The following is a 92,074-nucleotide window of genomic DNA, read 5'->3' as shown; positions in this document are numbered from 1 at the left end:
TGGTGTGCCACCCTGGCGTTCTAGTTTTAACTGTCTCACCCATTTATCCATAGTGGACTTACCTACGTTCATCGCCTTTGCAGCTTCGATGATGCTATGGTTTTTATCGAGGACTAATTGGGCTGCTTCAAGTTTGAATTCAGCACTAAATGTTTTTCTGGTTGTCGATCTCATGTGTTCACCTAAAGTCATCTACGAGGTAATAATATCACCTCTATTTAGGTGGCCAAAATTAGTGTGCCACTACACATATTCACGGCGTGTCGCTGGAGACACAATGACAATAAACTCCCTGAACAGATAAACGGCTATTTAGCTTTTGTTCAATACCTATTAATTCAAAGGCATAATTTTTATGGTGTTGTGAAAGATGATTGTATCCTGACTTGTTTAATTTAGTCTTTGTCATAAACGTTGAATGTTAGGATCCTAATTTGAATCATTTACTCACTGCAGGCACTTATTAAAGTCACTGCAGTGAGCATGAGGGAAAGGACTTAAGCCGCTTAAGCTAGCGGAGTACCTTGCTTAAAAACGCTTGGGTACGGGCTTCTTTCGGGTGGCTAAATAGCTCATCTGGCGGACTAGATTCGACTACATAACCGCCGTCCATGAAGATCACTCGATCGGATACATCGCGCGCAAAGCCCATTTCGTGGGTGACAATGACCATGGTCATGCCCTTTAGCGCTAAATCTTTCATCACGTCTAATACATCCCCGACCATTTCAGGATCGAGTGCCGATGTTGGCTCATCGAACAGCATCAAGTCTGGTTCCATGGCCAATGCGCGTGCAATGGCGACCCTTTGCTTTTGGCCGCCCGATAAACTGGCGGGGTAGGCATTGGCTTTGTCACTTAAACCAACCTGTGCCAGTAGGTCGAGGGCTTTGGTCTCGGCCTGAGCTGGCGTCATTAGTTTTAGACTAATGGGCGCTAAGGTGATGTTTTGGATGACGGTTTTATGGGGGAACAAGTTAAAGTTTTGAAACACCATGCCCACTTTTTGCCGCAGTTTATCTACGCAGGCGTTTGGCGCTGTGATCAATTGACCTTCAATCTCGATATCGCCTTGGCTTGGCTGCTCTAACAGATTAATACAACGCAAAAAGGTACTCTTGCCACTGCCACTTGGGCCGATCACACTCACCACTTCGCCCTGACGAATATGCTCGCTAATGCCCTTGAGCACTTGGTTATCGCCGAAGTTTTTATGCAGGTTGGTTATTTTAATCACTTTGTTTCAACCTCTTTTCAAATTTCGACAGCACAAATGTGAAGCTGTAGGTCAGGAATAGGTAAATAAGGGCGCAGGTAAATAACGGCACACTGTCCTCGAAGGTACGGCTACGGATGATTTCACCGGCGCGCATAAGGTCAACACCACCGATAAAGCCAATGACGGCGGTTTCCTTGAGGAGCACGATAAATTCATTACCAAGTGCGGGCAGAATATTCTTAATCGCTTGGGGCAGAATAATCGATTTCATGGTCATTGCTTGGGACAAGCCAAGTGAACGTGCCGCTTCGGTTTGACCTTTATCAACGGCTTGAATCCCCGCGCGGATTATCTCAGAAATATACGCGCCGCTATTGAGACCAAAAGCGATAATGGCGGCAGTGATCTTATCGACATCTAAGGCTGAAAGCACGATGAAGTAAAGGATCACTAATTGCACAACTACTGGGGTGCCACGGATCACACCGACATAAAGATTGGCGGGGAAGCGGATATACCACTTAGACGACATCTTCATAAAGGTGGTGCCAATGCCTAACACTGCGCCTAATAACATGGCGAAGAAAGTGACGATTAATGTCACTTTCAAACCATTTAATATCAGCAGTATGCCTATCATGCCATCTTCGCCAATCGGGCTAAACAGCGAGGTATTAATTGCGTCTATCATGCTGATATCACTTTATATGGGCAGAAACGAGCGTCTGATATTGGCCGTTAGCTTTCATGTTAGCCAGTGTTTTATTGATGCTCGCCAACAGTTCAGGCTGCTCTTTTGACACGGCGAAACCATAAAACTCAGCAGGAAAATCCAGTTTGATCATCTTTAATTCAGGATTTTTAGCCAGATAGTTAGCGGCAGGTTCGCTGTCGAATAACACTAAATCTACCTTTGAATTTTTAAGCTCCATAATGGCTTCGAAACCCGTATTAAAGGCGGTGATATTTTGGGTGTATTTTTTCGACATAATGTCAGCGGTTGTGCCTAACTGCACCGCAAAGTGTTTGCCCTTAATATCTTCAAGCGTATGAATGCTATCGTTATCTTTGTTGACTAGTACCACTTGAGTCGCTTCGTAGTAAGGCTCAGAGAAATTTACGTTTGCTTGACGTTCAGCGGTTATCGTCATACCTGAGGCGATAAAATCAATCTTGCCTGAGTTGAGTGCGACGATCAGTGAATCGAATTTCATGTTTTCGACTTTCAGTGTCTTGCCCGCATCTTTAGCGATTTGCTTGGCCAGATCGATATCAAAGCCTTTGATTTCATCGCCACTTTGGCCGCCAACATATTCAAAAGGAGGGAAGGCGGCATTAGTGCCAACGACTAACACGTCATCGCTTTTTCCGCATCCAGCTAACAACAAGGTGGCAGTTAAGGTCAGGCCGCCTAATAACATGGACTTTTTCATTTAAGACTCTCTTGTTCGATTTCACTATCAGTGTGGCGACTATAGGCAGATGAGCATTAAGTGTCAATAATTATGCTGTTAATTTGATTAAAAATTCATTTCTATTTTGCAGTTTTCAGTCGCAAGATTGAGGGGTGCTGCTTTCCTGTACAAATTTGTGTGTAAGTTGTTTTTTCTGGGTTGAATTATTGTGCTTTGGTCTATAACTATTGTTACTGTTAGGTTTTTGGCTATCTATACTTCTGTGGTGTTTATTAGCGGCTTCTCAATGAGAGTGTCATAATTTGAACTATCGCCTATTATTCTTTGATTAAATTGGCTAGTTTAGCCGCTCTTTAACGGCAACCTTAGTTGGTGTTATTCCTATTTTATGCAGTTTAATCCTCTGGCTGATTTGATTATCAAGCTAGAAACGATATTTCAGGAGTCAAAAGTGAACTATCTCAACTCAGCATTAGTGTGTTTAGCCCTGTGCTTATCGAGTGCACTGCAGGCCGAAGAGCAAACTCAGTGGCATTACAGCTTAGGCAGCCATGATTTTGTGGTCGAGGATTCTCACACCTTAGGGGTGAATGCGAGTCTATTGTTAGAACATAAAACCCAAAGCGATATTTTGCTGACGGCGGCGCTGGATGCCTATATAGACGTAGATGTCGATAAACTCGACCCGGATCACATCCCTGTGTGGTTTAAGTCTGCCTATGCCGCGAGCGGTGAACTTTATCGTGTTAATCCCGCGTTTTCATTCGGTTGGCAGTTCGATTTACAGGGAAAGCGTAATACCGTTAGCTCGGTTGAGAAACAAGCTAAGGTATTTCCTGGGCTGACAGCTAACTTTGACGGACAACAATTACAGGCCCAGTTTAAGGCGGGTGCGGGTTATTATTATCTCGAAATCGATGACGATGTGCCTAGAACTCGAGGTTACGATCGTGGCGATTTTGGCAATGGTACGTTTGCTTATACCTTTATGGGAAGTTTAGGGGCTAATGTGACGCCTAAGCTACATATGCAAGTGGCCGCACAAACCTGGCAAGACGAAGACCAATGGTTAGAGAATCAATATCGCTTTGAGCTGAGTTACCAAACCGATTTTTGGCGGCCTAATAGCGTGTTAATGCTGAGTGCTGAGCACACGCAATACAATTTAGACCACTATGCCAAAGTCGATGTTAACTCGGCTGAGTATTTGCCTATTCTGCCATGGGATAGCGATACGCTAGTGCGTTTAAGCTTAGTGGTTCCTTGGTAAGAATAGGGTTATTTATGGGTTAAGTGCTTCTCGACTAAGGCGATCATGGCTTGAGCTGCGAAGGACAATACTTGGTCTTTGCGCCAAAAGAGCGATAGCTCCCAGCGCAGCTCGTCACTCGCCAGTGGGATATTTACGACGCCGGGCACGCTGTAGCGCCGCGCGATGGAGCGCGGTAATACCATAACCCCTGTGCCCGCGGCGACTAAGGCAATACCGAAATCGGCTTGGCTAACGCGGGTGATGTTTTTAGGGACAAATCCGGCGTGTCGGCAGGCATTGAGCACTAATTGATAGAGAGTGTATTCAGTTTCGAACATCACCTGAGGGTCGGCACTGAGATCGCTAAACGATAATATCTGTCGGGTGGATAACGGATTTTCCTTAGGCAGTACCACTACCATAGGATCGTTAAACACGCGTATGCCGTCATAACCCTCATCAAAATCAATAATCCCAGTGGCCAGTTCAATTTCGCCCTTTTGGATTGCCGCTGTTTGCTCTACCCCGCCACGGACGAGTAAGTGCATCTCTATCTGCGGATATTGCTGGCGATATTTGGCAATAATCGGGGCAAAAATTTCGGCACTACCTAGAGGAGCCAATCCGAGATTGAGTTCGCCCGCGGTTAAGCTGCGTTGGGCCGTGAGTTCAGCGAGCATGCGTTGTCGGCCAGCGAGTAACTCTTTGCCATGTCGATAAACAACTTCGCCCGCGGGCGTGAGTTTGACTTGGGTGCCGCGTTTACCGCGTTCGAGTAAGATGAGGTCTAGCTCCTCTTCCAATTGGCGTACGGCTTTTGATAGTGCAGGTTGGGTGAGATGAACTTTTTCGCTGGCTTTACCGAAGCCTCCAGCATCGACGATTTCGATAAAATAGCGGATAACTTTGAGGTCCATTAAGGTTCACCTTTAAATGTATTCTTAAAATTCATGCATTACATTCTTAATATTCATTTTTTTTATCAAATAGGCAAGCCTAGAATAGCCCTATAGAAAACTTTGTTCTAACCGAGAAAATCATGTCATTCCCACAAGCCGCAATACGTCAGTGTCGACATTGGGCTTTGTTATTAAGCCAAATCGGCCTCTTCTGTTTACTGTCCTTCGCATGTCACTGGTTCGCCACTTGGGTACATTCTCCTATTCCAGGAAGTGTGATTGGCTTAGGCATACTCTTATTTGTATTAGGTTTTAAACTTATTCCTGAAAATGCCGTGCAACTGGGCGCCGCTTGGTTGATTGGTGAGTTATTGCTGTTTTTCATCCCGCCAGTGATATCCGTTATTAAGTACGAAGGTTTGTTTGAGCAATACGGCACCAATATATTGTTCACTTTAGTGATGGGCAGTGTGTGTGTGATGTTTGGTACAGGCTTTGTGGTCGATAGAGTGTTTCGTTTTGAGCGCCAACTGAACATCAAAAAGCAAGCCCGTCGCCACGCTAAGGCGGCTTAATGATGACTGACTCAAAAGTGGTGGATTTTGTGTTGTCGCAGACGGGATTAGCCTTATTCAGCTTATTGCTGACCATATTCTGTTACTTCGGCGCCAAGCGTCTCTATAAGTACCATAGAGTCTGGTGGTTAGCGCCCATAGTGTTAGCGCCAATAGTGATTACCTTATTGGTGTTTAATCTTAAAATCCCGCTGCCAACCTATTTTGAATACACCCATTGGTTAATGGCCATGTTAGCGCCAGCAACTATCGCCTTTGCTTTGCCGATTTATCGTGAGCGTAACTTGATCCGCCAGTATCCGCTGACGATAGGGTTAGGTGTAACGGCCGGATTGTTTCTGGGGATGATGTCTTCTTGGCTGTTGGTGAAGTTTGTGCCCTTGCCGGTGGAATTGTCTAAGAGTTTGCTGGTACGTTCGGTGTCGACTCCCTTTGCGATGGAGGCGACCAGTGCCTTTGGCGGCGTGCCTGAGTTGACGGCTATGATGGTGTTAATTACAGGCGTTATTGGCATCTTGGTGTGCGATCCCTTATTTAAATTTATGCGTATTCGTACTTCGTTAGGTAAAGGTGTTGCTCTAGGGGCATCTGCCCATGGTGCTGGCGCCGCAAAAGCCAATGAAATCGGCAAGCAAGAGGGCGTTATCGCCAGTTTGACTATGATTTTTATTGGTATCGCTATGGTATTAGGCGCACCCGTTTTTGCATTGATTTTTATCTAGGCTTTGAATGCTATCGTGTGAGTTTTATGGCTTGAATTTACACACCTCAATTTCGGCAAATTTGCCTCTTCGAGCGCTAACTCCTTCTCGGTTATGCGCTTTTTTTTTGAGCTTACCTTCATAAAATGTGGCATGCTGTACCAAGTTGAAATACATAGTATTAATGGTGATACCTATGTCTAGTAAGTCAGACAAACAACCAAACACGCAATACAGCGTGAGTTTACGCCAGATTATTGAAAGTGATCTTGAAGCTATTTTTGTGCATCAAAGCGATCCCATTGCTAACCAGCTTGCTCAATTTCCTCCTCGAGATCGAGAAGCGTTTTTTAAACATTGGCATCAAAATATTCTGGGACAAGTGAATGTATTGCCAAGGGCGATAGTGGTCGATGGCAAGTTTGTGGGCAATATTAGGCATTGGCAAAGTGATGGACAAGCGCTGATAGGGTATTGGATTGACCGTGAATATTGGGGCAAAGGTATCGCGACACAGACCTTAGCGCAATTTTTGCCTTTAGTCAGTTTAAGACCCCTCTTTGCCCATGTGGCTAAACATAATTTAGCTTCACAGCGAGTGCTGCTCAGACACGGTTTTGTGCTGACAGACCAACTGATACAAGAGAGCGAAGATACTGAAGCTTTACTCGAATTTGTCTTACGCTAGCGGATAAGATGCTATAACGCGGCATTTTAGGGCGTATGTTAACGCTTTCATTCGCCTAAAATGACGTATTTAGATGCTTGAAACCACTGTTGTACAGGGACTTTTGTTAAAAGTGCAAAAAGTCGTCCATTATTTTCATTTCAAATTATTCTACTGAAAAAAGCCTCTTCCTAAGATTTTGTCTCTACTGCAATTGAAATGTCTAGAGCTAGATGCTTTATTGCTCTGGATTAGTGACAGGTTAAGCTGGTTTTACATAATAAAAATTGAGGAGAAACTGCTGATCTTGCAGATAAAAGTCTAATTGCATTCTATTTCTTTCACTGTAGAACTCCTATACTTAGCCAAAACCTGTGCCATAGCACAATCGATCCCTTATCTATTCAGTGAAATCTATATGAAGATCCGTTTTCTGCTCAGTAGTTTTATTCTTGCGTGCAGCAGTCTCACCGTTGCCACGACAGCGCATTCAGCCGATTCGGCCTCTGTCGCATATAAAAGCACCAAAACTCAATCGACAGCAAAAACGAAGCAAGCACCATTAAAGCAAGAAATTGCAGGACGTAGTGCGATAGTCGTGGACTTAAAAACCAATGAAGTGCTTTATTCCAATAATCCTAATGCAGTAATGTCAATTGCATCTGTCACTAAGTTGATGACAGCTATGGTGGTACTGGATGCAAAGTTACCTATGGAGCAAAAGCTTGCGGTAAACATCCGTGATACCAAAGAAATGAAAGGTGTTTATTCTCGAGTTCGTATCGGCAGTGAAATCAGCCGTAAAGAAATGTTATTGCTGACCTTAATGTCATCAGAAAACCGTGCAGCTGCAAGTCTTGCACATCATTATCCCGGTGGTCATAAAGCTTTTATTAAGGCGATGAATGCCAAAGCAAAAGCGCTGGGAATGAAAAATACCCGCTATGTTGAACCTACAGGTTTATCCTATAAAAACGTTTCGAGTGCCAGTGATCTGATTGTATTACTTAAGGCCAGTGAAAAGTACCCTATGCTAGGCCAGCTGAGTTCGACCGAGAAGAAGACGGTTACCTTTGCCAACCCAAGATACAGTTTAGATTTTCGTAATACCAATCGTTTAGTTTATAAAGATAACTGGGATATTCATCTAACCAAAACAGGCTTTACGAATGCTGCGGGGCACTGCCTTGTGATGCGTACTGAAATGGCAAAACGCCAAGTGGCATTTGTCGTGCTCGATGCTTACGGCAAATATACTCATATTGCGGATGCTAACCGTTTACGTAACTGGCTAGAGACTGGCAAAGTCACTCCTATTCCTGCTGAAGCTAAGCAATACAAGAAACAACGTAGCCAGCAGCAATTAGCTAAGTTGAGTGAGACCTAGTTTCTCGGTTGCAGCTTTATAAAAGTACAAACATAAAGGCCAGATGAGCAATCAATCTGGCCTTTATGTTTTAACGCTTTGAGTTTCTATTCAATTTTGGTAAATTTATGATGGATTTGAGCGTACCATAGTCGTTATTTTATGTTCTCAAGGATGACATTCGTGTGGATGTATTTTTAAAAAAAATTCAACTTATCTATTTTCCCTTCTTATTTCTCAGCCTGTTATTTGTTTCTGGTTACAGTTTTGTCCATTGGCTGTTGTTGGTTAACCTTGAGTTTTTTAGCCTAGATGAAGATATCGTTAATTTGTGGCTGCCGCAGATACTGTCTTGGGTATTGTCGATCATTTATATCCGGCCTAGGCTAAAACGACTCAAGTTTGTTAAAGATAATTCGCGCTTTTTCTATTTATTGATCGCGGTGCAATTAATGGCTGTTCCTTGCATTGTTGCGCAGGAATATCTCAAGACGACCACGGGGAAGTTAACGCAATTAGCATCGATACAAGAATTGTATCTCCATAAAAATACTCAGTATTATCAGTTGCAGCAATCTTATATTGATAAGACGCAAATTGGTTTGCAGCGAAGCCTAGAGGTTACAGGTAAACATAGTAGTCACTTAAATATGGCACTGTATATCGCTATGCCGATTTTTGCCGAGCGTGCAGACAGTTGGCATGCTAAGGCCCTCGCTTGGTATGGTAAAGTTTATCAGCAGGAGATCAGTAATCGACTTGAACCCAATGAGAAAGAAGCGCAATTCAAAGCGTTTTTGGCTAAATCCCTAAATGAGTTCAATGAGTTGGACCCCCAGAGTTTTGTTTACCTTGAACGATTAGCTCCATCCTCACTTCGTTCAGAGTTGCTCAGCGCCGCACAAAAAAGTCCGCTTTATCAAGCTGAACATCAAACGATTTTTATGCCCAAATTTGAACCATTTGAGGCTCGTAATGGCCATAAGTTAGTGTGGATTTTTATCTGGTTTGTTGTTGGCGCTTTAGTCTGGTTTGTACTCTTACTGCGGGTCAATCTGGATGAGAAAAGCGTAAAGCCGAGACGCAAATAAATCACGCTCGGCCTTGGATTTAATAAAGTTTAGGCATGTTCAAACATTAAGAACAAGTAAACGATAAACAAGACTATATGAGTCGCGCCGTGCAATGCATTGGTGCGACCGCTGCTAAAGCTTACCTTACAGACCATTAAACTGGTGATTAACAGCACCATGTCGGCGGGTGACAGGCCTAAATGGACTTCTTGATCTATCACGCTGCCAATAATTAATACCGCGGGGACTGTGAGTGCAATCGTCGCGAGCACTGAGCCAAAATACAGATTCATTGCCCGCTGTAATTGATTGTTTAACGCGGCCTTAAAGCCTCCCACAGCTTCGGGGGATAAAATCAAGCAGGCCACAATAAAGCCGCCTAATGCCTGTGGAGCGCCTAGAGTTGCTACGCTGTAATTGATAGGCATAGCTAAGGTTTTTGCCAGCAAAATGACCACGAGCAAGTAGCCAATTAATAGAATCGTATGGTAAGCATTGCTGCGTAGTATGCCGTGGTGTTCCTCATGGTCTTCATGATCGGCATCGACAAAGAAATGGCTGTGGCTCTTCGTTTGTACCACTAAAAAGACGCCATAGAGCAGAATCGAAATAATGATCAGCATCCAAGACATGGCTTTAGACATGCCGCCAATAGTGCCACCTTCGGTAAAATTAGGCAGTACTAAACAGAGTAGGGCGAGGGGGATAATCGCCACGAGATAGGATTTTACGCCATCTAAATTGAAATGCTGGGTATGGTAACGCCAGCCGCCAAGTAATAATGTAAAGCCCACTAAGCCATTGATGATCAACATGACGACGGCGAACATAGTGTCGCGCGCCATGACAGGGTTGGGTTCTCCGGTCAGCATCACGGAGGAGATCATCACCACTTCGAGTGAAATGACCGATAAAGTTAAGATTAAGGTGCCATAGGGATCGCCAAGCTTAATCGCTAGTGCATCTGAGTGGCGTACCACAGAGAAAATAGCCCAAGTCACTACACCCAATAGGGCGAGTGAAACGGGAATATAGGTCGAGAGGGCGGTGCCATCGGCGAGTAAGCTATCGCCACCGGTTTTAAAGAATACTAAGGTCAGTATTCCCAGTAGCAGGGCTAACTCGTCTTTCATAAATGTCTTCATAGGCAATTTGTCCTAAACGAAAAAAAAGGCCGTTAGTATAGACACTGGTTATGGCACACTTTGCATGAAACTTCCTTTAGATTTGGAGTTAAGGATAAATGTTTGAACTAGATCGCTTTTTAATCTAAAACCCCATTTTTAAGCTAGCCATGGTGTTCTGTTTTAATCAGCTTGCCGAGTTGATCATAATGATTCCAATCCCCTGATTCTCGATCGCTGAGATAACTGCCTTCAGTGCGTTTTTCACCATTAGGCCAAAAACTTTGCCATAGACCTTCCTTGCGATCCCTAAGATAAGTGCCTTGTTCGGCTAACTTGCCATTGTTGTGGTAATAGCTAGCATCGCCTTCTTTTTGGCCTTTCACCCAGGTTTCAACGAGTTCTGGCTTACCGTTCTGGTGATATTGCTTCACTTGACCATCAAGCGAACCCTTAGCATAAGTTGCCTCTAATTTGAGTTGGCCGTTACTGTAATATTCTTTCGTTTGGCCATGGTTTTGACCCTCTAAAAACTCAGTGCTAGCAGCTTGCATCCCATCCTCAAACCAACTTTCCCACAATCCAGTTTGATTACCTTTATCCATAGCACCGCTAAGTTTTAGTTGGCCATTGTTGGGATAGTACTCGGCATACGGGCCTGTTTTGTCATTTTTATCATAGGTTTCTGAGCGGTAAACCACTTGCTTAAAGCTGTAAAACTCTCGAATTCCATGGCGCTTGTTTTCCTGCCAATGGCTTTTTTGCTGGATATTCCCCTCGGGGATTGTGCCATAGGTAGGGTCTTTTTCTTCGTAGCGATAATCCGTCCATAGACCGGTTTTTTGGTCGTCCAAATACTCCCCTGTCACACGGCGGCGTCCGTGGTAATACTCTGTATAGTTACCATTAAGTTTGCCATTGGCGAAGGTTTGCTCCCGTTGTTTCAGGCCTTCGCTGTACTGTATCCATAGGCCTTCTTTATTGCCGCTTTGATATGTGCCTTCTTCATTGGGATCACCATTGGCATACCAGCGGGCGAAATGGCCATCAAGAGGGTAACGACTGGCATTGTCTTTTTTATCCCGTGCGTAGTGAGATACTTCCCGAGGTTTACCGTTATCGTAAAATGACTCATATTTTCCGACCCATTGGCCATCGATACGTTCGCCGCGCTCACTCACTGTGCCGTCGTCAAAATAGGTTTCTGATTTCCCTGTTGGTTTACCTTCAACGTATTGATCTAGCGTCCGCAGCTTGCCATTGTTGTGGTGACGGCGTGATTCACCGTGACGCTGCCCTTGTCGCCATTGCTCGGAGGATTGCAGCTTGCCAGCGTGATAGCGCTCAAATTGGCCATCCTTAATTCCCATGTCGTAGTGGCTTTTTTCGAGCAGATGACCTTCGGCATCATAACGCTCCGATGGTCCATGAAGCGGGTATTGGCCATTGTCAGTCAGCTTTGAGTCTTGGTAGTTACGTAATTCTTTAAGTTGGCCGTTGTTGTGGAAATATTTTTGCGTACCGGCGAGTTGATCCTGTTTATAGTTGAGAGCACTAGTGAGAATGCCCTCGGCATTAAAATATTGCTGTGGCCCGTCTAATGCACCATTAACATACTGTTCTTCAACTTGTAATTTACCTGCATCATTAAATTGCTGGCATTTCCCTTGGCGTTGCCCAGCGCTATATTGGCAGCGGCTGGCGAGTTCACCATTGGGGTAAAATGTCCGTTCTTCACCCTCGAGCAGATTGAGATTAAACTGGCTGCTGCTCGATTTAGTCCCGTCATCGAAAAAGGTTTCCCATGCTCCTTGGCGACGGCCTTCTGCATCGAAGCGGCCCGTCACTGTGGCTTGTCCATTGGGATTTTGTTCTAAATAAGAACCTGAGAGTTGGTTGTTCGCATAGCTCTGGCTTTGGGACAAGGTGCCGTTTTCATAGAAACTTTCCCATTTCCCGTGACGCAGGTTATCGAGGTAGCTTTCTTGGGCTTGCAGTTTGCCACTGTTATAGAAACGTTTTACTTGCTCCTTTTTACCGTCTTTATAGCGCGTCGTTTGGCTGAGATGGCCGCTGCTGTTGTATTCCTTCCATTCGCCCGTGGGCACGCCTTTGGCAAATTGCTGTTCCTCAGTAACGGCGCCGCTCAAATCGAACATATGCCAAGTGCCATCTTGATAACCCTGCTGATAGTTTCCTTCGACTAGCTTGCTGTTATTGGTATGAAATACTTGCCATTTACCATTAGGGATCCCCTCGGAAAACTGCCCTAAGGTATAGCCTTGGTTATCGCGCACTATGGCGATATCGCCATTTAAGGGCATGCCAGTGGCGAGATTGTAATAGCTGGGAATTCCGTCCTGTTGGCGGATTTCGACCATCATGGAGGAGAGATTTTGCGCTGCTTGTACATGGACACTGGTTAAGCTGGCTCCCGCAATCGCGAGGCTGATAAAGCGAAATGGCGTATTGAACATGCTGATTCCTTGCTCTGTTCTGGGTCTTAAGGCCGCGCGGTTTGCGGCCTATACAAGAATCCTAATTTTTTGCTGTTGAGTTTATTTATCGGGTTGTGCACTTATATACAGTGCACAGCGCCAAGGGTTAAGTTAATCGATTAAGCGAATATGCTTAGGCTAAAACATCGGGAAACCAGAGTCTGAAGTGACCACAGGTGGTGGTGTTTCCTGATTTAAAAACTGCCCATGATTGTAGCTATTAATCACCTCTATCCAGCCATGTTCCTCAAACTCGTATTGCTTACCATGAAGTTTGCCTTGCTCGTCATAATTGGCGATTTGGAGCACATAGTCCTCAGATGAGCGCAATTCCCAATGGCCGACTTGTTTGCCTTGGTCGAAACGACCATACCAATAGCGTCTTTCAGGATTGGGTATTGGGCGGAAACCGTACTCACCATCGGTAAATATCCAATCGCCATCCTGTTGACCATTGCGGTACTCGCCTTTTTCATACAATTGACCATTGTTGGCGTAACGTTGCACTAAGCCGTCGGGGTTGCCATGGTTAAAATTTATTAATTCAAGCAGTTGCCCTGAACTTGTCTGATTACGAAACTCACCATGGAGTTCACCATTGTCATCATAGCTAAAGGTGAGGCTGGTATCCTCTTGCTGCTTCTTCCATTTGCCTGAGGGCTTGTCATTGGAATATTGACCCTGCTCGGCCACCCAACGCTTACCGGTTTTATGGTCGATTTTCACCATTTCATAGGGGCCTTCACGCTTGCCCTCGTTAAAATACTCGCGGGAAACGGTGTTTACATCAGTTTGGTCGAAGGATTTAATATGTAAGCCAGTCAATTTTTTATCGAGTTCCTCGCGACGATTCACTAACTCGCCTTGCTGGTAGTCTTCGCTGAGTGACCAGTTTTTGAGTATGTCGTTTTCTGTGCTCTCAATCAGTTGGCCCTTGCTAAAGCGCTGCTGCTTACGATAAACCCAGCGATTACCTTGGTATTTGCTGTCGGTGGTTTTTTTTATTTGCCCTTGCTCATCGTATTCGATGGATTGGAGGGCATCCCCTTTATCGTTGGTCACTTCCTTTAATTTGATCTGACCATTTTCATAATAAGTCAGTTGCTCACCGACCTGATAATCAGCTTGATATTGGTAGTGACGCTCGACTTTGCCATTGTCAAAATATTCAAAATAGTCACCTTGCCTTTTGTCTTTAACGAACTCTTGGGTCGAGATGACTTGCCCATTCAGGCCCCAAGTTGTCTCAGTGCCATGCAATAGGCCATCAACGCGATGTGCTTCACGGTTAAGTTTGCCAAGATTAAAATATTGACTCACACAGGTCGGGTCATTGCAGATCTTGGCGGTGACTTCACCTTCGGGGCCAAAATGTTCGCTGATGCCGACTGCCTGTCCATCTTTAAAGGTGGTTTTGTAGCGGATATTGCCGCCATTCCAGTAAGCGGTTTCGAGGCCTTGTTTCACACCATTTTCATAGTGCGACTCAGTATATAATTGGCCGGTGGCAATGTATTTTTTAAGCAAGCCATGAAGTTGGCCTTGCCCATTGCGAAAGCCTTGCTCGTACGGCTTGCCATCCTCAAAGTAACATTGATAAGCACCGCGGAATTGTTCGCTCGCGAGGGTTTTACCGATTTTGTTATCGGCGAGGGCACTGGCGCAGAAAAGCATATCGTTATTTTTGTAATAAACCTCAGCCTTATAATTGCCGTCGATCACTTCGGTCGATTGTTTTAGATAGTATTGAGCCTGTTTTTCATCTTTGACAACCTTCCAATGGGCATCGAGTAACACTTTTTGTGCATTGGCATGGGTGCTGATAAGTACGAGTGCTCCAAGGAGCCGTTTTACTGTAAATAGACGCATAACCGCTCCTTTTTATGGCAAAGGTTTAAAGGTGAATTCATAGGGGATGTCGACGGGGTCTTTAGAGATCGTCATATAACTCACCTTCGCTGCGGGGCCTGCGACACTTAAATAGCGACCATCGATCAGCACCTCGTTAATTTGCAGCTCAGTATTTTCGGGGAGTCGAATGGTTAACAGATTGCCTTGGGCATCTTCGACCTTAAAGTAATTTTTAAGATCGCTACTCGGCTCATTGCCATATCCAGTTTGCGTCAGCCAAGACTGTAAATCGATTAACCAAGGGCGGTCAGTCACGGGCAGTTCTAAAGGCTGCCAATGGATATCACCTTGGCACCGGATCTTGCCCTTGATCTGTTTATCATAGAAGAACTGCCGCTCGCGGTCGGGCGTCATCAGGGTATAGGCTGGTCCGTTTGGGGCATTATGCTCAAACAGCCAAGTGACTTCGTGTTTCCCCTCTTTAAAACCTTGTTCTATTTCAGGTTTACAGGCACTCGCTAATGCGGCTGACATAGGAATATACAGATTATGGCCATTTTCAGTCTCAGGTTTTATCCCTTGGATCGCACTGATTTCGGCGTTTGATGGCTCAAGATCTTGATAGAGGAAGTTATTGAGGCTCGAATCGCCAAACTCGCTTAAGGGATTGGCCAGATTTTGGTTGTAGTCGGTAAAGGTCACAAAGCGGATGTTCTTGGTTTGGCTTAACTCCGGCTGTGGCTGGTTCTCTACGATTACAACGGTTTTAGGGATCTCATCTAGCTTAAGTAACAGGGCGCGGGTGCTAAGGTGATGAGGATCATCGACACCGATTAATTCCCCCAGCAGTTCCTTATCCGTCACTGTTAACCATTGGGGATAATCACCATCGCGACGGGCTTCGGCCATCTTTCCTTTAAATTGCTGAAAAGGAAGGTTAATGTTTTGAGTGTTACTCTGCTTTGTTACGACTTTAAATAGCTTTGCCTCGGCGTCGAGCACCTGAATGGTGAGGCTCGCATCGCCGAAGGCGTAAGGATTCGCGACCAGTTCATCCCACGACTTTTCGACTATCTTATTGCTTTCGGGGATAAGGGTTAGCTTGGCGGTGATATGATCTATCTGTTTGAGTTTATTGGCGGTGTTGTCCCAGCCTGTGGCGATAAGATCCACCGAAGACTCAATCGAGCGGTTGAAATTCATCGCCACACCTCTGCTGTGCTGCCAGAAGTGAATGTCTATCGGATTTCCACTGGCATCAAAGGCGGCTAAGTCTTCATAATGCACATTAGCAACCACATATCGCGGGCTTATATTATGCACAAAGCGCAATTGCAGCACTTCTGGAGTGTCAGCGCCCCATGGGCCAATATTATCAAGAATACCTTGTTGATCAGGTAATAAGGATTTTATAAAGTCCTTATCATGGGCTTTATATTCCCGAGGAACATCGCTAATCGGGTAGAGCTCTTTTTGCAGATCATCTATATCACGCTCGGCATCGTAGTTAGCGTCGGCATGCCAAAGCATGTTCATGATATAAGGGCTATCCTTGGGCGCCATGGCGATGCGGCGGGTAATGGTACTGCCTTTGCTCTCTTCCTGTTGAAAAAACGCCATGCTCTCTAACCAGCCGGTTTTGCGGTTAAGCTCGAACTTGCCATAGGCCTTAAAGTTGTCTTTCTCACCTTGTACTACTGCAAATAACTTATCTTCGGTCACTTGCTCAACCGTCCAAGTTAGGCGTGCATCCATGGGGGCGCTGATGCTATAACCGACCCTAGGCTCAAGTGCTACAGGCAAGGTTGGAGCTTGTTTAAACAAGCTATTAAGATTCACCCAGTGGTCAAATAATTCCTTGATATCTTTTTGATCCATCTTGGCAATGGGAGTCAGTTGGCGGACTTCACCATTGTTAAATTCCACATTAAAGCCATCTTTAACCAACTGAAAGATTTCATTAGAGTTACCTTTAGGGTCGATATTACTCACCGGAATCGGCATGCCATAATCGCTAATTTGCAGCATATTAGGTTGGATAAAAAAACGGGCGTTATGGGTTAACGGCGTTGTTAAGCTGGTCGCCTTACCCTCTGCATTCTGTAATTGGTAATCCAGCAGCAGTCGTGCCTGCAGCACTTTGCGGGTTTCAAAGCCATCATTGAGGTTTATGGTGGAAATAATCTGATATTCGTGCTCTGTGGGTATGTTGGTATTAACTGAATTGGAGGGTGACGTTGAGTTATCGCAGGCGGTTAACAAGAGTGTTATCCCTGCCATTGTCAGTGTGATTGCGGCGTTAACTGCCTTGTATTTCGCTATGGCCATTCGTACTCCTTTGGCTACGCATGTTATTGAAATGTAAACTCATTAATCTTTTTCTGGCGACATTATACACAAAAAATATCTGAGGCATAAAAGAAAACCCAAACCAAGCTTGCTTGATTTGGGTCAGTGTCTAAAGTGGTTTTGCTGCGCGAGAGTGGCTAACTTAGTGGTTAACTCAATAGTGAGATGATCACCTAAAAAAGCCCAAGCTGACGGACTACAGCGAGAGGATCACGCTGGCAATGGCCGCACTCATTAGATTGGCAAATACACCCGCGGCAATGGCGCGAAAACCATTACGGGCGATAAATTCGCGGCGCTCTGGCACCATGCTACCCAGCCCACCGATCAAAATCGCCATGGTTGAAATGTTCGCAAAACCACACAGGGCAAAAGTCACAACGGCCTGAGAATGGGCGCTCAGTTGGTCTTCGACTTTCATTAACTGAATAAAGGCCACAAATTCATTCACTACGATTTTTTGGCCAATGAGTGAGCCTGCAGTAATGGCCTCATGCCAAGGAATACCCAGCAGCCACGCCATAGGGGCGAACAGATAACCGAGTAAAAATTCGAAGCTTAATTGGTAACCGAACCATTCACCCACAGCGCCTAACATGCCGTTTAGCAGGGCGATAACACTGACAAAGGCCAGTAGCGTGGCACCAATCCCCACAGAAATCCGCATGCCAGACATAGCGCCATCGGCTAAGGCTTCAACCACATTGGTGGCGCGTGGCAGTTCGACGGAGGTGATTTCATCGGCGCTGTGTTTGTCATTGTCGCTAGGCGGCATGAGGATTTTAGCCATCAACAGACCCGCGGGTGCCGACATAAAGGCGGCGGCGATCAAATAGTTAAGATCGACACCTAGCGCGGCATATCCGACTAAGGTACCGCCCGCGACTGAGGCTAAACCACAGCTCATGACCGCGAAGAATTGCGAATCGCTCATATGCTTTAAATAGGGTTTAATCACCAGCGGCGCTTCAATCATGCCGACGAAGATGTTTGCCGTGGCAGATAAAGACTCGGCGCGGCCCGTGCCCAGTAAACGCTGCAGAGCACCACCAATAATGTTGATCACCTTAGGCATTAACCCAATATGGTACAGGGCCGAGATCAGCGCCGAGAAGAAGATGATGATACCTAACACATTGATCGCAAATACGAAGCCGACTTTACCCGTGGCGAGATCGCCAAACAGGAAGCCAATCCCTTCGTTGCCATAGGCTATCACGCTCGACACCCCCGCAGTAACGGATTGCAATACGGCCTTACCTGCGGGGACGTAGAGCACTAACAGGGCAAATAGAATTTGTAAGCCTAGGGCTAAAATCACAGTGCGGTAGGGAATATTCTTGCGGTTCACTGACAGTAACCAAGCAAAAAACAAGATACTTATCATGCCTAATATCGCGGTCATAAGGGGTTATTCTTTTGAGTTAAGGAAGAAGTCGCGCATTGTAGGCCGAGTCGCAGTAAGGGCAAGTCGAGGGCGTTACTGGGCTGTTACGATAAAAGTGTTGAAAATAGCAACAGTTTAACTTGCTGTTTATGCAGGAGAATAAAAGCTATTTTAGCTACTGTTGCCCAGAGGAAATAATATTTGTGCCTGTGGCAATAATCGACATCATGCCACAGGCGGCTTTGGACTGGTGTCGTCGTCAGTGCTGGTTTGAAATGCAGCTTTAAGTGACTGTTGCTTAAATGACTGTTGCTTAAATGACAGTAGCTTAAGTGGCTGCAGTTTAAGTGACTGTCTTACCTAACCAAGGTTTGAGCTTTTTATCCCAGTAGGGCGGGTGGCCGATATGGGACTTTAAACACTCGATTATCACCTTGTACTTAGTCGGTAAATGGCGCCGCCTTGGGTAAACCACATAGACGGGCATCTGTTGCAGTGGTTTCCAATCGGGTAAGAGTTGGATCAGTTTTCCGCTTTGAAACTCATCACTGAGTAAATACGTGGCCACATAGCCTATGCCGCGCCCCGCAATCACCGCATTGCGCACGGCTTCGGCTAAGTCGACACGGTAATTTCCCGCCACATGCACGGTTTGTTCTAGGTCATCCTTAGCAAAACTCCAGCGATCATAATTACGGCTCTTGCTTTGATAGATAACGCAATTATGTTGCGCTAACGCCTGTGGATGGTGTGGCACGCCATGCTTGAGTAAATAATCGGGAGAGGCGACCACCACAAAGTTAGTCTCGGCAAGGTGCTGGGCGATATAACCTTCGTTCAACTGTTCATGGTTAGTGATCCACAGATCGAGGCCTTCCTCTAGCATGTCGGCCTTATGGTCGAACAGGCTCAGCTCAAATCGCAATTCGGGATACTTTTGCTGCAACACTTCCAGCGCGGGGATGATGTGTAAGGTGCCAAAGGATTGAGAGGAACCTAAGCGAATCGTCCCGCTAATGTCGTCACGGGCATCCAGCATCATGGCATCGGCATTTTGCGTTGCTTCAAACACTTGCTCACAATAACGCGCAAATTGCTGGCCCGCGTCAGTTAACACTAAGGTGCGCGTGGTGCGTTGCACTAACAGCAAGTTCAGCTCAGCTTCCAACGCGCCAATTTGCTTGCTGACATAGGAGGTCGAGGTTTTTAACTTAGCTGCCGCTTGGGTAAAACTGCCACTGGTCACCAGAGTGTGAAATATCACCATCTGGCTAGCTCTATGTTGTATCACGCCAAGCCCTCTAGAATCTAAATCGCTATTTTAAGCTAGCCTAGCCTTAACCGACAGTCGTTTGTGCCAATCATGTGTTATTTCAAACCAAGCTTACAAAACAGCACACGTTAAAGTCAGTTGCCCTAAGTACGATTCTTCCTTTACTCTTGAGTTAAATCTTAACACCCACAAGCTAGGGAAGTGATCTGTGGTTAGCTTGTTCAACGGAGGAATAACGATGACACAGCAAGACAAGCAAGCCGTAGCAGAAAAAAGCCAGATGAGTGTTCAAAAAATACAACCGATACCGCAGGAAGCCTTTGACTGGTATGACGAATATGCCCACGGCATTATCGACCGCCGTGAGTTTATGGGGCGGCTTGCAGGACTGGTGGCGCTAGGTTTCACCATGACGATGCTCACGGGCGCACTCTTGCCGAACTATGCACTTGCTGAGCAAGTCTCCTTTAACGATCCCAGTATTCAAGCCAGTTATGTTAAGTTTCCCTCGCCAAATGGTTACGGTGAAGGGCGCGGCTACTTAGTCATGCCCGATGAGTTATTGCTCGCGGGCAGTGCCGCAGGTGAGCCGAAAACCTTAGATCCCACTAAAAAAGCCGCAGTGGTATTAGTGGTGCACGAGAACCGTGGCCTTAATCCCTATATCGAAGATGTGGCTCGCCGATTAGCCGCGCAGGGTTATATCGCCTTCGCCCCCGATGCACTTTATTCCTTAGGTGGTTATCCGGGTAATGATGATGCGGGCCGCGCCATGCAAAGCAGTTTAGACAGAGCCAAAATCGAGCAAGACTTTATTGCCGCTGCGCAGTTTTTAAAATCTCATCCCCAGAGCAATGGCAAACTCGGTGCCGTAGGTTTTTGCTTTGGCGGCTATATCGTCAATATGCTGGCCGCCACGATTCCCGATGAACTCAATGCTGGCGTACCTTTCTATGGCACGCCAGCCGCAGTGGAACTGCGTAGCCGAGTAAAGGGGCCACTTATGTTGCAATTTGCTGGGCTCGATCAGCGGGTAAACGACACTTGGGCCGAGTACGAAACCCAGCTAAAAACCAATAAAGCCGATTATGTCGCTTATCTTTACCCGAATGTGAATCACGGTTTTTATAACGACTCCACTGGCCGATACGATAAAGCCACCGCCGAACTCGCTTGGGCGCGCAGCTTAGCCTTCTTCGATACTCGACTGCGTGGCTAAGTGAAAGTGAAGCTCCGCTTACTCTGATCCCGCTTACTTTGATTAAGTCGATGAGTGACCGATTCTCGCGCTCTATATCATTCAAGCAAAAGCCGACACTAGAGTCGGCTTTTATCTTAAATCTCCCACATACCTATGTGGGTTAGTCGTGCTCGAGGATCACTTCTTTTAAGCTTTGGATGGTTTTTACATCGAGATTACCAGCTTGTGTGCTCCAGGTGAGTCTTAGGTAATTGGCTAAGTCTTTAATCTGCTCGTCGCTTAACTCATCAGCATATCCCGGCATGGCATAAAAGCTGGTGGTAGCGTTGTAATGCTGGCTTTGAATACCTTTTAGCATCACGGCGACGATATTGTGCGGACTCGCTTTATCTAAGGTGGCGTTACCTGCCATCGCGGGCGCGACATTAGGACGACCTTCACCATTTTGGCCATGACAACCGGCGCAGTAACCTTTGTAGAGCGTATAACCTGGCAGTTCAGGTTTATGGCCGTTAAAGGTGAGCGGATCCGGTTTAAGATCATCGTCGTTATCGAGCAGATAACTGCTTACCGCGCGCATATCATCATCGGTTAAGTGGCTAAAGCTGTGATACACCACGGGATACATGCCGCCAAAGACGGTGCCTTTGCGGGAATAGCCTTCGGTAAATAGCGACTTAAGATCCTCATGGGTCCAGTTTTGCCTGTTAAGCTCAGCGGGGCGAATGTCCGATGCCTCTAGCCCTTCGATAATCGCGCCCTCAAAGTGCTTGTCCTGCTCCATGGCAAACAGCGTGTCTCTTGGGGTGTGGCATTCACCGCAGTGCCCTAGGGCATTGACTAAGTAATTGCCGCGGTTCCAATGCTCACTTTTTTCCTTGCTCGGGGTAAATTCCTTAGCATCGTGTGCGACTAAGTTCCAAGCTTTTAGGCCAAAACGCAGGTTAAACGGAAAGTACACATCATTGTCGCGATTAGCTTGCTTGATAGGTTTAGTACTCATCAGATAGTCATAAATCGCCTGAGTGTCTGCGTCCGTGAGCAGGCTGTAGGAAGTGTAAGGCATAGCAGGATAAAGGTTGCCGTTGACGCCAACACCGTGGTGCATGGCATCAAAAAACTCCTCGTAACTGTATTTGCCAATCCCAGTTTCTTTATCTGAGGTGATATTGGTCGAGTACACAGCGCCAAAGGGGGTTTCGAACGGCAAACCGCCCGCGAGTTCGCGACCGCCGACCGCAGTATGGCAGGCCACACAGTCGCCTATCTTCATCAGATACGCGCCGCGTGCGATGTCGTTATTCGTATTGCCACCTTCATCGGCAACGCTGCTGGAACAGGCGAGTAAACCTAGCCCTAAACTCAGGAGTAGATTGTGGCTCAACAGATTTTTTATCCTACTAATGTGCGGGAAATAGCGCGAGAAATAGCGCAGATTGGCTGATGTCATCACAGGGTTAGCCCCTTAGTTTTGAGGATCAGATCTTTGACCGCCGCATAGTATTTTACGTAGCCAGTACAGCGGCATACGTGTTCACTCAAGGCATCTTCAACGACTTTTTCAACTTGATCTTTAGCGATAGGTTGTCGCTCTAATCGCTCAAGCAGTGCGGTCGATTCGTTGACAAAGCCCGAGGTGCACCAACCACATTGAAACGAAAAATGCTCCAAAAAAGCCTCTTGCACTGGGCTCAGGGCGGTGATTTCGCCAAGGGAGTTTTGTCTAGCATGACCTTCGACAGTGCGGACGCGTTTACCATTAAAACGCTCAACACCATTGATGCAGGTACGCACCACTTCACTCATGCCTTGCTCGTCGTCGACGATCACTGTACAGGCGTGGCATACGCCTGCGCCGCAACCAAACTTAGTGCCTGTGAGGTTCAAGTATTCATGTAGAAACTCAATCATCATCACACCATCGGCGACTTCAATCGGGCCTACGGCTTGGTTATTAATGGTCAGTTTAATAGACTGGCTCATGCCATGGCCTCCTTAATTTTTTTCGCTGTCATAGGTAAATCGTAAAAGCGGACATGGGTTGCTTGATACACGGCTTCAATCAGCGCCGCGACCACAGGGATCATCACCACTTCGGCGATACCACGGCTGGGATCGTTATCAGATAACTGCGGCAATATGGTATGACGTTGATCCCACACGCCCACATGCCGCGCTAACGGCACCTGATAGCGATTGAGGTTCCACGTACCATTGCCGGCGCCTGCTTCAAATGGCGGTAAGCCTTCATGCAGTGCATGGCCTATTCCCATCGCCAGACCACCTTGAATTTGCCCTTCGACTAATTCTTTAACGATCACTTTGCCCGCTTCTAACCAAGTATGAGAACTCAGCAGCGTGACTTCGCCATTGCCTTCGTTAACGGCCACTTCAACCAAAGTGGCGCAGGGGGCGTAGTAAGTCACCATGGCATTGTTCAGCTCGGCTCTGGGATAACTCATGGCTTGACGATCGATCAAGTGATAGCCGTTAGACTTCATGCTGGCTTGGCGCGCTTTGATACTCATAGTCGTGTCGGAAGTGGCCGCAAACGTCGCGTTCCCTTCGCCGTATTGCAGCGCCAGCGCATCCAAGGCTAAACGTTCTTTAGTGCCAAGAATGTCGAAATCGGCTTCGGCCCAAGCCCAGCGATTAAAGGCATGGCCCATCACGCCGACCACTAAGCCCATGTCGTGGGCGCGTTTTGCGAGGATATCGATCGACAGCGGCGGAAAGCCCAAGGCGGTTAACTTGCCATCGACCCAGCGACCATCGCGGGCGTTATGCAAATTAGTCGAGCCCATTGGGGTGTTAAAATACAACTCGTTCCAAATCGATACTGCCGCAGGCCACAGGCCGTGACGGTAGATAACGTCGGCGGCGATGCGGGTGACATGACTTTGATAATAGGCCGACATAGATGCCGACGAGGCCATGGCTTTAACCGGTGTCCAGCGTGGATTGGCCGCCATTTCATCTTGGCGTTGCTGCGAAATAATATAAGGATTATCGGTTTGCACTAATTGCATCGCATCCCAAATATCCACTTCGGCGAGTTTTACTTCATCGGCAAAGTTGCCTAGAGCATCGCTGATTACGACGGCTTGGGAGGTTTGCGTGCCTGTGCCCATTTCGATAAAGCCGATTTCTAGGGTGATTTTTCCGTCTTTAGCTAGGCGAACCGCCGCACTTGGCGCTGCTGCACCCGTACCATAATCTTTGGTGGCGATACCAAAACCGACGCCGTAACGCATTCCTGGATGTTTGGCCTCATAGTCCTTTTTATTCACCGCGCGGTTTTGCCACACGGGAGCTTGCTCGGCCATGTCGAGCATTTCGCGGTAACGCAAAGTACCGTTAGGAATCGCACCTTGAGTATTACGCTGGCCAGACTCCATCACGTTGGCTGCGCGCAGTTTAAAGGGATCAACCTTTAGCTCGTCGGCGATCTCGTGGATCATACATTCCATCGCCGTCATCGATTGCAGCGTGCCATAACCACGCATCGAGCCCGCATCTGGATTACGCGACGCATAGGCGGTGGCGATAATATCGTTGCGCGGCGTGTAATAAATGCTTTGCATCGCTGTTGCGCCAACCGAGGTCACAGACGGAGTAAAGTTGACTCGTCCGCCGCCATCGACTGTCATCTGCGAAGTTAAGGCTTGGATTTTTAAGGTCGATTTATCCACCGCTAAGCGGCTTTTCATGATGAACGGATGACGCTTAAGGCCAGACTGGAATTGCTCGAATCTGTCATTGGCGAGTCGGATTGGCCCTTTGGCATAAACGGCCGCGATCACGCCGTAATAAGGAAATATCGAATGGTCTTTCGCGCCAAATCCACCGCCGATATAAGGCGAGTGCACCACAAGATGTTTTACCTTGCCAGCCAGTGGGCTAGATAACAGCATGTGCACTGCCATCTCTTGAAAGTCCTGCGGCGACTGCGAGGTAATAACCGTATGAAATGTTTGGCTAGCCGCATCATACCAGCCGTTAAAGGCTTCGGGTTCCATCATCATAGGATCGATGATCTGGGTGCGATATTCCCGCTCTAACACTTGCCATTGTTGATTTGCTTGGGCGCTAGCAATCTGCTTATCTATCTCACCCGCATAATAAAGCCCGCGCTCAGACACTGTCCCTTTGGCATTCGGATTACCTAACCATTCTGGCTTGCGATCTTTTACGCTAGGGAAAAACAGCCCATCGTGGAGCGGGCTATATAAATCTTCCCTTGCGCCATTTTCACCTTCAACTCGAATAAGGCGCCAGCTGGCGTAAGGGTCTTTCGAGTCCGACACAAACGGCGTTTGCTCACCAAAGCGCAGTAAGGTCTGGTCAAATTGCAGCAAGGACTTAGCTTGCTTAAAGGCGGGGAAACTGTCGAACAACAATATCGCCACCGCATGACCTAAGTAGTCAGCGGTTTGCCCTTCGGCTAGTAACATGTTGTCACCGTAAAAATCGGGCAGCTTGATTTTATCACGGGCCAGATCGGCCGCAGTGATCACTTTATAGGGCTTAGCAGACGCAGGTAAGTGGTCCAGGGAAAAGCCTTGATAAACATGGGAGGCATCGGCGGCGCGAAGTATAAAAGCGTAACCTTGCTGCTTGGGCCAGCCCTCCATGTCCATAGCGCGGTAATCACGGCCATAGACTTTTTGGCCTGTGACCTTCGCTATGCCGTCGTTACGAAACTTAGGTTTAGATTGACCATTAACCTGAGTTTGCCATTGGGCTGCCAGTTCAGGGGAGACAATCGCCGCATTCGCGCGACTCATTTCCCACAACAAAGGGGCCGAATATACGGCAACCCCGCCAATCACACATTGCTTGATAAAGGTCCGGCGTGATGTATTAGATGGTTCCATATCTCAACCTCAGTTGTGCTTCCGTGTAATATCAGCCGCGCTGCATGGTATCGCCCGATATAAGCTTGTTGTCGATCGACTTTTTATTGATTGTTGCGACATAGCTTTGATAAACACTGAATGTAAATTTACATTAGCCACGTTAGCATGTAGGGCCGAAAATGCAAATTTAGGCGGCTAATCGTTGCAGTTTTGGCCAAGCTAAATCAGAGTGTAAAGCCCGTGCTATCAGGCTTTTACAGTGATGTTTGCACTGTGATTCAACTCAGTTACTTTATGGCTGAATTTTGTTCAGTGCCCTTTAGCCAATGTGTGCACTGCACCTAATTTTCGCATGTCAAAATTGGCCACTTGCCAAAACAAGACCGCCCGTCACGGCAAGACTTCATTGCCACCGCAAGATCAAGAGATAGTGCTATTTGATGGCGACTGGTTTAGTCACATGCATTCATATCAACATTGTTAAATCAGTGCTTACTTAATTACTTGATTTGTAATGCTAAAGTTATAGACAAGTGTACGCTATGTCGCTATCTTAGGTTTTTAACAAGGATGAGCTTTAATCGCGTACCCGCGATTCGAGTCACTTGCATCAGGACGATGTGTCTTTTCTCTTTCTTAGATACCCAACTCCTCCTGCAAATTCGTGAATATGCTTTGGCACTTATGCTTGTTGCCACAGTGCTTATTGGCATTGTGCTCAATGTTCAGCAGTGGACGTTTTGAATTGGTGCAACCTTGTTTTGATTGATGGCTTGGCTGACGGATGTTGGCGAAGTGCGGTAGCAATGGGGAAGCTTTGTCGGTTCACAAATTAGTTAACTAGTAATTTTGCGGCCTAGCGGCCGAGGTGAATCAAGGTCGTGGGTCTTCAACCCACACCCGACCAAGAGGGGATCAACAGCAATTCCCTCTTGGATCTCCCTTGCCGCCCCCCAACGGAGTTGAAAGCCCCTTGTACTCATTGGCAAATTTGCTATCGCTTCCGAAGGATGCGTCCCTGCAACTGCGAAAGCTAGCTCGCCATCCATGGCGAGACTCACGCAATTTGCTTATTCGCCCTGCGGCAACTCCGAGGGGAAATGTATTCTGCGGCTACTGTGTTCGCTTAGTGTTTGGTGTGATTAAAGTTTTGATACTGGGCTGCATAGGTGCAGTCAGCAACATCTTAATGTTGCTCGGATTTTAACGGCATAAATCGCATTTTTATCGGTAATGGACTTTGGAAGTTAGGGATGAAATCAGTTTTACAAATTACGTTAGGGATCTTGTTAGCGGGATTGGTCACTTTATTAGTGCGAATTGGCTATTTGAGTTATGTCGAATACCGCCTGACACAAGGGCTTAATGAGTTTGCTATGCAACAAAAGCAAACGGAACTAGCTCGCCAGCAGGCTGCGAAAGATCGCCAGCTTGCTGAGTATCAGATTCAGCAAGAGTTACAGCAAAATGCGGCTGAAAAATCCAGACTAGCCAAGCAAAACGAGGCCGCTCGATTACGCAAAGCCGAAGCATGGCGCAAGTATTATCTTGTCCCCGAAGACTGTAAAAACTTTAAGTCCGACGAACACATGGTCAACTGCATCAACCACAAAGCCGATGCAAAAGCAGAATTTGATAGGGTATATAATCCATATAACTAAAGTTAGCGAAATCGATTAATTAATATCAATTTTTTAATTGTATTTAAAAGGTATTTTTGGATCTTTTTCTATTTGATTGCACTTGTTATTAGTGTGATTTTTTGAAGAGTAGGAGGGGTTGTCTTGAATGAAATAATTATTAAAAAAGGCGTAAAGCTCGGCCAGTTAGATGCTGAATCTGATGCTAGCTTATTAGATGCTTGTTTTGTTGATAATGGTCAGTTAAGTGATCTGCTTGATGTCGAGCGAACTGAATCTATTCTTGTCGGTAGAACAGGGGCTGGGAAAAGTGCTTTTATATATCATATTTCTCAATCTGTAGAGTACTCAGTGCTTCTTGATCCTCACTCTATATCCGTACAATTTGTTGAGCATTCAGATATAATACAGTTCTTTAATAAACTAGGTATAAAACTAGATTTGTTTTATCGGATGCTTTGGCGACATATTCTAATTGTTGAGCTATTAAAGTTAAGATATGACCTTAGAAGTCAGGATGCAAGTGCAACATTTTTTAGACGACTATATGAGTCAGTTAGTAGAGACCAAACTAAACAACGGGCTTTAAATTATTTTAGAGAGTGGGGTGATAAATTTTGGTTAGAAACAAGTGAACATCTTCGGGAGATTACAAATAAACTTAGTACTGACTTAAAATCAGGGCTAGGAACTAAATTCTCCACGCTGAATATATCATTGGAAGGTGCTAAGCATTTATCTGATGAAGTTAAGGTAGAGGTGAAAACACTAGCGACTCAAGTTATAAATCAAATTCAGGTTCAAAAACTTAATGAAGTTTTTGAATTGTTGTCAGACTATGCATTTAATGATAAACAAAAGAAATTCTACATCTTAATAGATAAGCTTGATGAAGATTGGGCTAGTACAGAAACGCGCTGTAGGCTTATCAGGGCATTGATTGAGGAAACTAAATCATTTAGGAATATTCCACAGGTTAAGATAATTACAGCTCTTCGAGTAGATTTGTTAAATGTAGTATTTAATAAAACACGAGATTCAGGTTTTCAGCAAGACAAGTACGAGTCATATATTGTAAAAATAAATTGGACGGAGCACGATCTTAAAAGTTTACTTGAAAGAAGATTGAGAGAGGTATATAGAAGGCAGTATACTTCAAGTACAGTAGAGTTTAATGATGTATTTCCCTCGCCTAAACATAATGTCGATGCATTGTCTTATATTTTTCAACGGACATTGATGCGACCTCGAGATGTTATACAGTTTGCCAATGAGTGTTTTGTTGCTGCGTTAGATACTCCTAGGATTTCATGGAGATCAATTTATGTTGCAGAATCAAGTTACTCGGTTAAGAGGCTTGACTCTTTAAAGGAAGAGTGGCATGAAATTTTTCCAAATCTAGAGGTTTCCGTTGAAATTTTAAGAGGAATTACGTCACCATTTACGCGCAACGTATTATCCAGTGATAAACTTGAAGCTGTAGCCTCTGAATTGGCTGTTAGTTCTGAAGAATTAAGTATAGACCCGTGTACTGTGGTAGCCAGAAAAATGTATGAGGTAGGGCAGAGTGTTGATGTTTCTGATTTTATGTATGAGTCACTTCTTTGTTTTTATCAAGTTGGAATTATTGGTGCGAAAATAAGTACGTTGGATAGTTTTAGTTGGTCTTATAAAGATCAGCCTAAATTAACAAGAGGGGAAATAAAGCGTACGAACCAAATGGCAGTTCATAAAATGGTTTCTCATGCATTAGAAGTTTCTGAAAAAGAGATATTATCTATTTCTAAAAGAAGTAAATAGATAGATGGGACGGGCATAACTCTTTCAATGCAATATGCTAACTCTAATCCCACAGAAGTTCACCGATCCCCTGCGAAGTTGCTGAAGAGCGTTGAAGAAAATAGCGTGACGCAGACAGGACGTCTGCGTAGCTTTCGGGGGGAAGGGACGCCCCATCGGAAGCGTTAGCGATTTTCGAATAAGCACGAAGCCACTAATCAATGCATGTAACTTCGCTAGGGTCGTCTTGGAGCATCCAAGGAGGATAGGACGAGCAGTCCTCCTTGGTCGGGTGTGGGGTGAAGCCCCACGACTTTGATTTTAATTTTCTAAAGTAAAAAATAAGGGGCGATAACTCGCCCCTTAACTTTGCCCATTTATAAAGTTGCCTAAATTCAGTTTGGGCAAATTACTGAGTAAACATGATTACTCGGGATCATAGTCAAGTACTGGCGCCAGCCACTTCTCCGTTTCCGCAATGCTCATCCCTTTACGCTTCGCATAATCTTCCACTTGATCGCGGCCGATGTTACTCACACCAAAGTAGCGGGATTTCGGGTGGGCGAAATACCAGCCCGATACTGCCGCTGTGGGGAACATGGCGTAGCTTTCGGTGATGTTCAAGTCGATAGTCTCATCGGGCTTGAGCAAGTCCCATAACAAGCCTTTTTCTGTGTGGTCTGGGCAAGCTGGGTAGCCCGGTGCGGGGCGTATGCCTTTGTATTTCTCGCGGATTAAGGCTTCGTTGCTTAACTGCTCGTCGGCCGCATAACCCCAAAACTCTTTACGTACCCGCTCGTGCATCCGCTCGGCAAAGGCTTCGGCTAAACGGTCGGCTAAGCATTTGAGCATGATGGCGTTGTAGTCGTCGTGGTTTGCTTCAAAACGCGCCACATGTTCGTCTATGCCGTGGCCTGTGGTCACCGCAAAGCCGCCCATGTAATCGGCGACGCCTGAGTCTTTTGGTGCGACAAAATCGGATAGACAGAAGTTGTCGTTACCGACACGCTCAAGCTGCATCCGCAGGTGATGTGTGGTCATTTCGACTGTGGTGCGTGACTCATCGGTATAGAGTTCAATGTCGTCGTAATTGACGGTATTGGCAGGGAATAAGCCGATAACCGCTTTTGCCGTGAGCCACTTTTCTTCGATGATTTGTTTGAGCATGGCCTGACCATCGGCGAACAGCTTTTGCGCCTCGACGCCGACGACTTTATCGGTAAGGATTTCAGGGTAATGGCCGTGCAATTCCCACGAGCGGAAAAACGGTGTCCAGTCGATACGCTCGACTAAGTCTTCTAACGGATAATTATCAAATACTTGGCGACCGAGCACGTTTGGCGTGAACGGGGTGTAGTTGGCCCAATCGTGTTGGCAGCGGTTTTCACGGGCCGCTTCGAGTGACACTATCTCTTTGCGCTTGGCTTGGGATAAACGCTTAGTACGCATGTCGTCGTATTCAGCATAGGTTTCGTCTATGGTCGCTTGGCGTGTTTCGTTGTTGATGAGCTTACTCACCATAGGCACGGCGCGGGACGCATCGGCGATATAAATGGCGCCATGGGGATAATGGGGCGCAATCTTCACCGCTGTGTGGATTTTAGAGCAAGTGGCGCCGCCGATAATCGCCGGAATGGTTAAACCTTCGCGGTGGAAGGTTTTCACGTTATGCACCATCTCGTCCAGACTCGGCGTGATGAGGCCCGACATACCGATGATATCGATATTGTGTTCTTTCACGGCGTCGAGAATTCTCTCCACCGACACCATCACGCCTAAATCGAATACCTCAAAACCGTTACAGGCGAGCACCACGCCGACGATATTTTTGCCGATATCGTGCACGTCGCCTTTTACCGTCACCATCAAAATCTTGCCGTTAGATTGGCCTTCGACCTTTTCCAGCTCGATATAGGGGTTTAAGTAAGCCACGGCTTTTTTCATCACCCGCGCCGATTTCACCACCTGCGGCAGGAACATCTTGCCCGAGCCGAATAAATCGCCGACCACGTTCATGCCATCCATCAAGGCGCCTTCAATCACATCCAGCGGACGTTTCGCTTCTTGGCGAGCGGCTTCGGTATCTTCATCGATAAATTCGGTAATGCCTTTGACGAGCGCATGGGATAAGCGTTGGCTCACCGGCCAGCTGCGCCATTCTAAATCTTCTTTCTTACCCACCTGCGCGCCATCACCGCGGAATTTCTCTGCGATTTCAAGTAACTGCTCGGTATTACTTGAGCCTTCAACTGGGCAGGGCAAGTTAAGCACCACGTTTTCGACCCGCACTTTAAGCTCAGGATCGATATCGTCGTAAATGGCTAACTGACCCGCGTTGACAATGCCCATGTCCATGCCGACTTTGATGGCGTGGTACAGGAAAACGGCGTGAATCGCTTCGCGCACTGGGTTGTTACCGCGGAACGAGAACGACACGTTCGATACGCCGCCCGAAATCATCGCGTGGGGCAGGGTGGCTTTAATCGCTTTAATGGCATCAATAAAATCGACGGCATAGTTGTCGTGTTCATCGATACCGGTGGCGATGGCGAAGATATTTGGGTCGAAGATGATGTCTTCGGGCGGAAAGCCGACCTTATCGACCAGTACGCGATAGGCGCGGGTACAGATTTCGATTTTACGTGCCTTAGTATCGGCCTGACCTTGCTCGTCGAATGCCATGATAATGGCCGCCGCGCCGTAGCGTTTCACCAGTGTTGCTTGCTCGATAAACTTGGCTTCGCCTTCTTTAAGGGAAATCGAGTTAACTATGCCCTTGCCTTGAATACATTTGAGGCCAGCTTCGATCACTTCCCATTTAGAGGAGTCGATCATAATAGGTACGCGGCTGATGTCGGGCTCAGAGGCAATCAAGTTTAAAAACTTGTGCATGATCTCGGCGCCATCGAGCATGCCTTCGTCCATGTTGATGTCGATGATTTGCGCGCCGCTTTCGACCTGCTCGCGGGCGACATCGAGCGCCTGCTCAAACTTGCCTTCTTTGATCAATTTTAAAAACTTGGCCGAACCTGTAACGTTGGTGCGCTCACCCACGTTAACGAACAGGGATTGGGCGTCGATAGTCAGTGGTTCCAAACCTGCCAAGCGGCAAGCTACCGGAATGTCCGGCAAAATACGTGGATCGTGACGGCTCACCGCTTCGCGGATCACGCGGATATGTTCAGGCGTACTACCACAACAACCCCCGATAATATTAAGCATGCCTTCGCGCGCCCAATCTTCGATCACGTTCGCCATGTCCTCTGGGGTTTCATCGTAACCGCCAAACTCGTTCGGTAGGCCAGCATTCGGATGCGCCGACACATAACACTCACTGATGCGGGATAATTCTTCGACGTACGGGCGTAATTCTTTTGGCCCAAGTGCACAGTTAAGACCGATAGATAAGGGCTTGATATGGCGAAGGGAATTGTAAAAGGCTTCGGTCGTTTGGCCAGTCAGTGTACGGCCAGAGGCATCGGTAATGGTGCCCGAAATCATGATTGGCAATCTGTCTTTAGAATGCTGACCAAATAAGTCATCAAATACCGATTCAATCGCAAACAGTGCGGCCTTGGCATTTAAGGTATCGAATATGGTCTCGACCATAATGATATCCGCGCCGCCTTCAATCAGTGCCTTAGTGGATTCTCGGTAAGCGCTCACTAACTCATCGAAGCTGACGTTGCGATAACCAGGGTCGTTCACATCAGGGCTAATCGAACAAGTACGGTTAGTGGGGCCTAACACACCGGCGACGTAGCGTGGAATGCCTGTGGCAGCAAACACTTCATCACAGGCTTCACGGGCGAGGCGGGCGCCGGCTAAGTTAATTTCGGCGGACAGCGACTGCATGTCGTAATCGGCCATGGCGATGGTGGTGGCGTTAAAGGTGTTGGTTTCAATGATGTCGGCACCGGCGTTTAAGTAGTCGGTGTGAATTTGTTTGATGATGTGGGGTTGCGACAACACCAATAAATCGTTGTTACCTTTGACATCCGTGTGCCAATCTTTAAAGCGTTCGCCGCGATAGTCCTCTTCTTCCAGCTTGTAGCCTTGGATCATAGTGCCCATGGCACCGTCTAAGATCAGAATGCGCTCTGCAAGCTGTTTGCGTATGTCTGCCAATATCTGGCCGGCTTTGGTAGAGGGTATCGTCATAAATAATTACCTTAAATACAGCTAAGTTAAGTCCAAAAATCGGCCATTGTTATGCTAAGTGCATTTTATTGTCGTCAGCCGACATTTTTTGAATACTTGTTCTTAAAAATTTGTTTTGGACATTTAAACGTATAGACGTCCATAATACGCGACTTATGATTGTCAGGGCAAGATGAAAGTCAAAGGCATTAGGAGCGAGAATCGAGAATCAAGAATTTAGGCCCTCGGCTTGAGTTCCTAGCATCTAGTCCCTAACTAAAAAGGCATATATGAAACAAGTTCGGTTGTTATTGTTGCGCCACGGTGAGTGTGAAGGCGGCGCTATTTTGCGGGGTCGTGTGGATGTGCCTTTGAGTAAAAAGGGTTGGCAACAAATGTCGGCAGCAGTTGAGTCACAGGCCAGCGTGTGTAGCGCGATTTATAGCTCGACCTCACGCCGCTGCGCCGAATTTGCCCAAGCCTTTGCCGCCGAATTGCATTCGACGGCGGCGCTGGTATCTGAGTCAAGGCCATTGCAGGCGCAGCTTTTATCGGGTTTACAAGAAATCGACTTTGGTGATTGGGACGGTCGTCGGCTCGATGAACTGTATCAACAAGCGGGCGAACACTTAGCGGCGTATTGGCAAAATCCTTGGCAAACTCCGCCGCCCAATGGGGAAACTATGGCAAGTTTCGAGTCGCGGGTGAATGGGACGATTGACCAGATACTCGCCGCCGAGTTTGAACGATTGACCCTTGACTCACATAAAATGGGTAATGAAAACAGTGCCATTAATGAAACCACTGACAATATGCCAGCCACTCAAGTGTGGGTCGTGAGCCACGGCGGGGTGATCCGTCACTTAATGGCGCGTGCCCTAGGGGTTGAACGGGCGGTGGGGTTTTATAGTCAACTCGATTTACCCGTGGCGGCCGTGGTGAGCATTAATGTGCTGCAAGATGAACTGGGTGCCTGCTATTGGCGTTTAGCTTGGCCGAGTGGGCGCAGGTGTTGAGGCCTTATTTCACGACCTAGGAGTTATGGTGTAGGCGTGATTGTTTGGCGAGAATAAGCTGACATGAAAATATTCTGATTTAAACAGCATTGCCTAATAGGATAGATGTAGGATAATGCTTTTCCCTGACGTTTGAACGAGATAGCGTATTACATGCGCAATGAGTGATAACGTCGCAGAAATAGGTGTTGGGAATAGACTCTCTTTGTTCGAATCGCTCCGTTGTTTTTATTCACAGTGGCGTTGTTAACAAAGAGCATATCAACCCAAATATAATAGGGAATCGGGGAGCTGCTCGTCAGTCAGCCCGAACTGTGCCCGCAACTGTGAGTAGTGAAAAAGATCTCGAATCTTCTTCCCTACGAGTCAGGAGACCTGCCTATTTCTGTTATCGCTGCGTGCAGCCTTAGTTCTCGAGCGGGTGACTCGAGGGAGCAGATGACAATGTGCACAACCTTTTTTTATACAGGTTTGGACTCGATAGGAGCGCCGCTTAGGTGAAACTTTCCGCAATCCAAACTAATAGCCCCGTGAAGGACACTAACCCATCATTGAGCCCGTCAGTCGCGCTTAATGTGAGCCAGTTGAGCTGGTGTATCGATGGCAAAACCATTCTTTCCGATATTAACTTTACGCTGCCAACGGGGCAGATGCTGGGGCTGATTGGCCCTAACGGTGCGGGCAAGTCTAGCTTGCTGCGCTGTTTGTATCGGTTTGTTCGCCCAACTCAGGGCAAAATTATCCTTTTTGATCAAGATATTGAGCGCTTGTCGCCCAAGGCGTTTGCCTGTCGCGTCGCCGTAGTACAGCAGGATACACCGCACTATTTTGACCTCACCACAGAGCAATTGGTCAGCATGGGCTTAACGCCCCACAAGGGCATGTTCGATACCAATTCGAGCTGTGATATTGAGCGTATTGCTAAGGCTTTAGAGAAAGTCGGCTTGAGCCATAAGATGCACCAACAATATGAGCACTTATCTGGCGGTGAAAAGCAACGCGCCTTGATTGCCCGCGCCATAGTACAGCAGCCGCAGCTTTTAATCCTCGATGAGCCAACGAATCACCTCGATGTGCGCTATCAAATTCAAATCCTCGAATTGGTGCGTAGTCTTGGGATTAGCGTGATTGCCTCTATTCATGATCTTAATTTAGCCAGTGCCCTGTGCGACAGTTTGTTGTTGATCCATAACGGGGAAGTCAGCGCTATGGGGACGCCAACCGAAGTATTAACCGAGGCGCGAATTGGCGATGTGTTTGGCGTGTGTGCTCAGGTATCGCCCCATCCACAACATAAAAAGCCCTTAATCAGCTATTTTTATGGTTATCACCATGTAGATCATGGCCTGAACGAGCGAGGCGAAGGTGGATGATTCAGGGGAGTAAACAATATTTCATCTCATATTTGGGGCGTATCGTGACACCGTTGACGAGACAACAACTGATGCTGGTCGCATTAGGCATAATCACTTTGATAACCCCCATTGCCGCCACAAGTTTTGGCGCGGCGAACATCAGTTTTATCGATGTTATCCAAGTGTTTATCAATAAAATTACCAACCTCACTCAAACCAATGGCATGACAGAACGCATCGTGATGGAGCTCAGGCTGCCGCGCATTTTGCTGGCCTTTGTGGCGGGGGCGGGTTTGTCCTTGGCGGGCAGTGTGCTGCAAACCGTGACCCGCAATCCGCTCGCCGATCCCTATTTGTTTGGCATTAGCTCTGGCGCGTCCTTTGGTGCTGTGGTGATGTTGACCTTATTCACGGGCTCTGGATTTTTTGATAATGCGGGCATGGCGGCACATTCTGGGCTTTTTAGCGGTTCGGGTGCCTTGTCTGGATTACTTTGGTTTAGCTTACCCTTGGGCGCTTTTATTGGCGCGAGTTTGTCGGTGCTAATAGTGCTGGCTTTGTCTGGGCTTGGGCTCAATAGCCAAGTGGAGCGCATGTTGCTCTCTGGTGTGGCGACCTCCTTTATGTTCGGCGCATTAACGAGTCTGCTGCTGTATTTCGCCAGTCCGCAGGCGACAGCCTCTGTGCTGTTTTGGAGTTTAGGCAGTTTCGCTAAGGCCAGTTGGTCCTTGTTAGTACTGCCAACACTGGTGATTGGTGCGAGTTTATTCATTATTTTAGGCATGAAACGGCAGATCATGGCGTTGCAGGCGGGGGATGAAACGGCGCATACCTTAGGGGTGAATGTGCCTAAGCTGCGGCTCAATATGTTGCTGCTCTGCTCCTTGATTACCGCTATTTTGGTGGCTACCTGCGGCGGTATCGGTTTTGTCGGGTTAATGATCCCCCATACAGTACGCATGCTGTTTCCCGGTCGTCAGCCGATTTTATTAACGGCGCTGGTGGGCGGCTTATTTATGGTGTGGATTGATGTATTAGCGCGCTGTTTATTGGGGAATCAAGAGTTGCCCGTGGGCATTATCACGGCCGCCATTGGTAGCATGTTCTTTTTGCTGATTTTGCGTAAGCGTAGAGTCATGCCGTAAATACAAGGTCATGCCGTAGGCACCTAGTCAGGATGTAAACCCAGAGTTAAGTCGTCATCCTAGAGTCATGTCGTAAGTGCAGGCTGGCGGGATAATCAGTATTTCTGTTGATATCCCACCCGCGATTGGAAATGCACAATTGGACATGTTCGTCATAGACGCGGGATGCGTTGTGGTTATTTAATGTAGATTACAAAGTGGAGTGTGGATGTCTCAGTCAGCCGTGTCTTTTCAAATAAGCCCTGTGAGTAAAGCGCAGGATCTGGTGATTCTGCAGAAAATTGATCTTAAGACTAAGCCGCCCGGTGCCTTAGGTCAGCTCGAATCCTTAGCCTTGCAGATTGCCCGCGTGCAAGCGACTGATTTGCAACAAACGGAGCAGCCACAAACGGATGTGCTCAAAATAGTCCATCCAACCATGTTAGTGTTTGCGGGGGATCATGGCATTGCCGCAGAAGGCGTGTCGATTGCCCCTAGCGAAGTGACTCACCAAATGGTGCAAAACTTTGCCCATGGCGGCGCGGCGATTAACGTTTTTTGTCGGCAGGTGGGCTTTAAGCTCGAAGTGATCGATTGCGGTATGTTAACGCCAGTTGAAGGAGTTGAAGGTATTATCGATCAACGTCTTGGTGCTGGAACGGGTGCAATCCATTTAGAGCCAGCAATGGCGCTTGAAACCGTCGATAAAGGCTTTGCTATGGCGCGCGATTTGATTGAGCGTCACCATCAAGCGGGTTGTAACTTAGTCGCCTTTGGTGAAATGGGCATAGGCAATACCTCCTCTGCTGCGGCCATTATGGCGGCGATTATGCAGCTGGATGTGATTGATTGTGTCGGCCGTGGTACGGGCATTAATAGTGAAACCTTAGAACGTAAATTGATGCTGATTGAGCTCGCGTTATTGCTGCATCAAAGCGCCTTAACTGGGCCTAAGTCAGTGTTAGCTTGCCTAGGAGGTTTTGAAATTGTGCAGATGACGGGGGCTATGTTAGCCGCCGCTGAACGTAAAATGCTGGTGGTCGTGGACGGTTTTATCGCGACAGCGGCGGCATTAGTCGCGGTGCAAATCGCCCCCAATGTGCGTGATTATTTGATTTTTGCCCATCAATCCGATGAGCAAGGTCATCTGCGAATGTTAGAATTTTTGCAGGCTAAACCTTTATTATCCCTAGGGCTGAGATTAGGCGAAGGTACGGGTGCGGCCTTGGCATTGCCGCTTATTCAAGCCTCAGTAAATTTTTACAATCAAATGGCGAGTTTTAGTGATGCGGGGATTGAGGCTGTTGTATGATGTGCTCTGCTAAGTCGCTTATTTTACTTATTTAAAATAATAGCTTTTTAGCCAACCGTTTTAATTTTAAACCTTGCAGCAAGTGTGAATTCACTAAGGATGCTTTATGTCAGAACGCGAAAGCTGGCACAAAGAGATAGATTTATTTTTAGTTGCCATGGGCTATTTTACCCGCATTCCTATGCCTAAGTGGGTCGAAGTCGATAGCGATAAGTTGAATAAGGCCAGCCGTTATTTCGGTCTCGTCGGTCTTCTGGTCGGTTTGTTAAGCGCCATAGTGTTTTGGCTGACGCAGAACTGGCTCCCCGCTGGCGTTTCTGTTCTTTTAGCTATGTTGGTTGGCGTCTTGCTCACGGGCGGATTCCATGAGGATGGCCTCGCCGATACCTTCGACGGTTTTGGCGGGGGTTGGACGGCTGAAGACAAGCTGCGGATCATGAAAGACTCGCGCCTTGGCAGTTATGGCGCACTGGCACTGATGTTGGCCCTGCTGCTGAAATGGCAGTTGTTAGTCGAGTTGGCCCTGTACGATCCTGTCGTGGCGGGTTCTGCACTTATCGTCGCGCATACTGTGAGCCGTGTGGTATCAGCCAGTATCATCTTTAGTGAAAAATATGTCCGCGATGACGAGACCAGTAAGTCTAAGCCGCTATCGCAACATCAAGGCATTAATGAGCTGCTTATCCTGATCGCCAGCGGCGTATTAGTGCTGTTATTCCTCAAGGGGTTAGCGGCATTGTCATTGCTATTGGTGATGATAGGACTGCGCCGGTTGATCATAGTGATCTTTAGACGCCAGATTGGCGGTTACACGGGTGATACCTTAGGCGCGGCGCAGCAAATATCTGAAATCGTGTGTTATTTTGTATTGCTCGTTGTGGGTAACATACTGTGATCCACCTCGTCCTAGGCGGCGCCCGTAGCGGTAAGAGTCGTTACGGCGAAGCCTTAGTGCGTCAGTACACTGCGCTTGGCTTCGATGCTTGCTATGTGGCGACGGCGCAGGCGCTAGATGATGAAATGGCGACACGTATCGCCAAGCATCAAGCGGGACGATCGGACGATGGTATCGAATGGCAATTGTTTGAAGAGTCGCTCGCCCTCACTGCACTGCTAAAACGGTTAGCAAAACCTGGGCGAGTGATTTTAGTAGACTGTTTAACCCTTTGGCTAACGAATCAATTACTTGCATCGAACGTTAACATCGATGATGAACCCGCGCCGACTGAGTGGAATGCGACTGACTTTGCCGTTTCCACCTTTGGCAATTCAACCTCTGACGATAAAGCTTATGCGAGTTGGCAGGCCGAGAAAACCGCTTTTGTGGATTCCCTTGTCGAGCTTGAGGGAGTGGTGATTTTGATCAGTAACGAAGTCGGTTCTGGCATAGTGCCCTTAGGTGAGTTGAGCCGACAATTTGTCGATGAAGCAGGCTGGTTAAATCAAGCCGTGGCGACCTTAGCGGACAATGTCACCTTAGTGGTCGCCGGTTTACCCTTAGCATTGAAACCACTTTAGACTTTGGGCTCAGTCCACGTTTTAAGCTTAAGTTGCATACTTAAGTGATTTTTAGACTGAGCTGTTATGTTAATGACTGCAAACTAGAATAAGCCTTTTAAACCTATGTCCTCTCCAAACACAGACAACACAGCCTGTGCTAATGCACTCGATACCGCTGACACACCTGTAGTTAATACGCTTGCGGTTAATTCACCTCGGCGCGCGGCAGTCTTGATGGTGCAGGGCACTACATCGGATGCGGGCAAGAGCACCTTAGTCGCAGGCATTTGTCGTTTGCTCGCTCGTCAGGGGATTAAGGTTGCGCCCTTTAAGCCGCAAAATATGGCGCTCAATAGCGCTGTCACTATTGATGGCGGCGAGATTGGCCGCGCACAGGCCTTGCAAGCCGTGGCCTGTTATCTTGAGCCCCATACCGATTTTAATCCCATACTGCTTAAACCAAGCTCGGACACGGGCGCGCAAATTATCGTTCATGGCAAAGCCCTGACAACACTCGAAGCCTCGGCCTTTTTTGGGCCTAAATCTAAGGATTATAAGGCAATGGCGCTTGGCGCTGTGCTGGAATCCTTCGAGCGATTGACGGCCCAGTATCAAACCATAGTGGTGGAAGGCGCGGGTAGTCCAGCGGAGATCAATCTGCGTGAAGGTGATATTGCCAACATGGGATTTGCCGAAGCTGTGGATTGCCCTGTGATTATCATTGCCGATATCGATAAAGGTGGCGTATTTGCCCATTTGGTCGGGACCTTGGCCTTGTTATCAGAATCCGAACAGGCGCGGGTAAAGGGCTTTGTGATCAACCGTTTCCGTGGTGATATTAGCCTGTTGCAATCAGGGCTCGATTGGCTTGAAGCTTATACTCAAAAACCTGTTTTAGGCGTGTTGCCTTATCTGCATGATTTACATCTCGATGCCGAAGATGCGCTGATAAGCTCGCCGACTAAAGGTGCTAACAGCCGCTTAAAAGTGCGGGTATTAGTGTACCCAAGGATCAGTAATCACACGGATTTTGATCCGCTGCGGCTGCATCCCGATATCGATTTTGACTATGTATCATTACAAACTCAAGCCGCGAGTCACGCCACTCATTTGCCCGCTGCCGATGTATTGATCTTACCCGGCAGTAAGAATGTGCGCGCCGATTTGGCCTTTTTACGCCAGCAAGGTTGGGATAAAGATATTGCCACTCACCTGCGTTACGGCGGCAAAGTGCTCGGCATTTGCGGCGGCTATCAAATGTTAGGCCAAAGCATTGCCGATCCCTTAGGCATTGAAGACAGTGCGGGTGATACCGCTGGACTTGGCTACCTGCCGCTGAGCACAGAACTCAAAGCCGAAAAACAGTTACGACGAGTGAGCGGTGAGCTAACGTTACTTGGGCAAAAGGTTGCTGTGAAGGGCTATGAAATCCACTGCGGTGAATCAAGCTATCTTATCCCTAGGCTTGAACAAACGAATACGCCCTTGCAGTTAATCCCTGAATCCACATCTGTGAGCTTTGCCGATGGCCTGCAAAGTGATGACGGGCAAATCCTTGGCACTTATTTACATGGGCTGTTTGATAGTCCAGATGCGTGTCAGTTGATTTTGCGCTGGGCGGGATTAAACGATGCTAAGGCGATAGATATCAATCAAATACGTGAGCAGCAACTCGATCGTTTAGCCGATGTGTTAGCCGAGCATTTAGACATGCAAAAATTACAGCCAATTTTAGAAGCATAAGTTTTAGAAACATAAGTTTTAAAAGCAGACATTTTTAGCAGCAGAGTGAAGAGAAGACCATGACAGCACAGAACGACAACGAACAAGCGCAAATCAAGGCCGAACGCCACAAGGCTCGCCAACAGAAAGTGAAAGCCGGTGTGGATGCTAAAATTGCCGCCGCCCAAGAAGAAAAGGGTATTCTGCTGGTATTAACCGGTAACGGCAAAGGCAAATCGACCTCAGGTTTTGGCACTGTTGCCCGCGCCGTCGGTCACGGTAAAAAAGCCGCGGTAGTGCAATTTATCAAAGGCACCTGGGAGTGCGGTGAGCGCAATTTACTCGAAGGTGCAGGGGTTGAGTTTCATGTAATGGGCACAGGTTTTACCTGGGAAACCCAAGATAAAGAAAAAGATACCGCCGCCGCTGTACTCGCTTGGGAAGCCGCCGAAAAGCTGCTGCAAGATGAGAGCATAGATTGCGTGATGCTCGATGAGCTCACCTATATGGTGAGCTATCACTATCTGGATGTGGAACGTGTGCTTAGCGCACTTAAAAATCGTCCACCCATGCAGCATGTGATCATCACGGGTCGGGCCTGTCATCGCGCTATTATCGAATTAGCCGATACGGTCAGCGAAGTGCAGCCGCTGAAACACGCCTTTGAAGCGGGTATCAAGGCACAGCAAGGTTTTGATTACTAATCGAACCTTAAATGTCGGCGCATAAGTGACGCAGCATTGTTGGTTGCAATGTTAAGTAAGACGCGCGAATGGCTTTAGCACAGGCATAAAATGCGCTAAGTTTGAGGACTAGTAACTGCCTATTAGTGACTAGCAACTAGCGACAATTTGTTGTTAGCTACTATGGGTTAGCCTCTAGCCGTTCAGTGTTCAAAGCGTTCTCAAGGATGATCCTATGAATAAGCGTATCGTGATTTGTGCCGATGGGACTTGGAATCGGCCCGAGAAAGATCTTAAGGTCGATTTCCCCACCAATGTGCTGCGCCTCGCGCGTGCTATCAGCCCGATAGCGGCTGATGGTAAACCCCAGCAGGTATTTTATGATTGGGGTGTGGGTTCCTATTACGATCAAACTATCGGTGGTGCGACAGGGCGCGGTTTACATAAAAACATCATGGATGGGTATCGCTATATAGTGCAAAACTATTCCCCAGGCGATGAGATTTATCTCTTTGGTTTTAGCCGCGGTGCTTACACTGTGCGTTGCTTGTGTGGCTTGATTAATAACTGCGGCATACTTAAACGCCCCGATGCGGCGTTGATTCAACAAGCTTTCGACCACTATAAAAAAAGCAGTGCGCCCTTTGCGCCTGATGGTGAAAAATCCCTCGAATTTAGAGCGAGATACAGTCATGAATCACGGGAAATCAAGTTTGTTGGCGTGTGGGATACCGTGGGTGCTATGGGGATCCCTATTTCATTTTTAGGCTTGTTCGAAGATAAAGACGAGTTTTACGACACTAAAATTGGCCGCAATGTGCGCGTTGCCCGACATGCGTTAGCCATAGATGAACATCGCAGTGATTTTGAGCCGACTATTTGGCAACTACGCGACAATATGGACATGCAGCAAGTGTGGTTTGCGGGCGCCCATAGCAATATTGGCGGTAGTTATAAACCCGATAAAGACGGTTCATTGTTGTCGGATATTGCACTGTTGTGGATGATATCCGAGGCGCAGAAATTTAATTTAAGCCTAGAGCCACACTTAGCCGCGAGTGTGCATCCAAATCCGCTTGCGACCTTACATAACTCGAGACGCAGTTTTTATCGGATAAAACAGGAATATTTGCGACCACTCGATCCTGTGCAAGTCCCAGTACTTTTACATCATTCGGTGAAGGACCGCTGGGATCAAGATCCTCAGTATCGCCCGAAGAATCTACAAACCTATATCGAGCACTATGGCTGGCCAGAGCAGCTAGTTTAACTCTATAACCCCAAGTGACCTGAAGAGACTACGCCTGCATCTTCAGGCGGTTTGGGGATAAATACTAAGGCATATCATGATTAAGCGACACTTAGCTGGACTCGTTTTTGGGCTCAGCTTGTTTTTTCCCCATAGCGTATTGGCGCAGCCCGCTAAACGCATTATTGCGCTCTCTCCCCATGCGGTGGAAATGCTTTACGCCATAGGCGCGGGCGATACGATTGTGGCCGCAACCGATTATGCGGATTATCCCGAGGCGGCAAAAAATATCCCGCGTATTGGGGGTTACTATGGCATTCAAATGGAGCGGGTGATGGAGCTTAATCCCGATCTGATTGTGGTGTGGGATTCGGGTAATAAAGCCGAAGATATCAACCAGCTTAGGACGTTAGGATTTAACCTTTATGGTAGCGATCCTAAAACCTTAGAAGGCGTCGCCAAGGAGCTTGAAGAGTTAGGCCAACTTACGGGGCATGTTGAAGAAGCAAGCAAGGCTGCAGCCGCTTATCGCGCTGAGCTTATCCGATTGCGGGTTGAAAATGCTAAAAAATCAGAACCGAAGGTATTTTATCAACTCTGGTCGACCCCCTTGATGACAGTCTCTAAAAACAGTTGGATCCAACAGATCATCAGTGTGTGCCATGGACAAAATGTGTTTTACGATGCCGCCAGTGATTATCCGCAAGTCAGTTTAGAAAACGTCTTGCTGACCTTGCCCGAGGTGATTTTGCAAAGTGAGGAAGAAGGTAATGTGAAAGGGGTTGATTGGCGCCAATGGCCAGAAATTCCTGCCGTGAAGAAACAGCATATTTATCAACTCAATGCCGATTTATTACACCGCGCGACGCCCAGAGCTTTACTTGGCGTTCAAGCCCTATGTGATGCCTTGGATAAAGCACGTTAAATAAAACGCCTGACAGATTATTCCGTCAGGCGTTTAGTCAGATGTTGCTATTTTCTAAGCGTTTAGAAAGGCGCGTTGATGTCGACCACATTAATAAGCTTGTGGTTTACAAACTCTTTCAATCCTAAATCAATCAACTCGCGGCCATAACCTGAGCGACGTACTCCACCAAAGGGTAAGTCGGCCTTGACCATAGTTGGATGATTGACAAACATCATGCCTGTGGAAACCTGCTTAGCGACCGCGAGCCCGCGTTGGGTATCGGCGGTAAACACTGAGCCACCCAATCCAAAGGGCGAGTCATTGGCGATGGCAATCGCCGCTTGCTCATCTTTCACCCTGTGGATACTGGAAACTGGACCGAAGAATTCCCAATAGTAGGCGGGGTTATCTGGCGTCAGGTTTGTCAGTATTGTTGGCTGCACAAAGGCGCCTTGCTGCGGCACTTTTGGCCCCACTTCGGTCGCGGTTGCGCCGTGTTTTACGGCATCACGGATCTTCTGCTTCAACTCATCGGCCGCGCCTTGGGAAGACAGCGGTGCCAGCGTAGTCGTCGAGTCCATAGGATCGCCTGCTTTTAGCGCTTCAATCCCCTTGATATAGCCCTTCATAAATTCATCGTAAATGGCTTCAACTAAGATCATCCGCTTAGATGATGTACAGACCTGTCCCGCGTTCCAGTGACGGCCAAACACAGCCCAGTCGATGGTTTTAGGCAGATCGGCATCTTCAAGTACGATAAAGGCATCTGCGCCACCCAGTTCTAGGGTGGATTTTTTCAGTGCCTTACCCGCCAGAGCGGCAATGATCGATCCCGCATCTTCTGATCCCGTGAGCGCAACACCATGCACTTTGGGCGAATTGATGATCTGTTCTATCTGCTCTCGGGTGGCATACAGATTTTGGAATGCACCTGAGGGCAGTCCGGCATCGCGCATTAAGCCTTCAAAGGCCGCTGCGCACTGGGGCACGTTGGATGCATGTTTGAGTAGTAAGGTATTTCCGGCGGCAAGCTGCGGCGCTAAGATGCGCGCAATTTGGTAGTAGGGAAAGTTCCAAGGTTCGATGGCCAATAATACGCCCAGCGGTTCGTTAACCAGTATCGCTTCACCTTCGGCGGGATCGGCAACCGGCAGTTTTTGCGGTGCCAGCAGTCGCTCGGCATGTTCGGCGTAGTATTCGAAAATTTGCGCCGACAGTTCGACTTCAGCTTCGGCTTCTGCTGTGACTTTGCCCATTTCTAAGGTCAGTAGATTGGCGTATTTGGACTTGTTGTCTCTGAGGATCTTCGCTGCCTTAGACAGTATTGCGGCCTTGTCGGCAAAGGGAGTGGTTCGCCAGCTTAAAAATGCCTGATGGGCGGATTCTATCGCCTGTGTGACTTCGGTATCTGTTGCATTTGGAAATTCTTTAATGAGCTTTCCCGTAAAGGGATTGGTTGTTGCATAAGCCATATGTGCCTCCAAGCGTTTAACAAATAGAGCGTAAATGCCAGCTTTGGCATCGAGGGTGGAAATGTCTTGTTTGTTGTGGACTCCCTTGCCATTGATTATGTGGCAAGGAAGCCTATGATGAACGGTAAACTCGTGTGGCAGCAGGAACTATTTAAGTAGTATTAATTAATAAAATCAGATTGTTGCCACCTACGGAGTACACGTCATATTGTTACGGTTAACAAGCTTCAGCTGTTTTATAGCGTTCAGCCATGGCATTGGCGGCTATCATGGCTTGATAGACATCATCTGCGGTTAATTTCATCGGCATATTGCCCATAGTATCGCCCTCAGCACAGGCTATCTCAGCCACTTTGCGCCACTCGGCCTCGATAAAGGTTTTCAGCCCTAAATCTGCGAGAGTGAGCGGCAGTCCCGCCGTTTTGATAATGCGGATAACGTTATCGATTTCGGCTTTTGGGGCATTTTCGAGCACGAGCTGAGTTAGCAGCCCAAAGACGACTTTCTCGCCGTGCTGAGCTTTATGTAAGTCTGCCACCGCTGACATACCATTGTTTACGGCATGGGCGGCGGCTAACCCGCCTGCTTCTGCACCAACACCACTGAGATAGATGGTGGCTTCAATGGTTTGCTCTAGCGCAGGTGTGACTATTTTGTTTTTAACGGCGTCCATAGCAGCTTCAACATTTTCAGTCAGTAACTGATAGCAAAGTTGGGCCAATCCCAGCCCTGTGCGGGAAGGCTTTTTCAGGACTAGGTTGACGCCATCCGATTGATAGCAGGCACGAGCTTCAAAATAGGTTGCCAGTGCATCGCCTATGCCTGCCGCAAAAAATCGGGACGGAGCCGCGGCGATAATAGCAGTGTCGGCAACGACAGCATCTGGGTTCTGTGGCAGAAACAGATAGCGTTCAAACTCACCTGTTTCGGAGTAGATCACTGCAAGTGCAGTACAGGGCGCATCGGTTGAAGCAATTGTGGGGTACAAGATGACAGGCCGTTTTTGATAGAAAGCGACGGCTTTGGCGGCATCTAAGGTTTTTCCACCGCCAACTCCAACAATAACGTTGGTATGATGCTGTTCTGCCAGCGCGCCTAAGCGCTTTATCTCGGCTTCGCTGCACTCATAGTTGAATTTTTCGAGGTGGCTGCTGATCCCATTTTGATCTAGCCCAGCGACAGCTTCATTCTTCACACGGCTGAGGATAAATTCATCGCAGATGATAAAAGCATTGTCACCAAAGTCCTTAACATAATCATGCATTTGAGCTAATAGGCCCTTGCCGATAATGAATTTTTTAGGGGAAGTGACGGTACGTGGAACGACAGTGCTCATAGAGCCTCCTTTGCACTTATGACGGTTATCCTTTCATTCTTACCCTAGCATACGCCTAAATTAATGTCATAGCATGAATGGTGGCAATGTTTTTATTGCTAAGCGTAAATTACTACTTTAGTGCTTAATTGTTAGATTAATAATGTGGTTTATTGTTTTATTCTTCGAGTTAAATGCTTTGATTTATCCCTGGTTTAAGGAAAGGATAGGGCTGAGAGAGCGAGGCGATCTCAGCGGGCGAAGAGATGTCAGAACTCAAAAAAAAGCTAACTGTGGATTGTGCGAATAGCGGTAAACGTCTGCAGTCTAAACACAGGATAGTCATTAATGTAATGGGATTTTATTACCTTAAACTCGTCCCAAGTCTTGCTCGGTGTTCATGCTTTATGTGATGCTCTGTACTGTCGTTCATTGGTGTCATAGCGAGTGAAATCGTCGGCTGAGATAAAAGACCAGTAATCAAGGAGTGAAGATGACACAGCAGAATGCGTTAGGACAATTGGTCAGTAAAGGTACGTTAATATTCTTTTGTGGCAAAATGGGCGCAGGTAAATCAACCTTATCGCGACAACTTGCTGAGGCCGAAAACTGTATTTTAATCTCGGAAGACGCATGGCTGGCGGCGCTATATCCCGATGAAATTAAAGATTTTGATACTTACTTGAGCTATTCCGCTCGCCTTAAGCCTTTGCTTAAAAAGCATGTGCAGGAACTGCTCTGTTCGGGTGTTTCTGTGGTCATGGACTTTCCCGCGAATACTATCAATCAGCGCCTGTGGTTTCGAAGCATTTTTACTGATTGCGCCGCCCATAAACTTATTTATCTTAATCACAGCGATGCGCTTTGTTTGAGTCAACTCGATAAACGCAGACAAAGCCACCCTGAGCGCGCCATGTTCGATACTGAGGCGATGTTCTGGCATGTGAGCGGTTATTTTCAGCCGCTGACTCTGGATGAAGGCTTTGAGCTTGAGGTGATAGAAAGCTAAATAGTTGAAAGCCAAGTGTCTGAAAGCAAGTGACTGAATAAAACAATAGGAAATATCATGTACCAAGTGCTTGAAGGTGTTGTTTCTGCCAATGATTTTGTTCGCCTACGACAGATTTCTGGCTTAAGCCCTAGACCATTGGAGGGTGCGATTAAGGCCTTGCCAAGGAGTTTATATGGCGTGCAAATAAAGCTCGCCGAGCAGACTGTGGGCATGGGGCGTGTGGTTGGTGACGGCGCGCTCAACTTCGAAATTGTCGATATTGCAGTGGATCCTGAGCATCAAGGTAAGGGATTAGGGCGGCTTATTATGCAGCACATCATGGCTTATCTAGATCGTGAGGCTTTTGAGGGCGCGTATATTACCCTGATGGCGGATGTGCCTGAACTTTATGAAAAGTTTGGCTTTAAATTTAGTCGTCCCGCAAGTGAAGGCATGTATATGGTGAAATAACGCCGCTAACCAATACACTTGTAACTTAGGCACTTATAGCTGTAGAACTCAAACAGTAGAGCTTAAAACAACAATCAAAGGAAGATTACCCCATGAATACCTTACTTATTTGCTTATTTGTCGCCATGTTATTGCCATATCTTGCGAAAGGTCCAGTGGCTTGGGCGATGGCAAAGGCGGGTGGTTACGATAATAATCATCCCCGTGCTCAGCAAGCACAGCTAACCGGTTTTGGCGCTCGCGCTTTAGCGGGACATCAAAATGCTTTTGAATCATTGCTGGTGTTTGGCCTAGCCGTATTAGTGGTTATCGCCACGGGCAAAGTGAATCCCACCACTGAGTGGCTCGCCATCGTCCATGTCGGCGCCCGCTTTGTGTATCACATCCTCTATCTTGCCAACAAAGGCACCTTAAGATCCCTCACATGGTTTGTTGCCATCTTCAGTGCTTTCGGGATTTTCTTTCAGGCTTTTTAAGCTTGGATATTAAAGGATCTGCGCCAGTTTTTTGATACTTTCCCGCAACTCATCACGCGTATGAGCGGCATAGCCCAGTAAGATAGCTTGCCTTGGATAGGGTGCTTGGCAATATCGAGACAAAGGCTGTGCACCTAAACTGAGTTGGCGGCATTTGTTGATCACTTCCTCTTCGGTCAAGTCGCCCTTCAGCCAACACACGAGGTGAATACCTGAGTCTGAGGTTTGAACGGACAATTTGTCGGGCAGATACTGCTCAATTGCCGCGATTAACGCCGTTTGGCGCGCTAAGCAGGCTTTTCGCACTCGGCGAACATGCCGCGCGTAATGTCCTTCGGCGATAAACAACGCTAATGTTGCTTGCTCTAGGTGAGCCGTGTGTGTATCGGCGTAATGCTTTGCTAACTGGAAAGCCTGTATCAGTTTAGGGGGCACCACTAAAAAGCCGAGTCGTAATTCGGGTAGCAACATCTTGGAAAAGGTGCCAGCGTAGATCACCCTTTGATGTTTATCGAGCCCCTGTAATGCCTGTATCGGACGGGCGCTATAACGAAACTCGCTATTATAGTCATCTTCTAAAATCCATTTACTCTGCTCAGCGGCCCAATCGAGTAAGGCCAATCGTCGTGGCAGACTTAGCATACCGCCGAGGGGAAATTGGTGTGAGGGCGCGGTAAAAGCCAGTTTCACTGAGGGCCACCGCTGGATCGCATCGGCAATATTTGTGCCCTCATTATCAACACTCACAGGACGAACTCGCATAGTTTGCGAGAGAAAAGCACCTAAAGCCCCGTCATACCCAGGTTCATCAAGCCAGACTTCATCTCCCTGTTGGAGTAGTACCTGCGCTGTGAGGTTAATGGCCTGCTGAGTTCCATTGACTATGATGATCTGCTCAGGTGTGCAATTGAGGCCGCGTGTCGAACGCGCATAATCACTTATCGCCTCACGCAGCGGCAAATACCCCGCGCTATGGTTTGATTTACCTAAGGTTTTACGCGATTGCCGCCAAACTCGGCCTAACAGCCGCCCCCAAAGTTGGTGCGGGAAAAGATCGACGCATCCGACGCCAATATTAAACATGCTATGGCTGTGGTCCGTATTCGCCTTCGCTTTCAGTCGCGTCATTTCTATTAACTGTGGATTAATTTCTAATTTGGAATCAAAAGCTTGAGCGCTTTCTCTGGCACGGTTTGGTATATCGATCAGTTCATCGGGAATGGTATCTGAAACATAAGTGCCCGATCCCGGTTTAGTCAGCAGATAGCCTTCATCAATCAGGCGCTCAAACCCTTGCAGTACTGAGTTACGTGAAATCTGCATGGTTTCCGACAAGGCTCTGCTGGATGGGAGTTTCATTCTCGGGTGTAAACGTCCATCAAGAATGGCCTCTCTAAACGCATGATAAAGCTGATCTTTGAGGATGCCATCTTTGAGTTGCAAGTGAGGGAAATTGGATTGAGGTTTTTTCATTTGCTAACTGGTACTGGAAAAAATACAAAAAGTGTACCTTATGCGGTACCACAATTGAATCTAGAATCTTGCTTCAGTAAAACTGAGACCATTTACTTAATTTCAAGGAGTGCGCTAATGTCCAGCCAATCACTAACAGTAACCATTGATATGGTTAAAGAAACGGACTATTTACTCTGGTTACCACACTGGCGTGATTACCAGACTTTTTACAAAGTGGCGTTATCGGAAGCGACCACCCAAGCCACGTGGCGCCGATTCTTCGATGACCAAGAACCTATTTATTGCGCCGTCGCAAGAGAGGGCCAAAACTTACTCGGTTTTGTGCACTATGTTTTTCATCGTTCTACTTGGGCCGAAACGGATTATTGTTATCTTGAAGACTTGTTTGTTGCCCCAACGGCAAGGGGGCAACATGTTGGAAAACAATTGATTGAGTATGTAAAGCAAGCGGCCATTGAACACAACTGCGCGCGCCTGTACTGGCATACACAGGAAACAAATTTAACCGCGCAAAAACTCTATAACTGGATTGGTGAAAAACCGGGAGTCATTGAGTACAGAATGCCGCTGTAAGGAGGGGCCTTTAATAAATGCATTAACTGGTTAGCTTATTGATGCGTTTATTATCAGCGGCTTGATAGTCTAAACTCCTTTCAATCCTAATGCTAAAGGGCTTTTAGCATTAGGTTTTAATGCACGTTTTAATTGCGACTAATCGCAGCGATCACCGCATCGGTCAGTTCCCAAGTATTTGCCGTTCCGCCCATATCGCGGGTTAAAGACTGCTTATCTTTCAATACGCTTTCTATCGCGCTGAGTATCAGGTCGTGCATTGCGCCATAACCTAAATGTTGCATCATCATAGCGCCTGCCCAAATTGTCCCTAAAGGATTGGCAATACCTTGGCCTGCAATATCCGGCGCCGAACCATGTACCGGCTCAAACATCGACGGAAATTCCTTGCTTGGATTGATGTTCGCCGAAGGGGCAATGGCAATTGTGCCAGTGCACGCAGGGCCAAGATCAGACAGGATATCGCCAAACAAATTTGAGCCAACAACCACGTCAAAATGCTCGGGTTTCAGCACGAAATTTGCCGTTAGAATATCGATATGATATTGGTCGACCTTAACATTTGGATACTGTTTTGCCATTTCCACGACGCGACTATCCCAATAGGGCATAGCGTGAAATATGCCATTGGATTTGGTCGCCGAGGTTAAGTGCTTTGCTTTGCGGCTTTGGGCTAAATCGAAGGCATATTTTAAGATGCGATCTGTGCCACGACGGGTAAAAATGCTCTGCTGGGAGACTATCTCATGTTCAGTGCCTTCATATTGAATGCCGCCGACGGCGGAATATTCGCCTTCCACGTTTTCACGTACTACATAAAAATCGATATCGCCGGGCTTTTTGCCTGCGAGTGGGCAGGGCACGCCTTCAAATAACCGAATAGGCCTAAGGTTCACGTATTGCTCAAAGGCTCTGCGGATCGGTAGTAGCAATCCCCAGAGTGAAATATGGTCGGGAACTCCTGGAAATCCAACAGCGCCTAAGTAGATGGCATCAAAGGATTTTAGTTGCTCAAGTCCATCCTCTGGCATCATGCGACCGGTTTTATGGTAGGTTTCACAGGACCAGTCGAAATAGGTCCACTCAAACGTCAAACCTAAGATTTTTCCTGTGGCTTCGAGTGTGCGTATCCCTTCGGGGATCACTTCTGTACCTATGCCATCTCCGGCAATTACGGCGATTTTTACCTTAGACATCTTCGACTCCAATAGGGGATTCTGCGTTTTTAGTATGTTATTCCATATTCGTATCGTGTATGAATAGGCTAAATGTTTTGTTAAGGATTACGAATTGTGAGTCAACTGCCGCCACTTGAAGATTTACGGGTCTTTGTTCTCGCCGCTACAAGCGGGGGATTTACAGCCGCTGCGGAGCAATTATCTTTTTCTCCAGCGTATGTGAGTAAACGCATTGGCCTATTAGAAAAAGCGCTCGGAGTGCGCTTGTTTCTGCGTTCTGCCAGACGTGTCAGCCTCACCTTAGAGGGCAAGATTGCCTTGGAATGGTCCGAACGTTTGCTCGATACAATGGAGCAAATGAGCCTTGAAATTAGCTTAGAGCAGCAAGTGCCACGGGGGCGATTACGTATCGCAACCAGCACAGGATTTGGCAGCCACTGCATTGCACCGATTATTTCAGACCTCGTGTTCCACTATCCCGAATTAGAAGTTGATTTAGAGTTGCTCGACCGCCCCGTCGATCTGGTCTCTGAAGGTTTTGATCTGGAGATCCGTGTCGGTGGCGAATTGCCACCGCAAATGATTGCTAAGCGTCTTGCGAGTAATTATCGGGTATTGGCGGCGTCGCCGACCTATATCGACACGCATGGCATGCCAAACAATCTCGCGGCATTAGCCGAGCATAAGTGCATAGGGATCCGCGAGCGCGATCAAAACCATAGAGTGTGGCGATTGGAAAGTACGGCTGGCATAGCCTCGGTTGATTTAGCGGCTTCCTTGATGACCAACAATGGCACTGTCGCTAAGCAGTGGTGCCTTAAAGGCCACGGTATTATGTTGCGCTCCATCTGGGATTTACAGCAAGATTTCTTAAGTGGCACATTAGTCAGAGTACTCCCCGAGTATCATCAATCCGCTGAAATTCATGTAATTTATGCTTCACGATTAGAAACGTCTGCCAAACTTCGCACCTGCGTCGGCTATCTTGAAGAGGCTTTACCTCGTTTTGCTGGCACTGGAATAAGTTGATTTTATTTCGCCAACCTCTATTGGCGAGTGAACGCTCGCTATTTTTATATTGAGTTTAAATAAATCAAGATGTTGGATTTAATTGCTGACATTGGGTCTAGAGGCGGCCAGGAAGGCGCTCGTCCTATTCTCTTTAATAAAATGATCGTAATCGGCCATTTTGTATATCTATTAAGCAAACTGTCAGGTTTTTACTGTTACCTTACGCACCCGATGTATTGGCTAATCCCATTGCTACCGTTTTACCTCAGTTAAAGAGATACCATGTTTATAAAGTTTAAGCTTCCCGTTGCTATGCTCGCACTCATTGCTTTGTCTGTTTTATGCTCTTCGGTGTATGTGCAAGAAACGCTAGCGACTAAGCTGATTTCAAATAGGCTGCCAGTTGATACTCTTGGTTTTCAGTCTCAGACGGCTTCCAATCCTTTAGTTGCCAGTCAGAGTGCTCTGCATCATATGCAGAGTTTGCCAAAACTGATGACGACTTCCTTGGTGCAAGCGAATCAAGGTGCTGTTGCAAATCCAACGGTTGCTGAACATTTCTCATCCCCCAAAATACTTGAGCAGTCATCCTTCGACAATCCAGAGTCTAAACAACTGAGTCTGAATATCAGTTCTCTCGATGAACTCATGGGCTTGTTTGACTCGCTTAATTACACGCCAGAAAGCTTTCGTGATGGTAATAAATCGGTCCCTAGATTGACCTTTGATGCCGTGGGTGAGGGCTGGAGTTCAGTGTCAAGCCAACTCCCGGTGAAGCAAAAGAAAATGGTGTTTCTTAGAATGATTGCCCCTTTAGTCTTATTGGCGAATGAGAAAATTTTACAAGAAAGACAGGTCATTATGTCTGCCCCCCTTGATGATATTGCGTTATTAGCCTTAGGGGTAAAGTACAAAGTAATAAGCAGTGAAGATAAACCGCTGTTAGAAGCCCAAAGACAAATGCTACTTGAAAGGGTGGATATCCTGCCACCATCGTTAGTGTTAGCTCAAGCAGCAAAAGAAAGCGGTTGGGGCACATCGCGATTTGCCCGTGAAGGTAATGCATTATTTGGGCAGTGGGATTTCAAGGGTAATGGTATGGAACCTAGGCAAAAGCGCCAAGGTTTAGGCAATTATGGTTTAGCACGATTCGATACACCATTTGCTTCAGTAGAAGGGTATTTGTTGAATTTGAATACCCATAATGCTTATCAGAAGATGCGAGATTTTCGTGCCCAATCAAGACAAGCTAATCAAGCTGTGACAGGCTCTGCACTCGCAGGGACGTTAGACCGATATTCGGAGCGTGGTCACGCCTATGTTGAGGCGATTCGTCAGATGATCCGTACTAATAAGCTATATCTGGTGGATGATATTTATTTAAGTGATGACGCACCATTACATCTATTAACAAGAACAAACTAAGTGATTGGTAAAATAACCATTTCTACTTAGCCTGAATAAAGCGCACTTTAATTAGGCTTATATAGGTCAATTTAATCAATGGCATCCGCATTACCCTATATCCCAACTTTAAACTTTGCCTTTTTGCTGGTAATTGTCTTCAAGGTCTTGGGTTAACCATTAGGATAAAAGGATAAGCAGTGCCTGATGTTCGATATTAATGTTTACCTTTCTGTAATCGCATAACTTCCATCTGTGTTATAGCGGATGATAAACCCCTTTTTCTCACCATCGTGGTAATACTTCAGGGACAGTAATCGATCCTTGTTATCGATTTCATATGTCCAGCCACGTTGCTCATTGTCGCTGTAATTGGACAGTGAATAACCGCCATCCTTCTTGTAGTGGATGCTGATTTGACTGTCTTGCCCCTGTTGATTATTTTGCAGCTTTTGGACATGCCCCTCTTCATCGAATTCATATTCTTTGATGAGGTTGCCATGATGGTAGTCAGAAAATTTGTATAATTTTCCTTTACTATCATAATAATATTGTTCCCCATGCTTAATCGATGGCGTATTTCTAAAGGGGGGATTCAGTATGTCCTTACAGTCATTACTATAGGGATTTTCTCGTATAATGCACTCGTCCTGAGAGGGTTTGACTGGCAGGGTTTCGTCATATTCATAATGACTTAACTCCATAAGCCTATGATTGTGGTTAGGATCAAAAATAGCCTGCATGCCATGGTACTCACCTTTGCGATAGTTCCTAATGCCGCTAACGACATCCTGTGCTGAGTACCAAATACTCTGACCATCGAGCAGGCCCTGTTTATAATACTTATTGGCAAAGAGCACATTTTCATCGCTGATTAGTTTTTCTTCACCTTCACGTAATCCACTGAGATAAGTCACTTCGATCCGTGATTTCTTGTCAGTTTTAAATACCCAAGGGCCAGTGCGCTTGCCATCAAGGTAAGCCCCGTTACCCACATAGTTGCGGTATTCGCCAAGCGAGACTTTATCTACCCAAGGGCCATGTTTAATGCCGTTTTGATAGTGACCTTTATTGCCATTGCTCTCAAGCCATTCACCGTCTTTGACACCGTTGCGATAAATGCCTTTTTCAGACAATCGCTTATCTCCTGTGTCTGCGCCATATTCGGGCTCATAGATTTCATAGGGGCCATCAAGCACTCCTTGATTGTAATGGGCAAAACCGTAGTTATCTGCCTCATCGAACATGGACTGTGCAATCCATTTACCTTGCTTTTTACCGTCAAGATATTCACCTTCCCAATAGCTTGCTTGGCCGTCAGCCTCCATCCATTTACCGACTTTTTTGCCTTGTTTGTACTGACCATTCAACATGATATTGGCATTACGGTTATCGTAGGCGATATAGGGGCCATCGAGCACACCTTGGGCATAATGACTTTCAAGCGCAAGTCCAGCCCAAGAACCACCGAGATTCATATAATCATAAGCTGGGCCCGTTTTTGGGATCTCACCCTCACTACTGTTTAGCCAGTCCACATCATCGGCTTCAAAGACAACGCTCACCAACACAAAACTGCCCTGTTGTTCGCGATAATCATTGCGATAAAAGTGGGTCACTAAACTGTATTGATGCTCGCGGCCTTGGGCATCTTTATCTTTGCGGGTGAGGGGGTAACGTAATTTATATTCGTCCGCGGTTTTCACATCGGCGGGTAAACCTTTAGCATTGCGATAGCCGATTAAGGTTGGTTTGAGCTTGGTTGAACCATCGATAATCGCTTTAATGGCGGGATCTTCTATCGCCTCAACATCATAGGTCATGCGATATTGTTGCGGCGGAATTTGGTTTAACACTTTGCGGGTGTCGCTGACGGTAAATGACGATAACGTCGGGGCGACTTCATCCAGCACAACTTGAAGGCGTGGCAGCTTAGTGAGCTTTGAATCCTCAAAACCATAACCCCGTAAATGCTGACCATCAGCATCTTTAAGCATGACCACGACTTCTTTGTCGCCACCCTTATCAAAGTCATAGTAAAAAACTGCCACAATTTCAGCCGCACCATAATCATCAAGATGTACCCCGGGCGCATCGCCGTCGGACATTTCGCTCCACACTTGATTGTCTTTTTGGTGAAAATTAAGCCATTGGCCATTCGGTAAATCGACAGTGGGATGGACGGCTTTGCCCGCAGCGTTTGCCGCAGGAATAACCGTTAAAGAGGATAATAACATCATGCCCGCTGCAGTGAATAAACTGCGAATCGAAAGTTCCATTTAACTACACCTTTTACACCGATAACTTGCGCCTCATGCGCACCAGTAAACGGGCCGAATTTTATGCGAAGACAAGCACTTCAGGAAGTAGCTGATACAAAAAAGGCCGCAATAGCGGCCTGTTAAGATCCAACATTTAACAATCAGCGATGCGATATAGCATTTATTTCGTGGGTGTCTTTTAGGGGAATCATTTAGATTTCTTTGAAAACGGGTTTTAAAAGAAAATGAGCTAAAAATATTACAATAACAGAGGCTTAAATTTAATGGGGCACTGAAGCAGTGCTTCAATTTTGCTTTGTTTCGCTTGTTCTGAATCTACATTCCCAGTGGTGTAAAACGTTATTTCTGGATCGAGTATCGGGCTACACGTTTGGTGCTCGATTTTCAACAATGAGTGCGTTCGATTAGCAATGGCTAATCCAGAATCAATGACGGTAACCTGGTGGGGAAGGGCATTTTTGATTTCTGCATTGATAAGTGGAAAGTGAGTACAAGCTAGCACTAATACATCGGTATTAAACGCATCGGGTTTGTTAAAAATACGCTGAATTTCCTGGGTTACAATGTCGGGATCAAACCCATTGCTGAGAAGTTTTTGCTCTGAGGCGAGAACCAGCGCTTCAGAGTCTTCTACTAAAACCTTACATTCTGTGGCGAAATTTGTGATCAGCATCTTCACATAAGCTGAGTTCACCGTGGTGTGAGTGCCAAGTACCATCACTACCTTTGATTTTGATAACGAAGCGGCAGGTTTTATCGCAGGGACAACGCCGACAATAGGTATATTGAGTTCAGCACGAAGTAAGTCTAGCGCAATGGTACTCGCTGTATTGCAGGCGATAACGATAATATCGGGTTGAGTCAGTGCGCCTGCTTTGGATATAACGTCTAAAATTCGCTTTTTAAGTATATCGTGCGGCTTTTTTCCGTAAGGGAAAAAGCCAGCATCAGAGACGTAACTCAGCCGTATGTTGGGGATTCTCTTTTTTATTTCGGCCGCGACAGTCAGTCCACCTGAACCTGAGTCAAAAACTAATATTGAGCTATCCATTGCACCTACCTTCACATAATCAACACATTTAATTTTGCCATAGACACAGGAGCGTTAGTCGAATTGGCATACGGCTTCAAGAGGCGCATTTTGCTCTTTCAGCCTATTTTGATCAATGAGGATATGTTTGGTTAAGACTTTTTCGTAAACAAAAAATATTTTGGTGAGTTAATGCAATCTACCGCAGGGTGAGATCATGAATACTCAGTTTTGTCCGCAGTTTAGTTGGGATGCCAACTTAATCCTTCGTGCGTTTGTAAATATAGGTGGAGCTTTCATTCCGCATATCCATTCAGCACTATCATTCCACTGACACGCCGACTTTGGTTTTAAAATAGTCGTCCATGAGGGGTCGATGGCGGCATCTGCTGTATAGGACATACTAATGTCGCGATCACATGGATATGAATAAGCGACCATGCCACGGACGGTCACTTCCATGATAGTGCTTAATTTGGTTAATCCCTGTGTATGTCTGATAGTTGATTTGATGTATTTCTAAAATCTAAATCAAAGTCGTGGGGCTTCACCCCACACCCGACCAAGGAGGACTGCTCGTCCTATCCTCCTTGGATGCTCCATGACGCCCCTAACGGAGTTGAAAGCCCCTTGTGCTCATTGCCAAATTTGCTATCGCTTTCGAAGGATGCGTCCCTGCACCTGCGAAAGCTAGCCAGCCATCCATGGCTGGACTCACGCAATTTGCCTATTCGCCCTGCGGCAACTCCGAGGGGATAGTGTATTCCTCAGACTCTGGTGTTATTGGTACATTATTAAGGCATAAAAGCTCTATAAGTTCAGTTTCTTAATTTAGAACGTTGTAAAGTGTTATTTAGCTAGAATTACCACCTTTGTTCAAACAGTGAATAGCTTTTAATATGTTTCGTTTGATATTCAAGTTCAGGAAATAAAGTTGCTTCGTATATTCCGCAATATTTAAGTTCATTTAATATATCTTCCTTGAACTTAGCTGGGATAATGAAGGAATGTGAAAATTTATCAAATTCATCGTTAACTTTAACATATTGTTGGTTATACAATATTTTACCTGTATGGCAGGTAAAGCAACCTTGTTGTGTGACTAATCGTTTGTTAAGGCGTTTTGGTGTGTACATGAATCCAGCATGTTTTATCTGTTCATGGGCTCCTCCATTGATTGCTTTACAAATCAAATCAACCCCTTTGTCAGATAGCTGGCCATGATATTTCTTTTCTAATTCTAAAAAATCATCAAAACGTAATCCATTAAAGAGAATCTGGTTATTTAAGAATTCAAGATGATCTTCGCGGATGGAAGATGCGACCTGTTTAAAAATATTATCAAAGTCATCTGCATCATTATATTCTATTAATTTGGTGAGAAATATTTTACCAAAATCAAAGTTGTAATAATCGAAATCAAATATATCGTCTACAAAATCGGGTAAAAAAAAGAGTTTACCATCAAGGTTATTTTCTGTTGAGCACGCAAAATAAAGAGCAACTAATACATTTTCCGTTCAATCGAGAAGTCTTGTCGGTAAGCCATAGTGTTGGGCATAAGTAAGAAGCTCTAAAACATCGGTATGACGTTCTCTTGCTTCTGGATGCATCCTTACAAACTCATCGATGAGCATGTTCTCATCATAGTATTTTCCGTCTATTGGCCTAAATAAACTAGGTACAAGATTGTGGCGGGCGTTAGATTGTCCCCTAAACCACCATTTCTTAGAGTTATTTGAAGTTTCTGTCTTTGCTAATTTAATGGCATCAGCCACACACGATATTACTTGCTGGTTTTCTGTATCCGAGTTCGGCAATTTGCAACTCCATTTGTAGTGGTATATTAAACTTGGCTATTTAATAAGAAAGACTATGAATTTACTCATAGAACTCGACAACCTAGCTGTGCAAAAAGACGGTTCTGGTGCAACTCCTTTTGATTATTAAGATGAGTTGTAATCACCTTGCACTACAGGAATACGCTATTCTCTACGAAGTTGTTGAAATATATTGATAAAAATTACGTGGCGACATCATGGATGATGGCGTAGGCTCGGGGGCACATTCTGAGCCGTTAGGTGATTTTTATTGTAGTATGAGACTGGTTACTAAGGTGTTTACGGAGATATGAGTCATTTAGCTACAGACTACTCAAGTGTTGACGAAATTAAGCACTTGCATGTAAGTGACCGTTGGCGGCATGGATGCCGTCGTCGAGCCCTCAGGGATGAGTTTATGGCGTGTCACTGGAATGAAAGTGATTAATTCTATGCATACAAAATAAAGAACTAATCACTCTCTTAAAGAGGGAGTTGCTGTTAATTCCCTCTTGGTTGGCTCTTGATTTAACATCAGAGGTCAAGCTCACACGACTTTGACTTTTTTAAAATTATAAAAAAAACCAATCAGTTGGTTGCAAAACTCCACATGGCTTGAATCAATTCATCATTAACCTCAAACACCATCACTTCAAAGAGATAATCTTTAATCTCACTAATGCGTTTGCCCAACAACGATGGCTCAGCACATCGTTGTTAGACATCTACTGAATGTTACTTCGCGGTAATTGAGCCTTGAGTTCCTGCATCAGTATCAATCCACGAGCTGTCTTTATTCATGCTTGCATCAGGATAAATGGTGAACTCCACCATGCCTTGTTTGAATTTGATTGCGCCATCACTATGGCTCGATTTTACGTGTTTACCATTAACCCAAACCTGATTTTTATCATCGATTTGAATGTTGGCAACCGTCGCGCCTGAGCTGGCGGTTGCAAGCCATTGTCGGGCATTGGGAATGATTACCTTAGCGTCATCTGCGGTTTGGGACATGGCGCTTGCCTTAGCATTTTCCTCTTTGGTTTTGTGGATATCGCAGCCTTGGGCTTCTGACATTTGGGTGCAGCCAGAGCGCTCGAGTAACTTGCGATATTCATCGTTAATGGCGTAGCTATTTGCCGATATTAATAGTGCAATGCTTGCTGTGATGATGATTTTAGTGTTCATGAGTTCCCTCGTTAGTATCAAGTTGTGGATCGCTCATTGCTAGTTTGCAGTGTGAGCTGATGGTTAATTGTAGAGGGTGCTTAGTAATTTTCTATTGGGCAAAAGTACATTTAATTCTATGCCGGGTTTAGCCGTAATGACCACTGCTATTGCTGCTTACATTGCGGGGCATAAGCCATGCGCTGTTTACACGTAATCCTTGCGAGGTGATGCGTTAAAATACAGTTGATCACATCGATAAAATACTTTGCGTCTATTGGTTGATGCAGTTGCCCCGTTTGATCGACGTTTAGCGATTAATGCTCCAGCTGCTTTTCAAATTGTTCGAACAGAAAATCTAAGAATAATCGCAGTCGTTTGGGCTGATATTGGCGGCTGATGTATACCACGTTGAGGTCGGCACTTGAGACTGTGGTCGAGCTATTAAAGTTTTTCATGTAGCCATTTAAAACTGTCACTAAGCGTTGCTGATTAATGTCATTTTGCACATCGAGCAGTGATTTTAACGCGATCCCCGCGCCTTCTAATGCCCAGCAACGGATCACTTCGCCATCATCAGAAAACCGTTTTGGGGTGACAGTGACTGAGTTGCGACCTTCTTGGTCTTGAAAGTGCCAAGTTTTGAGCTCTTCATTACTGCGCAGCATAGCGAGGCAATCATGATGGCTGAGGTCTTGCGGTTTAACGGGAGTGCCTTTACGCGCAAGGTATTCCGGAGATGCGCACAGTACCCGTCGACTCGGTGCGAGCCGCCTTAAAATCAGATTACTGTCAGTTAAATCACCGTAGCGAATAACGACATCTATGCCCGATTCGGCAATATTAGACAAATTATCATTGAGATACAGATAGGGAACGATATCGGGGTAGCGGTCGGTGAAGGCGGACAAAATCGGCAGTATATATTGTTTACCTATATCTTTTGGCGCAGCAATTTTTAAGGTGCCTTTGACCTCTTTTACCCCATTCTGCAGCAAATTTTCGGTTTCTTTTACATTTTCGATAATCCCCAAGCATGCTTGGTGATACAGGGCCCCTGAGTCTGTGAGTGACAGATGTCGAGTGCTTCGATTGAGCAGCTTAACCCCGTAGCGATCTTCAAGTGCTTGTAAGCGCGCCGTGACGGTTGCTGGAGAAAGTCCGAGCTCGCGGCCCGCCGCTGCTAACCCTTGATGTTTCACTATGCTGATAAACAGCGCCATATCTGAAAATTTATCCATTTTCACTTCTATTATTTGTCTGAGCTGAATAATGAATTCATATATTAATCAATTATCAAAATATGTCGAATGAATATACTGGCTCTACTAACCAATCAGCAGTACAGAGAGTAGTCATATGAGCAGCCATATCAGTAATCAGATTAGTAATCAGAGCAATAGCGATAAAGCTGTGGTTGTCATCATCGGCGGAACATCAGGAATAGGGGCTGCGCTTGCTAGGCAGCTAACGGTAGACAACCAGATTGTCCATGTCGCCAGTCGTCAAACAGGCGTAGATGTGGCGGACGAACAATCGGTAAATCGATTTTTTGAATCCATTGGTGCGTTCGATCACTTAGTGATCACCGCGGGTTCTTCTGCGCCAGCTGGCAAGGTCGTTGATGTCGATATTCAACAAGCTAAAGCGGCTTTTGACACTAAGTTTTGGGGTTCAATCAATGCTACAAAACAGGCGGTTCGTTACATTAAACAAGGTGGTTCTATCACACTAACCACTGGGATGCTGTCACGAAAAGTGGTCGCTAATACCTATGTTAAAAGCACAATGAACGCCGCCTTAGAAGCCTTTACTAAGGTGCTCGCTAAAGAGCTTGCCCCCATTAGAGTCAACGCCGTTAGCCCTGGATTAACAAGAACCGGGTCAATGCCAGCGCAAACGGCGATGTACGAACAAGCCAAAACCACATTGCCTGTGGCAAAAGTGGGTGAGCCGAGTGATATCGCTATGGCCTATTACCTTGCCATTAACAACAGCTTTATGACTGGCGCCATTATCGATGTTGATGGTGGCGCGCTGATTAACTAATGCGCTGAATAAATAGTGCTTTTACCCATGATTGCACCGAGCTGATAACACATCGCCGGTATGTTCCCTACACAAAATTTGAAATAAGCGAGATTACAATGAACAAGGAAAAAATGCCGTTACAAGTGTGGATACTAACGCTAGCAGCGTTTGCAATTGGCACCGCAGAGTTTGTGATTGCTGGTATCCTGCCACAAATTGCCACGTCTTTGTCTATTAGTGAAGGTCAGGCAGGGTATTTGATCAGCGCCTATGCATTGGCAATTGTGTTTGGTGGTCCTATCCTCACGATTTACTTGGCGCGGTTCAATAAAAAAACCGTACTGACCAGCTTAATGGTGCTGTTTATCTTGGGTAATTTGCTGTCGGCATTTGCCCCCAATTACACCTTGCTGATGATTAGCCGAGTGATTACTGGCTTAGTTCAAGGCCCATTTTATGGCATAGGTGCCGTAGTGGCGACCAGTTTGGTATCTGAAAAAATGGCCGGACGTGCTGTGGGTCAGATGTTTGCGGGTTTAACTTTAGCGAACGTATTGGGTGTACCAGGTGGCACTTGGATTGGCCTGCAATTTGGTTGGCAAACCACCTTTATCACAGTCGCGATATTGGGCGTTATCTCAATCGCGTCTATCTTCAAGTTTATTAATGCGACCGGCCATGGTGAAGCGAAAAATGTTTCGGCTCAGCTGCGAGCGTTTAAAAACCCTATGTTGTTGATTAGTCTTGCTATCACTGTATTTGCTTGGTCCGGTTTTATGACTGTTTACGGTTATATTGCGCCAATTGCGATGCACATTACGGGCTTTAGTGAACATGCAGTAACGTGGATTTTAGTTATCGTCGGCTTAGGTTTGATATTGGGTAACACTTTAGGTGGGCGTTCATCGGATAAAAACCTGCAGAAATCGTCGATGTTTTGGGCGATAGCCATGATAGTGTCGCTGCTACTGGTTGGTTTCGCGCTGGACAGCAAAGTGATGTTTGTGATTGCCGTTTTTGTCTTTGGTATCGCTTCGTTTGCTAATGTTCCTGCGATGCAGTTACGGGTAATGAATCACGGTGGTGAAGGCCAAGAGTTGGCAGCAACCGCTAATATTTCAGCCTTTAACCTAGCTAATGCGTTCGGTGGATTTTTAGGGGGGATGGTGCTGGATAGTCAGATGGGCGCAGGCATGATCCCTTATGCAGCAGTGATTGTCCCTGTGCTTGGCTTAGTGTTTATTTCGATGGTAAACAAACGTGAGACACGTGCCGCGAATGCTGTAGCTGTGCCTAGTATTTAAATGTGGTAGAAAGTCTGATTACTTCTGATATAGGCTGCCATTTATTTTAGCTAAAATGCTCAATGTAACTCATTGAGCATTTTGTATTTTAGGCTCAAATGTAGCTGACCTTTGTGATTCTGCAAGATTGATTCATCTATCGTCTATCTTGCTTAATTTATATTCGGACTAGACACACTTTTAAATTCCACTTAATAACTGGCCATGTTAAGCATCAGAAATATGCCAACTCCCGGCGAAGCTACTAATCAATACCTGTAACTTCGCTAGGGTGAGTGCTGTGTAGCAGTGTTACGAACGAGAGTCAGGGATGGCGAACTGGCAGTTAGGCATCATCGCCATGACTGCTTTCTTTCCCTCTAATATTTTCTCAGTTAAGTACACTATTCCAATAGCTTAAGCTGTGTCTGTCCCCATTGCGTGGCATAGGGCATGGCTTCTTGCGGGCTGAGGATAAACTCATTTTCACAGCCATCGCCGCGGGGCGTTTCCCAGAATTTGATGCCCTTTGGCTCAAGGGTGAGCTGGTAATATCCCGATCCGTCGGATGTGGGGCATTCTGCGTCCGGTGCTTTGCCAGCAAACAATTTGTCCCTTAATGCTGGGGGTAAAGGATGACTCATACCCTCGAGCATGCTTTGTGGTTGAGTATCGGCGAGAAACCATTGCCATGGGTGGAAAGGTTTGCCGTCGTTAAGGGAGAAACTCACAAATTCTTGGCTGATACCATTGGCGCCATAACCTGCCGCCCAGCGATATAGGCGCACACTGAGCCAATGCTGATTAATAAAAATCGGTTCGGCAAAGGTTTCGTCAGTTACAAAACTGCCCATTTGTGCCAGCATTCTGCGGCGAGTGTCAAAGGTTTGTGCTAGTTGGACTTCATCGGTGAGCTTATGTTCAAGCCATTGATTAATTGCCAATATACCCGTTTGTGGGCCTTTAAATTCGATACCTACATCTGTGCCAAAAGTCAGCGGGCGATACTCAATATTTTCGTAGCTTTGCCATTTACCTCGGCTGAGTTTTGGCGTGGTTTCTAGCGGTAGATTGTAAGCATCTGCACCACAATCCTCGACCTTATCTGGGCTGATTTCTCGCTCAAGTTGCACTGGTAACGATTTACTCGCGGTATCTTTAAACCAATGGCCGCTCAGTTTTTGTGGCGTGACACTATCAAACTGCCAATTTCCGGTATTGCCTTCTTCTTTCCACAGTTCATCTTGCTGCTCGAGTCTTATCGGCGTTAAGTAGCGTTGATAGTAATAACTGCCTGTTCCATATTGATTAAAACAAATTCTGACCTTGCTTTTACCTAACTGTCCCTGCCAGATCCCTGTGAGTTCATTGGCCGCAAAGGTCGGCAAAGAGATCGTGGCGGTCAGCAACAGGCTTGAAGATAAAACGGAGAATAACATCCTTGTGGGCATACTGATTTTCTCTTAAAAGGTGATAAGTAAGGGCCGTATTCTAAGCGCAGGATACTGACCGATTGTGGATTAAAAATCAAAATCTGATAAAAAAGTCGCCCGTAGGCGACTTGATGTTAAAGACTTAAGGTTTACTCAACTTGCCAATCAATGGCTTCTCCAGCACGAATAGGCACTACATTAGTATCGCCAAGCGGGTAAGTTGCAGGGACATCCCATGACTTTTTGACCAGCGTGATGGTATCGGTATTACGTGGCAGATGGTAAAAGTCTGGGCCGTTAAAGCTTGCGAACGCTTCGAGTTTATCCAGCGCATTGACCGACTCGAAGGCTTCGGCATACAGCTCAATGGCGGCATGAGCAGTGTAGGAGCCCGCGCAGCCACAGGCGGCTTCTTTCTTATCCTTGGCGTGTGGCGCTGAATCTGTACCGAGGAAAAACTTCTTGCTGCCGCTTGCCGCTGCACCTAACAACGCCTGCTGGTGGGTGTTGCGTTTTAAAATCGGCAGGCAGTAAAAATGCGGACGAATACCGCCAGCCAGCATGTGGTTACGGTTATACAGTAAATGGTGGGCCGTGATAGTCGCGGCCACATTGTCTGAGGCTTGAGTGACAAAATCGACCGCATCCTTGGTGGTGATATGCTCAAGCACGATTTTAAGCGCGGGGAAATCGGCGACAATTTTACTGAGGATATTTTCAATAAAGACACGCTCGCGGTCGAAAATATCAATAGCTGAATCTGTAACTTCACCGTGGACTAAAAACAGCATGCCGACTTCTTGCATGGCTTGGAGTACGGGATAGATGTTTTTAACATCTGTCACACCGGAATCTGAGTTAGTCGTCGCGCCCGCTGGGTAGAGTTTAGCGGCGACAATTTTACCCGAGGCTTTGGCCTTGCGGATTTCATCTGGGCTGGTTTTGTCGGTTAAATACAACACCATCAAAGGTTCGAATTGTGAGCCCGCGGGCACTTGCGCTTTAATGCGATCGTAATAGGCCAGTGCGGTTTCGGTATCGATAGCGGGGGGCACTAAGTTTGGCATCACGATGGCGCGGCCCATATAGCGGCTGATGTCGCGCACTGTATCTTTAAGCTGGGCGCCGTCTCTTAAGTGAATATGCCAGTCGTCTGGGCGAGTGATTGTTATTGTGGTCATAGGGTTTGGTCTTTTGATTGTTTTTGCTGCGAGGGTGGCGGGATCTTATGTGGCAAGGATTTTACTGTAAAGGGAAACTCGGCTGTTTTGGTTAATAAATCTAGATTCTAGACCCTAGAATCTAGGAACTGCTTTTTTTCAATCGGACACTTTTCATTTCACTGCTGCGGACACTTTTAAATAAAAGCCCCAGTGTCCGCGGACACTTTTATCTGTGATTTTTTATTAAGATTATGAAAGTAAATGATTTTACTTGTTTGGCATAGGCTTTGCTATCTCTAGGGTAGAGATTTCCAATAGTGTCCGTTGATACGTTCCGGCACTGATGATTCCAACAGGGAAGCGAGTAAAGCCATGATTAAAGATACTAGCGGCCAAGATACAGTACTTGTGCCATCGACCTCTAAACGTCTTAAGTTACCGCTGATCATTGGCGGTTGCGCCTTATTAGTCAGCGCCTTAGTGTGGGCAAGTTTAGGCACTGATAGCGTGAGCAAATCCTTAAGCCGCAGCGACATCACTACCGCAAAACTCTTTGTTGGAACGTTAACCCGCGATGTGGCGACCACAGGTAAAATCGTGGCGGCCAATGCGCCTATTTTGTATAGCACAGAGGAAGGCACTGTGACCCTGCTCAGCAATCCTGGCGATACTGTTAATAAGGGCGATGTGGTCGCCAAACTCGATAGTCCAAGACTCACAAATCAGCTAGAGCAAGCCAAGTCCCTATTAGCGGGCATGGAGAGTGCATTAGAGCGCGCTAAGTTGGATGCAAGACGCGATCAATTACAAGCTTATCAAACCTTAGATATCGCAACGGTCGATCTTGAAGCGGCGGATAGGGAAAGCCGACGCGGAGAGGAGCTGATTCAAAGTCAGCTTATTGGCCAGATTGATTATGAAAAGGGCAAAGATGATTTACACAAAGCCAAGCTGAAGTTTAAGCATGCCGAGCAAGAAGTGGCGTTAACGAAAGATACGTTAACCTTTGAAATTAAAAATAAAGCCCTAGAAGTTGAGCGTCAAACTCTCGCGGTGCGTGAATTAGAACGTCAAGTCGATGCCTTGAATATTGTTGCACCTGTTAACGGCATTATCGGTAACTGGATTACCGAGCAGAAAACCCGTCTTAGCGCTAACCAACCGATTTTAACCGTCGTGGATTTAAGCGCCTATGAGGCTGAGTTAGCCGTGCCTGAGTCCTATGCGGATGATCTGGGTTTAGGCATGGAAGTCGAGTTGAGTTTTGGCAGTATTAAGTTAATGGGCAAGTTATCGTCGATTTCCCCTGAAGTGCGTAACCGTGAAGTGACCGCTAGGGTGCAATTTGACCAAAGCGACAGCCTAACACTGCGCCAGAATCAACGCATCTCGGCCCGAGTGTTATTAGAGCACAGACCCAATGTTCTTATGGTAAAACGCGGCGCCTTTATGACCAGCGGTGGAGGTAATGTGGCTTATCAAATCGAGGGCGATTTAGCCAGTCGTCGTGAGGTTAAGCTCGGCAGTACTAGCCTGAGCCAAGTCGAAGTGCTTGATGGTGGCAAAGCCGGAGATGAGTGGGTTATTTCAAGTGTCGATCCCTTTAATCACGCCGAACAGGTCAGAATTCATTGATGACCGATATTCGTAAATTATTAAACAACCAATCTGATGAATTTAACAGCGCAGTGATCAAGGTGAATGACGAAACCTGCTGCGACATGGATAAGAATAGGAGCCGGATATGCGTGATAAACAATTTGATATCAGCGTGTTGATGTCATCCAAAATGTTTGGAGTACTAGCCTTATTATTACTGGTGGTTGCGGTGGAACTAAGTGTCGGTGAGGCCAATAGCTGGTTTTTCCTCGGACTCAATTTGTTGGAATGGAGCAATCCTTTGGATGAGTTTCGCCAAGTGGGTGAGGTTTCAACCGAAACTGTCAACCTTATGCTGGGCGCTTTTATGTGGTTTTTAGAGTGTGTCGTTGAGCCATTCTTTGGCTGATAAAGCTGTGCTGATTACGGTCGTACATGAGTCGATGCCTAAGGTGTAGACGCAGAGTCTAGGCGCAAAAATAGATTTGATTATTTAAAGGAAATTAACATGTTATCAATGAAGAATGTGAGCAAGGTTTTTAAAACGGATTTAGTAGAAACCCACGCCCTGCGCGATTTTAACCTCGAGGTGAACGAAGGCGAATTTGTCGCAGTCACAGGTCCTTCTGGCTCGGGTAAAACCACCTTTTTAAATATTGCAGGTTTACTCGAAGGTTTTACCCACGGCGACTATTTTCTCGATGGGATTAACGTGTCTAACTTGAGCGATAACAAGAGCGCCACTATCCGGAATGAAAAAATTGGCTTTATTTTCCAAGGTTTTAACTTAATTCCCGATCTTAACTTAGCTGAGAATATTGAAGTGCCGCTGCGCTATCGTGGTTTTAATGCCAAGGAGCGTCAACGTCGTGTACAAGAGGCATTAGAGCAAGTGGGCTTAGCTTCACGGCTTAAACATTTACCTACTCAGTTGTCGGGTGGACAACAACAAAGGGTGGCGATTGCTCGTGCTTTGGCGGGGGAGCCACGCTTCCTACTCGCCGACGAACCTACGGGAAACCTCGACAGCCTAATGGCACGTCAAGTGATGGAACTACTCGAAAATATCAATCAAGCGGGCACAACCATTATCATGGTGACGCACGATCCTGAACTCGCTCGCCGCGCCCAACGCAACATTCAAATTGTTGATGGTCAAGTGTGTGACTTTACTATGTATCATCAAGGTCATCGCCATGTCAGTGACATCACTGCTGCGACTGATATCGACAAACTTGTCGCCAACGCCGACCGTTAAGGATATGCATTATGTTCTTTTATTATGTTGATTTAGCTTGGCGCAGCATTAAGAAAACCCCAGTGCTGTCGCTGTTGATGGTGTTGGCGATTTCGATTGGTATTGGTATCACGATTACTACGTTAAACGTGTACAAGATGATGTCATTTAATCCTGCGGGTGAACGCTCTGATGAGTTAAATGCGGTACAGCTTTGGAGCCAAGGCCCTGATTCTTGGGATGAGTTAAACTCGTTAGTGACTTATCAAGACGCGATGAATCTGCGCAACAATACCTTACCTAAACGCCAAGCTGCGATGTTTCGCACTGGGATGGCAGTGCAAACGGAGGATGCCAATTTTGCGCCTATTTTAGAAAGCATTCGGGTGACGGACAGTGACTTTTTTAAGCTGTTTGACGTGCCATTTTTGTACGGTAATGCGTGGGATAAATCCGTCGACACTGAACCTGCTTATCAAGTGGTGATTAACGATAAACTCAATCAAAAATTGTTTGCGGGTCAAAACAGTGTTGGCAAGGTTATCTATCTTAATCGTAAACCTTATCAAGTGGTTGGGGTGATTGATGCTTGGGATCCTAAGCCTAAATATTATGATCCCACTAACGGTGCCTTTAACGACACGGAACAAATTTTTGTGCCGTTTTCGCTGACGCCTATCGAAGAGTTTGATATATGGGGTAACACTTCAGGTTGGAAGTTTGAGACGATGAATAGTTACAGCGATCGCCTTAACTCTGAAAAAGTGTGGTTGCTGTATTGGGTTGAGTTGCCAAATAAAGACGCAGTAGCCAGTTACCGTTCTTGGCTCAGCAATTATGTGGCGGAGCAAAAAGCCCTGGGCCGTTTTACGGATAATAAATCAGCCGCTGACTCAGTCAAAGTATCCGATGTGGCAACTTGGCTTGAATACAATCATGTGGTGCCCGAAGACAATAAAATCTTGGTTGGCTTGAGTGCGCTGTTTTTAAGTGTTTGTTTAGTCAATATATTAGGTTTAATGCTGACAAAGTTCCTCAAGCGAGCCCCCGAGGTGGGAGTGCGCCGTGCAATCGGCGCTAGCCGTGGCCAAATCTTCGCTCAATACATGGTGGAAGTGGGCATGATTGGCTTATTCGGTGGTTTGCTGGGACTCGCTTGGGCCTACGCTTCGCTTTATGGGTTATCGGCCCAGTTTGAGGTCGCGAAGGGCTTAACCCATTTATCGGCGAGTATGTGGATTATCACCCCAAGTATTGCGGTAGGCACAGCCTTGTTGGCTGGCTTGTATCCCGCATGGGTGGTGTGTCGCACTAAACCTAGCGTTTATCTGAAAAGCCAGTAAGGGACTCATTATGTTGCATATTAAACCTATTCTCAGCAGTTTATTGCGCAGTAAAAGCGGTCCAGTCTTACTGCTTATTCAGATTATCTTGTCTGTGGCGATTGTGGCGAATGCGAGCTTTATTATTCAAGAGCGTTTAGCCCTGATGCAGCGTGATTCGGGGATTAAAGAGTCAGAAGTCTTGACCTTTAGCTTGTTCAACTTCGATCCATTGATTGATAAAACCGCGCAAAACAAAATTGATCAGCAAATTTTGCGGGGGCTGCCCAATGTGATTGATGCGACCTCAACCAATATGTTGCCGTTAAGCGGTGGCGGCTGGTCGAGCACGTTAAATCTGGGCCCCGACCCAGATAGCGCTAAATCGACACCGCAATTTGCCATGTATTTAGGGACAGATCACACCATTGAGACCTTAGGAATTAAGCTGATTGAGGGGCGTAACTTTTACCCCCATGAACTTAAGGATAACCTCGATAGCCCTAGCCGATTAGCGATCATCTCCAGTGTGTTAGCCAAAGCCATTTGGCCTGATGAATCAGCACTTGGCAAAGTGTTGTACGAGGGCAAGGATGCACAGATCACTGTGATTGGCGTAGTCGAAAAACTACAAGGCGCGTGGATTGACAGTTCTAGCCTTGAAAATAGTGTGATTCAAAATGTGGATTATGGCAGCAGTTCTTACATGGTACGGGCCAAACCTGAGTTTCACGCCGAGCTTAAAGACACGATAAAAAAAGCGCTGCTGGCGGAGAATCCAAACCGAGTGCTCGATGGCTTTAAGTCAATCGAGGCCTTAAAAGATAGTTCATATCGCGATCATAAATTGATGATTACTGTGTTAACTATGATGGTGGTGTTGTTATTGCTTATCACCTCGCTCGGTTTAACGGGCATGGTGATGTTTAATATCCAGCGACGCACTAAGCAGATAGGTACCCGCCGTGCATTGGGTGCTAAAAAGCGCGATATTATCAGTTACTTCCTCGTGGAGAACTATTTGATTTGCTTAGCGGGAGGCGTGCTGGGCGGCTTGTTAGCGATACAGTTAGGCCAACAGTTAATGAAAATCTATAGCTTGCCTATGTTGGACTTAAGCTACCCACTAATTACTGTGGCAGGTTTGTTTATTGTCACCACATTAGCGGTTTACTTACCAGCGCGTAAGGCGGCAAATATTTCGCCAGCAACCGCAACTCGCAGCGTATAGCGGAATATTTGATGTCACTCAAGGTACGATAAAAGCTCGACAAAAGTGCGATAACAATAGGATGTTATTGCACTTTTTGTTACTTTACGGTTAACAGTTTTACTTAGGACAACACTCACACTTATGGATACTATCCTTATCGTCGATGACAATCATGCCATCTGCCAAGCCCTAGGTTTGATGCTAGAACTCAATGATTATCGGGTGCTGATTTGCCACAGCCCAGAGGACGCCCTTGGGTTATTGACGACTCAAGATGTGGATTTAGTGATCCAAGATATGAACTTTACCCGAGATACCACCTCGGGTGAGGAAGGTCGGCAGCTGTTTTACGCCCTGCGCGAACGCCAAGGGGATTTGCCGATTATTTTGATGACGGCATGGACCCAGCTCGAAACGGCAGTTGAATTAGTCAAAGCGGGCGCCGCCGATTATATGGGCAAACCTTGGGATGACGCTAAGCTACTAAATAGCATCACTAATCTGATTGCGCTTTATAAACTCTCCCGTGCTAACCACCGCTTGGAGCGGGTGAATCATCAACGCCAAGTGGCGATCGCCGATGCGGATCTCTGCGGTATTGTCTTTGGCAGCGGTGCTATGCAGCGTTGCATTGATTTAGCCTTGCAACTGGCACGCTCTGATGTATCGGTCTTGATCACTGGCCCCAATGGCGCGGGAAAAGACAAACTCGCCGATATTCTCCACGCCAATTCACCCTTAAAAAACAAACCTTTCATCAAGGTCAATGTCGGTGCTTTGCCGATGGATTTATTAGAGGCCGAGCTGTTTGGTGCCGAGGCGGGCGCTTTTACTGGCGCGACTAAAGCGCGTATTGGCCGTTTCGAAGCGGCAGACGGCGGCACGCTGTTTTTAGATGAAATTGGCAATTTACCTTTGTCTGGGCAAGTGAAATTATTGCGGGTGCTACAAACCGGCGAATTTGAACGCTTAGGTAGCCATAAAACCCAGAAAGTAAAAGTGCGGGTGATCAGTGCGACCAATGCGGATCTGGCCCAAGATATCGCTGAAGGGCGATTCCGTGAGGATTTGTTTTACCGCTTAAACGTGATTGAACTGGCATTGCCACCGCTGAATCAACGCATCGATGATATTTTACCTTTAGTGCAGCATTTTATTGGCAGCGATTTTAGCTTGAGTAAACCTGCGTTGCAGGCGTTATTACAGCACCGCTGGCCGGGAAATGTGCGCGAGCTTGAAAACGCCTGTAAGCGAGCCGTATTGTTGGCGCAAAGCCATGTGTTGACGGAAGCTGACTTTGGTTTGGCACCTGTTGCGAGTGTTATAAAATCTGCTTCCAGTGTTTCGGCTGTATCTGAGTCGCGGCTATCTGGCTTGAGACACTCTGATCCTCTGCCTGTTTATTCGCCCGCTTCCATCCCCGTAAATACTGCATTTTATCATGAGTCTGTTCGTGCCCCAGTGTCAGATGCCAATGAGGCGATAGACGTGAGCCGAGAAGATATCGAAGCGGCGTTAAAACAGCATCATGGCGTAATTGCTCGGGTGGCAAAAGCGCTTGGACTCAGTCGCCAAGCGCTGTATCGGCGGATGGACAAGTTTGGTTTAGATAAGTCATAGGCTAAGTGCAGATGCTAGGGTAAAGGCTATCGATTAAGGAATCTGAGTGTTAATTCGAACTAAACTTATCATTTTTTCAATGGCTTGCTGCGCCTTTGGCGTCTTGCTGAGTTTTGCTTTGGTGAAGTATATCTCACCCGATGCTTCGTCTGTTGCCACGTCTAACACGATTGAAATCCCTGATGTGAATGTGCAACTCGATTTTGCAGAGCTTGAGAAAACGGTCGCCTCCATCGAACTCGCCCTTAACAATAGTGAGCAATTGCAGGAGGCTGCGGCGATGCAAGCGCACCAGAGGGCCGAGCAGATTAAGGCCGAGCTGCAAAAGCTTGAACAACTTAAACAAGAGCAGTTACAAATAAAACTCTTCAAGTTAGAACAACTTAAAGAAGGGCTGTTTAATTCTATTCCTCATGTGGTTGAGCCTTTACGTGTAGAACCGCTATCCATTTTACCGCCCAAAGCACCTGTATCTCCTGCGATATCCGCTGAGATAGCGAAGGGAGAGCGTGTCTCGAGTTTGACCTTAGGTGAAGGTTTGATCGTGTTGCTTCTCGCTTGTGCTGTCTGTGGTTTAGGTATTGCTTGGTTGACTCGACATCTCGGCCGCAGTTTAGATTCCCTTGAAGTCGGCTTGCTAAATTTTAGTGATAATGACTTTAGTGTGAGTATTCCTGAACATGGCGAAGGTCAGCTCAAAACCTTAGCGCAGTTATTTAACCATAGCGCTGCTAAATTGCGCCAAGAAAGGCAGTACATTTACCAGCGGGAGTTATTACTGGATAAGGTGATTCAAAGTTCTCCCAATGTGATGTTGTTACTGGACGATCATCAGCGGCTCATTTACGCCAATGATGCGGCGCGTCACCTATTCCATAAAAAGGGCAGAATGGAAGGCTTGAGCTTAGATGAATTGCTGGTGGATTTGCCCGAAGTATTGGCCTTAGCGCTTAAACATGAAAAGAACGGACTCTTCGCCATGGGTGAAGATGATGTGGAAACTTGGTATTTAAGTCGTGGTCATTTTTTATTGAATAACCAACAGCATAACTTAATTTTGCTCAAGCAGATGACCCGCGAGCTCAATCGTCAAGAGGTGGCAGTATGGAAAAAAGTCATCCGCATTATTAGCCATGAACTCAATAACTCAGTCGCGCCCATCGCCTCTATGGTGAACTCGGGCCGACTTCTCACCAAAGATATTGATAATCCCAAGCTAACTTTGATTTTCGATACTATCGAGAATCGCACCAGTCATCTAAGCCAGTTTATCTTCAACTATGCCCGTTTTGCTAAGTTGCCGCTCCCGCAACGGCGTCAGGTAAATTGGGGGCAATTTACTGCCCAGTTAACTCAGCATTATCCCTTTAAACTCATTCATGAGTTACCTGAGGTTGATGGTTTTTTCGATCAAGGACAGATGGAGCAAGTGCTCCTCAATTTACTTAAAAACGCCCATGAATCTGGCTCAAACCCCGAGGATGTCACCCTGTCGATTCGGTATCAAACCTTAGTGGATGGTGGAGGTTTTAGTATTGTGATTGAGGATCGCGGCGCAGGTATGTCTGGTGAAGTATTAGAGCAGGCGCTACTGCCGTTTTACTCAACAAAACAATCAGGTACAGGCTTAGGTTTACCTTTGTGCCGTGAAATTATCGAAGCCCACGATGGCTGTATTAGCATGCATAATCGCAGTGACGGTGGCCTGTTGGTTCGACTATGGTTGCCACAATAATGCTCGCGTTTTGAATTAACACCGTAATGCGACTCTTAAGTCGCATTTTTATTGCTTATCTTATCCGCTTGTTTAAAGCATAACTCCTATCCTCAACTGCCTCTTGGCGTATTAGCCAAATGGGCTATTTTTGCATTTTTACCTTAGCTCTTCGGGCTAATTTACCCCTCAGCGTAATGACGGGAGATCTTTAACCCTGTTAACCTGTTTTATCGAAAATTTGCGTTAAAACTCACCTTGTTCTAACAGAGGTTAGCGCGGTTTTTAAGGTTCGATTAAAAAGGTTAAGGAGGGATAAGTGAAACAGTTAAAACAGCGTCTGCTGATCTGCGTTTTATGTCCATTCCTGCTGCTGGCTTCCCCTATCACTATTGCCGATAACGACATTGAAATTAGTGGCTTAGTAATAGATAGAACCTTGACTCGGTTTGGTAAGGACTTTGGCTTTTACTACTCAAGCTATTGGCGCGAATTGCCCTTTACCCAAGGCTTTAACGTCACTCTATATGAGACAGTGTTTCCACAGGCTGGAACCGTTTTAACCTTAGAGGTAAACGGGACTCGAATTTACACCACCCATTTTGGTCGTCGTGCAAATCCGATTAAAGAGAGCGCAGAGCAGGCGATTTTGCTTACGATTGATTATTTAGCGCAAGTCAGAGCCAATGCAATAACAGGTGATTTTTCAGGAACATCGGACGACTTTTAGGATAATAATAATGACATACAGGACGTTATTTGCTCTTGTCACGCTATGTGTGGCAAGCAGTGGCCAAGCCACTGAATTGATTTATACGCCAGTGAATCCCAGTTTTGGCGGCAATCCACAAAATGGGGCTTTCTTATTAAATAAAGCCCAAGCCCAGAATGACAATAAATCTACCTCGACCGAGAAGGACTTTGTCACCCGTTTTAAAGAATCCCTAGAGCGTAATATCATTAACTCAATCACCCGCGGTGTTGCTGATGGTGAAATTACCGATGGTGTTTACGATACAGGTGATTTTCGGATTGAAGTGGCTTCTACGGGAAATGGCGTGATGCTAACTATTACTAATACTGAAACCGGTGAAGTCACTGTAATTGAAATGCCGACATTCGGAGGAGTCAACTAATGGCCCGTCTAGTGTTAGTGGGTTTATTACTGTTAAGTGTGTCGGCCTGTAGCCTGATCTCCAAACCCGATTTAAATATCACAGCTGCCGAGGTTAACCCCTTGAGTGAGGTGATGCGTGGGTTGCAAACTCAGCCTGGACCTAAGTTTCCTATCCCTGTGGCCGTGTATTCCTTTCGCGATCAAACTGGCCAATATAAGCCGCAGGCTAACGTGAGTTCGTTTTCGACCGCGGTTACTCAGGGCGCAACATCGATGTTGATGCAGACTTTGCTCGACTCTAAATGGTTTACACCTGTTGAGCGTGAAGGGCTACAAAATTTGCTTACCGAGCGTAAGATCAGCAACAAACAGAGCGGTACTAAGGGCGATGAAGTGCCCGTATTATCCACCGCCAGATTGTTACTCGAAGGTGGGGTGATTAGTTATGAGACCAACACTAGCACAGGCGGTAGCGGTGTCGAATACTACGGCATTGGCGCCTCTGAAATGTACCGTGAAGATCTGGTGACCATTTATCTACGCGCCGTGGATGTACACACAGGTAAAGTCATGATGTCGGTCTCAACCAGCAAACGTGTTTTATCCCAAGAAATGCGTGCGGGCTTGTTCCGTTACACGAGTTTAAATCGACTCGCTGAGGCTGAAGTCGGTTTTACTACCAATGAGCCAGTGCAATTTTGCGTGTTACAAGCCATTGAATTGGCGGTCGCTGAGCTGATTGATAAGGGTATCAAACAAGGTTACTGGAGCCCAACTCAAGTGGCGCAGCCAGCAGAAAAAGCCCAGGAGTTGAGTCAGGGATAGGTGCTTGAAAGTCGGTATTAGATGCTAGAGCAAAGCAGACTTCTGCTTTAGCACTTAGTCGCGATAGCGTAAAAGAAAACCGAGCCAGTTAAGCTGACTCGGTTTTTTATTGCGGTTATTGCAGCAGTCAGTTGATATTTGGCTATTTTAGTCCGCTTGCATGGCCTTCCAAAACAGTTCAAAACTGGCATCGCGGTATGTTCTATCTGTCCCCAAGTGCGGATTATCGATAAAGAATCGGGTTGCAGCTAGATATTGGCCGTGGCAGTTTTCTAGCATCAATTCCACTGGATAATGGGCGATTAGCCCCATCATTTGTCCCTGCTTAATGAGTTCGCTAATAAAGCCTAAGATGCTATTCATCGCTTGATCGCGCACCTTAGCTGCAATCATGGGTGACATTGAATATTGCTGAAAAAACAGTTGTTTGACAGGGTTATCCAGCGACCAGTCTATCGCACTTTGCCATAGTTGTAGGGCATTGTGTTTAAGATCGCTGCCCTTATGGGTGTTTAACAGTAAGGCATCGGCAAATTCTTGTTTTATGTTAAGAAACAAAGATTCCATCAAGGCTTCCTTAGAAGGGAAGTGATGGAACAAGGTGCCCGTTGCTACACCTGCTTGTTTCGCAATCGAGGCGGTAGACGTGCCATGAAATCCTTGGCTGACAAAGAGCGCTAAAGCAGTATCGAGAATAGCTTGGCGTTTATCTGTCATGGTTTTAATGGGTTGTGCTGTTGATGGTTTATTCAAGATTTATCCCCCAATGACTAGCGCAAAAATAGCTTCATTAAGATGCGCTGGATAAAAGTGCCGTAGGGCGGGTGAACAAATTTGCCTGTGTTGAATCGGCCACGGCTGAGTACCGTTTTAGCGTGGCTGAAGGTCAAAAAGCCTTCCTTGCCATGGTAATGCCCCATGCCCGACGGGCCTATTCCGCCGAAGGGCGCATCGTCGGCGGCGACATGAAACACGGTTTCATTGATACAAACACCGCCAGAATGGGTCTGCTGGAGGATCTTTTGCTGAGTTGGCTCATCGAAACTCATCACATAAAGCGCTAAGGGTCTGGCTCTGTGGTTGATGTACTGAATCGCTTCATCTAAGGAGTCGTAGCCAATGATCGGCAGTAATGGACCAAAGATTTCCTCTTGCATCAATAGCATGTCTTCACTGGTGTGAGTTATCAACTGAGTTGCGAGTTTACGATGTTGGCTATCTATGGCTTCGTCAGTTGCTGAAATAACACGGGCACCTTTTACTTTGGCGTCTTCGAGCACTGTCATCAAGCGGTCAAACTGACGTGTATTAATGATGCTGCCATAGTCCTTATTGTGGTTAATGGTGCCGTACATGGCCTTAAACTTAGCTTGGTAGGCGGCGATAAAGTCATCCACCTTGGCTTTAGGGCAAAGCACATAATCAGGTGCGACACAGATTTGCCCGGCATTCAAACACTTACCGTAAATCATTCGTTCTACTGCTATCTCAAGCTGCATATCGGGGGCGATAATCACAGGGGATTTACCACCCAATTCGAGTGTTACTGGGGTGAGATTATTCGCTGCGGCGCGCATCACATGGCGGCCGACTGTGGTCGAGCCTGTAAAGAGTAAATGATCGAAGGGCAGGGCAGAAAATTGGGCTGCAATATCCGCCTCACCTTCAACAACCGCCACGTGGGATTCATCGAAGACTTGTGCCAATAACTGTTTGATCACTTGGTTGGTCGCTGGGGTAAATTCTGACATTTTGAGCATGGCATGATTACCCGCGGCAATGGCCGTCACTAGCGGGCCAATTGACAGCATGACGGGGAAATTCCACGGCACGATAATGCCGATCACCCCCAAAGGTTGATAATGCACTGTGACTTTGGCGGGTGCGAGTAAGATGCCCGCATGGCGAGCGCTGGGCTTGAGCCATTTTTTGAGGTTTTTCAAGCTGTAATTGATGTTGTTGATGACAGGCATAATGTCTGAGATCAGGCTGTCATCAATCGATCTATGGCCGTAGTCTTGGCTTAAGGCTTCGACTAAGGGTGTTTGAAATTGCAGTATGGCCGCCTTAAGTCGAGTTAATTGCTCCACTCGCGTAGCGTAATTAGGATTCGGCGCCGCTAAATAACTGCTGCGTTGGCGTTGGAGCAACTGAGTCAGTGGCGAAGTATTAAGGTGTTCGGTGGCCATATTCATAGTGGTTGCTCCAAGGGAAATGGTAGGCTGAGTCTTATTCGGTACTTTATTTAAGTAATCGTCTCGATTGAGTCTTTTATTAAATCAGTACCGACTGATTAGTCGGTTTATCCTAGCTTGCTTAGTGAGATGGTGCAAGGTATCTGGTGTATTTTTGAGCAAGATCACGGCTTGTTGTGGCGTTAGCTTTTACACTAAATCAAGGGTTGTTACATAAGGAGTATGTATGGCATTGTTAAAGCACGGAATTTCGATTGGTATTGAGCGTTATGGTGATGATGATTTTTTCGTTACCTTTAAAGCTATCGGTACCTTAACTCATCAAGACTACGAAATGATGGTGCCTGTGTTGGAGTCTGCATTAGCTGGGGTGAAAGATCCTGATATCTTCGCCTTGGTAGATGTCACCGAGTTGGAAGGCTTGGAACTACAGGCTGCTTGGGACGATCTCAAACTTGGGGTGAAGCATATTCGTCATTTCGAGAAAATAGCCATCGTCGGTAAGACGACTTTGCAGGAAGTGTTGGCTAAATTGGCAAACTGGTTTACGCCTGCTGAGGTAAGGTTTTTTGTTGATAATGGCGATGCTGTTGCTTGGCTGAGAGACTAAGGTTGTGAGATGAAGTTTGTGGTCTGCCAATGCGCTAAATCGGGCGTTATAGCAGCGCCGTAAAGATTCACCCAGCAATCCATTCGCGCCATAGAAGGAGTACAAATTATGCGTACAGGTCAAATACTCTGGCCCACAGATTTTTCGGAAACTGCGGCCCATGCACTGAGCTATGCCATTGAAATGGCTAATCTATACCATGTAGGGCTAAAAATCTTACATGTGGTTGAACAGCCGATCGGTGATGAAAACTTTATGATTCTATCTATTACCCCTGAAGAGCTTGCTAAAAGCATGGAGGAAGCGGCGGCAACTAAAATGCGAGCACTATTGGATGGATTGAATACTGAGCTTCCCATCACTACCTTGATCCGCCGTGGCGATCCTGTCTATCAAATTTTAGAAGAGGCCAACAGTAAAGACATTGGCATGGTAGTAATTGCTAGCCATGGCCGAACTGGGATTTCGCATTTTTTACACACCAATGTCTCAGAAGCGGTGGCGAATGGTGCAGCTTGTCCTGTGCTTGTGGTTAAGTAACTGGCTTTGACTCTATAAATCCAAAGGGCGCTTATAGCGTCCTTTCTTTTTGATTGATAAAGAATAATTAATTGAAATGGGTACGCAAGAAGCATAGCAAACTGCTATAAAATAGTGGTATTTTGGCCTTAATAATTAGCTTAATTAAAAACTCAAATGATGGATAAGCTTATGCGTACTCAAGAAGTGTTATGCCCTACGGATTTTTCATCCACTGCGGCCCATGCGTTAAAATATGCGGTTGAAATGGCAAATGTTTATCAAGTCGATATTCGGTTGTTGCATGTGACTAGCCCTGCCCGTGGCGCCCATTGTTATGGTATTGCGGTCGATATTCCCGCGACATTGGAAAATGAACTTAAAGCTTTCGTTGATGCAAAAATGCACAGTTTGCAGCAGGAAATGCAGCAGAACCTTACCGAAGGGCTCAATATTAAGTTAGTCGTGCGCCATGGTGATGCTATTGATGAGATTTTAGCGGAAGCCGTTGATGTGGGCATGGTGGTTATCGCTAGTCATGGTAGCAGCGGTTTAGCTGACTTTTTAAAACCCCACGTTACACAGGATATTGTTAAGTACGCTAAGTGCCCTGTGTTGGTGGTGAAATAACACTATGGGATAAGTTTAGTAGGAATCATTTTTGATCATTTTAGGTTCTGTTAACTTAGTCGACGCCTCGGCTTCATTGTCAAATGACATCAGGCGTCGATACTTTTCCTGCAGAGCCACTAAGCTACCATCTTGGGTAATTTGTTTGAGTCCCGCATTAAAATCATCCCGAATTTGTTCACTGAGAAATGCGAACTTGTATTCTGTAGGTGGGAATATTTGGTGGCAAATCGCCTGTTGTTTTAAGTCTTTTTCAGTGAGTTTTCCCTCAAGATAGGCCTGCTTTAAGTAGTATTTGAAAATATTTTTATCCATCACAACGACATCGGCCCTGCGCTTCATCAGCATATAAACCTGCTGCACTTGCCTCGCTTGTTCTTGGTAGCCGCTATTGGTCTTAACCATGTTGGCAAACTCTTCCCCCAGTAACGATGATGCACGTTGAAAGGCGACGACTTGTTTGTTGTTTAAATCGTTTATGCTATTGATGTTAAATTGATTACTCTCGAGGCTAATGGCGCAGTTTTGGTAGGTTATCGCAACGTTTGAATAAAAAACGTTGTTAATCATTCCTTCTTTGATGTTGATGATGCCATCGAGTTTACCCTCCCTGAGTTCATGGAAAGTGCGCGCCAGTGGTAAGTAGTGGATAGAAGCTGTATGGCCTTTAACGGCGAGGGCTTGGTTAAGTAATTCGAGTTCGATCCCGCTATTTGTTGCTTGGATGACATAGGGCGGGATAGACAGGCTGACGCCTATCTTAATTTCAGCCGCTTGGCCGAGCTGAGCGCCGCATAGGATGAGTAACCCCATCAATTTATAGCGGTTACGACGAGCCACTGAGCTATTTGGCTTATTGAGTTTATGCGCCATAAGTTACCAACACCTCCGCGGTATACACTTGTAACTGTGTTTGATACTCGCCAAGTCATTCCATGACTTTCTTGAGTAAGTGTAGTGTGTCTGTGAACTCAGCACGGCTTTATTTATCAAATACACATTAACGCTTTAACCTATGACAAGCTCAAAAGGATGAGCCCGGCTCAGTCAGAAAAGCAATTTCTTCCGCCGTAGACTCCCTGCCTAAGATAATATTTCTATGTGGATAGCGGCCAAACCTGTCGATAATCGCTTTATGGCGCAGTTCAAACGTTAGGTTTGTTATCGCAGCTTCGCGATTAAACAGTTTTACTGCTACTTGGTGAATGGCTGCCGATTCGCTGTGCATATAGGGCATAAATAGAAAAGGGACTTGTTTGGATTTTAGTGCGGTATCGACCCGTTGGGCAACGGCCTCTTGGGCGAGCACTAAGGCTATCGCATCGGCTTCGAATGCGGCAGGCGTATCGCGGTAAATATTACGGGAGAATTGATCGAGCACTATGATCTCCGCTAATCGGCCTTGGGGCGTGACTCGCCAATGGGAAAGCTCTCCCCGTTTGGCTTGAAATAGCACACTTTCGAAGCGCTGTTTGATCTGGGTATCAAATTCAACATCTTTAATCCACCAGAGCTTTGGGTCAATGTCTTCAAACCAAAATGTCAGTATTTGGTCTGCTGTGATTGTCTGGCTCATTTTAGCCTTTCTTCATAGGTGTTGAGTGATATTAGAAATAACAGTTGTTGGGGGAGGATGACAAGTCGTTTCGTTTGATTTAAGTGCAGATTTGTTATCTGATGATCTTGTCGCGAACCGTAAGTATTTAGCATTGGCTATTGCCTTATTGACTGAATATAAAGTAGTTTTGATGATAATTACTTTTGTTTCCAGATAGGTCATCCTATGTCACTTTCAATGCCAGCATCCCAACAGGTTTCAAAGCAAAATAAGGCGTTTCTGCGTAAGTTATATTTGGCGCATTTAATGGATGATGACCGCCATAATCTATTATCACTCAATAAGTTAACCGGAATGCCTCGCCGAACTTTACAGGATGCTATCGCAGCTTTTGAGGATATAGGTATTCGAGTCGAGTTTGTGCAGGAAGGCAGCCGTAACAATTCAGGTTATTACCGCATAGTCACCTGGGGGCCGATCAGCAGCGCTTGGGTCGATACCCATCTAAGCGAAATCGCTGAGCTGATAGGGTTTTACGAGAAGTCAATTTAAACGCTGTTTGTTACCAAGGACGAATTTGAGAACTCTTCAACTGTTAGGTTTTATTCTTGCCATCGCAGGCGTCATTTTAGGATATATAACGCTAGCATCTATTGACGGTCAAACATCTGAAGCTTCTGCTGGGGCTGCGGGTTTAGGCATGATTTTTATGGTATTACCAACCTTTGGCTGTTCTGCGTTAATGTTGGTACCTTCTTCTTTAACATTATGCAAATCAGAAGTAAGGCTACGTACCTATTTTAAAGGGAGTTTTTGGTTGAGTTTGTGGAAATTGAATTTAGTTATTTCTGCTGTATATATTCTTGCTACTCTTTATGTAGGCTGTTTATGGCTACAAATCAGCATTGGTCGTTAACGAGTGAATCATCTCGTTCATCATGTGTTCATTTTTAGGTTTAACCTTCAACGCGAGTCTCACCTGAGGATATTGCATTCGTTTGTATAGATATTTGAGCATTTTCTCTTCGTTACTCCTTTGCCAATTTTCTGGCCTGACCAGCCTAAACTCCCTATAATCGGCTGTAAATGTCATCACGTTACATAGTGTTCACATCTAAATACCCTACATACTTAAAATAAAAAGGAACCTTGTTCCATGTTAGAAAAACTGTTCAAACTGAAACAAAATCAAACGAGCCTCAAGCAGGAAGCGGTCGCAGGTTTGACAACATTTATGACTATGGCCTACATCATTTTTGTGAACCCAATGATGTTAGCCGATGCGGGCATGGACCATGGTGCTGTATTTGTGGCGACCTGTTTGGCTGCGGCTGTCGGCTGTTTGGTTATGGGGCTGATGGCGAATTATCCAATTGCGCTTGCTCCAGGTATGGGACTTAATGCCTTTTTTACCTACACAGTCGTGGGTGAAATGGGTTACAGCTGGGAGACTGCATTAGGCGCGGTGTTCCTGTCGGGAATTTGCTTTTTAATCTTGTCCTTAGTGCGTATTCGAGAATGGATTGTAAATAGTATTCCCATGTCGTTACGTATCGGTATTGCTGCAGGTATTGGTTTGTTCCTTGCACTGATTGGCCTTAAGAGCGCCGGTATTGTGGTGGCAAGTCCTGCTACGCTAGTGACCTTAGGCGATATCACGGCATTTCCGGCGGTTATGGCTGTGCTGGGTTTTTTCCTCATTATTGCTATGGTGCAGCGGGGAATGAAGTCGGCGGTGATTGCCAGCATTCTGATTATCACTGGCCTAGGATTAGTGTTTGGTGATGTGCAGTACCAGGGCATTGTATCAATGCCACCTTCAATCGCACCTACATTTATGAAGATGGATTTATCCCAAGTATTTGAAGTAACTATGCTATCAGTCGTTTTTGCCTTCTTATTTGTGGATCTCTTCGATACCTCTGGCACCTTAGTGGCGGTTGCACAGCGTGGTGGTTTTCTCGATGATAAAGGCCGTTTACCACGTCTGAATCGTGCCTTAACCGCTGACAGTTTAGCAACGATTGCAGGGGCGGCTTTTGGCACTTCCACCACGACAAGTTATATCGAAAGCACCGCGGGTGTGAGCGCAGGTGGTCGTACTGGTTTGACGGCCGTTGTGGTGGGATTACTCTTTATTGCTGCGTTATTTTTATCGCCATTGGCGGGGATGATCCCGGCTTATGCGACTGCGGGCACACTGTTTTATGTAGCGATTTTGATGATGTCGGGACTGGTGCATGTCGAATGGGAAGATTTGACTGAAGCCGCGCCTGTGGTGGTTGTGTGTATATTAATGCCGCTAACGTTTTCTATCGCGACGGGCATTGCCTTTGGGATCATCTCATATGCAGCAATCAAATTACTCACAGGTCGCTTTAGCGATCTTAATGTGGGCATTTTAGTATTAGCCGCATTGTTCGTAGCTAAGTTTGTCTATGGTTGATGCTGTCGATTAATTCACCTGCACAGTAAAAACTCGCAACGTAGATTGTTTACATTTTTGAGGGCCATCTAATCGATGGCCCTTTTTAATGCGCGATTCTAAGCAAAAACGAAAATTTATCTCGAGTTAATAACTCCTTGCTACCAATTACTCAGCGGATTAGGTATAAGGATTGTTCGGTTATTTTGTTACAAATGAATAATGAACTTAAGTGAGATTGCGTATCGCCGCGTGGTAGTGAAGTTAGGGACGAGTGTGCTGACCTCTGGCAGTAAACAGCTAGATAAAGCCCACATGGTTGAGCTTGCTCGTCAAATGGCCGCACTGATGAAGTCAGGGGTCGAAGTCGTATTATGCACCTCAGGGGCAATTGCCGCTGGGCGTGAACATCTCCAATACCCGACGCTGCCCGACACTATGGCCAATAAGCAATTGTTAGCCGCTGTCGGGCAAAGTCAGTTGATCCTCGCTTGGGCACAACTCTTTAGTATTTATGGGCTGCATGTGGGCCAATTGCTGCTGACCCGTGCCGACTTGCAGGATAGGGAGCGTTACCTTAACGCCCGCGACACGCTCAATGCCTTGTTGGCGAATAATATTGTGCCGATCATCAATGAAAACGATGCCGTTGCCACCAATGAGATCAAAGTGGGCGATAACGACAATTTATCGGCGCGCGCAGCACTCTTATGTGACGCTGACTTATTGATTTTATTGACGGATCAAAAGGGCTTATTCGATGCCGATCCGCGCACTAACCCGAACGCTAAGTTGATTTCACAGGTGGTGAAGATTGACGATAGTCTGCGTATGCTGGCGGGCGGTTCTGTATCGGGTTTAGGCACAGGTGGTATGTCGACTAAATTGGAAGCGGCGGATATTGCTCGCCGTGCTGGTATCGAAGTGGTTATCGCCTCTGGCCATCACCCAGATGTGATCAAAAAAGTGGTCGCCAAAGAGTCCGTCGGTACTCACTTTAGTGCCATCGAAAACCCGCTCGAAAGCCGCAAACAGTGGATTCTAGCGGGACCTGCAACTCAAGGTTCTTTAGTGCTTGATGCGGGCGCGGTCAAAGCCGTGACTGACAAGGGCCGCAGTCTATTGTCTAAAGGTATCGTAGGCGTTAAAGGTCAGTTTGAACGTGGTGCGACGCTACAATTAGTTGATCAACAAGGTAAAGTGATTGCTAAAGGGATGACACGATACTGTGGCCAAGCCCTGAGTTTGATTGCGGGTAAGCATTCCGACGAGATCGAGTCTGTACTCGGTTACGATTATGGTGACGCAATAGTGCACCGCAACGACATGGTTGTCTTATAAGCGAGGTCTGTTTTGAGTCAAATGAATCAAGATCAGTATTTACAGCAACTTGGCCAAAATGCCAAACAGGCCAGTTATGCTTTAGCCAATTTAACGGCGAGCCAAAAGGCTGACTTACTCGAAGCTATTGCCGATGCGCTGACGGCAAACTCCGCCGCCATTTTAGCGGCTAATGCTAAAGACGTTGCCGCCGCTAAGAACGATGGATTAACTGAGGCGATGATCGACAGACTGTTGCTCGATGATGCGCGTTTAGCGGGCATTATCGGTGATATCAGCGATGTGATCCGCCTTGCTGATCCCGTGGGTGAAGAGTTTGGCAGCAAGTTATTAGATAACGGTTTAAGGCTGACTCGTCGCCGCGTACCGCTGGGCGTGATTGGGGTTATCTACGAGGCGCGCCCGAATGTGACAGTCGATATCGCCGTACTTGCCCTTAAAACGGGTAATGCGGTGATCCTCCGTGGCGGTAAAGAAACCCTTGAATCGAATAAGCTTATCAGCGAAGTGATCCGCGGCGCGATTGTTGCCCAAGGTTTACCCATAGATGCGGTGCAATTTATTGATTCTTCAGACAGAGCCCTAGTGACAGGTTTACTTAAGCTCGATCAATATGTCGACATGATAGTGCCGCGCGGCGGTCAAGCATTGCAGCGCTTATGTGCCGAGCAAGCGACGATTCCAGTGATTTTAGGCGGCATTGGTATTTGCCACTTGTATGTCGATAAAAATGCCGACCTTGAGCGTGCCTTAGGCGTAATCGCTAATGCCAAAGTGCAGCGTCCAACGGTGTGCAATGCTCTTGATACCTTGCTGGTGGATGAGCGCGTGGCTAGCAGCTTTGTACCGCAAATTGCCGAATATCTGCATCGTCTAGGCGTGCGTTTTTCAGTTTGTGACACAAGTTTTAGTCTGCTGGATGGTTTAGGGTTCGAGGTGACGCTTGCTAAGGCTGAGGATTTTGGAATCGAATGGTTGTCGTTAACCTTAGGTATCAAAGTCGTGAGCGATATCGATGCCGCCGTTAGTCATATTCGCCAGTATTCTAGCGGCCATTCGGAGGCCATTTTGACCGATGATATTCATGCAGCGGCACACTTTATGAATGAAGTGAACTCAGCCGCCGTGTATGTGAATGCCAGTACGCGTTTTACCGATGGCGGTCAGTTTGGTCTTGGCGCTGAAGTGGCGGTGAGCACGCAAAAACTGCACGCTCGCGGTCCAATGGGGCTTGAGGCATTAACCACATATAAGTGGTTAGCTTGGGGTGATTACACTAGTCGTGTTTAGCGGTAAATACCGATAAACCCAAAGCCGTTAACCTACTACGTTGACGGCTTTTTTGTTTGCGGTATCCAACTGAATAGCGACATCAATGTGTTTGGCTAACAAGTTTAGCTGCTTATGGCGAGCGGGGTATAAGTAACAAGTAACCAGATACAGAAAAATATCGTCGACATAACGACAGTGAATTTACGAAAGGCCTTGATGTATTCCAAGGTATAAATAAAGTACTTTTCTTGTACTCTGCGAGTGAGTAAAACCGAAGGCAGCATAAAACTGCAATAGAGCATGACTACCATAGTGGTAAAACTGTTTCCCCAGAAATGCTCATAAATAAATAAGGCGATGCAGAGTAGCATGGCGCACCAACTGATAGGGCTGATGCTATTTTCTGGATTCCATTGGGTTGATTTTTCCATCTGACTATCCTTAGTCGATTTGTATCTCAGTACAATTTATAGACGGATATCTCGGCTTTATCAAACGCTTTCCATTGTTAGACTCAGTACGCTGGCCAGTTTGTTGCCGTTTGAGCCTTGTTCATCATTTATCTAATATGAGCGCGTACAACTTAAAGTGGAGTGAATTGCTTACTTAACGTCGAATGACTTGTGCTTAATGTGGTCGAGATAGCTTAAAGCATCTAGCTTAAATCATCTTGATATCGGCAAATTCGCCTTTGCAAAGCAGGGCTAAGTCTGTTGCCGCTAAGCTTATTTCTAAACCGCGTCTGCCGGCGCTCACATAGATTCTATCGAAGCCTTGAGCGCTGGCATCAATCAAGGTTGGCAATTGTTTCTTTTGCGCTAAGGGACTAATACCGCCAACCAGATAGCCTGAGGATTTTTGTGCTAGGTCGGCATTGGCCATTTGTAGTTTCTTTTGTCTTAAGCATTTAGCTACGGCTTTTAGATTAAGCTGATGATCGACGGGCACGAGCGCGACGGCAATCGGCGCATGAGCTTTGTCGATGGCAACTAAAAGGGTTTTAAATACTTGCGCGGGTTCGAGCCCTAAGGTGTTAGCGGCTTCTTCGCCGTAGGCGGCGCAGTGTGGATCGTGGCTGTACTCTAAGATATCAAACGCGATCTTGGCTTTTTTCGCCAATCGGACGGCCGGGGTCATTTTATACTCCTTCACAAAATGGGAGATATTAGCGCTTAATCTTGGCTTAAAATGTTAGCCAGCTCTTTTAATTGGCTCATTGCCGTGAGCTAACATTATTTAAGGCTGCTACCCAACGATTATTCCGCTAGCTTTGTGCTTATCTTGTTTTTACGCTCTAAATAACGGGGCAGAAGTTGCTGTAACATCATCCCCGATAAAATAAAGGCTAGGCCGAGATAGGTTGCCATCGCAATCGTTTCTTGCAAAATCCACGCGATAAAACCAATCGACATCACAGGAGATAAAAACACCATAGTGCTGATGTTCGCAGTGCGAGTGGCGGTTTTCAGCGCCATTAACCAGAGCACAAAGGTAATGCCCATTTCAAACAAGCCCACATACATACCTGCAAATATCGCCTTAAGACTAAAACTGGGTAGGGTATCTGTCAGCACTAAGGTGACGGCAATAAAAGGTAAGCCGATAAGAAAACTCAATAATAAACTGACCACAGGATCGCCTTGATCTTTGGTGTTGACGATCCAATATAGGCACCAGAGTAAGGTGCTGGTCAGCGCCAATCCGATACCGAGCGGGCTATCAAAACTAAAGCCGCTGATATCGCCGCCGGTAGCAATGATAAACACGCCTGTATAGGCAATCAGCGCGGCAGCTATGTCGCTCTTACGCAAATGTTGCTTTAACAAAGGCGCGGCCAGTAACGGTAGTAATACCGCCCAAGTGTAATTAAGTGACAACGCTTGCTGCGCTGGCAGTAAGGAATACGCTTTAAATAGCACGACATAGTAAAGGAAGGGATTGATGAGTCCAGTCACCAGATAAAACATGGGGCGGCGTAAAAACTGTTGCTTGAGTAAGGAAAGCTTTTTTTGCCAAGCAAGGATTCCGGCAAGGGCAATAATCGAAGTGAGTACGGCAACAAACACCAGTTGCAGCGGTGTGTAGTAACTCAAGGCAATCTTAAAGGCAGTGGCCACTGTAGACCAGAGAAAGACCGCCGCCATGCCATACACGTACGCTAAATTCGAAGACTTCACTCTGCTACCTTACTAGGATAAACATCCGCCAAATGTGGGCCGATTGAATAACAGCTTTGGTTGATAAGCAAGACTATTTTATGTGATTGGATATTTTATCCCGCTGTAGATGCGAGAAAGATAAATCAGAAAATTTTTTTGTTCGCCCTTGTAATTAAATTCCCTGTCCCAATATAGGTATCAAGGCAGAGAAGGTGGCCAACGATGGACTTGATATTTCAACCGTCTAGCCCCATATCAAAACCAACTAAACAAATTTAGATTGAATGAAATTTTTCGGAGGACCTCATGGGTAAAATTATTGGTATCGACTTAGGCACAACAAACTCTTGTGTAGCTGTCCTCGATGGTGGCAAAGCACGTGTGTTAGAAAACGCTGAAGGCGATCGCACAACCCCGTCAATCATCGCTTATACAGATGATGAAACCATTGTCGGTTCGCCAGCAAAACGTCAAGCTGTGACTAACCCGACTAACACATTCTTCGCGATTAAGCGTTTGATTGGTCGTCGCTTTAAAGATGACGAAGTCCAACGTGACGTGAACATCATGCCATTCAAAATCATTGCAGCCGACAACGGTGATGCATGGGTTGAATCGCGTGGCAATAAGATGGCTCCACCACAAGTTTCTGCAGAAATCTTGAAAAAGATGAAGAAAACCGCAGAAGACTTTTTAGGTGAAGAAGTAACAGAAGCGGTTATTACTGTTCCTGCTTACTTTAACGATTCACAACGTCAAGCGACTAAAGATGCGGGTCGTATCGCAGGTCTTGATGTTAAACGTATTATCAACGAACCAACGGCTGCAGCATTAGCCTACGGTATCGATAAGAAACAAGGCGACAACATTGTTGCAGTATACGATTTAGGTGGTGGTACATTTGATATCTCTATCATCGAAATCGACAGCAACGATGGCGACCAAACATTTGAAGTGTTGGCAACCAACGGTGACACCCACTTAGGTGGTGAAGACTTTGACAACCGTTTGATCAACTACTTAGCTGACGAATTCAAGAAAGAGCAAGGCTTAGATCTGCGTAAAGATCCATTAGCAATGCAACGTCTGAAAGAAGCAGCAGAAAAAGCGAAAATTGAACTTTCAAGCACCAACCACACTGAAGTGAACCTGCCATACATCACGGCAGACGCAACAGGTCCTAAGCATTTAGTGATTAAAATCACTCGTGCTAAATTGGAATCACTGGTTGAAGACTTGATTATCCGTACATTAGAGCCACTAAAAGTTGCCCTGGCTGATGCAGATTTATCTGTAACAGACATCAACGAAGTGATTCTAGTGGGTGGTCAAACACGTATGCCTAAGGTTCAAGAAGCAGTGACAAACTTCTTCGGCAAAGAACCTCGTAAAGACGTGAACCCAGACGAAGCGGTAGCCGTAGGTGCTGCAATTCAAGCGGGCGTACTGTCAGGCGACGTGAAAGACGTATTACTGTTAGACGTAACACCACTGTCTCTGGGTATCGAAACCATGGGCAGCGTGATGACTAAGTTGATTGAAAAGAACACTACTATTCCTACTAAGGCGCAGCAAGTGTTCTCAACAGCCGATGACAACCAAAACGCAGTGACGATTCACGTACTGCAAGGTGAGCGTAAGCAAGCGAGCGCGAACAAGTCATTAGGCCAGTTCAACTTAGACGGTATTGAGCCAGCTCCACGTGGCCAGCCACAAATTGAAGTGATGTTCGACATCGATGCCGATGGTATTCTGCATGTGTCTGCGACAGACAAGAAAACCGGCAAGAAACAAAACATCACCATCAAAGCTTCTTCTGGCTTAAGCGAAGAAGAAGTGGCGCAAATGGTACGTGATGCCGAAGCTCACGCAGATGAAGACAAGAAGTTTGAAGAGTTAGTGCAAGCACGCAACCAAGCTGACGGCTTAGTCCACGCGACTAAGAAACAAGTGGAAGAAGCGGGTGATGCATTGCCAAGCGAAGACAAAGAGAAAATCCAAGCTGC

80 protein-coding genes and 1 riboswitch (1 of these 81 running past the window's edge) are annotated in these 92,074 nt (G+C 46.3%); of the genes, 46 read left to right on the top strand and 34 right to left on the bottom strand.

What is annotated here, in order from left to right; translation table 11 throughout:
- The 4 genes from L5M28_RS02045 to L5M28_RS02030 all read right to left on the bottom strand — a co-directional run.
- On the bottom strand, nucleotides 1-174 hold a 174-nt coding region (locus L5M28_RS02045; RefSeq protein ID WP_263148818.1), incomplete at its 3' end, for a transposase.
- 337 nt (nucleotides 175-511) lie between these two features.
- Nucleotides 512-1,237: an amino acid ABC transporter ATP-binding protein gene (locus tag L5M28_RS02040; protein WP_028761645.1), complete on the bottom strand. Its 726-nt coding sequence runs from the start codon at nucleotides 1,235-1,237 to the stop codon at nucleotides 512-514.
- The gene (locus L5M28_RS02035; RefSeq protein WP_006085903.1) at nucleotides 1,230-1,910 is read right to left on the bottom strand and encodes an amino acid ABC transporter permease; all 681 of its coding nucleotides are present in this window, start codon (nucleotides 1,908-1,910) and stop codon (nucleotides 1,230-1,232) included. The genes L5M28_RS02040 and L5M28_RS02035 overlap by 8 nt, the downstream gene beginning before the upstream one ends.
- Before the next feature lie 7 nt (nucleotides 1,911-1,917).
- Nucleotides 1,918-2,652 (bottom strand): basic amino acid ABC transporter substrate-binding protein, encoded by a 735-nt coding sequence (locus L5M28_RS02030; RefSeq protein ID WP_261272060.1) that lies wholly within the window; start codon nucleotides 2,650-2,652, stop codon nucleotides 1,918-1,920.
- Nucleotides 2,653-3,085: 433 nt separating this feature from the next.
- On the opposite strand from L5M28_RS02030, the gene L5M28_RS02025 reads away from it, so the two are divergent.
- Entirely contained in the window at nucleotides 3,086-3,904 is an 819-nt protein-coding gene (locus L5M28_RS02025; RefSeq protein ID WP_263202298.1) for a hypothetical protein, read from the top strand.
- A gap of 8 nt (nucleotides 3,905-3,912) precedes the next feature.
- Here L5M28_RS02025 and L5M28_RS02020 read toward each other — a convergent pair whose 3' ends face one another.
- Entirely contained in the window at nucleotides 3,913-4,803 is an 891-nt protein-coding gene (locus L5M28_RS02020) for a LysR family transcriptional regulator (RefSeq protein ID WP_028761648.1), read from the bottom strand.
- Nucleotides 4,804-4,925: 122 nt separating this feature from the next.
- Here L5M28_RS02020 and L5M28_RS02015 point away from each other — a divergent pair, with 122 nt between their 5' ends.
- The 5 genes from L5M28_RS02015 (at nucleotide 4,926) to L5M28_RS01995 (ending at nucleotide 9,185) form a co-directional block, all read left to right on the top strand.
- Entirely contained in the window at nucleotides 4,926-5,360 is a 435-nt protein-coding gene (locus L5M28_RS02015) for a CidA/LrgA family protein (protein ID WP_263202296.1), read from the top strand.
- A 2-nt stretch (nucleotides 5,361-5,362) separates the two neighbouring features.
- Nucleotides 5,363-6,082, top strand: coding sequence for an LrgB family protein (locus tag L5M28_RS02010; protein WP_028761650.1), 720 nt, complete (start codon nucleotides 5,363-5,365; stop codon nucleotides 6,080-6,082).
- 175 nt (nucleotides 6,083-6,257) lie between these two features.
- Nucleotides 6,258-6,749, top strand: coding sequence for a GNAT family N-acetyltransferase (locus L5M28_RS02005; RefSeq protein WP_263202294.1), 492 nt, complete (start codon nucleotides 6,258-6,260; stop codon nucleotides 6,747-6,749).
- A 397-nt stretch (nucleotides 6,750-7,146) separates the two neighbouring features.
- On the top strand, nucleotides 7,147-8,115 hold the full coding sequence (gene pbpG, locus L5M28_RS02000; RefSeq protein WP_105251600.1) for a D-alanyl-D-alanine endopeptidase: 969 nt from the start codon (nucleotides 7,147-7,149) through the stop codon (nucleotides 8,113-8,115).
- 164 nt (nucleotides 8,116-8,279) lie between these two features.
- On the top strand, nucleotides 8,280-9,185 hold the full coding sequence (locus L5M28_RS01995) for a hypothetical protein (RefSeq protein ID WP_263202292.1): 906 nt from the start codon (nucleotides 8,280-8,282) through the stop codon (nucleotides 9,183-9,185).
- A gap of 29 nt (nucleotides 9,186-9,214) precedes the next feature.
- On the opposite strand, the gene L5M28_RS01990 is transcribed toward L5M28_RS01995, so the two are convergent.
- The 6 genes from L5M28_RS01990 to L5M28_RS01965 form a co-directional block, all read right to left on the bottom strand.
- On the bottom strand, nucleotides 9,215-10,312 hold the full coding sequence (locus tag L5M28_RS01990) for a calcium:proton antiporter (protein WP_025008445.1): 1,098 nt from the start codon (nucleotides 10,310-10,312) through the stop codon (nucleotides 9,215-9,217).
- A 143-nt stretch (nucleotides 10,313-10,455) separates the two neighbouring features.
- Nucleotides 10,456-12,768, bottom strand: a complete 2,313-nt coding sequence (locus L5M28_RS01985; protein ID WP_263202290.1) for a toxin-antitoxin system YwqK family antitoxin — start codon at nucleotides 12,766-12,768, stop codon at nucleotides 10,456-10,458.
- Between the two features lie 159 nt (nucleotides 12,769-12,927).
- On the bottom strand, nucleotides 12,928-14,658 hold the full coding sequence (locus L5M28_RS01980) for a toxin-antitoxin system YwqK family antitoxin (protein WP_263202289.1): 1,731 nt from the start codon (nucleotides 14,656-14,658) through the stop codon (nucleotides 12,928-12,930).
- A gap of 12 nt (nucleotides 14,659-14,670) precedes the next feature.
- Nucleotides 14,671-16,968: a hypothetical protein gene (locus L5M28_RS01975; RefSeq protein ID WP_263202288.1), complete on the bottom strand. Its 2,298-nt coding sequence runs from the start codon at nucleotides 16,966-16,968 to the stop codon at nucleotides 14,671-14,673.
- Between the two features lie 217 nt (nucleotides 16,969-17,185).
- Complete coding sequence (locus L5M28_RS01970) at nucleotides 17,186-18,394, bottom strand: NupC/NupG family nucleoside CNT transporter (protein WP_263202286.1); 1,209 nt, start codon at nucleotides 18,392-18,394, stop codon at nucleotides 17,186-17,188.
- A 325-nt stretch (nucleotides 18,395-18,719) separates the two neighbouring features.
- Nucleotides 18,720-19,667, bottom strand: coding sequence for a LysR family transcriptional regulator (locus tag L5M28_RS01965; protein WP_263202284.1), 948 nt, complete (start codon nucleotides 19,665-19,667; stop codon nucleotides 18,720-18,722).
- Between the two features lie 220 nt (nucleotides 19,668-19,887).
- Between L5M28_RS01965 and L5M28_RS01960 the strand changes: the two genes are divergently transcribed.
- Complete coding sequence (locus L5M28_RS01960; RefSeq protein WP_263202282.1) at nucleotides 19,888-20,868, top strand: dienelactone hydrolase family protein; 981 nt, start codon at nucleotides 19,888-19,890, stop codon at nucleotides 20,866-20,868.
- 142 nt (nucleotides 20,869-21,010) lie between these two features.
- Here the strand turns inward: L5M28_RS01960 and L5M28_RS01955 are convergent, their stop codons facing one another.
- The 3 genes from L5M28_RS01955 to L5M28_RS01945 are packed head-to-tail and all read right to left on the bottom strand — an operon-like array spanning nucleotide 21,011 to nucleotide 25,727.
- Entirely contained in the window at nucleotides 21,011-22,300 is a 1,290-nt protein-coding gene (locus L5M28_RS01955) for a cytochrome c (RefSeq protein ID WP_263202304.1), read from the bottom strand.
- Nucleotides 22,300-22,833, bottom strand: a complete 534-nt coding sequence (locus tag L5M28_RS01950; protein ID WP_006082848.1) for a (2Fe-2S)-binding protein — start codon at nucleotides 22,831-22,833, stop codon at nucleotides 22,300-22,302. Before L5M28_RS01950 ends, L5M28_RS01955 begins: the two co-directional genes overlap by 1 nt.
- Nucleotides 22,830-25,727: a xanthine dehydrogenase family protein molybdopterin-binding subunit gene (locus L5M28_RS01945; protein WP_263202280.1), complete on the bottom strand. Its 2,898-nt coding sequence runs from the start codon at nucleotides 25,725-25,727 to the stop codon at nucleotides 22,830-22,832. The genes L5M28_RS01950 and L5M28_RS01945 overlap by 4 nt, the downstream gene beginning before the upstream one ends.
- A 1,235-nt stretch (nucleotides 25,728-26,962) precedes the next feature.
- Here L5M28_RS01945 and L5M28_RS01940 point away from each other — a divergent pair.
- Together L5M28_RS01940 and L5M28_RS01935 are read left to right on the top strand one after the other, a co-directional pair.
- Complete coding sequence (locus L5M28_RS01940; RefSeq protein WP_263202278.1) at nucleotides 26,963-27,370, top strand: hypothetical protein; 408 nt, start codon at nucleotides 26,963-26,965, stop codon at nucleotides 27,368-27,370.
- A 123-nt stretch (nucleotides 27,371-27,493) separates the two neighbouring features.
- Nucleotides 27,494-29,149: a P-loop ATPase, Sll1717 family gene (locus tag L5M28_RS01935; protein ID WP_106649635.1), complete on the top strand. Its 1,656-nt coding sequence runs from the start codon at nucleotides 27,494-27,496 to the stop codon at nucleotides 29,147-29,149.
- A gap of 405 nt (nucleotides 29,150-29,554) precedes the next feature.
- On the opposite strand, the gene metH is transcribed toward L5M28_RS01935, so the two are convergent.
- A complete protein-coding gene (gene metH / locus L5M28_RS01930; protein WP_263202276.1) occupies nucleotides 29,555-33,289 on the bottom strand; it encodes a methionine synthase in 3,735 nt (1,244 codons plus the stop codon).
- A 269-nt stretch (nucleotides 33,290-33,558) separates the two neighbouring features.
- On the opposite strand from metH, the gene L5M28_RS01925 reads away from it, so the two are divergent.
- The 10 genes from L5M28_RS01925 to L5M28_RS01880 all read left to right on the top strand — a co-directional run bounded on the left by L5M28_RS01925 (nucleotide 33,559) and on the right by L5M28_RS01880 (nucleotide 44,154).
- Nucleotides 33,559-34,284 (top strand): histidine phosphatase family protein, encoded by a 726-nt coding sequence (locus L5M28_RS01925; RefSeq protein WP_263202274.1) that lies wholly within the window; start codon nucleotides 33,559-33,561, stop codon nucleotides 34,282-34,284.
- 221 nt (nucleotides 34,285-34,505) lie between these two features.
- Nucleotides 34,506-34,682: riboswitch (cobalamin riboswitch) on the top strand.
- 99 nt (nucleotides 34,683-34,781) lie between these two features.
- Nucleotides 34,782-35,657, top strand: a complete 876-nt coding sequence (locus L5M28_RS01920) for an ABC transporter ATP-binding protein (protein WP_263202273.1) — start codon at nucleotides 34,782-34,784, stop codon at nucleotides 35,655-35,657.
- The gene (locus L5M28_RS01915) at nucleotides 35,654-36,784 is read left to right on the top strand and encodes a FecCD family ABC transporter permease (protein WP_263202272.1); all 1,131 of its coding nucleotides are present in this window, start codon (nucleotides 35,654-35,656) and stop codon (nucleotides 36,782-36,784) included. Before L5M28_RS01920 ends, L5M28_RS01915 begins: the two co-directional genes overlap by 4 nt.
- A 208-nt stretch (nucleotides 36,785-36,992) precedes the next feature.
- Complete coding sequence (gene cobT / locus L5M28_RS01910; RefSeq protein WP_219233788.1) at nucleotides 36,993-38,075, top strand: nicotinate-nucleotide--dimethylbenzimidazole phosphoribosyltransferase; 1,083 nt, start codon at nucleotides 36,993-36,995, stop codon at nucleotides 38,073-38,075.
- A 106-nt stretch (nucleotides 38,076-38,181) separates the two neighbouring features.
- A complete protein-coding gene (locus L5M28_RS01905) occupies nucleotides 38,182-38,970 on the top strand; it encodes an adenosylcobinamide-GDP ribazoletransferase (RefSeq protein ID WP_028759425.1) in 789 nt (262 codons plus the stop codon).
- Nucleotides 38,967-39,593 (top strand): bifunctional adenosylcobinamide kinase/adenosylcobinamide-phosphate guanylyltransferase, encoded by a 627-nt coding sequence (gene cobU / locus L5M28_RS01900; protein WP_173496806.1) that lies wholly within the window; start codon nucleotides 38,967-38,969, stop codon nucleotides 39,591-39,593. Before L5M28_RS01905 ends, cobU begins: the two co-directional genes overlap by 4 nt.
- A 105-nt stretch (nucleotides 39,594-39,698) precedes the next feature.
- Nucleotides 39,699-41,318, top strand: a complete 1,620-nt coding sequence (locus L5M28_RS01895) for a cobyric acid synthase (protein ID WP_263202270.1) — start codon at nucleotides 39,699-39,701, stop codon at nucleotides 41,316-41,318.
- Nucleotides 41,319-41,377: 59 nt separating this feature from the next.
- On the top strand, nucleotides 41,378-42,001 hold the full coding sequence (gene cobO, locus L5M28_RS01890) for a cob(I)yrinic acid a,c-diamide adenosyltransferase (protein WP_198571815.1): 624 nt from the start codon (nucleotides 41,378-41,380) through the stop codon (nucleotides 41,999-42,001).
- Between the two features lie 214 nt (nucleotides 42,002-42,215).
- Complete coding sequence (locus tag L5M28_RS01885) at nucleotides 42,216-43,250, top strand: DUF2235 domain-containing protein (RefSeq protein ID WP_263202269.1); 1,035 nt, start codon at nucleotides 42,216-42,218, stop codon at nucleotides 43,248-43,250.
- A gap of 76 nt (nucleotides 43,251-43,326) precedes the next feature.
- Nucleotides 43,327-44,154, top strand: a complete 828-nt coding sequence (locus L5M28_RS01880) for a cobalamin-binding protein (RefSeq protein ID WP_263182829.1) — start codon at nucleotides 43,327-43,329, stop codon at nucleotides 44,152-44,154.
- A gap of 62 nt (nucleotides 44,155-44,216) precedes the next feature.
- On the opposite strand, the gene L5M28_RS01875 is transcribed toward L5M28_RS01880, so the two are convergent.
- On the bottom strand, nucleotides 44,217-45,608 hold the full coding sequence (locus L5M28_RS01875; RefSeq protein ID WP_198571813.1) for an NAD-dependent succinate-semialdehyde dehydrogenase: 1,392 nt from the start codon (nucleotides 45,606-45,608) through the stop codon (nucleotides 44,217-44,219).
- A gap of 217 nt (nucleotides 45,609-45,825) precedes the next feature.
- Nucleotides 45,826-46,944: a glycerol dehydrogenase gene (locus L5M28_RS01870; RefSeq protein ID WP_263202266.1), complete on the bottom strand. Its 1,119-nt coding sequence runs from the start codon at nucleotides 46,942-46,944 to the stop codon at nucleotides 45,826-45,828.
- 472 nt (nucleotides 46,945-47,416) lie between these two features.
- On the opposite strand from L5M28_RS01870, the gene L5M28_RS01865 reads away from it, so the two are divergent.
- The 3 genes from L5M28_RS01865 to L5M28_RS01855 all read left to right on the top strand — a co-directional run bounded on the left by L5M28_RS01865 (nucleotide 47,417) and on the right by L5M28_RS01855 (nucleotide 48,861).
- Nucleotides 47,417-47,932, top strand: a complete 516-nt coding sequence (locus L5M28_RS01865; protein ID WP_263202265.1) for an AAA family ATPase — start codon at nucleotides 47,417-47,419, stop codon at nucleotides 47,930-47,932.
- Between the two features lie 57 nt (nucleotides 47,933-47,989).
- Nucleotides 47,990-48,385 carry a GNAT family N-acetyltransferase gene (locus L5M28_RS01860; protein WP_028759277.1) on the top strand — a complete coding sequence of 132 codons (396 nt, stop codon included), beginning with the start codon at nucleotides 47,990-47,992 and terminating at the stop codon, nucleotides 48,383-48,385.
- 92 nt (nucleotides 48,386-48,477) lie between these two features.
- Complete coding sequence (locus L5M28_RS01855; RefSeq protein ID WP_113941155.1) at nucleotides 48,478-48,861, top strand: MAPEG family protein; 384 nt, start codon at nucleotides 48,478-48,480, stop codon at nucleotides 48,859-48,861.
- Nucleotides 48,862-48,870: 9 nt separating this feature from the next.
- On the opposite strand, the gene L5M28_RS01850 is transcribed toward L5M28_RS01855, so the two are convergent.
- The gene (locus tag L5M28_RS01850) at nucleotides 48,871-50,334 is read right to left on the bottom strand and encodes a PLP-dependent aminotransferase family protein (RefSeq protein WP_263202263.1); all 1,464 of its coding nucleotides are present in this window, start codon (nucleotides 50,332-50,334) and stop codon (nucleotides 48,871-48,873) included.
- 117 nt (nucleotides 50,335-50,451) lie between these two features.
- Here L5M28_RS01850 and L5M28_RS01845 point away from each other — a divergent pair, with 117 nt between their 5' ends.
- Nucleotides 50,452-50,910 (top strand): GNAT family N-acetyltransferase, encoded by a 459-nt coding sequence (locus L5M28_RS01845; protein ID WP_263202261.1) that lies wholly within the window; start codon nucleotides 50,452-50,454, stop codon nucleotides 50,908-50,910.
- Nucleotides 50,911-51,038: 128 nt separating this feature from the next.
- On the opposite strand, the gene L5M28_RS01840 is transcribed toward L5M28_RS01845, so the two are convergent.
- On the bottom strand, nucleotides 51,039-52,106 hold the full coding sequence (locus L5M28_RS01840) for a tartrate dehydrogenase (RefSeq protein ID WP_263202259.1): 1,068 nt from the start codon (nucleotides 52,104-52,106) through the stop codon (nucleotides 51,039-51,041).
- A 96-nt stretch (nucleotides 52,107-52,202) separates the two neighbouring features.
- Between L5M28_RS01840 and L5M28_RS01835 the strand changes: the two genes are divergently transcribed.
- Together L5M28_RS01835 and L5M28_RS01830 are read left to right on the top strand one after the other, a co-directional pair.
- A complete protein-coding gene (locus L5M28_RS01835) occupies nucleotides 52,203-53,117 on the top strand; it encodes a LysR family transcriptional regulator (RefSeq protein ID WP_263202257.1) in 915 nt (304 codons plus the stop codon).
- A gap of 264 nt (nucleotides 53,118-53,381) precedes the next feature.
- A complete protein-coding gene (locus L5M28_RS01830; protein WP_263202255.1) occupies nucleotides 53,382-54,524 on the top strand; it encodes a glucosaminidase domain-containing protein in 1,143 nt (380 codons plus the stop codon).
- 203 nt (nucleotides 54,525-54,727) lie between these two features.
- On the opposite strand, the gene L5M28_RS01825 is transcribed toward L5M28_RS01830, so the two are convergent.
- From L5M28_RS01825 to L5M28_RS01800, 6 genes are all read right to left on the bottom strand, one after another.
- The gene (locus L5M28_RS01825) at nucleotides 54,728-56,782 is read right to left on the bottom strand and encodes a toxin-antitoxin system YwqK family antitoxin (protein WP_263202253.1); all 2,055 of its coding nucleotides are present in this window, start codon (nucleotides 56,780-56,782) and stop codon (nucleotides 54,728-54,730) included.
- A 241-nt stretch (nucleotides 56,783-57,023) separates the two neighbouring features.
- Complete coding sequence (gene murI / locus L5M28_RS01820) at nucleotides 57,024-57,836, bottom strand: glutamate racemase (protein WP_263202252.1); 813 nt, start codon at nucleotides 57,834-57,836, stop codon at nucleotides 57,024-57,026.
- Nucleotides 57,837-58,678: 842 nt separating this feature from the next.
- On the bottom strand, nucleotides 58,679-59,008 hold the full coding sequence (locus tag L5M28_RS01815; RefSeq protein WP_263202251.1) for a hypothetical protein: 330 nt from the start codon (nucleotides 59,006-59,008) through the stop codon (nucleotides 58,679-58,681).
- Between the two features lie 327 nt (nucleotides 59,009-59,335).
- A complete protein-coding gene (locus tag L5M28_RS01810; protein ID WP_263202250.1) occupies nucleotides 59,336-59,593 on the bottom strand; it encodes an FRG domain-containing protein in 258 nt (85 codons plus the stop codon).
- A 777-nt stretch (nucleotides 59,594-60,370) separates the two neighbouring features.
- The gene (locus L5M28_RS01805) at nucleotides 60,371-60,823 is read right to left on the bottom strand and encodes a hypothetical protein (RefSeq protein ID WP_028761683.1); all 453 of its coding nucleotides are present in this window, start codon (nucleotides 60,821-60,823) and stop codon (nucleotides 60,371-60,373) included.
- A 296-nt stretch (nucleotides 60,824-61,119) separates the two neighbouring features.
- On the bottom strand, nucleotides 61,120-62,043 hold the full coding sequence (locus L5M28_RS01800; RefSeq protein WP_028761684.1) for a LysR family transcriptional regulator: 924 nt from the start codon (nucleotides 62,041-62,043) through the stop codon (nucleotides 61,120-61,122).
- A 118-nt stretch (nucleotides 62,044-62,161) separates the two neighbouring features.
- Here L5M28_RS01800 and L5M28_RS01795 point away from each other — a divergent pair, with 118 nt between their 5' ends.
- On the top strand, nucleotides 62,162-62,851 hold the full coding sequence (locus tag L5M28_RS01795; protein ID WP_049821802.1) for an SDR family oxidoreductase: 690 nt from the start codon (nucleotides 62,162-62,164) through the stop codon (nucleotides 62,849-62,851).
- A 98-nt stretch (nucleotides 62,852-62,949) separates the two neighbouring features.
- Entirely contained in the window at nucleotides 62,950-64,137 is a 1,188-nt protein-coding gene (locus L5M28_RS01790; protein ID WP_168822698.1) for an MFS transporter, read from the top strand.
- Between the two features lie 383 nt (nucleotides 64,138-64,520).
- On the opposite strand, the gene L5M28_RS01785 is transcribed toward L5M28_RS01790, so the two are convergent.
- A complete protein-coding gene (locus L5M28_RS01785; RefSeq protein WP_263202248.1) occupies nucleotides 64,521-65,567 on the bottom strand; it encodes a hypothetical protein in 1,047 nt (348 codons plus the stop codon).
- Nucleotides 65,568-65,698: 131 nt separating this feature from the next.
- A complete protein-coding gene (gene pyrC, locus L5M28_RS01780) occupies nucleotides 65,699-66,730 on the bottom strand; it encodes a dihydroorotase (protein WP_219251151.1) in 1,032 nt (343 codons plus the stop codon).
- Between the two features lie 354 nt (nucleotides 66,731-67,084).
- On the opposite strand from pyrC, the gene L5M28_RS01775 reads away from it, so the two are divergent.
- The 10 genes from L5M28_RS01775 (at nucleotide 67,085) to L5M28_RS01730 (ending at nucleotide 77,359) form a co-directional block, all read left to right on the top strand.
- Nucleotides 67,085-68,347 carry an efflux RND transporter periplasmic adaptor subunit gene (locus L5M28_RS01775; RefSeq protein ID WP_113941198.1) on the top strand — a complete coding sequence of 421 codons (1,263 nt, stop codon included), beginning with the start codon at nucleotides 67,085-67,087 and terminating at the stop codon, nucleotides 68,345-68,347.
- 109 nt (nucleotides 68,348-68,456) lie between these two features.
- Nucleotides 68,457-68,720: a hypothetical protein gene (locus tag L5M28_RS01770; protein WP_263202246.1), complete on the top strand. Its 264-nt coding sequence runs from the start codon at nucleotides 68,457-68,459 to the stop codon at nucleotides 68,718-68,720.
- A 99-nt stretch (nucleotides 68,721-68,819) separates the two neighbouring features.
- Nucleotides 68,820-69,569 (top strand): ABC transporter ATP-binding protein, encoded by a 750-nt coding sequence (locus L5M28_RS01765; RefSeq protein WP_028761691.1) that lies wholly within the window; start codon nucleotides 68,820-68,822, stop codon nucleotides 69,567-69,569.
- Nucleotides 69,570-69,580: 11 nt separating this feature from the next.
- The gene (locus L5M28_RS01760; RefSeq protein WP_198571797.1) at nucleotides 69,581-70,891 is read left to right on the top strand and encodes an ABC transporter permease; all 1,311 of its coding nucleotides are present in this window, start codon (nucleotides 69,581-69,583) and stop codon (nucleotides 70,889-70,891) included.
- Nucleotides 70,892-70,901: 10 nt separating this feature from the next.
- Nucleotides 70,902-72,101: an FtsX-like permease family protein gene (locus tag L5M28_RS01755; RefSeq protein WP_219255352.1), complete on the top strand. Its 1,200-nt coding sequence runs from the start codon at nucleotides 70,902-70,904 to the stop codon at nucleotides 72,099-72,101.
- Between the two features lie 123 nt (nucleotides 72,102-72,224).
- Nucleotides 72,225-73,703: a sigma-54-dependent transcriptional regulator gene (locus L5M28_RS01750; RefSeq protein ID WP_263202243.1), complete on the top strand. Its 1,479-nt coding sequence runs from the start codon at nucleotides 72,225-72,227 to the stop codon at nucleotides 73,701-73,703.
- A 46-nt stretch (nucleotides 73,704-73,749) separates the two neighbouring features.
- On the top strand, nucleotides 73,750-75,438 hold the full coding sequence (locus tag L5M28_RS01745; protein ID WP_263202241.1) for a sensor histidine kinase: 1,689 nt from the start codon (nucleotides 73,750-73,752) through the stop codon (nucleotides 75,436-75,438).
- A gap of 298 nt (nucleotides 75,439-75,736) precedes the next feature.
- Nucleotides 75,737-76,147 carry a curli production assembly/transport protein CsgE gene (locus L5M28_RS01740; protein ID WP_263172739.1) on the top strand — a complete coding sequence of 137 codons (411 nt, stop codon included), beginning with the start codon at nucleotides 75,737-75,739 and terminating at the stop codon, nucleotides 76,145-76,147.
- Between the two features lie 10 nt (nucleotides 76,148-76,157).
- Complete coding sequence (locus L5M28_RS01735; RefSeq protein WP_263202239.1) at nucleotides 76,158-76,553, top strand: curli assembly protein CsgF; 396 nt, start codon at nucleotides 76,158-76,160, stop codon at nucleotides 76,551-76,553.
- The gene (locus tag L5M28_RS01730) at nucleotides 76,553-77,359 is read left to right on the top strand and encodes a CsgG/HfaB family protein (protein ID WP_131523188.1); all 807 of its coding nucleotides are present in this window, start codon (nucleotides 76,553-76,555) and stop codon (nucleotides 77,357-77,359) included. The genes L5M28_RS01735 and L5M28_RS01730 overlap by 1 nt, the downstream gene beginning before the upstream one ends.
- A gap of 147 nt (nucleotides 77,360-77,506) precedes the next feature.
- Here L5M28_RS01730 and L5M28_RS01725 read toward each other — a convergent pair whose 3' ends face one another.
- Both L5M28_RS01725 and L5M28_RS01720 read right to left on the bottom strand, forming a co-directional pair.
- A complete protein-coding gene (locus L5M28_RS01725; RefSeq protein ID WP_168822708.1) occupies nucleotides 77,507-78,112 on the bottom strand; it encodes a TetR/AcrR family transcriptional regulator in 606 nt (201 codons plus the stop codon).
- Between the two features lie 17 nt (nucleotides 78,113-78,129).
- A complete protein-coding gene (locus L5M28_RS01720; protein ID WP_263202236.1) occupies nucleotides 78,130-79,554 on the bottom strand; it encodes a coniferyl aldehyde dehydrogenase in 1,425 nt (474 codons plus the stop codon).
- Nucleotides 79,555-79,780: 226 nt separating this feature from the next.
- Between L5M28_RS01720 and L5M28_RS01715 the strand changes: the two genes are divergently transcribed.
- From L5M28_RS01715 to L5M28_RS01705, 3 genes are all read left to right on the top strand, one after another.
- Nucleotides 79,781-80,164 (top strand): STAS/SEC14 domain-containing protein, encoded by a 384-nt coding sequence (locus tag L5M28_RS01715; RefSeq protein ID WP_028761699.1) that lies wholly within the window; start codon nucleotides 79,781-79,783, stop codon nucleotides 80,162-80,164.
- A gap of 108 nt (nucleotides 80,165-80,272) precedes the next feature.
- The gene (locus L5M28_RS01710; RefSeq protein ID WP_028761700.1) at nucleotides 80,273-80,704 is read left to right on the top strand and encodes a universal stress protein; all 432 of its coding nucleotides are present in this window, start codon (nucleotides 80,273-80,275) and stop codon (nucleotides 80,702-80,704) included.
- Nucleotides 80,705-80,875: 171 nt separating this feature from the next.
- Nucleotides 80,876-81,313 (top strand): universal stress protein, encoded by a 438-nt coding sequence (locus L5M28_RS01705; RefSeq protein WP_105251647.1) that lies wholly within the window; start codon nucleotides 80,876-80,878, stop codon nucleotides 81,311-81,313.
- 15 nt (nucleotides 81,314-81,328) lie between these two features.
- Here the strand turns inward: L5M28_RS01705 and L5M28_RS01700 are convergent, their stop codons facing one another.
- Together L5M28_RS01700 and L5M28_RS01695 are read right to left on the bottom strand one after the other, a co-directional pair.
- On the bottom strand, nucleotides 81,329-82,186 hold the full coding sequence (locus L5M28_RS01700; protein WP_173243155.1) for a substrate-binding periplasmic protein: 858 nt from the start codon (nucleotides 82,184-82,186) through the stop codon (nucleotides 81,329-81,331).
- Nucleotides 82,187-82,337: 151 nt separating this feature from the next.
- A complete protein-coding gene (locus L5M28_RS01695) occupies nucleotides 82,338-82,889 on the bottom strand; it encodes a DUF924 family protein (RefSeq protein WP_263202234.1) in 552 nt (183 codons plus the stop codon).
- Nucleotides 82,890-83,096: 207 nt separating this feature from the next.
- Here L5M28_RS01695 and L5M28_RS01690 point away from each other — a divergent pair, with 207 nt between their 5' ends.
- From L5M28_RS01690 to L5M28_RS01670, 5 genes are all read left to right on the top strand, one after another.
- Nucleotides 83,097-83,423 (top strand): winged helix-turn-helix domain-containing protein, encoded by a 327-nt coding sequence (locus tag L5M28_RS01690; protein WP_028761704.1) that lies wholly within the window; start codon nucleotides 83,097-83,099, stop codon nucleotides 83,421-83,423.
- Nucleotides 83,424-83,448: 25 nt separating this feature from the next.
- Entirely contained in the window at nucleotides 83,449-83,787 is a 339-nt protein-coding gene (locus L5M28_RS01685) for a carbon starvation protein CstA (RefSeq protein WP_263197270.1), read from the top strand.
- Between the two features lie 240 nt (nucleotides 83,788-84,027).
- Nucleotides 84,028-85,317, top strand: coding sequence for an NCS2 family permease (locus L5M28_RS01680; protein ID WP_131523194.1), 1,290 nt, complete (start codon nucleotides 84,028-84,030; stop codon nucleotides 85,315-85,317).
- 201 nt (nucleotides 85,318-85,518) lie between these two features.
- Nucleotides 85,519-86,637, top strand: coding sequence for a glutamate 5-kinase (gene proB / locus L5M28_RS01675; protein WP_105251651.1), 1,119 nt, complete (start codon nucleotides 85,519-85,521; stop codon nucleotides 86,635-86,637).
- Between the two features lie 12 nt (nucleotides 86,638-86,649).
- The gene (locus L5M28_RS01670) at nucleotides 86,650-87,927 is read left to right on the top strand and encodes a glutamate-5-semialdehyde dehydrogenase (RefSeq protein ID WP_263197275.1); all 1,278 of its coding nucleotides are present in this window, start codon (nucleotides 86,650-86,652) and stop codon (nucleotides 87,925-87,927) included.
- Between the two features lie 104 nt (nucleotides 87,928-88,031).
- Here L5M28_RS01670 and L5M28_RS01665 read toward each other — a convergent pair whose 3' ends face one another.
- The 3 genes from L5M28_RS01665 to L5M28_RS01655 all read right to left on the bottom strand — a co-directional run bounded on the left by L5M28_RS01665 (nucleotide 88,032) and on the right by L5M28_RS01655 (nucleotide 90,086).
- On the bottom strand, nucleotides 88,032-88,340 hold the full coding sequence (locus L5M28_RS01665; RefSeq protein WP_219251162.1) for a hypothetical protein: 309 nt from the start codon (nucleotides 88,338-88,340) through the stop codon (nucleotides 88,032-88,034).
- Between the two features lie 229 nt (nucleotides 88,341-88,569).
- Nucleotides 88,570-89,046: a Cys-tRNA(Pro) deacylase gene (gene ybaK / locus L5M28_RS01660; protein ID WP_263197278.1), complete on the bottom strand. Its 477-nt coding sequence runs from the start codon at nucleotides 89,044-89,046 to the stop codon at nucleotides 88,570-88,572.
- A gap of 119 nt (nucleotides 89,047-89,165) precedes the next feature.
- A complete protein-coding gene (locus L5M28_RS01655) occupies nucleotides 89,166-90,086 on the bottom strand; it encodes a DMT family transporter (RefSeq protein WP_113941182.1) in 921 nt (306 codons plus the stop codon).
- Between the two features lie 288 nt (nucleotides 90,087-90,374).
- On the opposite strand from L5M28_RS01655, the gene dnaK reads away from it, so the two are divergent.
- Nucleotides 90,375-92,074: the 5' portion of a molecular chaperone DnaK gene (gene dnaK, locus L5M28_RS01650; RefSeq protein ID WP_105251655.1), read on the top strand. Its footprint extends 220 nt past the window's final position; the window shows 1,700 of its 1,920 coding nt (coding positions 1-1,700); it begins with the start codon at nucleotides 90,375-90,377; the stop codon falls past the right edge of the window.

The sequence above is a fragment of the Shewanella sp. SW32 genome (assembly GCF_025653365.1).
In the GTDB taxonomy this organism is placed as follows: domain Bacteria; phylum Pseudomonadota; class Gammaproteobacteria; order Enterobacterales; family Shewanellaceae; genus Shewanella; species Shewanella oncorhynchi.
This window is presented reverse-complemented; position numbering and strand designations above follow the sequence as displayed.

What these genes read in the sequence shown, in the direction of transcription:
- L5M28_RS02035 (WP_006085903.1), bottom strand. Translation starts at nt 1,910, where the DNA reads ATGATAGACGCAATTAATACCTCGCTGTTTAGCCCGATTGGCGAAGAT.
- L5M28_RS02030 (WP_261272060.1), bottom strand. Translation starts at nt 2,652, where the DNA reads ATGAAAAAGTCCATGTTATTAGGCGGCCTGACCTTAACTGCCACCTTG.
- L5M28_RS02020 (WP_028761648.1), bottom strand. Translation starts at nt 4,803, where the DNA reads ATGGACCTCAAAGTTATCCGCTATTTTATCGAAATCGTCGATGCTGGA.
- L5M28_RS02015 (WP_263202296.1), top strand. Translation starts at nt 4,926, where the DNA reads ATGTCATTCCCACAAGCCGCAATACGTCAGTGTCGACATTGGGCTTTG.
- L5M28_RS02010 (WP_028761650.1), top strand. Translation starts at nt 5,363, where the DNA reads ATGACTGACTCAAAAGTGGTGGATTTTGTGTTGTCGCAGACGGGATTA.
- L5M28_RS02005 (WP_263202294.1), top strand. Translation starts at nt 6,258, where the DNA reads ATGTCTAGTAAGTCAGACAAACAACCAAACACGCAATACAGCGTGAGT.
- pbpG (WP_105251600.1), top strand. Translation starts at nt 7,147, where the DNA reads ATGAAGATCCGTTTTCTGCTCAGTAGTTTTATTCTTGCGTGCAGCAGT.
- L5M28_RS01990 (WP_025008445.1), bottom strand. Translation starts at nt 10,312, where the DNA reads ATGAAGACATTTATGAAAGACGAGTTAGCCCTGCTACTGGGAATACTG.
- L5M28_RS01985 (WP_263202290.1), bottom strand. Translation starts at nt 12,768, where the DNA reads ATGTTCAATACGCCATTTCGCTTTATCAGCCTCGCGATTGCGGGAGCC.
- L5M28_RS01980 (WP_263202289.1), bottom strand. Translation starts at nt 14,658, where the DNA reads ATGCGTCTATTTACAGTAAAACGGCTCCTTGGAGCACTCGTACTTATC.
- L5M28_RS01975 (WP_263202288.1), bottom strand. Translation starts at nt 16,968, where the DNA reads ATGGCCATAGCGAAATACAAGGCAGTTAACGCCGCAATCACACTGACA.
- L5M28_RS01970 (WP_263202286.1), bottom strand. Translation starts at nt 18,394, where the DNA reads ATGACCGCGATATTAGGCATGATAAGTATCTTGTTTTTTGCTTGGTTA.
- L5M28_RS01960 (WP_263202282.1), top strand. Translation starts at nt 19,888, where the DNA reads ATGACACAGCAAGACAAGCAAGCCGTAGCAGAAAAAAGCCAGATGAGT.
- L5M28_RS01955 (WP_263202304.1), bottom strand. Translation starts at nt 22,300, where the DNA reads ATGACATCAGCCAATCTGCGCTATTTCTCGCGCTATTTCCCGCACATT.
- L5M28_RS01950 (WP_006082848.1), bottom strand. Translation starts at nt 22,833, where the DNA reads ATGAGCCAGTCTATTAAACTGACCATTAATAACCAAGCCGTAGGCCCG.
- L5M28_RS01945 (WP_263202280.1), bottom strand. Translation starts at nt 25,727, where the DNA reads ATGGAACCATCTAATACATCACGCCGGACCTTTATCAAGCAATGTGTG.
- L5M28_RS01940 (WP_263202278.1), top strand. Translation starts at nt 26,963, where the DNA reads ATGAAATCAGTTTTACAAATTACGTTAGGGATCTTGTTAGCGGGATTG.
- metH (WP_263202276.1), bottom strand. Translation starts at nt 33,289, where the DNA reads ATGACGATACCCTCTACCAAAGCCGGCCAGATATTGGCAGACATACGC.
- L5M28_RS01925 (WP_263202274.1), top strand. Translation starts at nt 33,559, where the DNA reads ATGAAACAAGTTCGGTTGTTATTGTTGCGCCACGGTGAGTGTGAAGGC.
- L5M28_RS01915 (WP_263202272.1), top strand. Translation starts at nt 35,654, where the DNA reads ATGATTCAGGGGAGTAAACAATATTTCATCTCATATTTGGGGCGTATC.
- cobT (WP_219233788.1), top strand. Translation starts at nt 36,993, where the DNA reads ATGTCTCAGTCAGCCGTGTCTTTTCAAATAAGCCCTGTGAGTAAAGCG.
- L5M28_RS01905 (WP_028759425.1), top strand. Translation starts at nt 38,182, where the DNA reads ATGTCAGAACGCGAAAGCTGGCACAAAGAGATAGATTTATTTTTAGTT.
- L5M28_RS01895 (WP_263202270.1), top strand. Translation starts at nt 39,699, where the DNA reads ATGTCCTCTCCAAACACAGACAACACAGCCTGTGCTAATGCACTCGAT.
- cobO (WP_198571815.1), top strand. Translation starts at nt 41,378, where the DNA reads ATGACAGCACAGAACGACAACGAACAAGCGCAAATCAAGGCCGAACGC.
- L5M28_RS01885 (WP_263202269.1), top strand. Translation starts at nt 42,216, where the DNA reads ATGAATAAGCGTATCGTGATTTGTGCCGATGGGACTTGGAATCGGCCC.
- L5M28_RS01880 (WP_263182829.1), top strand. Translation starts at nt 43,327, where the DNA reads ATGATTAAGCGACACTTAGCTGGACTCGTTTTTGGGCTCAGCTTGTTT.
- L5M28_RS01875 (WP_198571813.1), bottom strand. Translation starts at nt 45,608, where the DNA reads ATGGCTTATGCAACAACCAATCCCTTTACGGGAAAGCTCATTAAAGAA.
- L5M28_RS01870 (WP_263202266.1), bottom strand. Translation starts at nt 46,944, where the DNA reads ATGAGCACTGTCGTTCCACGTACCGTCACTTCCCCTAAAAAATTCATT.
- L5M28_RS01865 (WP_263202265.1), top strand. Translation starts at nt 47,417, where the DNA reads ATGACACAGCAGAATGCGTTAGGACAATTGGTCAGTAAAGGTACGTTA.
- L5M28_RS01860 (WP_028759277.1), top strand. Translation starts at nt 47,990, where the DNA reads ATGTACCAAGTGCTTGAAGGTGTTGTTTCTGCCAATGATTTTGTTCGC.
- L5M28_RS01855 (WP_113941155.1), top strand. Translation starts at nt 48,478, where the DNA reads ATGAATACCTTACTTATTTGCTTATTTGTCGCCATGTTATTGCCATAT.
- L5M28_RS01850 (WP_263202263.1), bottom strand. Translation starts at nt 50,334, where the DNA reads ATGAAAAAACCTCAATCCAATTTCCCTCACTTGCAACTCAAAGATGGC.
- L5M28_RS01845 (WP_263202261.1), top strand. Translation starts at nt 50,452, where the DNA reads ATGTCCAGCCAATCACTAACAGTAACCATTGATATGGTTAAAGAAACG.
- L5M28_RS01840 (WP_263202259.1), bottom strand. Translation starts at nt 52,106, where the DNA reads ATGTCTAAGGTAAAAATCGCCGTAATTGCCGGAGATGGCATAGGTACA.
- L5M28_RS01830 (WP_263202255.1), top strand. Translation starts at nt 53,382, where the DNA reads ATGTTTATAAAGTTTAAGCTTCCCGTTGCTATGCTCGCACTCATTGCT.
- L5M28_RS01825 (WP_263202253.1), bottom strand. Translation starts at nt 56,782, where the DNA reads ATGGAACTTTCGATTCGCAGTTTATTCACTGCAGCGGGCATGATGTTA.
- murI (WP_263202252.1), bottom strand. Translation starts at nt 57,836, where the DNA reads ATGGATAGCTCAATATTAGTTTTTGACTCAGGTTCAGGTGGACTGACT.
- L5M28_RS01805 (WP_028761683.1), bottom strand. Translation starts at nt 60,823, where the DNA reads ATGAACACTAAAATCATCATCACAGCAAGCATTGCACTATTAATATCG.
- L5M28_RS01800 (WP_028761684.1), bottom strand. Translation starts at nt 62,043, where the DNA reads ATGGATAAATTTTCAGATATGGCGCTGTTTATCAGCATAGTGAAACAT.
- L5M28_RS01795 (WP_049821802.1), top strand. Translation starts at nt 62,162, where the DNA reads ATGAGCAGCCATATCAGTAATCAGATTAGTAATCAGAGCAATAGCGAT.
- L5M28_RS01790 (WP_168822698.1), top strand. Translation starts at nt 62,950, where the DNA reads ATGAACAAGGAAAAAATGCCGTTACAAGTGTGGATACTAACGCTAGCA.
- L5M28_RS01785 (WP_263202248.1), bottom strand. Translation starts at nt 65,567, where the DNA reads ATGCCCACAAGGATGTTATTCTCCGTTTTATCTTCAAGCCTGTTGCTG.
- pyrC (WP_219251151.1), bottom strand. Translation starts at nt 66,730, where the DNA reads ATGACCACAATAACAATCACTCGCCCAGACGACTGGCATATTCACTTA.
- L5M28_RS01775 (WP_113941198.1), top strand. Translation starts at nt 67,085, where the DNA reads ATGATTAAAGATACTAGCGGCCAAGATACAGTACTTGTGCCATCGACC.
- L5M28_RS01770 (WP_263202246.1), top strand. Translation starts at nt 68,457, where the DNA reads ATGCGTGATAAACAATTTGATATCAGCGTGTTGATGTCATCCAAAATG.
- L5M28_RS01765 (WP_028761691.1), top strand. Translation starts at nt 68,820, where the DNA reads ATGTTATCAATGAAGAATGTGAGCAAGGTTTTTAAAACGGATTTAGTA.
- L5M28_RS01760 (WP_198571797.1), top strand. Translation starts at nt 69,581, where the DNA reads ATGTTCTTTTATTATGTTGATTTAGCTTGGCGCAGCATTAAGAAAACC.
- L5M28_RS01755 (WP_219255352.1), top strand. Translation starts at nt 70,902, where the DNA reads ATGTTGCATATTAAACCTATTCTCAGCAGTTTATTGCGCAGTAAAAGC.
- L5M28_RS01750 (WP_263202243.1), top strand. Translation starts at nt 72,225, where the DNA reads ATGGATACTATCCTTATCGTCGATGACAATCATGCCATCTGCCAAGCC.
- L5M28_RS01735 (WP_263202239.1), top strand. Translation starts at nt 76,158, where the DNA reads ATGACATACAGGACGTTATTTGCTCTTGTCACGCTATGTGTGGCAAGC.
- L5M28_RS01730 (WP_131523188.1), top strand. Translation starts at nt 76,553, where the DNA reads ATGGCCCGTCTAGTGTTAGTGGGTTTATTACTGTTAAGTGTGTCGGCC.
- L5M28_RS01720 (WP_263202236.1), bottom strand. Translation starts at nt 79,554, where the DNA reads ATGAATATGGCCACCGAACACCTTAATACTTCGCCACTGACTCAGTTG.
- L5M28_RS01715 (WP_028761699.1), top strand. Translation starts at nt 79,781, where the DNA reads ATGGCATTGTTAAAGCACGGAATTTCGATTGGTATTGAGCGTTATGGT.
- L5M28_RS01710 (WP_028761700.1), top strand. Translation starts at nt 80,273, where the DNA reads ATGCGTACAGGTCAAATACTCTGGCCCACAGATTTTTCGGAAACTGCG.
- L5M28_RS01705 (WP_105251647.1), top strand. Translation starts at nt 80,876, where the DNA reads ATGCGTACTCAAGAAGTGTTATGCCCTACGGATTTTTCATCCACTGCG.
- L5M28_RS01700 (WP_173243155.1), bottom strand. Translation starts at nt 82,186, where the DNA reads ATGGCGCATAAACTCAATAAGCCAAATAGCTCAGTGGCTCGTCGTAAC.
- L5M28_RS01695 (WP_263202234.1), bottom strand. Translation starts at nt 82,889, where the DNA reads ATGAGCCAGACAATCACAGCAGACCAAATACTGACATTTTGGTTTGAA.
- L5M28_RS01690 (WP_028761704.1), top strand. Translation starts at nt 83,097, where the DNA reads ATGTCACTTTCAATGCCAGCATCCCAACAGGTTTCAAAGCAAAATAAG.
- L5M28_RS01680 (WP_131523194.1), top strand. Translation starts at nt 84,028, where the DNA reads ATGTTAGAAAAACTGTTCAAACTGAAACAAAATCAAACGAGCCTCAAG.
- proB (WP_105251651.1), top strand. Translation starts at nt 85,519, where the DNA reads ATGAACTTAAGTGAGATTGCGTATCGCCGCGTGGTAGTGAAGTTAGGG.
- L5M28_RS01665 (WP_219251162.1), bottom strand. Translation starts at nt 88,340, where the DNA reads ATGGAAAAATCAACCCAATGGAATCCAGAAAATAGCATCAGCCCTATC.
- ybaK (WP_263197278.1), bottom strand. Translation starts at nt 89,046, where the DNA reads ATGACCCCGGCCGTCCGATTGGCGAAAAAAGCCAAGATCGCGTTTGAT.